This is a genomic window from Aeromicrobium camelliae (genome assembly GCF_003850045.1).
GTDB classification, from domain to species: domain Bacteria; phylum Actinomycetota; class Actinomycetes; order Propionibacteriales; family Nocardioidaceae; genus Aeromicrobium; species Aeromicrobium camelliae.
Genome location: NZ_RQJX01000002.1, coordinates 111730 through 224265, shown reverse-complemented (window position 1 = coordinate 224265; position 112536 = coordinate 111730). Strand labels below are relative to the sequence as shown.

108 protein-coding genes, 3 tRNA genes and 1 riboswitch (2 of these 112 cut by a window edge) are annotated in these 112536 nt (G+C 69.3%); of the genes, 34 read left to right on the top strand and 77 right to left on the bottom strand.

The features are described from left to right. Positions 1-852: the 5' portion of a trypsin-like serine peptidase gene (locus EHW97_RS02755; protein ID WP_124235631.1), read on the bottom strand. 141 nt of this gene lie to the left of the window's left edge; 852 of the gene's 993 nt are visible here — the first part of the coding sequence; the start codon lies at positions 850-852; its stop codon lies beyond the left edge, outside the window. 104 nt (positions 853-956) lie between these two features. Between EHW97_RS02755 and EHW97_RS02750 the strand changes: the two genes are divergently transcribed. After that, positions 957-1277, top strand: coding sequence for an MmcQ/YjbR family DNA-binding protein (locus tag EHW97_RS02750; RefSeq protein ID WP_243696272.1), 321 nt, complete (start codon positions 957-959; stop codon positions 1275-1277). Here the strand turns inward: EHW97_RS02750 and meaB are convergent. The 3 genes from meaB to EHW97_RS02735 are packed head-to-tail and all read right to left on the bottom strand — an operon-like array spanning position 1265 to position 6218. After that, on the bottom strand, positions 1265-2242 hold the full coding sequence (meaB, locus tag EHW97_RS02745) for a methylmalonyl Co-A mutase-associated GTPase MeaB (RefSeq protein WP_124235629.1): 978 nt from the start codon (positions 2240-2242) through the stop codon (positions 1265-1267). The genes EHW97_RS02750 and meaB overlap by 13 nt on opposite strands. After that, complete coding sequence (scpA, locus tag EHW97_RS02740) at positions 2242-4425, bottom strand: methylmalonyl-CoA mutase (protein ID WP_124235628.1); 2184 nt, start codon at positions 4423-4425, stop codon at positions 2242-2244. Before scpA ends, meaB begins: the two co-directional genes overlap by 1 nt. Beyond that, complete coding sequence (locus tag EHW97_RS02735; protein ID WP_124235627.1) at positions 4422-6218, bottom strand: methylmalonyl-CoA mutase subunit beta; 1797 nt, start codon at positions 6216-6218, stop codon at positions 4422-4424. The genes scpA and EHW97_RS02735 overlap by 4 nt, the downstream gene beginning before the upstream one ends. A gap of 245 nt (positions 6219-6463) precedes the next feature. On the opposite strand from EHW97_RS02735, the gene serC reads away from it, so the two are divergent. Then, positions 6464-7573 carry a phosphoserine transaminase gene (gene serC, locus EHW97_RS02730; protein WP_465252549.1) on the top strand — a complete coding sequence of 370 codons (1110 nt, stop codon included), beginning with the start codon at positions 6464-6466 and terminating at the stop codon, positions 7571-7573. Between the two features lie 78 nt (positions 7574-7651). On the opposite strand, the gene EHW97_RS02725 is transcribed toward serC, so the two are convergent. Further along, positions 7652-10561, bottom strand: a complete 2910-nt coding sequence (locus tag EHW97_RS02725) for an Ig-like domain-containing protein (RefSeq protein ID WP_166367358.1) — start codon at positions 10559-10561, stop codon at positions 7652-7654. 159 nt (positions 10562-10720) lie between these two features. On the opposite strand from EHW97_RS02725, the gene EHW97_RS02720 reads away from it, so the two are divergent. After that, the gene (locus tag EHW97_RS02720; protein WP_124235624.1) at positions 10721-13210 is read left to right on the top strand and encodes a helix-turn-helix domain-containing protein; all 2490 of its coding nucleotides are present in this window, start codon (positions 10721-10723) and stop codon (positions 13208-13210) included. 7 nt (positions 13211-13217) lie between these two features. On the opposite strand, the gene EHW97_RS02715 is transcribed toward EHW97_RS02720, so the two are convergent. The 4 genes from EHW97_RS02715 to EHW97_RS02700 form a co-directional block, all read right to left on the bottom strand. Then, positions 13218-13736 carry a gamma carbonic anhydrase family protein gene (locus EHW97_RS02715; protein ID WP_124235623.1) on the bottom strand — a complete coding sequence of 173 codons (519 nt, stop codon included), beginning with the start codon at positions 13734-13736 and terminating at the stop codon, positions 13218-13220. A 97-nt stretch (positions 13737-13833) separates the two neighbouring features. Beyond that, entirely contained in the window at positions 13834-15270 is a 1437-nt protein-coding gene (locus tag EHW97_RS02710; protein ID WP_124235622.1) for an NCS2 family permease, read from the bottom strand. A 76-nt stretch (positions 15271-15346) separates the two neighbouring features. Next, entirely contained in the window at positions 15347-16234 is an 888-nt protein-coding gene (locus tag EHW97_RS02705) for a DMT family transporter (RefSeq protein WP_124235621.1), read from the bottom strand. Further along, positions 16231-17124 carry a hypothetical protein gene (locus tag EHW97_RS02700; RefSeq protein WP_124235620.1) on the bottom strand — a complete coding sequence of 298 codons (894 nt, stop codon included), beginning with the start codon at positions 17122-17124 and terminating at the stop codon, positions 16231-16233. Before EHW97_RS02700 ends, EHW97_RS02705 begins: the two co-directional genes overlap by 4 nt. A 38-nt stretch (positions 17125-17162) precedes the next feature. On the opposite strand from EHW97_RS02700, the gene EHW97_RS15655 reads away from it, so the two are divergent. Beyond that, a complete protein-coding gene (locus EHW97_RS15655) occupies positions 17163-17552 on the top strand; it encodes a DUF2530 domain-containing protein (protein ID WP_243696271.1) in 390 nt (129 codons plus the stop codon). 15 nt (positions 17553-17567) lie between these two features. Here the strand turns inward: EHW97_RS15655 and EHW97_RS02690 are convergent, their stop codons facing one another. Both EHW97_RS02690 and EHW97_RS02680 read right to left on the bottom strand, forming a co-directional pair. Further along, positions 17568-18290 carry a DUF3027 domain-containing protein gene (locus EHW97_RS02690; protein ID WP_243696270.1) on the bottom strand — a complete coding sequence of 241 codons (723 nt, stop codon included), beginning with the start codon at positions 18288-18290 and terminating at the stop codon, positions 17568-17570. A gap of 325 nt (positions 18291-18615) precedes the next feature. Further along, positions 18616-20253, bottom strand: coding sequence for a S1 family peptidase (locus EHW97_RS02680; protein WP_124235617.1), 1638 nt, complete (start codon positions 20251-20253; stop codon positions 18616-18618). Positions 20254-20283: 30 nt separating this feature from the next. Here EHW97_RS02680 and EHW97_RS02675 point away from each other — a divergent pair, with 30 nt between their 5' ends. After that, positions 20284-20658, top strand: coding sequence for an META domain-containing protein (locus tag EHW97_RS02675; RefSeq protein ID WP_208001834.1), 375 nt, complete (start codon positions 20284-20286; stop codon positions 20656-20658). 3 nt (positions 20659-20661) lie between these two features. On the opposite strand, the gene EHW97_RS02670 is transcribed toward EHW97_RS02675, so the two are convergent. The 14 genes from EHW97_RS02670 to EHW97_RS02605 form a co-directional block, all read right to left on the bottom strand. Beyond that, positions 20662-21582, bottom strand: a complete 921-nt coding sequence (locus tag EHW97_RS02670) for an AEC family transporter (protein WP_124235616.1) — start codon at positions 21580-21582, stop codon at positions 20662-20664. Positions 21583-21587: 5 nt separating this feature from the next. Continuing rightward, positions 21588-21980: a cold-shock protein gene (locus tag EHW97_RS15850; protein ID WP_124235615.1), complete on the bottom strand. Its 393-nt coding sequence runs from the start codon at positions 21978-21980 to the stop codon at positions 21588-21590. Between the two features lie 43 nt (positions 21981-22023). After that, the gene (locus EHW97_RS02660) at positions 22024-23013 is read right to left on the bottom strand and encodes a YihY/virulence factor BrkB family protein (RefSeq protein WP_124235614.1); all 990 of its coding nucleotides are present in this window, start codon (positions 23011-23013) and stop codon (positions 22024-22026) included. After that, the gene (locus tag EHW97_RS02655) at positions 23010-23465 is read right to left on the bottom strand and encodes a type II toxin-antitoxin system PemK/MazF family toxin (RefSeq protein WP_243696269.1); all 456 of its coding nucleotides are present in this window, start codon (positions 23463-23465) and stop codon (positions 23010-23012) included. Before EHW97_RS02655 ends, EHW97_RS02660 begins: the two co-directional genes overlap by 4 nt. A gap of 2 nt (positions 23466-23467) precedes the next feature. Then, the gene (locus EHW97_RS02650) at positions 23468-25069 is read right to left on the bottom strand and encodes an AMP-binding protein (protein WP_124235612.1); all 1602 of its coding nucleotides are present in this window, start codon (positions 25067-25069) and stop codon (positions 23468-23470) included. 54 nt (positions 25070-25123) lie between these two features. Next, the gene (locus tag EHW97_RS02645) at positions 25124-25513 is read right to left on the bottom strand and encodes a DUF779 domain-containing protein (protein WP_124235611.1); all 390 of its coding nucleotides are present in this window, start codon (positions 25511-25513) and stop codon (positions 25124-25126) included. Between the two features lie 2 nt (positions 25514-25515). Beyond that, the gene (gene exaC / locus EHW97_RS02640) at positions 25516-27039 is read right to left on the bottom strand and encodes an acetaldehyde dehydrogenase ExaC (protein WP_124235610.1); all 1524 of its coding nucleotides are present in this window, start codon (positions 27037-27039) and stop codon (positions 25516-25518) included. 81 nt (positions 27040-27120) lie between these two features. Continuing rightward, positions 27121-28410 carry a GAF domain-containing protein gene (locus EHW97_RS02635; protein WP_124235609.1) on the bottom strand — a complete coding sequence of 430 codons (1290 nt, stop codon included), beginning with the start codon at positions 28408-28410 and terminating at the stop codon, positions 27121-27123. Between the two features lie 54 nt (positions 28411-28464). Further along, positions 28465-29124: a methionine ABC transporter permease gene (locus EHW97_RS02630; protein WP_124235608.1), complete on the bottom strand. Its 660-nt coding sequence runs from the start codon at positions 29122-29124 to the stop codon at positions 28465-28467. After that, complete coding sequence (locus EHW97_RS02625) at positions 29124-30146, bottom strand: methionine ABC transporter ATP-binding protein (RefSeq protein WP_124235607.1); 1023 nt, start codon at positions 30144-30146, stop codon at positions 29124-29126. Before EHW97_RS02625 ends, EHW97_RS02630 begins: the two co-directional genes overlap by 1 nt. A gap of 9 nt (positions 30147-30155) precedes the next feature. Further along, positions 30156-31073 (bottom strand): MetQ/NlpA family ABC transporter substrate-binding protein, encoded by a 918-nt coding sequence (locus tag EHW97_RS02620; protein ID WP_124235606.1) that lies wholly within the window; start codon positions 31071-31073, stop codon positions 30156-30158. 187 nt (positions 31074-31260) lie between these two features. Next, positions 31261-31986, bottom strand: coding sequence for an acyltransferase (locus tag EHW97_RS02615; RefSeq protein WP_124235605.1), 726 nt, complete (start codon positions 31984-31986; stop codon positions 31261-31263). A gap of 12 nt (positions 31987-31998) precedes the next feature. Then, a complete protein-coding gene (locus tag EHW97_RS02610; RefSeq protein WP_124235604.1) occupies positions 31999-33513 on the bottom strand; it encodes a glycerol-3-phosphate dehydrogenase/oxidase in 1515 nt (504 codons plus the stop codon). Then, positions 33510-34163 (bottom strand): TetR/AcrR family transcriptional regulator, encoded by a 654-nt coding sequence (locus EHW97_RS02605; RefSeq protein WP_124235603.1) that lies wholly within the window; start codon positions 34161-34163, stop codon positions 33510-33512. The genes EHW97_RS02610 and EHW97_RS02605 overlap by 4 nt, the downstream gene beginning before the upstream one ends. A gap of 15 nt (positions 34164-34178) precedes the next feature. Here EHW97_RS02605 and EHW97_RS02600 point away from each other — a divergent pair, with 15 nt between their 5' ends. Then, positions 34179-35822 carry an FAD-binding oxidoreductase gene (locus tag EHW97_RS02600; protein ID WP_124235602.1) on the top strand — a complete coding sequence of 548 codons (1644 nt, stop codon included), beginning with the start codon at positions 34179-34181 and terminating at the stop codon, positions 35820-35822. Between the two features lies 1 nt (position 35823). Beyond that, on the top strand, positions 35824-36777 hold the full coding sequence (locus EHW97_RS02595) for a diacylglycerol/lipid kinase family protein (protein ID WP_124235601.1): 954 nt from the start codon (positions 35824-35826) through the stop codon (positions 36775-36777). Here EHW97_RS02595 and EHW97_RS02590 read toward each other — a convergent pair. From EHW97_RS02590 to EHW97_RS02580, 3 genes are all read right to left on the bottom strand, one after another. Continuing rightward, complete coding sequence (locus EHW97_RS02590; protein WP_124235600.1) at positions 36774-38036, bottom strand: sugar ABC transporter permease; 1263 nt, start codon at positions 38034-38036, stop codon at positions 36774-36776. The two genes, EHW97_RS02595 and EHW97_RS02590, sit on opposite strands and share 4 nt — an antisense overlap. Beyond that, positions 38033-38812 (bottom strand): ATP-binding cassette domain-containing protein, encoded by a 780-nt coding sequence (locus tag EHW97_RS02585; RefSeq protein ID WP_124235599.1) that lies wholly within the window; start codon positions 38810-38812, stop codon positions 38033-38035. The genes EHW97_RS02590 and EHW97_RS02585 overlap by 4 nt, the downstream gene beginning before the upstream one ends. 73 nt (positions 38813-38885) lie before the next feature. After that, positions 38886-39941, bottom strand: coding sequence for a sugar ABC transporter substrate-binding protein (locus EHW97_RS02580; protein WP_243696268.1), 1056 nt, complete (start codon positions 39939-39941; stop codon positions 38886-38888). 192 nt (positions 39942-40133) lie between these two features. On the opposite strand from EHW97_RS02580, the gene EHW97_RS02575 reads away from it, so the two are divergent. Further along, positions 40134-41270: an ROK family transcriptional regulator gene (locus EHW97_RS02575; protein ID WP_124235597.1), complete on the top strand. Its 1137-nt coding sequence runs from the start codon at positions 40134-40136 to the stop codon at positions 41268-41270. Between the two features lie 146 nt (positions 41271-41416). Here the strand turns inward: EHW97_RS02575 and groL are convergent, their stop codons facing one another. From groL to EHW97_RS02520, 11 genes are all read right to left on the bottom strand, one after another. Then, positions 41417-43048: a chaperonin GroEL gene (gene groL / locus EHW97_RS02570; protein ID WP_124235596.1), complete on the bottom strand. Its 1632-nt coding sequence runs from the start codon at positions 43046-43048 to the stop codon at positions 41417-41419. Positions 43049-43229: 181 nt separating this feature from the next. Then, positions 43230-43406: a hypothetical protein gene (locus EHW97_RS15230; protein WP_166367346.1), complete on the bottom strand. Its 177-nt coding sequence runs from the start codon at positions 43404-43406 to the stop codon at positions 43230-43232. 13 nt (positions 43407-43419) lie between these two features. After that, on the bottom strand, positions 43420-44661 hold the full coding sequence (locus EHW97_RS02565) for a hypothetical protein (RefSeq protein WP_124235671.1): 1242 nt from the start codon (positions 44659-44661) through the stop codon (positions 43420-43422). Further along, complete coding sequence (locus tag EHW97_RS02560) at positions 44661-45017, bottom strand: hypothetical protein (protein WP_124235595.1); 357 nt, start codon at positions 45015-45017, stop codon at positions 44661-44663. The genes EHW97_RS02565 and EHW97_RS02560 overlap by 1 nt, the downstream gene beginning before the upstream one ends. 11 nt (positions 45018-45028) lie before the next feature. Continuing rightward, positions 45029-46852, bottom strand: a complete 1824-nt coding sequence (locus tag EHW97_RS02555; protein ID WP_124235594.1) for a hypothetical protein — start codon at positions 46850-46852, stop codon at positions 45029-45031. A gap of 38 nt (positions 46853-46890) precedes the next feature. Next, positions 46891-47094: a cold shock domain-containing protein gene (locus EHW97_RS02550; RefSeq protein ID WP_124235670.1), complete on the bottom strand. Its 204-nt coding sequence runs from the start codon at positions 47092-47094 to the stop codon at positions 46891-46893. A 303-nt stretch (positions 47095-47397) separates the two neighbouring features. After that, on the bottom strand, positions 47398-47676 hold the full coding sequence (locus EHW97_RS02545; RefSeq protein WP_124235593.1) for a ubiquitin-like small modifier protein 1: 279 nt from the start codon (positions 47674-47676) through the stop codon (positions 47398-47400). 32 nt (positions 47677-47708) lie between these two features. Beyond that, on the bottom strand, positions 47709-48974 hold the full coding sequence (gene thrC, locus EHW97_RS02540) for a threonine synthase (RefSeq protein WP_243696267.1): 1266 nt from the start codon (positions 48972-48974) through the stop codon (positions 47709-47711). An 8-nt stretch (positions 48975-48982) separates the two neighbouring features. Beyond that, positions 48983-49094, bottom strand: a riboswitch (SAM riboswitch). A 143-nt stretch (positions 49095-49237) separates the two neighbouring features. Then, positions 49238-50032: a trehalose-phosphatase gene (gene otsB / locus EHW97_RS02535; protein ID WP_124235591.1), complete on the bottom strand. Its 795-nt coding sequence runs from the start codon at positions 50030-50032 to the stop codon at positions 49238-49240. A gap of 24 nt (positions 50033-50056) precedes the next feature. Further along, positions 50057-50623 (bottom strand): LytR C-terminal domain-containing protein, encoded by a 567-nt coding sequence (locus EHW97_RS15470; protein ID WP_208001831.1) that lies wholly within the window; start codon positions 50621-50623, stop codon positions 50057-50059. A 3-nt stretch (positions 50624-50626) separates the two neighbouring features. Then, positions 50627-50917, bottom strand: a complete 291-nt coding sequence (locus EHW97_RS02520) for a DUF3263 domain-containing protein (protein ID WP_124235589.1) — start codon at positions 50915-50917, stop codon at positions 50627-50629. An 82-nt stretch (positions 50918-50999) separates the two neighbouring features. Here EHW97_RS02520 and EHW97_RS02515 point away from each other — a divergent pair, with 82 nt between their 5' ends. Next, positions 51000-52430, top strand: coding sequence for an alpha,alpha-trehalose-phosphate synthase (UDP-forming) (locus EHW97_RS02515; RefSeq protein ID WP_124235588.1), 1431 nt, complete (start codon positions 51000-51002; stop codon positions 52428-52430). Between the two features lie 22 nt (positions 52431-52452). Here EHW97_RS02515 and EHW97_RS02510 read toward each other — a convergent pair whose 3' ends face one another. Both EHW97_RS02510 and EHW97_RS02505 read right to left on the bottom strand, forming a co-directional pair. After that, entirely contained in the window at positions 52453-53484 is a 1032-nt protein-coding gene (locus tag EHW97_RS02510) for a hemolysin family protein (protein WP_124235587.1), read from the bottom strand. Further along, positions 53481-54845, bottom strand: a complete 1365-nt coding sequence (locus tag EHW97_RS02505; protein WP_124235586.1) for a hemolysin family protein — start codon at positions 54843-54845, stop codon at positions 53481-53483. Before EHW97_RS02505 ends, EHW97_RS02510 begins: the two co-directional genes overlap by 4 nt. A gap of 225 nt (positions 54846-55070) precedes the next feature. Here EHW97_RS02505 and EHW97_RS02500 point away from each other — a divergent pair, with 225 nt between their 5' ends. Continuing rightward, entirely contained in the window at positions 55071-55664 is a 594-nt protein-coding gene (locus EHW97_RS02500; protein ID WP_124235585.1) for a GNAT family N-acetyltransferase, read from the top strand. Positions 55665-55668: 4 nt separating this feature from the next. On the opposite strand, the gene EHW97_RS02495 is transcribed toward EHW97_RS02500, so the two are convergent. Continuing rightward, complete coding sequence (locus EHW97_RS02495; RefSeq protein WP_124235584.1) at positions 55669-56892, bottom strand: MFS transporter; 1224 nt, start codon at positions 56890-56892, stop codon at positions 55669-55671. Between the two features lie 64 nt (positions 56893-56956). On the opposite strand from EHW97_RS02495, the gene EHW97_RS15465 reads away from it, so the two are divergent. Genes EHW97_RS15465 through EHW97_RS02480 form a run of 4 tightly spaced genes read left to right on the top strand, consistent with a single transcriptional unit; the run spans position 56957 to position 59994 of the window. Further along, the gene (locus EHW97_RS15465; protein WP_208001830.1) at positions 56957-57577 is read left to right on the top strand and encodes an MFS transporter; all 621 of its coding nucleotides are present in this window, start codon (positions 56957-56959) and stop codon (positions 57575-57577) included. Further along, on the top strand, positions 57568-58110 hold the full coding sequence (locus tag EHW97_RS15460; protein ID WP_208001829.1) for an MFS transporter: 543 nt from the start codon (positions 57568-57570) through the stop codon (positions 58108-58110). The genes EHW97_RS15465 and EHW97_RS15460 overlap by 10 nt, the downstream gene beginning before the upstream one ends. After that, the gene (locus tag EHW97_RS02485) at positions 58107-58790 is read left to right on the top strand and encodes a uracil-DNA glycosylase (protein WP_124235583.1); all 684 of its coding nucleotides are present in this window, start codon (positions 58107-58109) and stop codon (positions 58788-58790) included. Before EHW97_RS15460 ends, EHW97_RS02485 begins: the two co-directional genes overlap by 4 nt. A 10-nt stretch (positions 58791-58800) precedes the next feature. After that, positions 58801-59994: an AI-2E family transporter gene (locus EHW97_RS02480; protein ID WP_208001828.1), complete on the top strand. Its 1194-nt coding sequence runs from the start codon at positions 58801-58803 to the stop codon at positions 59992-59994. A 9-nt stretch (positions 59995-60003) separates the two neighbouring features. Here the strand turns inward: EHW97_RS02480 and purU are convergent, their stop codons facing one another. Genes purU through EHW97_RS02460 form a run of 4 tightly spaced genes read right to left on the bottom strand, consistent with a single transcriptional unit; the run spans position 60004 to position 63623 of the window. Next, positions 60004-60867, bottom strand: a complete 864-nt coding sequence (gene purU / locus EHW97_RS02475; RefSeq protein WP_124235581.1) for a formyltetrahydrofolate deformylase — start codon at positions 60865-60867, stop codon at positions 60004-60006. After that, positions 60857-62014: an acyl-CoA dehydrogenase family protein gene (locus EHW97_RS02470; RefSeq protein ID WP_124235580.1), complete on the bottom strand. Its 1158-nt coding sequence runs from the start codon at positions 62012-62014 to the stop codon at positions 60857-60859. The genes purU and EHW97_RS02470 overlap by 11 nt, the downstream gene beginning before the upstream one ends. 22 nt (positions 62015-62036) lie before the next feature. Further along, complete coding sequence (locus tag EHW97_RS02465; protein ID WP_124235579.1) at positions 62037-62822, bottom strand: TSUP family transporter; 786 nt, start codon at positions 62820-62822, stop codon at positions 62037-62039. Positions 62823-62846: 24 nt separating this feature from the next. Continuing rightward, on the bottom strand, positions 62847-63623 hold the full coding sequence (locus EHW97_RS02460) for an ABC transporter ATP-binding protein (RefSeq protein WP_243696265.1): 777 nt from the start codon (positions 63621-63623) through the stop codon (positions 62847-62849). 116 nt (positions 63624-63739) lie between these two features. Between EHW97_RS02460 and EHW97_RS02455 the strand changes: the two genes are divergently transcribed. Beyond that, positions 63740-65086: an MFS transporter gene (locus EHW97_RS02455; RefSeq protein ID WP_124235577.1), complete on the top strand. Its 1347-nt coding sequence runs from the start codon at positions 63740-63742 to the stop codon at positions 65084-65086. Here EHW97_RS02455 and EHW97_RS02450 read toward each other — a convergent pair whose 3' ends face one another. Beyond that, a complete protein-coding gene (locus tag EHW97_RS02450) occupies positions 65087-65623 on the bottom strand; it encodes a TetR/AcrR family transcriptional regulator (protein ID WP_166367357.1) in 537 nt (178 codons plus the stop codon). Between the two features lie 91 nt (positions 65624-65714). Here EHW97_RS02450 and EHW97_RS02445 point away from each other — a divergent pair, with 91 nt between their 5' ends. Continuing rightward, positions 65715-66617: an oxygenase MpaB family protein gene (locus tag EHW97_RS02445; protein WP_124235575.1), complete on the top strand. Its 903-nt coding sequence runs from the start codon at positions 65715-65717 to the stop codon at positions 66615-66617. Positions 66618-66645: 28 nt separating this feature from the next. Here EHW97_RS02445 and EHW97_RS02440 read toward each other — a convergent pair whose 3' ends face one another. Genes EHW97_RS02440 through EHW97_RS16020 form a run of 10 tightly spaced genes read right to left on the bottom strand, consistent with a single transcriptional unit; the run spans position 66646 to position 77174 of the window. Then, positions 66646-67143, bottom strand: a complete 498-nt coding sequence (locus EHW97_RS02440; RefSeq protein WP_124235574.1) for a hypothetical protein — start codon at positions 67141-67143, stop codon at positions 66646-66648. After that, complete coding sequence (locus EHW97_RS02435; protein WP_124235573.1) at positions 67140-67739, bottom strand: hypothetical protein; 600 nt, start codon at positions 67737-67739, stop codon at positions 67140-67142. The genes EHW97_RS02440 and EHW97_RS02435 overlap by 4 nt, the downstream gene beginning before the upstream one ends. Beyond that, positions 67736-68902, bottom strand: a complete 1167-nt coding sequence (locus EHW97_RS02430; RefSeq protein ID WP_124235572.1) for an MlaD family protein — start codon at positions 68900-68902, stop codon at positions 67736-67738. Before EHW97_RS02430 ends, EHW97_RS02435 begins: the two co-directional genes overlap by 4 nt. Then, positions 68902-70188, bottom strand: a complete 1287-nt coding sequence (locus tag EHW97_RS02425) for an MCE family protein (protein ID WP_124235571.1) — start codon at positions 70186-70188, stop codon at positions 68902-68904. The genes EHW97_RS02430 and EHW97_RS02425 overlap by 1 nt, the downstream gene beginning before the upstream one ends. Continuing rightward, positions 70185-71216 (bottom strand): MCE family protein, encoded by a 1032-nt coding sequence (locus EHW97_RS02420; protein WP_124235570.1) that lies wholly within the window; start codon positions 71214-71216, stop codon positions 70185-70187. The genes EHW97_RS02425 and EHW97_RS02420 overlap by 4 nt, the downstream gene beginning before the upstream one ends. After that, positions 71213-72226 carry an MCE family protein gene (locus EHW97_RS02415; protein WP_124235569.1) on the bottom strand — a complete coding sequence of 338 codons (1014 nt, stop codon included), beginning with the start codon at positions 72224-72226 and terminating at the stop codon, positions 71213-71215. Before EHW97_RS02415 ends, EHW97_RS02420 begins: the two co-directional genes overlap by 4 nt. Further along, the gene (locus EHW97_RS02410) at positions 72223-73239 is read right to left on the bottom strand and encodes an MCE family protein (RefSeq protein WP_124235568.1); all 1017 of its coding nucleotides are present in this window, start codon (positions 73237-73239) and stop codon (positions 72223-72225) included. The genes EHW97_RS02415 and EHW97_RS02410 overlap by 4 nt, the downstream gene beginning before the upstream one ends. Continuing rightward, complete coding sequence (locus EHW97_RS02405; protein ID WP_124235567.1) at positions 73236-74561, bottom strand: MCE family protein; 1326 nt, start codon at positions 74559-74561, stop codon at positions 73236-73238. Before EHW97_RS02405 ends, EHW97_RS02410 begins: the two co-directional genes overlap by 4 nt. Then, positions 74558-75397 (bottom strand): MlaE family ABC transporter permease, encoded by an 840-nt coding sequence (locus tag EHW97_RS02400; RefSeq protein ID WP_124235566.1) that lies wholly within the window; start codon positions 75395-75397, stop codon positions 74558-74560. Before EHW97_RS02400 ends, EHW97_RS02405 begins: the two co-directional genes overlap by 4 nt. A 1-nt stretch (position 75398) precedes the next feature. Next, positions 75399-77174: an ABC transporter permease gene (locus tag EHW97_RS16020; RefSeq protein ID WP_465252550.1), complete on the bottom strand. Its 1776-nt coding sequence runs from the start codon at positions 77172-77174 to the stop codon at positions 75399-75401. 331 nt (positions 77175-77505) lie between these two features. On the opposite strand from EHW97_RS16020, the gene EHW97_RS02385 reads away from it, so the two are divergent. Then, positions 77506-78642: a helix-turn-helix domain-containing protein gene (locus EHW97_RS02385; protein ID WP_124235565.1), complete on the top strand. Its 1137-nt coding sequence runs from the start codon at positions 77506-77508 to the stop codon at positions 78640-78642. A 4-nt stretch (positions 78643-78646) separates the two neighbouring features. Here the strand turns inward: EHW97_RS02385 and EHW97_RS02380 are convergent, their stop codons facing one another. From EHW97_RS02380 to EHW97_RS02370, 3 genes are all read right to left on the bottom strand, one after another. Continuing rightward, positions 78647-79069 carry a pyridoxamine 5'-phosphate oxidase family protein gene (locus EHW97_RS02380; protein ID WP_166367356.1) on the bottom strand — a complete coding sequence of 141 codons (423 nt, stop codon included), beginning with the start codon at positions 79067-79069 and terminating at the stop codon, positions 78647-78649. Between the two features lie 137 nt (positions 79070-79206). Continuing rightward, positions 79207-80049: a hypothetical protein gene (locus EHW97_RS02375; protein WP_124235563.1), complete on the bottom strand. Its 843-nt coding sequence runs from the start codon at positions 80047-80049 to the stop codon at positions 79207-79209. Positions 80050-80177: 128 nt separating this feature from the next. Beyond that, positions 80178-80747, bottom strand: coding sequence for a sortase family protein (locus EHW97_RS02370; protein ID WP_124235562.1), 570 nt, complete (start codon positions 80745-80747; stop codon positions 80178-80180). A gap of 113 nt (positions 80748-80860) precedes the next feature. Between EHW97_RS02370 and EHW97_RS02365 the strand changes: the two genes are divergently transcribed. Further along, positions 80861-81211: a VOC family protein gene (locus tag EHW97_RS02365; RefSeq protein ID WP_124235561.1), complete on the top strand. Its 351-nt coding sequence runs from the start codon at positions 80861-80863 to the stop codon at positions 81209-81211. 19 nt (positions 81212-81230) lie between these two features. Here EHW97_RS02365 and EHW97_RS02360 read toward each other — a convergent pair whose 3' ends face one another. After that, positions 81231-82055, bottom strand: a complete 825-nt coding sequence (locus tag EHW97_RS02360; RefSeq protein WP_124235560.1) for an exonuclease domain-containing protein — start codon at positions 82053-82055, stop codon at positions 81231-81233. 57 nt (positions 82056-82112) lie between these two features. Next, positions 82113-82751 carry a hypothetical protein gene (locus EHW97_RS02355; protein WP_124235559.1) on the bottom strand — a complete coding sequence of 213 codons (639 nt, stop codon included), beginning with the start codon at positions 82749-82751 and terminating at the stop codon, positions 82113-82115. Between the two features lie 95 nt (positions 82752-82846). Between EHW97_RS02355 and EHW97_RS02350 the strand changes: the two genes are divergently transcribed. Genes EHW97_RS02350 through mnhG form a run of 6 tightly spaced genes read left to right on the top strand, consistent with a single transcriptional unit; the run spans position 82847 to position 89018 of the window. After that, on the top strand, positions 82847-85714 hold the full coding sequence (locus tag EHW97_RS02350; RefSeq protein WP_124235558.1) for a Na+/H+ antiporter subunit A: 2868 nt from the start codon (positions 82847-82849) through the stop codon (positions 85712-85714). Beyond that, positions 85711-86208: a Na(+)/H(+) antiporter subunit C gene (locus tag EHW97_RS02345; protein WP_124235557.1), complete on the top strand. Its 498-nt coding sequence runs from the start codon at positions 85711-85713 to the stop codon at positions 86206-86208. The genes EHW97_RS02350 and EHW97_RS02345 overlap by 4 nt, the downstream gene beginning before the upstream one ends. Then, entirely contained in the window at positions 86205-87818 is a 1614-nt protein-coding gene (locus tag EHW97_RS02340; protein WP_124235556.1) for a Na+/H+ antiporter subunit D, read from the top strand. Before EHW97_RS02345 ends, EHW97_RS02340 begins: the two co-directional genes overlap by 4 nt. Then, positions 87815-88354 (top strand): Na+/H+ antiporter subunit E, encoded by a 540-nt coding sequence (locus tag EHW97_RS02335; protein WP_124235555.1) that lies wholly within the window; start codon positions 87815-87817, stop codon positions 88352-88354. The genes EHW97_RS02340 and EHW97_RS02335 overlap by 4 nt, the downstream gene beginning before the upstream one ends. Further along, positions 88351-88686, top strand: a complete 336-nt coding sequence (locus EHW97_RS02330; RefSeq protein WP_124235554.1) for an MrpF/PhaF family protein — start codon at positions 88351-88353, stop codon at positions 88684-88686. Before EHW97_RS02335 ends, EHW97_RS02330 begins: the two co-directional genes overlap by 4 nt. Then, the gene (mnhG, locus tag EHW97_RS02325) at positions 88683-89018 is read left to right on the top strand and encodes a monovalent cation/H(+) antiporter subunit G (RefSeq protein WP_124235553.1); all 336 of its coding nucleotides are present in this window, start codon (positions 88683-88685) and stop codon (positions 89016-89018) included. Before EHW97_RS02330 ends, mnhG begins: the two co-directional genes overlap by 4 nt. A 3-nt stretch (positions 89019-89021) precedes the next feature. Here the strand turns inward: mnhG and EHW97_RS02320 are convergent, their stop codons facing one another. The 5 genes from EHW97_RS02320 to EHW97_RS02300 all read right to left on the bottom strand — a co-directional run bounded on the left by EHW97_RS02320 (position 89022) and on the right by EHW97_RS02300 (position 93699). Beyond that, positions 89022-89810, bottom strand: a complete 789-nt coding sequence (locus EHW97_RS02320; protein WP_124235552.1) for an exodeoxyribonuclease III — start codon at positions 89808-89810, stop codon at positions 89022-89024. Positions 89811-89860: 50 nt separating this feature from the next. Further along, the gene (locus EHW97_RS02315) at positions 89861-91147 is read right to left on the bottom strand and encodes a class I SAM-dependent methyltransferase (protein WP_124235551.1); all 1287 of its coding nucleotides are present in this window, start codon (positions 91145-91147) and stop codon (positions 89861-89863) included. Further along, positions 91144-92502 carry an FAD-binding oxidoreductase gene (locus tag EHW97_RS02310; protein ID WP_124235550.1) on the bottom strand — a complete coding sequence of 453 codons (1359 nt, stop codon included), beginning with the start codon at positions 92500-92502 and terminating at the stop codon, positions 91144-91146. Before EHW97_RS02310 ends, EHW97_RS02315 begins: the two co-directional genes overlap by 4 nt. Positions 92503-92711: 209 nt before the next feature. Continuing rightward, the gene (locus EHW97_RS02305) at positions 92712-93365 is read right to left on the bottom strand and encodes a pirin family protein (protein WP_124235549.1); all 654 of its coding nucleotides are present in this window, start codon (positions 93363-93365) and stop codon (positions 92712-92714) included. Continuing rightward, a complete protein-coding gene (locus EHW97_RS02300; protein ID WP_124235668.1) occupies positions 93358-93699 on the bottom strand; it encodes a metallopeptidase family protein in 342 nt (113 codons plus the stop codon). Before EHW97_RS02300 ends, EHW97_RS02305 begins: the two co-directional genes overlap by 8 nt. 87 nt (positions 93700-93786) lie before the next feature. Between EHW97_RS02300 and EHW97_RS02295 the strand changes: the two genes are divergently transcribed. Beyond that, positions 93787-93862: transfer RNA gene (locus EHW97_RS02295), tRNA-Glu, on the top strand. A 51-nt stretch (positions 93863-93913) separates the two neighbouring features. Here EHW97_RS02295 and EHW97_RS02290 read toward each other — a convergent pair. Next, positions 93914-94180, bottom strand: coding sequence for a hypothetical protein (locus tag EHW97_RS02290; RefSeq protein WP_124235548.1), 267 nt, complete (start codon positions 94178-94180; stop codon positions 93914-93916). Between the two features lie 72 nt (positions 94181-94252). After that, on the bottom strand, positions 94253-94822 hold the full coding sequence (locus tag EHW97_RS02285) for a hemerythrin domain-containing protein (protein ID WP_124235547.1): 570 nt from the start codon (positions 94820-94822) through the stop codon (positions 94253-94255). A 152-nt stretch (positions 94823-94974) separates the two neighbouring features. Between EHW97_RS02285 and gluQRS the strand changes: the two genes are divergently transcribed. Both gluQRS and EHW97_RS02275 read left to right on the top strand, forming a co-directional pair. After that, positions 94975-95856, top strand: a complete 882-nt coding sequence (gluQRS, locus tag EHW97_RS02280; protein ID WP_124235546.1) for a tRNA glutamyl-Q(34) synthetase GluQRS — start codon at positions 94975-94977, stop codon at positions 95854-95856. Positions 95857-95940: 84 nt separating this feature from the next. Next, a tRNA-Asp gene (locus EHW97_RS02275) sits at positions 95941-96017 on the top strand. Between the two features lie 137 nt (positions 96018-96154). Here the strand turns inward: EHW97_RS02275 and EHW97_RS02270 are convergent. Together EHW97_RS02270 and EHW97_RS02265 are read right to left on the bottom strand one after the other, a co-directional pair. Beyond that, positions 96155-96943: an HtaA domain-containing protein gene (locus EHW97_RS02270; protein WP_124235545.1), complete on the bottom strand. Its 789-nt coding sequence runs from the start codon at positions 96941-96943 to the stop codon at positions 96155-96157. An 86-nt stretch (positions 96944-97029) separates the two neighbouring features. Further along, complete coding sequence (locus EHW97_RS02265) at positions 97030-100113, bottom strand: HtaA domain-containing protein (protein WP_124235544.1); 3084 nt, start codon at positions 100111-100113, stop codon at positions 97030-97032. 179 nt (positions 100114-100292) lie between these two features. Here EHW97_RS02265 and EHW97_RS02260 point away from each other — a divergent pair, with 179 nt between their 5' ends. After that, complete coding sequence (locus tag EHW97_RS02260) at positions 100293-100904, top strand: malonic semialdehyde reductase (RefSeq protein WP_124235543.1); 612 nt, start codon at positions 100293-100295, stop codon at positions 100902-100904. 74 nt (positions 100905-100978) lie between these two features. Continuing rightward, positions 100979-101052 (top strand) — tRNA-Phe (locus tag EHW97_RS02255). 145 nt (positions 101053-101197) lie between these two features. On the opposite strand, the gene EHW97_RS02250 is transcribed toward EHW97_RS02255, so the two are convergent. Then, positions 101198-101668, bottom strand: a complete 471-nt coding sequence (locus EHW97_RS02250) for a MarR family winged helix-turn-helix transcriptional regulator (RefSeq protein WP_166367355.1) — start codon at positions 101666-101668, stop codon at positions 101198-101200. 24 nt (positions 101669-101692) lie between these two features. Between EHW97_RS02250 and EHW97_RS02245 the strand changes: the two genes are divergently transcribed. Next, on the top strand, positions 101693-103753 hold the full coding sequence (locus tag EHW97_RS02245) for an MMPL family transporter (protein WP_166367354.1): 2061 nt from the start codon (positions 101693-101695) through the stop codon (positions 103751-103753). A 9-nt stretch (positions 103754-103762) separates the two neighbouring features. Here EHW97_RS02245 and EHW97_RS02240 read toward each other — a convergent pair whose 3' ends face one another. Beyond that, the gene (locus EHW97_RS02240) at positions 103763-104308 is read right to left on the bottom strand and encodes a Rho termination factor N-terminal domain-containing protein (protein WP_124235540.1); all 546 of its coding nucleotides are present in this window, start codon (positions 104306-104308) and stop codon (positions 103763-103765) included. 150 nt (positions 104309-104458) lie between these two features. Between EHW97_RS02240 and EHW97_RS02235 the strand changes: the two genes are divergently transcribed. Next, positions 104459-105526: a Glu/Leu/Phe/Val dehydrogenase dimerization domain-containing protein gene (locus EHW97_RS02235; protein WP_124235539.1), complete on the top strand. Its 1068-nt coding sequence runs from the start codon at positions 104459-104461 to the stop codon at positions 105524-105526. 22 nt (positions 105527-105548) lie between these two features. On the opposite strand, the gene EHW97_RS02230 is transcribed toward EHW97_RS02235, so the two are convergent. From EHW97_RS02230 to purF, 3 genes are all read right to left on the bottom strand, one after another. Beyond that, a complete protein-coding gene (locus tag EHW97_RS02230; RefSeq protein WP_121795247.1) occupies positions 105549-105725 on the bottom strand; it encodes a DUF3073 domain-containing protein in 177 nt (58 codons plus the stop codon). Positions 105726-105836: 111 nt separating this feature from the next. Beyond that, positions 105837-106880 (bottom strand): phosphoribosylformylglycinamidine cyclo-ligase, encoded by a 1044-nt coding sequence (gene purM / locus EHW97_RS02225; RefSeq protein ID WP_124235538.1) that lies wholly within the window; start codon positions 106878-106880, stop codon positions 105837-105839. Beyond that, entirely contained in the window at positions 106877-108367 is a 1491-nt protein-coding gene (purF, locus tag EHW97_RS02220; RefSeq protein WP_124235537.1) for an amidophosphoribosyltransferase, read from the bottom strand. Before purF ends, purM begins: the two co-directional genes overlap by 4 nt. 116 nt (positions 108368-108483) lie before the next feature. Here purF and EHW97_RS02215 point away from each other — a divergent pair, with 116 nt between their 5' ends. From EHW97_RS02215 to mptB, 3 genes are all read left to right on the top strand, one after another. Then, a complete protein-coding gene (locus EHW97_RS02215; RefSeq protein WP_124235536.1) occupies positions 108484-108939 on the top strand; it encodes an SRPBCC family protein in 456 nt (151 codons plus the stop codon). Positions 108940-109007: 68 nt separating this feature from the next. Further along, positions 109008-110576 (top strand): long-chain-fatty-acid--CoA ligase, encoded by a 1569-nt coding sequence (locus EHW97_RS02210; protein ID WP_124235535.1) that lies wholly within the window; start codon positions 109008-109010, stop codon positions 110574-110576. Positions 110577-110650: 74 nt separating this feature from the next. Then, positions 110651-112120 (top strand): polyprenol phosphomannose-dependent alpha 1,6 mannosyltransferase MptB, encoded by a 1470-nt coding sequence (gene mptB / locus EHW97_RS02205; RefSeq protein WP_124235534.1) that lies wholly within the window; start codon positions 110651-110653, stop codon positions 112118-112120. Here mptB and EHW97_RS02200 read toward each other — a convergent pair. Then, on the bottom strand, positions 112081-112536 hold the 3' portion of the coding sequence (locus EHW97_RS02200) for a glycosyltransferase (RefSeq protein ID WP_124235533.1). It continues 657 nt past the right edge of the window; 456 of the gene's 1113 nt are visible here — the last part of the coding sequence; the start codon falls outside the window, past its right edge; the stop codon is at positions 112081-112083. The two genes, mptB and EHW97_RS02200, sit on opposite strands and share 40 nt — an antisense overlap.

Sequence of the window (112536 nt, the reverse complement as noted above, 5' to 3'; positions counted from 1 at the left end):
GATGAACCACGGGCCGCCGGACGAACCGCCGGTCATGTTGCAGACCATGCCCTGAGAGTCGGTGCCGAGCGGGTCCGTCGCCACCTGGCCGCTGCACCAGGCAAGCTCCTGACCGTTGTACGGCGACGCGGCCGGATAGCCGAAAGCATGCATGGCCTCCCCGCGGGGTTGGTTGAACCCGACGCCTTGAGCGCCGACGGTGTCGGTCAGCGTGGCTCCCCCGACGGTGCCGACCTTGGCGTACCCCACGTCGTAATTGATGTCGCCGGACTCGGCCCACTGCTGCGTCGTGTACAGCTCCGTGGCGGCGAACTCGCCGAACGGCGCGCTGCCGTTGTCGTACTGCGGCACGAAGATGAAGTTCGTGGCGAAGTCGCCCGGCCCCGCGTTGAGACAGTGACCCGCGGTCTGGACCAAGCTCTCGTTGGCGGCCACCGTGGAGCTGCCCGAGCAGACGTAGTCGGCGCCCCCGAGGGTGAAGAACACCTTGCCGGTGGTCTTCACCACCTCGCCGCCGCCGGTGTAGAGCTCGCCGCTGCTGGCCAGCAGCTCGCGGAGCCCACCGATGACGTCGGCGATCGGTCCCGCCTGCCGACCCGCGATCTTCTGCGGCGCGCCCTTCGCGACATCCTCGAGCGGGGCCGCGAGCTGGTCGGAGAGGAGCGCTTCGGCCGGGAGGGCCGCCCGCATGCGATCAGGCGTCCAGTACTCGACGGCTGCCGCCTGGGCCGACTGGTCGACGGCCTGCCGCTGCACGGGCCCTGCAGGGTCCGTCGGGGCACCGTGGGCGCCGGTGAGACTTCCCGTGAGGAGGGCGAGGGTGACCGCGCCCAGCGATAGCAATCTCTTCATCGTTTCCCCCGATGTGTGAGTTTCCTTTCCGCGAGCCCATCACACGCGCACCCGATCCCGCTAGCCCCTCGCCTCAGCGGGCTTCGTCGTGCCACAGTGAGGACGTGGCGACCGAAGACGACGTGCGACGGCTGGCGCTCGCGCTGCCGGGCGTCGAGGAGCGGACGGCGTACGGAACTCCGGCGTTCTACGCCGGCGGCAGGATCTTCCTGCGTTTGCGCGACAAGCCCGAAGCCCTCGTGGCGTGGTGCAGCGACCTGGGCGAGCGCGAGGCGCTGTTGGCGAGCGACCCGGACGTGTTCTTCACCATCGACCACTACGCCGGTCACGCAAGCGTCCTGGTGCGGCTGGAACGGATCGGTGTGGACGAACTGGCCGAGGTGATCGAGGACGCGTGGCGCGCCCGAGCGCCTCAGCTGTCGTAGGCGCGGAGGATCTCGTCGGCCGCAGCGACCGCGGGCAGGTCGCCGTTGAGCACCCGCTCGCGCAGGGACGCGCGGACCGCCGCGACGTTCTCGTCGCTACGCAGTCGCTGGTCGATCTCGTCGCGCACCAGCGTCCAGACGAAGTCGAGCTGCTGTCGAGCGCGCTTCTCGGCCACACCCCGGGCGCCCAGGAACTCGCGATGCCGGATGATCCGGTTCCAGACGGTGCCGATGCCGGTGCCCTCGATCGCGGAGCAGGTCAGCACCGGCGGCACCCAGTCCTGCGTGCCGGCGTAGACGAGCCGTAGGGCCCCAGCAAGATCGCGAGCGGTCGCCTCGGCCTCCTTGACGCGTTCGCCGTCCGCCTTGTTGACCGCGATGACGTCGGCGATCTCGAGGATCCCCTTCTTGATGCCCTGGAGCTGATCGCCCGTGCGCGCGAGGGTGAGGAACAGGAAAGTGTCGACCATCCCCGCGACGGTGATCTCCGATTGCCCGACTCCGACGGTCTCGACGAGGACGACGTCGTAGCCGGCCGCCTCGAGGATCGTCAGTGCCTGGCTCGTCGCGCGGGCGACCCCGCCGAGCGTGCCGGCGCTCGGCGAGGGGCGGATGTAGGCCTTCGGGTCGGTCGACAGCGTCGCCATCCGGGTCTTGTCGCCCAACACCGAGCCGCCGGTGCGGACGCTCGACGGGTCGACCGCGAGCACGCCGACCTGCTGATCGCGGCCGGTCAGGTAACCGCCGAGGGCCTCGATGAACGTCGACTTGCCGACGCCTGGAACTCCGGAGATGCCGACGCGCACCGCGCCCCCGGCGTGAGGCGCGAGCTCGGTCAGCAGCTCCCGAGCAGCCGCGCGGTGGTCGGAACGACGCGACTCGACGAGCGTGATCGCCCGCGACACCGCACCGCGCTGTCCCGCGCGCACCCCCTCGACGAGTGCCTGGACGTCGACGGCTGCCATCAGTGCTGCAGCTGCGAGCGGAGCTTGTCGAGCAGCGTGAGCGCCGAATCGGCGATGACCGTCCCGGGCAGGAACACCTCGGCCGCGCCCATCTCCTTCAGGGCAGGCACGTCGTCGGGCGGGATCACGCCGCCGATGACCACCATGATGTCCTCGCGCCCGAGCTCGGCCAGGGCCTGCTTGAGCGCGGGCAGCAAGGTGAGGTGCCCGGCCGCCAGGGAGGAGACACCCACGATGTGCACGTCGGCGTCGACGGCCTGCTGGGCGACCTCCTCCGGGGTCGAGAACAGCGGGCCCACGTCGACGTCGAAGCCCATGTCGGCGAACGCCGTGACGATGACCTTCTGACCGCGATCGTGGCCGTCCTGGCCCATCTTCGCCACGAGGATGCGCGGGCGCCGGCCCTCGGCCTGCTCGAAGGCGTCGGTCGCCTCGATCACGCGCTGGATGTCGCCGGTTCCGCCGGACTCGCTGCGGTACACACCAGAGATCGTACGGATGACGGCTTGGTGGCGCCCGTAGACCTTCTCGAGAGCGTCGCTGATCTCCCCGACGGTGGCCTTGGCCCGGGCGGCGTCGACCGCGAGGGCCAACAGGTTGCCGTCGAGCGAACCGTCGCGACCGGCGCCCCGCTCCGCACTGTTGGTGAGCGCCTCGAGGGTGCGGCGGACGTCGTCCTCATTGCGCTCGGCGCGGAGCCGTTCGAGCTTGGCGAGCTGCTGCTGGAGCACGGCCTTGTTGTCGACCTTGAGCACCTCGACCGGCTCGTCGTCGGGCACGCGGTACGTGTTGACGCCGATGACCGCCTGCTGACCGGAGTCGATGCGGGCCTGCGTGCGGGCGGCCGCCTCCTCGACGCGCATCTTCGGGATGCCCTCCTCGATGGCCTTGGCCATGCCGCCGGCCGCCTCGACCTCCTCGATGTGCGCCCAGGCGCGGGTCGCGAGGTCGTGCGTCAGACGCTCAACGTAGTAGGAGCCGCCCCACGGATCGATGATGTTCGTGGTGCCGGACTCCTGCTGCAGCAACAGCTGCGTGTTGCGCGCGATGCGGGCACTGAAGTCGGTCGGCAGCGCGATCGCTTCGTCGAGCGCGTTGGTGTGCAGGCTCTGCGTGTGACCCTGCGTGGCCGCCATCGCCTCGATCGCCGTGCGCTGGACGTTGTTGAAGACGTCCTGCGCGGTGAGGCTCCAGCCGGACGTCTGCGAGTGGGTGCGCAGGCTGAGCGACTTGGGGTTCTGCGGGTCGAACTGCCGCACGAGCCGCGCCCAGAGCGCACGCGCGGCGCGCATCTTGGCGATCTCCATGTAGAAGTTCATGCCGATCGCCCAGAAGAAGCTCAGCCGCGGCGCGAACGCGTCGATGTCGAGTCCGACGTCGAGTCCCGCGCGGATGTACTCGACGCCGTCGGCGAGGGTGTAGGCGAGCTCGAGGTCGTTCGTCGCTCCGGCCTCCTGGATGTGGTAGCCGGAGATGCTGATGGAGTTGAACCGCGGCATCTTGGCCGCCGTGTACGCGAAGATGTCGGAGATGATCCGCATCGACGGCGCCGGCGGGTAGATGTACGTGTTGCGGACCATGAACTCCTTGAGGATGTCGTTCTGGATGGTCCCGGCCAGCTGCTCGGGCTTCACGCCCTGCTCCTCAGCCGCCACGATGTAGAGCGCCATGACCGGCAGCACCGCGCCGTTCATCGTCATCGAGACGCTCATCTGGTCCAGTGGGATGCCCTCGAAGAGCTTGCGCGTGTCGTAGATCGAGTCGATCGCGACGCCGGCCATGCCGACGTCGCCGACCACACGCGGGTTGTCCGAGTCGTATCCGCGGTGCGTCGCGAGGTCGAACGCGACGGAGAGACCCTTCTGCCCGGCCGCGAGATTACGCCGATAGAACGCGTTCGACTCCTCGGCGGTGGAGAACCCGGCGTACTGACGGATGGTCCACGGTTGCGTCGTGTACATCGCGGGGTATGGCCCGCGCAGGAACGGCGTGAGGCCCGGGTAAGTGTCGAGCGCATCGAGGCCCGCGATGTCGTCGGGCGTGTAGAGCCGCTTGACGTCGATACCCTCGGGCGACGCCCAGGGCTCGGCACCGTCGGTCGCGCGTGCGTACGCCTCCGGGTCGGGCGATGCGGGCCGCTCGGGATCGAATGGGAGCCCCTGGAAGCTGGACGGGATGGTCATGCGCTGAGCACCTCCCGGGTGCGACGGAGGAACGCGAGGGCGTCGAGTCCGGCTGCGACGCTGTCGTCCGCTCCGATGTCGGTCTTGCCGGCGACGATCACATGTCGGGCGCCGGCCTTGCGAAGAGCGGTGACGAGCTCGGCGCCCCACTCGTCGTAGGCGTTGTCGTGTCCGGCGACGCACACCACCTCGGGACCGCCGGCTTCACGGTAGGAGTCGATGACCTGCTCGACGCCGTCGGTCGCACCGGCCACCGCGTGATGGATGCCGCCGGCCGCGAGCAGGTTCGCGGCGAAGGAGGCGCGGGCGGTGTGCTGGGCGATCGGGCCCATCGTCGCGAGGAACACGGGCTGCTCGGCCGGCTCGTCGCGCATCGCCTCGAACTCGCCGGCGTAGCGGTGGACGGCCAGCGGCACCGGGTACGGCGCGCGCTCGGGCAGCTTCTCCTGCAGGTTGGGGAACTCGCTGACGCCGGTGATCGGGCGCTTGCGACGGGCGATCTGCAGGGCCCGCTCGCTCGCGGTGGCCTCGATCCGGTCCCGGAGGATCGCGAGTGCCGCGTCGGTGCCGTCGGCGGCGTCGAGTTCACCGAAGAGCTCCCACGCAGCGCGAGCGATGTCGTCGGTCAGCTTCTCCACGGCGTGGGCGCCACCGGCGGGATCGGTCACTGCGGCGACGTGCGACTCGCTGATGAGGAGCGCGGACGTGTTGCGGGCGATGCGGCGGCTGAACGGCGTGGGGAGACCGAGCGGCTCGTCGAACGGCAGCGTGGTGACGGCGTCCGCCCCGCCGACACCGGCGGCGAAGGTCGCGACCGTGGTGCGGAGCATGTTGGTGTAGCTGTCGTAGCGGCACATCATCGGCCGGGACGTGACCGCGTGCTGTCGCTGCGCACGCGCCGGTTCGACGATCTCGCTGAGCTGGCCGACGCGATCCCACAGGCGACGGGCGGCACGCAGCTTGGCGATCGTGGGGAACTGCTCGTCGGTGGCCGCGTACCGGAACTCGAGCTGCTCGGCCGCCTCGTTCGCCGAGAGACCGGCCTCGGTGAGGGCTCGCAGATAGGTGACACCCGCGTAGAGCGAGTAGGCGAGTTCCTGCACGTCCGACGCGCCCAGATCGTGGGCGGCGGTGGCATCGACGACCACGCCGCGGATCCCGCGGGCCTTCGCGATGCGGGCGAGGTCGACGGCTACGTCGAGCGCGGTGTCGCCGCGGCCGCGAAGGGCGTTGCCGAGCGGATCGGCACCGAGGTTGGTGCCGCGATGCGCCTCGACGGCCTTGTCTTCGAGCACGCTGAGGAAGGCCTCGGCGGCGGCGCGAGTGGCCGTCGGGGCGTCCAGGATCACGGGAGCGAGGTCGAGGAAGACGGGCTCGAGCAGGGCCGCGAGCCGGTCGGGGGCGATGCCCTCCTCCCCCACGGTGAGCCACAGCGAGTTGGCACCGTTCTCCAGCTCGGCGCTCACCGCGTCGGCGTCGGTGCTGGGGTCGATGAACCATCCGCGCACGTCCCAGCCGTCGAGCTCGGTGCGCGCGGCGACAGCACCGCGGGTGAAGGGCGACTGGCCCGGCAGTCCCGCTTCGGGCAGGTCCTCCGTCAGCGCCGGAGTCCCCAGCGGCGTCACGCTGATGCCGTCGAGGGTCCGCGTCGCGAGAAGATCCCACACGTCGGAGTCGGGGGCGTCCTCGGCCAGCTTGCGCGTCTTGCGCAGCACGGCCGCCGTCGCTTTCTCCCACTCGGCGAGGTCGTGGCTCACGCCCTCGGCCAGCGGAACGGTCTGCTCGGGTGCCATGGCGGCATCGTACGGAATCGAACGTGATGGGGGACACTCACCCACCCCCGGACAGGCGCAAAGTGAGGCATAACACACGGGCCTGCAGACCACGGCATATTCGGTGAGGAGGGTTCGGCCCATGTTCCAGGCTCAAGCGCCGGTGGCGGATGGGGTGACACGATCGAAGCAGAGAGGTCGCACTCGACTCTCATTCTCTCGGGTGCTGCTCGAGTGACTGCGGGCTCGCGCGTAGAGTGCTGGGCGTGAAGATCCCCGCGGAGATGCTGCCCGCCGACGGGCGGTTCGGCTCCGGTCCGTCCAAGGTCCGCACCGAAGCAATCGAAGCCCTCGCCGCCACCGGCACCTCCCTCCTCGGCACATCGCATCGAGCCGCCCCGGTCAAAGGGCTCGTGGCCAGCGTCCGCGAAGGGCTGTCCAGGCTCTTCACCCTGCCCGACGGCTATGAGGTCGTTCTCGGCGTCGGCGGTTCTCACGCCTTCTTCGACGCGGCGACGTTCGGCCTGATCCGCGAACGCAGCCAGCACCTCGTCCACGGGGAGTTCACCCGCAAGTTCGCCACCGCCGTGCAGCGAGCCCCGTTCCTGGCTGCTCCTGTTCTCCACGAGTCAGATCCGAGCACCCATCCGGACCCGATCGCGACCACCGGCGTGGACGCCTACGCCTGGGCTCACAATGAGACCTCGACCGGTGTCATGGTGCCGGTGTCACGCCCCGAGCAGATCGACTCCGACGCCCTCGTCCTCATCGATGCCACATCGGGTGCCGGAGGCCTGCCGGTGGACATCACTCAGGCCGACGTGTACTACTTCGCACCGCAGAAGTCCTTCGCCTCCGACGGCGGCCTGTGGATCGCACTCATGAGCCCCGCCGCGATCGAGCGAGCACACCAGATCAAGGCTTCGGGGCGCCACATCCCCGGGTTCATCGACCTGCCGGTCGCGATCGAGAACTCCCGCAAGGACCAGACGTACAACACCCCGGCCGTGGCGACCCTGTTCCTGCTCGACCAGCAGCTGCAGTGGATGCTCGAGCGCGGCGGACTCGACTGGGCGGTCTCGCGCACCCGAGAGTCCAGCAGCCGCCTCTACGCCTGGGCCGAGGCCAGCCACTATGCGACGCCGTTCGTGACCAATTCGGCGGAACGCTCCCTCGTGGTCGCCACCATCGACCTGGCCGATGAGGTTCCCGCCGTCGAGGTCGTGGCCGCGTTGCGCGAGAACGGCATCGTCGACGTCGCGGGGTACCGCGGCCTGAACCGCAACCAGCTGCGGGTCGCGATGTTCCCCGCGGTCGAGCCCGACGACATCACCGCCCTCACCCGCTGCATCGACTACGTCGTCGAGCACCGCTGAACACGCGCTGAGTGTGACGTTTGGCGGCCGAAAACCGGTGATCTAGCCGCCGAACGTCACACTCAACGCGTTGTTCCGCTACCGGCGTCGGGACGTCAGCAGACCGCCGCCGGCCAGGAGGAGGGCCGCCAGGGCTCCGAGGGCCGTCAGCGTGACCGGTGCGCCTGTCGTCGGCAGGATCTTGCCGATGGAGCCGAGGCCCGACCGACTGCCGTCGCCGGACGGCTGATTGCCCGTACCACCGCCGTCGCCGACCCGACCGCCACCGCCGCCGTCGTCTCCGCCGCCGGAGGGCGAGGCGGTCACGGTGAGCGTCACCGGCGACGATTCAGACGGCTGAGCGGTCTCGTCAGCCGGCTCATAGACGGCCACGACCTCGTGGTCGCCGACGGCAAGATCTGACAGCCGCGTCGTCGCCACTGCGTCGTCATCGACGGCGACCGACTCACCGACCGGCTCACCGTTCACGACGAACCTCACCACACCCGTCGGCGTCGGAGCCTCCTCGCCGTCCGCGACGCCTGCTCGCACCGTCGCGGTGAGTGTGCTTGAGGCATCTTCGACGATGCTGGCCGGTTCGGCCTCGAGCTCGACCGTGGTCGCCCAGGGCGCCACCTCGAAGGGCACCGCGTCCGCCGAGGCGGACCCGAACTCCGCTCCCCCGTCGAAGACCGCGGTCACCTCATGCTCACCCACGGGAAGGTCGTCGAGTTCGAGGGCGTACTCGGCACGCGGCGCTTCGGACGGCGCCGTCGTCTCGACCGGCTCGCCATAGCCGACCGGCTCATCGTCGACGAGGAACTCCACCGTCCCGGACGGCACAGCCTCGCTCGGAGCGAGCGACTCCACCACCGCGGACAGACGGACCGGCTGGCCGTAGCGGGTGCTATCCGGCTCGACCGAGGCGACGATCGACGTGCTCGCGGCGACGATCTCGTACTCCACCGACTCCGACGTCGATCCCGAGAAGTTCCCCGAGCCAACGTAAGCCGCCTTGATCGTCGCGACCCCCACGGGCAGGTGCGCGACGGACCACTGCGCGACTCCATCGGCCAGTTCGGCCGTGCCCAGCAGTGCGCCGTCGACGGTGAAGGCCACCAGGCCGTCGGGCGCGCCCGCCGCCGAAGTGGCCGCGCTCACGCGGGCCTCCAGGGTCACCGGCGCGCCGTAGACCGTGGAGTCGGCAGGATCGATCACGATCTCGGTCCGCGTCGGCACGGCACTCACTCGCAACGTGGCCGACTGCGACACCGACGATCCAAACCTCGCACTTCCGCTATACGATGCCACGACCTCGTACTCACCGACGCCCAGTCCGGACAACGTCAGCGTCGCCCGGCCCTCGGCGTTCACGGTCGCGACGCCCGCCGAGACGCCGTCGACGGTGAACTCGACCTCTCCCTCGTCCACCACGGCGTTCGAGGGCTGGAGTGCCTCGACGTCGACGGAGGCCACCACGGACTGGCCGTACTCAACGCTCGTGGCGTCGAGAGACAGCGCGGTGGCGGTGTCCGCCGCAGCAATCGTGAGACTGACGATCCGTGAGGTCGAGCCGGACAGATTCTCGGTACCGCTGAACACCGCGTAGTAGTATCGCGCAGCAGACACGTCCTCGGCGACGAGAACCGTGGACGCATCACCGTTGGCCTGGGTCGCCACCTCATCGACGATCTCGTCGTTCGCCGGGTCCCGCACCAGGGAGTCCGTCGCGTAGAACGTCGTCGTGCCGCCCGCGAGACCTCCGGTAGCCGGAGCGATCGCCTGCGTCCGGGCGAAGAGCTCGATCTGCTCACCGTAGACACCCTGCGAGGTGCTGATGTCCAGATCCGTGGCAGAGACCCCCGCGGTGATATGGATGGTGGCGCTGCCTTCGGAACTGCCGACACCACTGCCATCATCGGGGATGAAGCGGGCCACCAGGACATGCTCCCCAGCGCCGAGTGCCGGCAGGTTGATGACAGCCGAACCGTTCACCACGGTCCCGGTCGCGATGACCTCGTCGCCGCGACGGATCTCGACCCTGCCCCGAACCGCCTCGCCGGGCGCCATCACGTTCCTGACCACGACCTGGGCCGATACCGGCGCGCCGGCGACGGCCGACGCCGGCAGCTGCAGCACCGTCTCCGTCGGATCGCTGTAGCTGATCGTCACGTAGCCGGAGCTCCGGCCGGTTTCCAGGCCCCGCTCCGCGCTGACACCGGGTGCAAGCCAGGTGCTGCCGCCGCCACCGCCGCCACCGCCGCCACCGCCGGCACCGCCACCCTCGCCGCCATTGCCGCCTCGGTAGCCACCGCCACCGCCGCCGCCACCGCCAGCCGAGCTGCTGCTTCCCGCGTTGCCCCCCTGGCCGCCGTGTCCATCGCTTCGGACGCTGCCGGCACCGCCATCGCCGCTGCCAACACCGGAACCGCCCTGGCCTGCGCCTCCGTTCTCGCCACCGTCGCCGCCGTGGTACAGCACCATCGCGGCACCACGGCCGCCACCGCCGCCACCGCCACCGGCGACTGCGACAACGGAGCCATCAACGAGCAGTGCGCTGGCGCCGCCACCGCCGCCGCCGGCCTTCGCCGCCAGCGATCCTGTATTGCCGGCTCCGCCGGCACGATAGCCGCGACCGCCTGCACCGGGCTCGTGTCGCGAACCGACCGGCCCTCCCTCGGTCGAACCGTAGGCGCGCAGCACCTGTCCGGGCTGCACCGGCAGAGTGAAGGACACCTTGGACCCGCGGCCGCCGAAGCCGTCGCGCGTGATCTCGATATCGGTGCCGCTTCCGCCGCGAGCCCCGGCCATCACCACCTGCACCTCGGTGACGCCGTCCGGCACCGTCCAGGCGGTACCCGATGGCGAGGTGAAGGTCATGGTTTGGCCGGCGGCGTGCGCAGGACTCTGCACCACCAGCAAGGATGTGAAGACGAGGGCAAGAGCCCCCATGATGGACATGACCGCGCGTCCGCGCTTCGACGCGGCGCTGATCAGAGTAGTGAGCAAAACGAACTCCCCGTGACGAGCTGCCTGTGGCAGCAAGTGACTGAACCCGCGATGAGACGCGGTGGAGCGACCAGTCCAGCGGCTCGGGAACGCGGCCGATAGCGTGCTGACCACCTGATTTCGCAGATCCTGCGTCGAGCCATGCCTTACGGTGGTGCCGTGCCAACGCCTCGGGACTGTGCTCGGCGCACCGTCGAGCACCTGTTGATCGACGCCCTCGAAACACGCCACGGCGACGAGAGGAGTGCCCTGATACTCCTCGGCGAGCCGGGTAACGGCGCACGCACCGTCGCCACCGTGCGCGTGCCCGCCGAATTCCCCGAAGCGCAGGTTGCCGCGTCGGGCCGGTGGCGCCCGAATGCGAGAATCCAGTGCTTCGCACGTCCCGAGGACGTTCCGGCCGCGCCGCCTCCCTCGGGGACCTGCACGGTCGTGGCGACGACCTCACTGAACAGGCTTCCCGCGTGGTTGACCACCGACGAACTCGTGCGCCGTCAGGTGCTCACGGTCGACGTGCTGTCCATCGCCGAACTCCACGACGTGCTCGTCGCCAGACTCGATGCGCCGGTCGACCTGGCGGCCGTGCGCGCCATCGGGCATGCGGCCGGCTTCGTGCCCGCGGTCGTAACCCGGCTCGCTTCGGCGGCCCGCGATGCCAGTCTGCTGGTGCTGCTCGACGGCCGCTGGCAGCTCGTCGGAGCGCTGACGAGCCTGCTGTGTGACGTTGCGATCCAGAACGCGGTCATGGCGCTACCACACGCCACGACGGCGGCCCGGCTCGCGCTCGCCGAACCCATCAGACCCTCCCGCCTCACCTCCCACGAGCGAGAGGTCGCCGAGGAGTGGCTCGCCTTGGGCATCCTGCGTCGACGCGCCGACGACCACCGCCTGGAGTTCCGCGCTCCCTTCGTCGCGGATGCGCTGCGAGCGCTCAACCCGCCGGCACGCGTCGCGCAGGCGTACCGCGCGGCCCTCGCCGATGAGCCCTCGCCGAACGCCGTGCGCTGGGCGCTCAGGAACGGCCACCATGTCGACGACGCCACGATCGACGCGATCCTCGAGCGCACGATGCAACGCCACGAATGGTCGGCCGCGGTCGAACTCAACACCCTGGCGATCGAGGTCGGCGAACGTGACGGAGCCTCCGCTACCCGACGGTGCACCCTGTATCTGCAGGCGGCGAGGGCGTGGCGCTTCCTACCCGACGCGGATGAGGCTGAGACAGCTCTGGATGAGGCCGCGGCGCTGCTGCCCGAGGTCGGCGTCGAGCAGGCCTCGGCGCTCAGGACTCGGGCGGCCACGTTGCGCGCCGATCTCCTGCACTACCAGCGCAACGACCTCGACGGTGCTCTCGCCGTACTCGAGCGGGCGCGCGGCGAAGCGACCGATCGACGCGAGCGCGGCAAACTCGCGGCCCATCGCCTCCTTCATCTCACCTACGGCGGACGACTATCGGACGCGGCCGCGGAGATGGAGGACGACAGCGGTGATCTGCGCTTCGCTCGGCGCGGTCTTCGGGCCCGCGTGACTGTCGCCAGAGCGCTCAGCGAAGCCGCCAGAGGCACTCCGCGCCGCGGTCTTGCTCGCGTGCGCCGAGCGGGAGTCAACGCCATGGTGCTGCCCTCGCCCGAGCCGTGGTTCAAGGAGGAACTGCGCGGCGCCTACTTCGTGTGCGCGATCTCCAGCGAGGGGCCGGCCCGCCTCGTCCGGCTTGCCCGGCATCTGGAGGACACCCGTCACGGCGGCTACCATCCCGACCAGTTGACCTACCACGTGGCGCGAGCCGCCTGGCACCTGGCCACCGGAGAGGTGCGCCTCGCTCACCGCATCGCCCTCGCAGCGTCGGGCGCTGTTCCCGAGAACGATCCCTCGGGCATGGAACAGGCCCTGGTCGCGCTGCTCGCCGAGACGTCGGCACTCCTCGGCGAGCAGAACGCCGCCGGGGAGTTCGTCCGGCGGTTCCCGCTCATCCCGCCTCGCAGCAGCGCCGCCGTAGCGGGTAGCTCCCAGGCCCGCGTCGCGGCGGCACGGCTCGCCCTCGACCTCCCGCGCGCCGCCAGCACGACGCTGGACGAAGCACAAGCGTTCGTCGAGGACGGGCATGCCGGTTTCGCCGCCGAGACACTCCATGCGGCCATCCGGTTCGGCCGGCGTCGGGCTGCCCGCGCGCTGCTTGCTCTCCGCGACAGCCTCGACGGGGAGCTTCATGCGCTCCGGCTGGCACACGCGGAGGCTCTCCTAGCGGAGGACGCCGTGACGCTGCTGGACGTCGCAGATCGCTTCGCCGACGCGGGGCTTCGTCTGCTCGCGGCTGAGGCAGCCACCCAGGCGGGAGCCGCCCCCACTGCTCCCGCGGCCATCCGGCGCGCTGCGGCGGCCAGGGCGCTGCGAGCCATGGACGAGTTGGGGCTGACGGCACATCCCCTGCTGCACCGGCTACCCGGCATGCCGAACGGCGAGACGCTGACCCCGCGCGAGCAGCAGGTGAGCGAACTGATCGCCGCTGGGCTCACCAATGCGGAGATCGCCGGACGTCTGCATCTGTCACGACGAACCGTCGAGGGGCACATCGCCAGGCTGTACCGCAAGACCGGCCAGTCCCGCAGGGCGCCGGCACGCCGGGGACCCGCGGCGCCTGCCACCTCCTGAGACGCGCTTAATCCAGGACGGTCCCCCGGCGGTGCAACTCGCGGTGCTCCTCGTAGATCGCGGCGTTGCGATGCAGCTTGGCGACCTCGTCCTCGCTGAGCTCACGGCGCACCTTGCCAGGGACGCCGGCGACGAGTGAACGCGGCGGAACCTCCATGCCCTCGGGCACGAGCGCGCCGGCAGCGATGAGCGACTCGTCGCCGATGACGGCGCCGTTCATGATGATGGAGCCCATCCCGACGAGGACGTGATCGCCGACCGTCGCGCCGTGGATGATGGCCCCGTGACCCACCGACACGCCCTCGCCGAGGGTCACCGGCTTGCCGCGGTCCACGTGGAAGGCGCAGTTGTCCTGCACGTTCGAACGCGGACCGATGACGATCGGTTCGTTGTCGGCCCGCAGCACCGCGCCGTACCAGACGCTCGCGCCCTCCTCGAGGACGACGCTCCCGGCGAGGGTGGCGTTGGCTGCGACGAACGCCGAGTCGGCCACCTGCGGCTTCTTGTCTCCCAGTGCGATCAACATGTCAGCACCGTACCGGTGAACCCAGATTTGCGCGCCAACCGCTGACGCGGACCCGCCAGGGTCAACGGTTGTAGCGCAAATCTGGGGACGAGCCGGGTCAGACGCCGAGCAGGTTCGAGATCGGGTCGATGAGGAAGTAGATCAGGAACAGCACGGAGATGATCCACATGAGGACGTGGATCTCGCGGATCTTGCCGCGGGCGACCTTGAGGAAGACGAACGCGAGGAAGCCGGCGCCGATACCGACCGTGATCGAGTAGGTGAACGGCATCAGGACGATCGTCAAGAACGCGGGGATCGCGATCTCCAGGTCGCTCCAGTCGATGCCGGTGACCTGCGTCATCATCAGGAACCCGACGACCACGAGGGCCGCCACCGCCGCCTCGTTCGGGATCGCCTGCACGAGCGGCGTGAAGAGGGTGGCGAGCAGGAACAGCACGCCGGTCGTGACGCTCGCCAGGCCCGTGCGGGCGCCGTCGCCGACTCCGGAGGCCGACTCGACGTACGCGGTGTTGCTGGAGACGCTGCCCATACCGCCGGCCACTGCGCCGAGGGAGTCGACGACGAGGATCCGCTGGGTGTTCTTGGGCGCACCGTCCTCATCGTTCAGGCCGGCTTCGGCACCCACCGCGGTCATGGTGCCCATCGTGTCGAAGAAGTCGGCCAGCATGAGCGAGAAGACCAGCAGGATCGCCGCGACGACGCCCACGCTCTCGAAGGACCCGAGCAGGTTGAACTGGCCGAGCAGCGAGAAGTCGGGCTTCGCGACGATCTCGCTGGGAACGCTGGGCACGTTGAGGTTCCAGCCGGTCGGCGACTCCTGCGAGCTGGGCGTATCGGTGATCGCCTGGACGACGACGGCAAGGATCGTGGTGAAGACGATGCCGATGAGGATCGCGCCGCGGACGTTGTTGGCGTACAGACCGATCATCACGAGAAGGCCGATGCAGAAGACGGCGACCGGCCAGCCGCTGAGCGACCCGCCGATGCCCAGTCCGAGCGGCGGCGACGGCTCTCCCGTGGTCCGCACGAACCCGGCGTTGACGAGGCCGATCAGGGTGATGAACAGGCCGATCCCCACGGCGATCGCGGTCTTCAATTGGCGCGGTACGGCATCGAAGACGGCCTTGCGGAACCCGGTGAGGACCAGGATGAGGATGATGATGCCCTCGATGACCACCAGACCCATCGCGTCCGCCCACGTCATCTGCGAGGCGACGCTGAACGCGACGAAGGCGTTGAGACCGAGACCGGCAGCGATCGCGAGCGGGAAGTTCGCGACGAGTCCCATGACGATCGACATCACGCCGGCGACGAGCGCCGTCACCGCGGCGATCGTCGCGAAGCCGGCCCCCGGCTCGGTCCCCCCGCCGAGGTACTCACCGGTCGCGTCGGGCGCGCCGGACAGGATGATCGGGTTCAGCACCACGATGTAGGCCATGGTCAGGAAGGTGACGAGGCCGCCGCGGAGTTCACGGGCGACCGTCGAGCCGCGCTCGGAGATCTTGAAGTAACGGTCGAGGACGCCGGTCATGGCACTCCTTGGCGTGAGGAAAGCGTGGAGGAACGGGCATAGTCTCCCAGAACCGCAGCGCGAGACCCGTGCCGGGTCACTCCGCCACGGGCACCGCCCGGCGACGACCGCCGAGACTGAGCACCGCGATCCCGGCGGCGACGACGACCAACCCCACCACCGAGGTGAACGCCAGCCGTTCCTGCAGAACGATCAGTCCGAGCATCGTCGCGGTGAGCGGCTCGGCCAGCGTGAGCGTGGAGACGGTCGACGCCCGCAGCCGGCGAAGGCCCGCGCCGAACAGCAGATAGGCGACCGTCGTGGTGACGATGCCGAGCCACAGCACGGTCACCGCACCCGACGCGCTCGCCATCCACCCGGTGTCCGCGAACGCCAGCAGCGGAACGGCGAGGACGGCCGCGGCGCCGAACATCGCTCCCATGGAGCTGCGTGAACTCATGCCCCGGTCGATCAGCGCCTTGCCCGCCAGCGTGTAGACGGCGTAGCTGAGCCCGGCCCCGAGCGAGCCGAGAAGGCCGACAGGATCGATCGTCGAGCCGGCATCGAAGACACCCGACAGCACCGCTACCCCACTCGTCGCCACGACCGTCGCGACGACCCAGAGGACGCCGGGCGGGCGCCGAGTGAGGATCCACTCCAGCAAGCCGGTGAGCACCGGAGCGCTTCCCAGCGCCACGACGGTCCCTACCGCCACACCGTTGGCCTCGGTGCCGAGGAAGAACGTCGGCTGGTACGCCAGAACGCCCAGTGCTCCGACGACGGTCAGGGCCAGCACCGCCGGGGTCGGGGCCGTTCGGGACCGGCCGCTCGTCAGCCAGGCGAAGGCCGCCAGGAGTCCACCGCCCACGAGGATCCGCGCGAGCCCGGCCGAGAACGGCGTTGCGGTCTCGGGACCGAGAGCGAGCGCTGTTCCTGTCGAGCCGAAGCACACGGCGGCCAGGACGACCGCGAGATGAGGGTTCATCGCAGCGAGAGGCTCCGGAACAGTGCCAGCACGAGGGCGAGGCCGGCCGCCGGCATCGCGGCGAACGCCGCGACCGCGATCGGGGCAGCGGGCAGGGCGACGGCGAACAGCGGGCTGTCGGACCCCTCGCTGCCGACGAGCACCGTGCCGGGATCGACGAACGCCAGCGACTCGGCCTGCTCCAGCGGCGGGAGCGGCAGCGATGCACGCACCTCCCAGCTGACCGGATCGAGCACGTGAATCCCGAGGTACGAGACGAGCGCGATGCTGCTGCCGTCCGGCGCGAAGGCGCCGTCCGTGACCACCGGCGGGGCGACGAGGTCCGTGCGCTGGAAGTTCAGGGGCGTGGTCGCGTCGGCGCGGTACACGTCGGCCGCACCGATCGACTTGGTCACGAGGAAGATCGATCCGTCGCGGGGCTGGATCAGCAGAGCCTCGACGTCGGCGGATTCCTCGAGCCGCACCGGATGACGATCCGGTCGTACGACGTGATCGCCGGGGCCTGGCTCGTCGAAGGCGAGAAGAGCGATGTCGTTGCGGGTCGCGGCGTTGTCGCCTGTATCGGCCACCCAGAGTCGTCCTGCGTGCAGTGCGATCGCTTCGGGGTCGACGACGTCGACGCCCGCGAGGCGGGTCACGCCCACGGTGTCGCCGGTCGAGATGCGGACCGCGAACACGAGCGGCTCGTGGCCCGAGTCGTTGAGTGTGTAGGCGAGGTCGTCGTGGGCGGCGCTCACGGCGAGACCACTCGACTCGGTGATCCGGGGATCGCCGATCGTGCTGACGGGCTCGGACGCGTCGGCGCGACCCGTGAGCGACGCGACGGCGACGATCACGAGCAACGCGATCAAGAGCCCGGGGATCAGCATCCGGCGATGACGAGGGTTCATCGCGTCCATCCTCTCCTACGCCTCGGTACCCTGGGAGGGTGAGCCCCGCCGATCCCCCGCCGGAGAACCCGGAGTCCGATACCGCGTCCGCCGATCGCGCCGCGCGGCGCCACGAGCTGGGCCACCCGGACATCACCGAGATCGAGATCGGCAAGACGACGCACCGCGTCGCCGAGGTTCAGCCGATGGACGTCGACGGTGTCCGCACGATGACCGTCGGCACCATCCTCTGGGCCGTGCTCGCGATCGCGCTCATCCCGTTCTGGGGCACACTGCGCGAAGACGGCACCCAGTGGTGGCTGTGGACGGCGTTGGCCGGGTTCGGCCTCGGGCTGCTCGGCATCGAGTACTGCCGGCGCCGGCGCAACGCCCTCGAGGCGCGACAGGCCGCCCGCCCGTCCGGTGGCGGCGGCCGCCGCCGCAAGTAGCGCGGCGCCGCCGGCTCAGAACTCCTCGACCTCGTCGACGCCGACGGTGTCGAGCACGGGCTCTGGAAGCGACCGCGCCGAGTTGGACCGCTTGGGTCGCGTGCCCGAGTGGGCACCGCACCCGTGCGTCAGCGCGACGACCTTGCCGTCGGAGTTCGCCATACCGTTGCCGCACACGCCGAAGCGATCCGCGAGGTCCCCGGCGAGGCTGATCAGGAAACCACAGGAGCCGCATCGCCCCGGAGCCTGCTTGGCCATCGGTGTGTGCGGACCCTGCTCACCGGCGTACCAACGCTCGGCGGCATCCTCGCGACCCTCGAGCGACAGGACCCATTCGCGGCCGAGGCCGATCTCGCGGGCGTAGTGGCGGTCCACGACGCCTTCCGCGTCGCCGTCGCCGACGAACCACGCCGGGGCGAGGCGGATGTCGTCCTCCTCGGGGGGCAAGACGTCGCCCGGGCCGAGGTCGCCGGGCTTGATGCGCTCACGGTACGGCGTCCATTCCGGCGCGACGATCGCCGACTCGCCCGGCAGCAGCACGATGTCGTTGATGGTCGGCTCGGCGTCCGGCAGCACCGAGAGGCTGACCGCCCAGTACCAGCCGACGTAGCCGGGCAGCGTGCAGGCGAAACGCTCGGTCACCAGGCCGGGGGCGTCGTCCTCGCGACCGAGATAGTCGCCGACGGCGCCGTCCTCGACGGACTCGTCGAGGGCTTCGCGTGCCGTCTCACTCGTCACCGTGCTCACCCTCCCCATTGTTCCCGACGCCTGGTCGGCGATCCAGGCCGGGACCCGGTACGCATCGAGGCCACGCTCCCAGCGGAGCGTGGCCTCGATGTCAGGGAAGAGCCCGGGCGTCGGGCGATCGGCGCCTCGTCGCGTCCACGGCGGCGCACCGCCACTGCCGTGCCGGCAGCAGTCAGTGCCACGCCACCGAGGACCAGCGGGAGCAGTACGCCCGCACCGGTCGCCGGCAGGTCGCCCTTCGGCGACGGCGCCGCCGCGGCCACCAGCACGCCGAAGCGGACGTCGGTCGTGTTCGTCTGGCCATTGACCGTCTGAGTCACACCAGGTCGTAGTCGCCCGCTGCGAGACCTCCGGGAAGATCGACGCTCCATTCACCGTCGGCCACGGTGGTCGTGCCGACGTGCTCGCCGTTGAGGTAGACCATGATCTGCGCGCCGTCCACGCCGGTACCGCGGGCCGCCGTCGGGGCCTTCGTGTAGTCGACGCCGTGCTCGGACGAGGTCACGACCGGCGCGGGCGGGATCACCGCGAAGGTGCTCGTGACCTCCGGGGACACCTCGCCGTCGACCTCCTGCACCGCAGTGACGGTGTGGGCGCCGATTCCGAGGTCGACGTTCACGGTCCAGGTGCCGTCGTCGCCGACGGTGGCTTCTCCCTCGGCGTCGCCGCCGAGCGTCACCAGTGCGCCGGGCACACCCGTACCGGAGATAGCCGTCACCTCATCGACGACCGACGAACCGTCGGCCGGGCTCGTGATCGCCGGGGCGCCCACGACGACCTCGATGCTGTAGTCGACCGTCTCCGAACGGTTGAAACCGCCGTCGGTCGCCGTCAGCGAGATGGTGTACGTCCCCGGCGTGCTCGGCGCGGGGAAGCTCCAGTTGCCGTCGCCGTCGATGGCCACCTCGATGACCTCGCCGCTGTTCTGCGCGCCGATGCCCACCTCGAGGGTGCGGCCGGCGGGACCGGTGCCCTGGATCCGCGAGCCCTGGGCGACGCGTCCGCCGTCGGCAGGCGTGACCATGACGGGCTCGTCGATGTCGAGCGCCACGCTGTACCCGGGGATCTGGGCCAGACCGTTCTGCAGATCGGCGCCCCAGACGATCGTCTCACCGTCGGTGGTGGTGCCACCGGCCGAGAGCAGGCCGACGGCCGTGGTGCCCTGGATCATGGCGCCGCCGGAATCGCCCGGTGCGGCCTCCATTCCCGTCACGCCGAAACCACCGACGACGCGGCCCTGGACGGACACGAAACCGTGACCCACGACAGTGCCCGAGGAGAAGCCCGTCGTACGGCCGGACTTGCCGACCACCCCTCCCACGCGCGCATCGCCGACGCTCTTGACGGGCGTCGTCGACTGCGAGAGATCCTCGACGGTGGTCCAGTCCGTCACTTCCGGAAGCAGGTCGAGCTCCGGGTTGATCACGTTCCACGCGGAGACGTCGACGAACGACTCATCTGCGGTGTCCGCATCGCCGGGGATGTTCCCCGGCCCACCCCACTGGGAGACCGCCAGGGCGCCGAGGGGGCCGGTCGCTTCCACGTCGGCACCGTCGGGGTCGCCGCCGCCCGCCGCCTCGCTCGAAGGGCGCGTCGTCAACGCGCCGGCCCGAGCGCCATCATCGGTGCAGTGTCCGGCGGAGAGGATGACCGGCTCACCCTCGGGGTTCCAGGCCGAGAAGCCGATGGAGCAGTGGGCCGCATTCTCGAGATCGTCGGGGTTCACGGCGAGGTAGCCCGCGCCTCCCACGACGTCGGTGGCGGCGAAACTCTCGAAGCCGCCCTCGAGGACCTTGACCTCGACGTTCGGCTTGCCCTCGAGTTCGGGCTTCTCCTCGTCGGCGTAGACGACGACGTTGCCCGCACCGTCGGTGGTGACACCGTGGATGCCCTCGGACTCGTCGGTCAACAGCGCCGTGGCCTCCGCCTCGAAGGCCGCGCCGGACGCCGGCATCGGAGCGTTGTCCTCGGCGACGAAGGTAGCGTGACCATCGTGCGTAACGTCCTGCTGCTCGTCCTTGCCACAGCTCTGGCCGCCATGTCCGGATGTGGCACGGGGAGTTCCTCGACAGAGCCCCTGGACGCCACCGGAACCTGGGGCGCAGAGGCCACTCGTTCGCCGTTCCTCGTGCTCGCTGACGGCGAGTTCCGCGGCAGCGACGGGTGCAACCAGCTCCGGGGGACGTACGAGGTCGACGGTGAGGTCGTGACGTTCGCCTCGCAACTGCACACGATGATGGCCTGCCCGGGCGTCGACTCCTGGCTGAGCGGTCTCGCTTCGGCCCGACTCGACGGTGACACGCTCGTCGTCTTCGATCATGAGGAGCGCCGCATCGGCGAACTTCCCCGCACGGCCTGAGGTTCAGGTCAGCACTGCGGCGAGAACGATCATCACTGGCAGGCTCAGCGCGGTGGTCACCGCGACGCAGTCGCGGGCGAGTACGTGGTCGCGTCCGAAACGCGACGCGTACACGAACACGTTCTGCGCCGTCGGAAGGGCGGCCATGAGCGTCACCCCGGCGACCTGGGCCTGCGGCAGGTCGAGCGCGAACCGGGCCAGCAGGTAGGCGACCACCGGCTGCCACACGAGCTTGAGCACGGTCACCAACGCCACCTCACCGCCGCGGCCGGTGCCGATCCGCGGGCCGAAGCGGAGCGAGACCCCGAACGCGATCAGTGCGCACGGGACCGCCAGCTGGCCCAGCAGGCGGATCGGCTCGGCGACGACGAGCGGCAGGGAGATGCCGCTCAGCGCGATCGTCACCCCGATGACGGCGGCCACGGAGACCGGGTTGCGCAGACCCGCCCGCACGAAGGCGAGCGGGTTCAGGCCGGCGCGTCCGCGGCCCGCCATCTCCAGCATGCTCAGTGCGAGCGGCGCGTAGAACACGAGCTGCAGCATCATGGTCGGCAGGGCGTACGCCGCGTCGCCCAGCACGTACGCGGCGATCGGCAGACCCAGATAGCCCGCGTTGGCGTACGACGCCGAGAGCCCGCCGACCACCACATGGCTCATCGGGCGACGGCGCCACAATGCCCACGGCACGTAGATCGCGAGGGTGGCCACCACGCCCCCGAGGGCGACGAGGAACCACGGCCCGAACACCCGCGACACGTCCGTCTCGCTCAGGAGCGAGATCAGCAGGGCGGGGGTTCCGACGACGTAGACCAGACGGGAGAGAACGGCCTGACTCGTCTCGTCCAGCACTCCCCGGACCGCGAGGACGTGGCCGACCGCGCCGAGGGCGAGGATGACCGTGAAGCCCTCGACCGCTCCCCCCACCGGGGTCAGTCGAGTTCGTCGGCGAGGCGGCGCAGGAGCTGAGCGATGGTGCTCGCCTGCTTGCCCTCGGGGTGACGGCCGTGTCGGTAGCCCTCACCGAGACGGTCGAGCAGACCGATGAGGTCCTCGACGATGACGACCATGTCCTCGGGCGGCTTGCGCCTGGCCTGCGCCTGGGCGCGGCGCACCGAGGTGACCGGATCGAGCACGCGAACCTGGAGGGCCTGGTCGCCGCGGCGACCTTGGACGATGCCGAACTCCACGCGCGTGCCGGACTTGAGGGTCGTGACGCCGGCCGGCAGCGCATCGGCGCGCACGTACACGTCGTCGCCGTCCTCGCGGCTGAGGAAGCCGAAGCCCTTCTCGGCGTCGTACCACTTCACTTTGCCCGTGGGCATGCGCTCTCGTCCTTCACTCGATGGTGGATGGGGCAGTGCAAGTCTAGTGGGGGTCCTCGCGCTCCGACGGCGTGAAGTCCACCTGGATCTGTTCGAAGCCCTTGTGCCGCTGCATCCGGGCGTAGCTCGTGTAGGCCCGGATGTCGCCGGGACCGAGCTCGACGTTGTCGGTGAACGGTGTCAGCAGCGCCCGCGGATACAGCCGCCGGCGCAGCACGACGTTGACCTCGAGTCCGAAGGTCACGATGAGCGCTGCGATGAACAGAAACGCGATGAGCCCCAGCACGAGGGCGAAGGTCTGGTTCATCGCGCTGGCGCGGCCGATGATGTTGCGGACGTAGGCGTCGCCCACGTACTGCAGGACCTGCCAGGCGAAGGCGCACACGATGGCACCGGGAAGCACCGACCGCCAGGTGGCTCGCCCGAGGCTGATCAGGCGGAACAGCGTGACGAAGATCAGTGCCGTGATCACGAGGCCGATCAGCCGCACGAGCCAGCCGAGGTCCGGGATGACCCCCAGGCCGATCGCGTCGGGGTCCTGCAGCAGCGACGTGCCGATCGCGACCAGGAGGATGCCGACCCCGGCGATGCCCATGATGACGAGGCTGCGGATGCGCAGCAGGATCGGGTTGGGGCGGCTGTTGCGCGGCACCGCCCAGGCGATGTTGGCGGCGTTCTGCACCGCCAGACCGAGCCCCATCGCGCCGTACGTCGCGGCGATGACACCGACGACGATGGCCGACGTGCTGCCGGTGAGACCGTCCGGCCGCCCGAGCTGGTCACCCACGATGGGGAACTGCGCGAGCACCGTGTCGAGCAGATCCTCCTGGAGGGCCGGGTCGTCCTGAAGGAAGAAGCCGAGAACCGACGTGGCGATCAGCATCACCGGGAAGATCGCGATGAACGCGTAGTAGGTGATGATCGCCGCCAGATACGGCCCTTGATCATCGAAGAACTTGTAGAGCACCGCCAGGGGGAAGCCCACGACCGGATGGCGCCGCTGGAACCGGTCGAGGGTGTCGATCACGCTCATCGCCGCGGCAGGTGAGGCCGGGCAGCGGCGACGACGGCGTCGAATCGTGCCCGGTCGAGCACGGCACCTTCGCGTCGCACCTGCTGTGGATCGATCTCGATGAGCCGGTTGAGCCGCACCTCGCTGGGACGACGCTGCGGATCCCAGGGACCGGAGCCGATGTCCATCCAGAACCGGCCGGCTCGCGCCTCCTGCTCGGCATCGTGATCGTGGTCGCGGGACGTGAGCTGAAGACCCCACAACCGGTCGGCTCCACTGCGAGCGACGATGAGCACGGGGCGGTCCTTGCCCTGACGCGGATCGTCCTCGTAGGGCACCCACGTCCAGACGATCTCGCCGGGGTCGGGCCGCCCGTCGGGTGTCGGTTCGTAGGCGAACCGCAGTGCCCCGGCTCCCCCGGCACGACGGTGCCGGCGGGCGAGGAGCGAGTCGACGAGCGCGCGGATCACCACGCTCACACGCTATCGAGCGCTGGCAGTTCCCGCTTCATGACCTTGCCGGTGGGATTGCGCGGAAGTTCGTCGAGGAAGACGATCCGCTTGGGCACGGCGAACCGCGCGACGTGCGTCTTGGCGTACTCGACGAGCTCGGCCTCGTCGACGTCATGCCCGTCGTGCAGGACCACGTAGGCCGCAAGCCGCTGTCCCCACTGCGCGTCGTCGACTCCGGTCACGACCACGTCCTGCACGGACTCGTGCTCGATCAGCGCGTCCTCGAGCTCGCGCGGGAAGACGTTCTCGCCGCCGGAGATGATCATGTCGTCGTCGCGGCCGGCCACGAACAGGCGGCCCTCGGCGTCGAAGTAGCCGAGGTCGCCGGTGTTCATGAGCCCGTCGGCGAACGCCTTGGTGTTGCCGTCGGTGTATCCGCCGAACGGCATGTCGTTGCGGACGTGGATGACGCCTGTCTCCCCGGCGGGAACCTCCCGTCCCTCGGCATCGAGGACCTTCACGGTGGTGCGCCAGGGCACGCGGCCCGCGGTGCCCGGTGCGGCACGCAGATCCTTCGGCGAGGCGATCGTGACCCACCCGGTCTCCGTTGCGCCGTAGAAGTTGTAGATCGAGTCCGTGAACGTGTCCATGAAGTGGATCGCGAGGTCACCGGCCAGGGCACTGCCGCTCGTGGCCGTGATCTCGAGGCTCGACACGTCGGCGGCATCGATGACCTCGGGGTCGGCGTCGAGCAGTCGCTGCATCATGAGCGGAACGACCACCAGCACTCGTGCTCGGTGCTGCTCGATGTCGCGCAGGACCTGCTCGGGCACGAAACGCCGGCGCAGCACGTAGGTGGGCACGGTGGTGAGGCCGAAGCTGAAATTGAGCAGTCCCCACGAATGGAACAGCGGTGCCGCGAGCACGACCGTCGAGTTGCCGCGGTACGGAATGGAGCCGAAGAACGCCAGCAGCGGTTTGAGGTCCTTGGGCTCCTCGCGCTTCGCTCCCTTCGGCAGGCCCGTCGTGCCGGACGTGAAGATGACGATCTGCCCGTGGCGCTTCGGCTTGGGGTGGCCCGACGAGGGCTGGCCGTCGGCGAGGTCGCTCAGCGTCGGTACGTCCTCGGGTGCGTCCGCGTCAGCCCACCCGAGGACGACGGACTCCTGCGGCAGGTCCGCCACCACACCGAGGAACTCCTGGTCGACGATGAGCAGCCGGGCGTCCTCGCGGACCGCGAGGTCGGTGAGCTGAGAGCGGCTCGCCATCGTGTTGAGCAGCAGCACCCGGCCGCCGAGCTGCATGATCGCGATGAGCGCGATGACCATCCAGCGGTGATTGCGCGCGAGCAGCGCGATCGAGTCGCTTGGCTGCAGGCCGCGCTCCTTGAGCGCCGCGGTGACCCGGTTGACCTCCGCGACGAGGTCGCGATAGGCGATCTGCCCGGCGTCGTCGATGATCGCGATCTGGTCGGGGTAGCGCGCCGCCGCAGCATTGAGGCCCGACGGCAGCGCAGGTCCCCACTTGGCGAGATGGAACCCGGCCTTGGCCAGCCGCAGCGGAGACTGCACCGACACCAGACCAATGCGCCGCAGGACCTTGACGGTGTAGCCCAGATCGCTCATGCCGGGAGTGTAACAACAAGTTACCCCCGGGTAGAACCGGCGAAGGCGACGTGGTCACCCGGTTCGGACGGGCTCGAGGGCTGCGGTCTCCTCCTCGGTGAACACGCGTGATCGGATGATGAAGCGATGTCCCGTCGGTCCCTCGATCGAGAAACCGGCACCGCGTCCGGGGACGACGTCGATCGTGATGTGAGTGTGCGACCAGTAGTCGAACTGGGCCTTGGAGATCCACACGGGCACCGGCTCGGGCGTCCCGACGTCGAGCTCCCCGAGGAGCACGTCCGCCGGTCCGGTGAGGAACGTCCCCTGGGTGTAACACATGGGGGCGGACCCGTCGCAGCATCCGCCGGACTGGTGGAACATCAGCGGCTTGTCGTGGTCCGCCCGGAGGCGGCGGAGCAGGTCCGCCGCCTCCGGGGTCACCCCCACCCGTTGGGTGCCCATGATCAGAAGAACCCTTGCGCGTTCTCCGAGTAGCTCACCAGCAGGTTCTTGGTCTGCTGGTAGTGGTCGAGCATCATCGCGTGGTTCTCCCGACCGATGCCCGACTGCTTGTAGCCGCCGAACGCCGCGTGCGCGGGGTACGCGTGGTAGCAGTTCGTCCACACCCGCCCGGCCTGGATGTCGCGGCCGGCCCGATAGGCCGTGTTGACGTCGCGCGACCACACGCCAGCACCGAGACCGTACAGCGTGTCGTTGGCGATCTCGATCGCGTCCTCGTACCCGTCGAAGCCGGTCACCGAGACCACCGGGCCGAAGATCTCCTCCTGGAAGATCCGCATGTTGTTGGTGCCCTGGAAGATCGTCGGCGCGACGTAGTACCCGCCGGACAGGTCGCCGCCGAGATCGACCCGCTCACCGCCGGTGATGATGCGAGCACCCTCCTGCACGCCGATCTCGAAGTACGACAGGATCTTCTCGAGTTGATCGTTGCTGGCCTGGGCGCCGACCATCGTCTCGGTGTCCAGCGGGTTGCCCTGCTTGATGCTCTTCACCCGCTCGGTCGCCTCGGGCAGGAACTGCTCGAGGATCGAGTTCTGGATGAGCGCGCGGCTCGGGCACGTGCAGACCTCACCCTGGTTGAGCGCGAACATCGCGAATCCCTCGAGTGCCTTGTCGTAGAAGGCGTCCTGCTTGCTGGCCACGTCCTCGAAGAAGATGTTCGGGCTCTTGCCGCCGAGCTCCAATGTCACCGGGATGAGGTTCTGGCTCGCGTTCTGCATGATGAGGCGGCCGGTCGTGGTCTCGCCGGTGAAGGCGATCTTGCGGATGCGGCTGCTCGAGGCGAGCGGCGCGCCCGCTTCGGCACCGAACCCGTTGACGACGTTGAGGACGCCCGGGGGAAGCAGGTCCGCGATGAGCTCCATCAGCAGCATGATCGAGGCCGGCGTCTGCTCGGCCGGCTTGAGCACGATCGCGTTGCCGGCCGCGAGCGCCGGCGCGAGCTTCCACGTCGCCATGAGCAGCGGGAAGTTCCACGGGATGATCTGACCGACGACGCCCAACGGCTCGTGGAAGTGGTAGGCGACGGTGTCGTCATCCAGCTGGCTGATACCGCCCTCTTGCGCCCGGATGGCTCCGGCGAAGTACCGGAAGTGGTCGACCGCGAGCGGGAGGTCGGCGGCGAGCGTCTCGCGCACCGGCTTACCGTTCTCCCACGTCTCGCCCACCGCGAGCATCTCGAGGTTCTCCTCGATGCGGTCGGCGATCTTGTTGAGGATGACGGCACGCTCGGCCACGGAGGTCTTGCCCCAGGCCGGAGCGGCTCGGTGGGCGGCGTCGAGTGCGAGCTCGATGTCCTCGGCGGTGGAGCGAGCCACCTCGCAGAAGACCTTGCCGTTGACCGGCGACGGGTTCTCGAAGTACTGGCCCTTGACCGGCGCGACCCACTCGCCGCCGATCCAGTTGTCGTAGCGGGACCGGTAGGAGACGACGCTCCCCTCGGTGCCCGGCTGTGCGTAGACGGTCATGCTGGCTCCTTCGTCGTGGTGTGATGGGTGTCACAACACTGTCGACGGTAGAAGCGGGCTCGTTGCAGCGAGGTTGCGAGCTCAGCCGAGTTCGGCGTCGAGCCGGTCGAGATGAGCGCTGACCTGGGCGGCCCGGGGCGAGGACATCGGCAGGATCTCCGCGGCGTGCAGCCACATCTCGTAGTCGTCGCGACCGTGCGGTGCGTCGGCGAACGACAGGACGGCGTCTCCGTCGTCGCAGCTCAGCAAATGCGAGCGCACGAGCGCGTGGACCTCCGAGCGGATCTGCTCGATCCCGGGCGCCTGCGAGTCCGGAAGCAAGGGTCCTCGATAGGCCGCGACCGCCTGCCGGATGCGACCCTGGCGCAGGTGCTCGCGAAGCGTCTGCAGATCGGAGCGAAGGCGGGTGGCGAGGCGGTACGGCCTGGAGGCGAGTTCGATCGGCCCGAGGACGCCGCGCAGCCGGGAGAGCTCGGCGCGGATCGTGACCTCGGGGATGTCCTGGTCGCTGAGCGCGACCCCGAGTTCGGCGCTCGTGTACCCCCGTGCGGACTCCGACAGCAGGAGCAGCAGCTCACTGTGCCGCAGCGTGAGGCGCGTCGTCGTGGTGCCGTGATGCAGCACGCCGGAGCGTGTACCGAGCACCTCGAGGCGCGGCGGCGCGGGGACGGCGACCGTCCGAGAGGCCACCGGGGCAGCAGCCTCGAAACGCGCGAGGCGCAGCTCGGCCTCGACCGCGGCCACCGTGGCCCGGACCAGCCCGAGGCTCTGCGCCGAGGCGACCTCGGGCCCGCCCGTGAGATCCAGGACCCCGAGGACCGCGCCGGTGTCAGGGTCGTGGATCGGAGCGGCCGAACAGCTCCACGGGGTCACGGGCCGGGACAGATGCTCCGGACCGAGGATCTGGACGGGACGATCGAGCGCGAGCGCGGTGCCCGGCGCATTGGTGCCGACCCGTCGCTCACTCCAGTCCGCGCCGGGCACGAACGCCATCTGCTCGGCCTTGCGGCGCAGTTCCGCCGCCCCCTCGACCCACAGCAGCTGGCCCACCGCGTCGCTTACGGCGACGAGGAGCCCCGCCTCGCTCGCCGACTCGACGAGCAGGCGGCGCACCACGGGCATCGCGACCGCCAGCGGATGCGCGCGCCGGATCTCCTCGAGCAGGTCGTCATCGATGCTGATCGGCGCAACGCTGCGCTCGGGGTCGACACCGCCGGAGACGCTGCGCTGCCAGGAGTCGCGCACGAGCGAACGGATCGCCGACGGAGCGGTGCCGTCGGCCACGAACGCGTCGTGCGCCTCGTGCAGCAGGCGTGACAACGCGACGGGATCGACTCCCGCCGGGACCGCGAACTCCGCCGCCGACGTCATGGGCAGATCATACCTGGCCCTGTGACGCCGGTCACTGCCCTCGCGCGGCGGCGATCAGCGACGCAGGACCTTGCGTGCGCCCGCGTTCCCGGCGAACTGCCCGAGCTGCACGATGACGATGACGATGAGGATCGCCGACCACGTGACCCACGGGTTGAACTGGCGGTAGCCGTACTGGAGCGCGAGGTTGCCCAGTCCGCCGGCGCCGATGGTGCCGACGATCGCGGTCATGTCCACGATCGCCACGAAGGCGAAGGTGTAGCCGAGGATCAGCGGACCGAACGCCTCGGGCAGCAGCACCGTGAAGATCACCCGCGTGCGACTCGCCCCCATGGCGCGTGCGGCCTCGAGCACTCCCGGCGGGACCGAGACGAGGTTCTGCTCCACGATGCGTGCGATGCCGAAGGCCGCCGCGAAGACGATCACGACGGCGGCTGCGACGTTGCCGATGCCGACGCCGAACACCTGCCGGACGAGCGGCTGCAGGCCGACGGCGAGCAAGATGAACGGGATCGGCCGGAACACGTTCACGACGATGTTCAGCAGGAGGTTGACCACACCGTTGGACAGCAGTCCGCCCTTGCGGGTGACGTAGAGGCCGGTGCCGACGACCAGGCCCAGCAGGCCGCCGACGGTGACGCCGACCGCCACGAGGACGATCGTCTCGATCGTGGCCTCGAGGAACAGCGGCCCGAGTTCGATGACGCGATCCATCAGCTCACCTCCCGGACGGCGACCAGCTCCGAGAGCGCGCGCACCGCCTCGTCGACGCGATCGCCGGTCAATTCGATCGTGAGGTTGCCGAACGTGCGGCCCTGGACCTCTTCGATTCCGCCGTACACGAGCTGGAACCCGACGCCGCGCGAGATCAGCTCGCCGAAGACCTCGGTCTGGGACACGGAGCCTTCACGGAACGCCACCGTGACCAGACGGCCCGGGTGGCGACGCCGCAGCTCCTCCACGACGGCCTGAGAGGGAACGTCGTCGACGACGGTGCGCACGAAGCGCTGGGTGACCTGATGGCTGGGATCGGCGAAGACGTCGAACGTCGACCCGGACTCGACCACGGTGCCGTTCTCCATGACCACCACCCGATGTGCGAGGTTCTTGACGACCTCCATCTCGTGCGTGATCACGACGATCGTCACCCCGAGTTCGCGATTGACCCGTCGCAAGAGGTCGACGACGTCCTGCGTCGTCTCCGGGTCGAGGGCACTCGTCGCCTCGTCGGCGAGCAGGATCTTGGGCGACGCTGCGAGGGCGCGGGCGATGCCGACGCGCTGCTTCTGGCCGCCGGACAGCTGCTCGGGGTAGCTGTGCGCCTTGTCCGCGAGCCCGACGAAGTGCAGCAGCTCGGAGATCCGGGCCTGGTGCTGACTCGTGGGGACACCCGCGACCTTGAGCGGGTACGCGATGTTGCCCCAGACCGTGCGCGAGTGGAAGAGGTTGAACTGCTGGAAGATCATGCCGATCCCGCGGCGGACCTTCTGCAGCTCGCCCTCGGACATCCGGGTCAGCTCCTGCCCGGCGACCGTGACGGTGCCGCGAGTGACCGGCTCGAGCGCGTTGATCAGCCGGGCGAGGGTCGACTTGCCGGCACCGGAGTAGCCGACGACGCCGAGGATCTCGCCTTCGTTCACGTCGAGGGTGACCCCGTCCACGGCCCGGACGGGGTCACCTCCTCGGCGCCTCGGCGGATACGTCTTGGCGACGTCCCGCAGTTCGATGAGAGCCACTCGGCGACTTTACTGGTTCTCGCGGGTGACCTGCTCGACGTCTTCGAGCGACTTCTGCAGATCCGCCGGCGACGTCTTCACGAATTCCGCGGTGCCGCCGGACACTTCCTGCACGCCGTCGAGCACGTCCTGCGAGTTCTGGTAGATCTCGACGAGCTTCGCGTAGGTCTCGTTGTCCTTGTCCTCCGCGCGGGCGGCGAAGATGTTGACGTAGGGCAGCGCGGCCGGGTCGGACGGATCGTCCTGTGCGATGGCGTCCTCGAACTTCAGGCCCGCCTTCTCGACGAAGTCGTTGTTGATGACCGCGGCGTCGAGGTCCTGCAGCGAGGTCGCGGTGATCTCGGCGTTGAGCGCCTGCACCTGGACGCGCGAGGCAGCCTCGTCGACGTCGGCGAGGTCGGAGAAGATCGTGCCGCCGTCGCTCAGCTCGATGAGCCCGGCCGACTGCAAGATGATGAGCGCGCGGGCCTGGTTGCTCGGGTCGTTCGGGACCGCGACGGTGCCGCCCTCGGGGATGTCCTCGACGGAGTCGTGCTTGAGCGAGTACAGGCCGAGCGGGTAGATCGCGGTGGCGCCGACGGGCACGAGGTCCTGGTCGTTCGCGACGTTGTAGTCGGCGAGGTAGACGATGTGCTGGAACTGGTTGAGGTCCAGATCGCCCTCGGCGAGCGCCGGGTTCGGCTGCGTGTACTCGGCGAAGTCGACGATCTCGACATCGATGCCCTCGTCGGCCGCGGCCTGCTTGTAGGTCTCCCAGTACGGGTCGCTGGCGCCGACGACGCCGATGCGCACGGTCTCCTCGTCACCGCCGCCGCGGGTCAGCGCGAAGACACCGCCGGCGATGAGCGCCAGGACCACGACGACGATCGCGATGATGAGGCCGGTGCGCTTCTTGGGCGCCTCGATGAGGTTCTGATCGGAAGACATGACGTCCTTTCGTTGTCGGCTGGTGGCCGAACCGGGGGAAGCACGCCACGGGGGGTGGCCGGGGCGCGACTTCGACGTTACGAACACGTGACGCCCAGCGCGTAGCCGTCTCGCCCAGTGAGACGCTCGTCTTGCCCCAACGTGACCAACGCCTCGCCCTCGGCTCGACCACCGATGGCGCGTCTCGTTACGGGCGGTCGGTGTAGTCCCAGGTGACGTTCTCGCGGACGATGCGGGCGGGGGTGCCGGCGACGACGGTGTGAGCCGGCACCTTCTGGCCGCGCACGATGCTGCGCATCCCGACGCACGCCCCCTCGCCGATCTCGACGTGTCCGGTCACGACGGCGTCCCGGCACAGCCACACGTGACGTCGGATGCGGATCGACGCGCCGAACGGGTTGAGCCGCTCGCCGGTGACAAGATCCTCGAGCCGGTGCATGTCGTCGGTCGCGACGTAGACGTTGGCAGCCCAGAGCTGATCGCCGTCGACCACGACCGAACCGCCGTTGCGCGCGTCCACCACCGCGCAGCGCGTCGCGAGGAGCGGTCCATGGAGGACGACCTGCGAGCCCGCACCGCAGTAGATCTCCCCTGCCGTGAGCACGCAGGCCTCGTCGATGAAGACCGTCGCGCCGTCGCCACCGAGCAGGAGGGACGTGAGGTGATCCATCGGTCCGCCGACGGCCACCAGCGCATCGCGGAAGGGAAAAGTCAGGAGGTGGGAGACGAGCGCGTCGGGCAGTCGCGCCCCCGGCGCCACGTACAGCGCGTTGCCGAGGTCGGACCACCAGGACGGCCAGTCACCTTCGGCCTGCCGCCAGTCCAGCGCGTCGAGCCGCTCGGCGTCGACCCCGGCGGCGCGGAAGCGTTCCCGGTGCTCGAGGGTCAGGCTCGCGCCTCGGTTCCACTCCATCGCCGCATCGTCTCAGGCGAGTTCGAACGCTTCGGCGGCAGCGTCGCGAGCGCGGGCGCGATCGCCGGACACCAGACCGATCCGCGTCCGCCGGTCCAGCAGGTCGTCGACGTCGAGCGCGCCCTCGTGGCGGACGGCGAACATCATCTCGGCCCGCGTCACCGGGAGGTCCGGGGCGAGGGGCTCGAGCAGGGCCGGATCCCCGGCGGCGAGGTCCACCACCGCGCCGGCCTCGCTGCCGTACCCGCGCAGCAACTCGGGCGAGGCGCGCGGGTCGCGACCGTCGCCCGCACCGACGAGCGGGACCCGGGTGGACTGACACGGGCACGCACACAATCCTGACCACGCCACGGCCACGTCGACCGCGTCCTCGGCCATGCGGCGATACGTGGTGAGCTTGCCGCCGACGACCGTGACGAGGCCGTCCGCGTCGCGGTGCACGACGTGCCGCCGCGACACATCGGCGGTGTGACCGGTGTCGGATGCGAGCAGCGGGCGCAGTCCGGCGAACGTGCCGAGAAGGTCGCTGCGGGTGAGCGGTCGGGCGAGCGCCTGGCTGATGGTGCCGAGCAGGAAGTCGATCTCGGCCTCGGACGCCACGGGCACGTCCGGCACGGGGCCGGGAGCCTCCTCGTCGGTGAGACCGATGTAGACGCGGTTCAGCGGTGCCGGCAACGCGAAGACGAAGCGGGTGGCCGAGCCGGGAACCGGCACGGTGAGCGACGCGGTGAGGCCGCCGAGCACGGCCTGGTCGACCACCAGGTGCGTGCCGCGGCTCGGGCGCAGATTGATGTCCTCACTGAGGCCGCCCGCCCACACTCCCGCCGCGTTGACGACGGTCCGTGCGGCGAGGTCGAATTCCGCGCCGCTGAGTTCGTCTCGCACTCGCACCCCCGAGCCGCTGGCCTCGATCGCCCGGCACCGCGTGAGGATCGTGGCGCCGTGGTGAGCAGCCGTGCGCGCGACGGCGACCACGAGACGCGCGTCGTCGACCAGTTGGCCGTCCCAGAAGCGAAGCCCGCCGCGCAGCCCCTCGCGCCGGACCGTCGGCGCGTATTCGCCGACGCTCTCCGCGCCGATCCGGTCGGGCCTCGGCAGCAGCCGCGAGGACGTCCGCGCCACCGTGCGCAGCAGGTTACCGCCCCAGTGGCCCGCCCGCACGAGTGCCGCGTGACCGCGGCTCATCGTCGGCAGCAACGGGAAGACCTGCGGCAGCGGACGGATCAGGTGCGGCGCGATCGTCGTCATGAGGCGATGTCGCTCGATGGCGCTCTCGTAGGCGACGCCGACATCGCCGGTGCCGAGGTAGCGCAAGCCGCCGTGCACCAGCTTGGAACTCCAGCGACTCGTCCCGAAGGCGAGGTCGTGCTGCTCGAGCAGCACGACCGAGAGTCCTCGCGTCGCGGCGTCCAGAGCCACGCCGACGCCGGTGATCCCGCCGCCGATGACGACGAGGTCGACGGCGTCGGAGGTGTCGAGGCGCTCCAGGTCACGGCTGCGGCGGGCGGCGTTGAGGGAGGAACTCATGGGGCGAGGTACCGGTCGAGGGCGAGCGTCAACTCGGTGTCGAGGGCGTCGAGTTCAGGTCCGACCGCGTCGGGCGACCCGACGATCGCGGGCGCGGTGGTGACGAAGGACCAGCTCATGAGGACGACGGCCTGCGCCATCGCCACGGCGTCGCCGTGCCGGATGGACCCGTCCGCGAATCCCTGGCGGACGGCGTCCTCGATGACGACGAGGTGGAATGCGGTGACCTGGCCTTGCCGCCGCACCTGATACGGCGTCAGGAACTCCGGAGACTCGTCGATGAGGACGCGCAACAGCGGGTGCGAGCGCATCTCGCGCACGATGTGGACGACGGTGCTGACCACCTTCTCCCGCGCCGTGCCGCCCGCCCGCGCCGCCGCGCGCTCGGTCAGCCGGTTCCATTCGCGGGTCGAGACGTCGGCGACGACACCGGTGACGTTCTCCCAGCGCCGGTACAGCGTCGCGCGCGAGACACCGGCCCGGTCGGCGATCGCCGTCATGGTCATTCGCGGCAGCCCCTCCTCCAGCAGGAGCGCACGCGCAGCGTCGAGGATGCGGTCGGAGTCGATCGCCTGCGCCGCGTCGCTGGCCGGCCGGGCGCGCACGAGCTGCAACGCCGAGGACCGGGAATTGAAACGTTCGGCTGCCATGTGTTTAATGATAGCGTGTCCCACCTCACACCGCGACGCCCCGCTGACGAGACCGCCCTGCCGCGGCTCGACTTCCACCCCTACCGCTGGGGTGACCCCGCGCATGCCGTCACGCTCTCGGAGCGCCTCATCGGCGCCCTCGGCCTCGTGGGGATCAGCGTGCGCGAGACGCCTCCGACGCCGGTCGGTGAGCTGCGGCTTCCTCCGTCGCGGCTCAGCGACTCCTTTCGCTCCGCGCTCGTCGAGCTGATCGGCGCGGAGCACGTCAGCACCGCTCACGACGACCGCGTCGCCCATGCGGTCGGCTGGTCCACACCGGACCTGTTGCGACTACGACGCGACGCGCTCGCCGACGCTCCCGACGTCGTCCTGCGTCCAGCTGACCACGAGCAGGTCGTCGCGCTCCTGACCTGGTGCAGCGAACAGCGCGTGGCCGTCGTCCCCTACGGCGGAGGGACGTCGGTCGTGGGCGGCCTTGCCGCACAGCGCGACAGCTTCGAGGCGCTCGCGTCCCTCGACCTCGGTCGGCTCGATCGGCTCGTGGACCTCGATGCCACGTCTCGAGTGGCCACCCTCGAAGCGGGGCTGCGCGCGCCGCGCGCCGAAGAGCTGGTCGCCGCCCACGGCTTCACCATCGGACACTTCCCGCAGTCGTACGCGGGGGCCTCCATCGGAGGCTTCGCGGCAGCGCGGTCGGCCGGCCAGTCCTCAGCGGGCTATGGGCGCTTCGACGACATGGTCGTCGGGCTGACGGTGGCGACGCCGCGCGGAACCATCGAGGTCGGGCACGCGCCACGATCGGCCGCCGGGCCGGATTGGCGGCAGATCCTCCTCGGCTCGGAAGGGGCGTTCGGCGTCATCACCCGGGTGCGGCTGCGGGTGCGTCCGTTGCCGACGATCCGCGTGTTCGAGGGATGGAGGTTCCCGGACTTCGCCTCAGGCGCTGAGGCCCTGCGTCGGCTGGCCCAGGACGGCCCGCTGCCCACCGTGCTGCGGTTGTCCGACGAGCTGGAGACGCTGGTCAACCTCGCCGACCCCAACGAGTCGCTCGCGGAATCGCCGGGCGGATGCCTGGCCATCACCGGCTACGAGGGCGACGCGGACGACGTGGCACGCCGGCGGGAGGCGGCAACCGCGGTGCTGCGCGACGCGGGAGGCGCCCTGCTGGGTGAGGAACCGGGTGAGGCATGGCGAGCCGGGCGGTTCAACGCGCCGTACCTGCGCGACCCACTCCTGGAGCACGGTGTGCTCATCGAGACCCTCGAGACGGCGACCTTCTGGTCTTCCCTGCTCGAGGTGCGCCAGGCGGTCAGCGACGCGCTGACAACCGCGCTCGCCGAGCAGGGCACCCCCGGCATCGCCATGTGCCACATCTCCCACGTGTACGAGACCGGCGCGTCGCTGTACTTCACGGTGGCCGCACAGCAGGCGGAGGATCCGCTCAGCCAGTGGGCGACCGCCAAACGCGCGGCGAACGCGGCGATCGGCCGCCTGGGGGCCGCACCCAGCCATCATCACGGCGTCGGCGTCGACCACCGCGAGCTCTACACCGAGCAGCTCGGCCCCGTGGCCACCGAGGCGCTCCAGTCGCTCAAGGCATCGCTCGATCCGGTCGGCATCCTCAACCCGGGCGTCCTCCTCCCCCGCCGGGAACAGTGACATGACCGCCTTCACCGCGCTGCTCAACCCGATCTCGGGCACCGGCGGTACGAGCCGCGAGCGGTGGGACCCGGTGGCGCGCGTCTTGCGCGCCGCGGGCGCCGAGGTCGACGAGGAACTGACGGTCGGCGCGTCGCAGGCCGGCCAGCGCGCGGAGGAACTGTCGCGGCAGGGGCGCGTGGTGGTCGCCGTCGGCGGCGACGGGCTGGTGCGCGATGTGGCCGGTGGCGTCGTCGCCGGGGGCGGCACGCTCGGTATCGTCCCGGCCGGTCGCGGCAACGACCTCGCACTCGGTCTCGGACTCCCCGAGAACCCGGACGGGCTCGCGCGGGTGCTGCTCGACGGATCGGTGCGGCGCATCGACGTGCTCGACGCCGACGGCGTGGTCGTTCCCGGCAATGTCTACGCCGGGGTGGACTCGCACTCGACGCGCATCATCAACCGGTATCGCCGCATGCCGCCGTTGCTGCTCTACCGTTTGGCCCCCGTCCTCGCCGTCCTGCGCTGGCGCCCGACGACGTTCGAGCTGACCCTCGACGGCGAGCGGGTCGAGGAGCGTCTCATGATGCTCGTGGCGGCGAACTCGGGCCGGTACGGCCACGGGCTTCACATCGTGCCGAGCGCCCGGCTCGACGACGGACTCATCCACGTGCTGACCGTGGACGGCGACGCGCCCCTACGCCGACTCGCGTCGTTCATGAAGGAGGCGAAGACCGGTGCGCACGTCCAGCGGCCGCAGGTCACCGTGCGCACCGCCGGCGAAGTGACGATCCGGGCCCACGGCCCCGTGCCGTTCGGCGCCGACGGCGACGAGATCGCCGAGCACACCCTGACAGTCCGCTGCCGACCTCGCGCCCTCCCCGTCCTCGTAGACCCCAGATTTGCGCCCGAATCGTCGACCGAAGCGTCGCCCGGTTGGCACATTGAGCGCAAATCTGGGGTCTACGGGAGCTAGAATCTACCGCTGCTCTTGCGGGCGCGGCGCGAGAGCGAGTCGATCGTGACGGCCAGCAGCAGCACGGCGCCGGTGACGATGTAGCGGATCTCTGCCGCCACACCGATGAGGTTGAGTCCGCTCGTGATCGACTGCAGCACGAGCATCCCGAGCAGTGCGGCGAATGCCGAGCCGCGACCACCGAAGAGGCTCACCCCGCCGATCACCGCCGCGGCGATCGCCATGAGGTTGGTGTCCGTCCCGCCGCTGGACTGGGCGACCGACTGCAAGCGCCCCGCGGCGAGCACCCCGCCGAGCGCCGCGAACATGGACGCCAGCGCGAAGACGCTGAGGTACACCCGGTCGACCGCGATACCTGCGCGGCGGGCCGCCTCCTCGTTGCCGCCCACGGCGTACACGTGACGCCCCCAGGTCGTACGACGCAGCAGCTGGTCCATCAGCACGATGACGAGCACCCACAGCAGCGGCATGTAGCCGATGCCGCGGTCGATGTTGAGGTAGTACGCCATGGCCACAAGGCCCACGACGAGGAGGCCCGCGCGGACCGCCACCGAGAGGATGGACGGAGCCGACAGGTTGAGCGAGCGGCGGCGCCGGATCGTCACCACGCGCCCGGCGAAGTAGATCGCGCCTGCCGCGACCGCGAGCGCGTAGGACGCCCAGTCGGGCAGGAACCAGAAGTTGGCGAACTTGATGATCCAGGAGTCACCGGGCAGGTTGACCGTGCCATTGGAGCCCAGGACTGCCAGCTGCACACCGAGGAGGGCCAGCAGGCCGGCGAGCGTGATGACGAAGCTCGGAACACCGAAGCGCGTGTACAGCAGTCCGTAGAGCACGCCGATCGCGATGCCGCAGGCGAGCGCGGCGAGGATCGCGGTCAGCAGCGGCCAACCCTGGTACACGAGCAGCACCGCGAGGATCGAACCTCCGAGACCGCTGACCGAACCGACCGAGAGGTCGATCTCGCCGAGCAGCAGCACGAGCACGATGCCGACGGAGATCATGCCGATCGTCGCCGAGTCGAGGCTCAGCTCGACGAGGTTGCGCGACGAGAGGAACCGCGGGTTCTGTGCGTAGAAGACCGCCCAGATGACCACAAGCCCGACGATCACCGGCACCATGCCGAGATCGCCCGACCGCATCCGGCGGAGGAAACCTCGCAGCAGCGCGCCGGGCGAGGAATCCTCCACCAAGCGCTCGTCCGCGCGGTCCGCGAACGCGGGGCCGGTGCTGGACGTGCGTTCGTCCGTGGTGCTCATGCTCGGGTTCCCTTCCCAGCGGCGCGCTGAGCCACCACGTTGTCCGACGCGCCGGTGATGGCCGCGACGAGCTCCTCGGTGGTGACATCGTCGATCGCGAACTCGGCGGCGTTGCGGCCGAGACGCAGGACGTAGATGCGGTCCGCGACCGCTTGGACGTCGGCCATGTTGTGGCTGATGAGAACGACGCCGAGGCCGTTCTCCCGCAGCCGCTCGACGAGGTTGAGCACCTCGGCCGTCTGGGCGACACCAAGCGCCGCCGTGGGCTCGTCGAGCATGATGACCTTCGGCGCACCGACGAGGCTGCGTGCGATCGCCACGGTCTGCCGCTGTCCACCTGACAGCGAAGCGATCGGAATGCGGACCGAGGGGATCTTGGCGCTCAGCTGCCGCAGCAGTTGCCAGCTGCTCGCCTCCATCTCGACCTCGTCGAGCAGACCGCCGGCGGTGTGCTCCTGCCCGAGGTAGAGGTTCGCCACCACGTCGAGGTTGTCGGCGAGCGCGAGGTCCTGGAACACGGTCGCGATGCCGAGTTCCTTGGCCTGCTTGGGCCCGTCGATCGTGACCGGGCGGCCGTCGAAGACGATCTGGCCCTCGTCGGGCGTATAGACGCCGGACATGATCTTGACGAGCGTGGACTTGCCGGCGCCGTTGTCGCCGACGAGCGCCACGACCTCGCCGGGCCGGACCTCGAGGCTCACGTCGCTGAGGGCTTGGACCGCGCCGAAGCGCTTACCGATGCCCGACAACGAGAGCACGGGGGCGGAAGTAGTCATCGAGGAGTCCTCATCGAAGCTGGTGGGTCGGGCATGGCGGGCGAGAGACCCCAGGCTCCCGCCCGCCACGACCTCACTGGAGACCGACCGCCGTGCAGGCGTCGGCGTACTCGGTCGTGCAGATGTCGTCGACGCTGTAGAAGCCATCGGCCACCACGGTGTCCTTGACGTTGTCCTTCGTGACCGAGATGGGCTCGAGGATGTAGGACGGGACACCCTCGAAGTCCGTGGTGTCGGACGGATCGTCGCCGTTGATGAGGTCGACCGCGAGCTCCGCGGCGCGCTCGGCCTCGGTCTTGATCGGCTTGTAGACCGTCATGTACTGCTGATCGGAGATGATCCGCTGGATCGCCGCGAGCTCGGCGTCCTGGCCGGTGATCGGCGGGAACTCCGTGACGCCGGCGGCCTTCAGCGCGGCGAACACGCCGCCGGCCTGACCGTCGTTGGCGGCGTAGACCCCGGCGAGCTGGGCCGGATCGATGTTGTTGAGCTGGCTGCTGGTGAACTGTTGCGCGTTGTCCGGGCTCCAGTCCGGGTTGTCGTACTCGGCCAGGATGTTCAGTCCGCTGTCGTCGAGGACGTTGTGCGCGCCCTTCTTGAACTGTCCCGCGTTCGGGTCCGTCGGTGCGCCGTTGAGCATGAGGATGTCGCCGGAGTCGCCGGTGGCCTCGACGAGCGCCTCACCCTGCATCTCGCCGACCCGCTCGTTGTTGAACGAGATGTAGTAGTCCGCGTTCTCGATGAAGCGGTCGTAGGCGATGACGGGGACGTCGGAGGACTGGGCGGACGTGACGATGCCGGTGGCCGCCTTGCCGTCGACCGGGTCGAGCACGAGCACGGACGCGCCGTCGGTGATCGCCGACTGCGCCTGTTGCTGCTGCTTCGACGCGTCCTGGTCCGCGTTGAGGTAGTTGACCGTGCAGTCGTCGCACAGTTCCTTGACCTTGGCCTCGAACAAGGGCTTGTCGAAGGCTTCGTAACGAGTGGTCTTGGTCTCGGGCAGCAGCAAGGCGATGGTCTTGCCGCCGTCGCCGGAGTCGTCGGCGCTGTTGGCGCCGCAGGCGGCCAGGCCGGCCGTCCCCACGACGACGATGAGACCGAGCGCAGCGGTGCGACGGTAGCGGTTCACGGGGTCCTCCACGAGGTGGTTCGGTGGTGTGGCGCCGACTGGGACCGCGGTCGCAGCCGACGATGTGACGCCAGTGTGCTACGTCACAGCTTTGTCGTCAAGACATGAACACAAGATCGCTCCGCTTCCAACGATGACCACGTTTTATGTTCAGCTCTTGACGCATGGACCGATGTCCGTCACAGTGTCGCCATGACCGGTCGCCACACCACAGCCGCCCTGCGCGCTCAGAACCGGCGACTCGTCTTCGAGGCGCTGCAGCACGGTGGCGAGGTGAGCCAGGCGGAGATCGCGCGCTCGACCTCCCTCGCGCCGGCGACCGTCTCCAACATCGTCAAGGAGCTCGTCGCAGGAGGCGTCGTCGACACGGTCGCCGGAGCAGGACGCCGCGGCGCCGTCGTCCGGGTCGCCCGTTCCGCGGGCATCGTCGCCGGCGTGGATTTCGGGCACGCGCACGTGCGGGTCTGCCTCGCCGATCTCGGCGGCACGATCCTCGGTTCCGAACTCGCGCCGCTGGACAACGACCACGACTATCGCGACGGCCTCAAGCTCGCTCAGAGCATGCTCGAGCGGCTCGTCGAACAGCTCGACACGGCGGTCCCGCTGCGCTCGGTGGGAGTCGGGCTTCCTGCGCCGATCAGCGCCGACGGCATCATCAACTCCGGCTCGATCCTCCCCGGATGGATCGGGGTCGACGCGCAGCTCGCGGTGAGCGAGCTCTTCGGCGTACCGGCGCGTGTCGACAACGACGCCAACCTCGGCGCGCTCGCAGAGTACGCCGAGGGAGCCGGACGCGGCGTCCGGTCCATGGCGTACCTCAAGATCTCCTCGGGCATCGGCGCAGGTCTCGTCCTCGACGGCAAGATCTTCCGCGGCGGGATCGGCACCGCGGGCGAACTCGGCCACCTCACGATGGACGAGGACGGACCGTTGTGCCGGTGCGGGAGCCGCGGCTGCCTGGAGGCGTATGCCGGCGGTACCTCCCTCACGCAACAGTTCAGCAGCTTCGAGTCAGGCCTGACGGTGCGCGAGTTCGTGAGCCGGGCGGTCGAAGGCGACCTCGGTGCCCGGCGGCTCATCGAGGACGCCGGCCGCCACCTCGGCCGCGCTGCCGCTGCGCTCGCGCAGATCCTCGGGCCGGAGCTCATCGTCGTCGGCGGTGACATGGCCGAGGCGGGCGAACTCCTGCTGGCCGGCGTACGCGACGGCCTGCGGCGGCACGCGCTCGAGCCGATCGCGCTGCGCACCGAAGTCGCTCGCGCGACCCTCGGTGACCGCTCCCCCGCCGTCGGTGCCGTCAGGGCCGCCCTCGAGGCCGTCACCATCTGACCCACGCAGACCCCAGATTTGCGCTCCATTCGTTGACCGCGGCGCCTCCGCGTCGACAAATTGAGCGCAAATCTGGGTTCTCAGCACGACGAAGGCCCCCGGGAGATTTCCCGGGGGCCTTCGCGTGGTGCGGGTGCGTCAGGCGATCAGAAGCCCATGCCGCCCATGTCGCCCATGTCGGGCGCGCCGCCACCGGCCGGAGCGGGCTCCGGCTTGTCGGCCACGACGGCCTCGGTGGTGAGGAACAGGGCCGCGATGCTGGCCGCGTTCTGCAGCGCCGAACGGGTGACCTTGGCCGGGTCGATGATGCCCTCGGCGATCATGTCGACGTACTCGCCGATCGCCGCGTTGAGGCCGTGGCCCGGCTCCAGGTTGGCGACCTTCTCGGCCACGACGCCGCCCTCGAGACCGGCGTTGACCGCGATCTGCTTGAGCGGAGCCGAAGCGGCCGTGCGCACGATGTTGGCGCCGGTGGCCTCGTCACCCTCGAGCTCGAGCTTCTCGAACGCCGCAGCGGTGGCCTGGACGAGCGCCACGCCGCCACCGGCGACGATGCCCTCCTCGACGGCGGCCTTGGCGTTGCGGACGGCGTCCTCGATGCGGTGCTTGCGCTCCTTGAGCTCGACCTCGGTGGCCGCGCCGACCTTGATGACGGCCACGCCGCCGGCCAGCTTGGCGAGACGCTCCTGGAGCTTCTCGCGGTCGTAGTCGGAGTCGCTGTTCTCGATCTCGGCCTTGATCTGGTTGACGCGGCCGTTGATCTGCTCCTGCGAGCCGCCACCCTCGACGATGGTGGTCTCGTCCTTGGTGGTGACGACCTTGCGAGCCGTACCGAGCAGCGTGAGGTCGGCGTTCTCGAGCTTGAGGCCGACCTCCTCGCTGATGACCTCGCCGCCGGTGAGGATCGCGATGTCGGCGAGCATGGCCTTGCGGCGGTCACCGAAGCCGGGGGCCTTGATGGCGACCGACTTGAAGGTGCCGCGCATCTTGTTGACGATGAGGGTGGCCAGCGCCTCGCCCTCGACGTCCTCGGCGATGATCGCGAGCGGCTTGCCCGACTGCATGACCTTCTCGAGGACCGGAACGAGGTCCTTCACCGAGCTGATCTTGCTGTTGACGATGAGGATGTAGGGGTCCTCGAGGACCGTCTCCATGCGCTCGGGGTCGGTGACGAAGTAGCCCGACAGGTGACCCTTGTCGAAGCGCATGCCCTCGGTGAGCTCGAGCTCGAGGCCGAAGGTGTTCGACTCCTCGACGGTGATGACGCCTTCCTTGCCGACCTTGTCCATCGCCTCGGCGATGATCTTGCCGACCGTGGTGTCGGCGGCCGAGATGGAGGCGGTCGACGCGATCTGCTCGGTGGTCTCGACCTCCTTGGCCATGTTCAGCAGCTGCTCGCTGATGGCCTCGACGGCGGTCTCGATGCCCTTCTTCAGGCTCATCGGGTTGGCACCGGCAGCGACGTTGCGCAGACCCTCGCGGACGAGCGCCTGAGCGAGGACGGTGGCGGTCGTGGTGCCGTCACCGGCGACGTCGTCGGTCTTCTTGGCGACTTCCTTGACGAGCTCGGCACCGATCTTCTCGTAGGGATCCTCGAGCTCGATCTCCTTGGCGATGGACACGCCGTCGTTGGTGATGGTGGGGGCGCCCCACTTCTTCTCCAGGACGACGTTGCGGCCCTTGGGGCCGAGCGTCACCTTGACGGCGTCTGCGAGCTGGTTCATGCCCCGCTCGAGGCCGCGGCGCGCTTCCTCGTTGAATGCAATGGACTTGGCCATGGTGTGCGTATCTCCCACACGAGTTCGTAGGTGCGGATCGGACGATGCCCGCGACGGACGACCGCTGCCGTTGCCGATCCCGTCTCGGCGTGACAGCCGGCCTCATCGGACCGATCCGGTCTAGCACTCTCACTATACGAGTGCTAATCAACGCATCGCAATACAGGTACGCACCTCGCGCTCAGCGCGCTTCGCCCTCATCCTGCCGTTCGGCCCGTTGCTGCTCCTCGGCCTCCTCGCGGCGGTCCTTGCGAGCGATGTAGAGGATCGCCCCGACCACGGCGGCCGCGGGGACGAGCGCCGGCAGTGCGAGCAGGGCCGAATGGTCGGCCATCAGCTGTTCGCCCAGGAGTTCCACGCGTTTCACCCTGTCAGACCGAGAGCAGCAGGTACAGGCCCATGAAGGTGTACGCCACCATGAGCACCATCATCGCGAGCTGCCCGGTGAGCCGGTGGGCCCGCGGCAGGGTCAGCAGCGCGCGGTCGTGAGCGGCGAGCACCGCGAGGATGTGCCCGCCCACCACGAACACCACCTTGAGCGTGCCGACGAGCATGGGCCGCTCGGACAACCAGAACGAGGGAGTCGCGTCGAGAGCGAGCAGGTCGATGACGGCGCGCTGCCCCTTCTCCACGAGGTACGTCAGATAGTGCGCGAAGACGTACCCCACGACGATCGGCACGAGCGTATGCACCAGATCCCCGGGCAGGGCACGCCGCTGCGCACGGGTGACGCCGCCGGTGGCCATGGCCGCCGCCACGAAGGCGGCGCCGACGACGAGCACGAAGACGAGGAGAGCGACGGTGTCGCCCAGCGTGGACATCTCGCGGAGCTGCCATTCCTGCGAGGCACCGAAACTGTCGAACGCCGTCGATCCGAGCAGCACTGCGACGATGGCGATCAGCCCGTGGTCGAGCGGGACCGTGGGGAGCGTGCGCAGCGGGTTGTGCGGGTGCCAGCGCCGGTCGACGACGAGCGGCGACAGGCGGGCGACGACGGCGCTGTAGACGTCGAACGGGTCGGCCCGGTTGAACCACCGCGGCCCGAACAGGACGCCCCCGACGACGGTGACCACCGCGTAGGTGCCGAGCCACCAGCGCACCGACGTGGTCGACCCGGGATCCGGCGAGCACAACTCGAGCCAGACGAAGGCGAGCAGGCCGGCAGCGGCGGGCCAGTACCCGAGCCACGACGGATAGCGGAGGTATCCCTGCGGGCGACCGAGCGCGCGGCCGAGGAGACGCTGCACGCCGCGCCAGGGCGACAGATCGCGCCACACGTGGCCGGCGACGAGCGCGAGCGGGACCAGACCCACCCACAGCCAGGTGTAGAAGAAGCCGACCGCCCCGGCGCGCAGTTGGTCAGAGCCGAGGAAGAGGGCGCCGTACACCCACACGGTGACCAGGGTGCCCACCACGGTGAGCCAGCTGCGGATCGCCGGCGGTCGGCCGACGTCGACGGGCTCGGCGAAGCGCGGCCGGCGCCATGCGAAGGCGACGACCGCGAAGGTGATCGTGAGGGCCCAGGCTCCCCCGATCACCGCGACCGGGAACGGGATGGGCAGGTCGGTCTGCCCACCGAGACCGTGCGTCGCGAGGGGTCCGGCGAGGAGCATCACGGCGTCACGACGAGCGTCGCGACCGTGGCGTGCAGGCCGTGCGTCTCGATGGCGATCTGCCCGGGGATCTGCGGCGTGTAGCGGAACTCCTCGCCCTCCATCCCGGGTTCGACCGCCCACGTCGCCTCCGGCTCACCGTGGACGTGGAGCTCGTCGGCGGCGTCACTCGTGACCCGCGCGACGACCTCCTGCCCCACGCTCACCTCGACCCGATCATTCGTGGGCGTGACCTCGCCGTCGGCGATCGTCACGTCCAGGACGACCGGCTCGGCGGCCTCGCTGCCCTCGTCACCTCGGTCCGTCGAACCGCCGCACCCGGCGAGCAGCACTGCTGCGGCGACCGCGGTGATCACGCTCCGCAGTCTCATCGGCCGGCCACTTCCGCGGGCACCGCCGGGGACTCGGCGTCGTCACGGACGGTGCGCGAGACACGGCCGACCGCGGCGGCAATGCCCCACAGCATGGCGAGCGTGCAGACGAGGACCACGGTGTTCCCGGCGGCCCACAACCACGTGGGGGCGCCGAGGTCGCGCTCGCGTTGGAGGATCTCGATCTCGCGGGTGAAATCGCGCGTCACGGTGTCCTCGACCGACAGTTCCTCGGCGCCGATGGCCGGGTCTTCGGGCAGGTAGACCGGGACGGCGGTCAGCATCCGGCCGTCCTGCACCCGCACGAGGGTCTTCCAGTTGCCCTCGATCGGCACGGGCTTGGTGGAGCGCCAGGTGTTGTCGCCGGTGCGCTCCAGGTTGTCGGACACGACGCCGGGGCCGCCGCCCTGCCACGCCATCAGCTGCACCCACGTGTACTCGTCGTCGACGAGGTCGACCGGTTCGACGGTCATCTCGATCTCGACCGCAGGCTCCTGCGCGGTGCCGACCTGCTCGATCGCGATCGTCGCGGAGGCGTCCTTGGGCGTCGTGTAATACAGGCCGTTGCCGATGCTGACGGCCAGCACCAGGATCGCGCCGAGGTAGATGCCCCGGCTGACGGACGGGCGCGGGAGACGGCCCTGCATCCCCATCGCGAACAGGGCACCGCACATGCCGGCGAAGACTGCGACCGGCACCGTCATGAGCAGGCCTTCGGCCCACATGTCCTGCGCCCAGGCGAACGGGAAGAAGGCGTCGTTCCAGAGCTTCTCGACCGCCGAGCCGACCGTGCCGATGACGAGTCCGGCCACTGCTCCGAACAGGATCGGGCGCCGTCGCAGCGCCGTCAGCGCCAGCAGTTCGACGAGGACGGCGGAGCCGAGATACAACGGGAACAGGTGATGAGCCTGGCCGAACACCCCGCCCACGATGAGCGACACGATGCCGCGGACGACGAGGAAGAAGAGGGCGGCGGCCACCGCGATGCCCGGGCCGGCGTACAGGCGGGCGACGACGAACGTCACCGCCGCCGCCAGGGCGATCATCATGGGAGCGAAGGGCATCCGGAACTGTGCGACACCGAAGTCGAACTCGGCCTGGAACACGGACAGGCCGATGAGCATCGCACCGAATGCGCACGTGAGCGTGACCTTGTGCAGTGTGCCGGTGTGGCGCGAGCCGCGGTCGTAATCGTCGCTCAGCTGGGCCTCGCGGTGCATCAGCACGATGCCCGCGGTGGAGAGGCCGGCACCGCCGATCAGCATGAGGTGCGTCGGACCCCAGAGCGTGACGTCCTGGCCGAAGAGCCGGTGCCACACGTCGTCGAGTGGGAAGCCGATCAGGGCGTAGATGCCGCAGCCGGCGATGAACACCGCGCTGACCGGGGCGAACCAACGCCGCGTGATGCGGACCGCCGCGCGGGACGGCCGGCGACCGTCACGCTCGTAGACGACGCCGACCATGCCGGCGATGAACAGGGCGAACAGGCCGATGAGGATGAGGTAGTGGGCCGGGTTGGCCAGCGGCCCCTCATCGCGGCCGCGGCCAGCGTGGAGGCTGACGTCCCACATGAAGCCGAGGAGCGCCACCACGAGTGCTCCGGCGATGAACAGCGAGGCGAAGGCGGCCCATCCGGGTTCGCCCGTGCGTCGCCGCAGTGCGTCGCCCATCCGGGCGAACCATTCGATGCGGTGCGTGCGATGCGCCCAGGCCACCGCGAACAGCGCGGCCGTGAGCACCATGCTGGCGACGCTCAGACCGATCACCTGGTCGAGCGCTGCGCCGCCCGCAGGGGTCGCAGCCGATTCGAGTCCCACCATAGTGGGAGTATGTCATCGGCTATGTGACATCGCAAGTGTCACGATATGGGGGCGACCGCGTGCGCTTCGCGGCCCTTGGGTCCTTCCACGACATCGAGATCGACCACTTGGCCGTCGTCGAGCGTCTTGAAGCCGTCGATGGCGATCTTCGACCAGTGGACGAAGACGTCGTCGTGGCCCTCGATCTCGATGAAGCCGTACCCCTTCTCGGGGTTGAACCACTTGACGGTGCCTCGCATCATGTGTTCCCACCTGTTCTGCGTCAGGGCCCCGTCCGGACCCTTCATGTTCAGCGTAACGTCGCCTCCCAGTCAGGTGTAGAGCCGTTTCACATCGCTGACACCAGCCTGGCGAGAAGGCCGCGTACCGGCGAGCGCACCCTAGCTGGTCGAGTAGCGGCGAGGAACGAGCCGCGCATCGAGACCAGTCAACGCCACATGGCCTCGATACGGCCTCCGCAGAGCTCCGGCCTACTCGACCACCGATGAACCGCTCAGCAGCCTCCGGCCACGGCGGGGCTCCACCCCGCCCGAACTCGCGCGAGCTCAGCAGCCTCCGGCCACGGCGGGGATGATGGAGATCTGGGTGCCGTCGGGGGTCGTGGTGTCGAGACCGTCGGCGAAGCGGACGTCCTCCTCGGCGACGTAGATGTTGACGAACCGGCGCAGCTTGCCGTCCTCATCGACGACGCGGGCCTTGATCCCCGGATACGTCGCGTCGAGCGAGTCGACGACCTCAGCGAGGGTCGCCCCCTCGGCGGTCACCTGCGACTCGTCGCCGGTGTAGGTACGCAGGATCGTGGGGATGCGGACGGACACGGACATGCAGAACTCCTCGAAGTCGGTGGGGATGCGGATCAGGCGATGCCGGCCGCGGTGAAGGCGTCGTACGTGGGGGCGATCGTGGCGCGAGGCCCGACCGATCCGGAGACCGCGTCGAGCGTCTTGAGGCCGTGACCGGTGTTGATGATGACGGTCTCGGCGTCCGGGTCGAGCTGACCGGTCTCGACGAGCTTCTTCAGGACGGCCACCGTCGTACCGCCGGCGGTCTCGGTGAAGATGCCCTCGTTGCGGGCCAGCAGCACGATCGCCGCGCGGATCTCATCGTCGCTCACCTGCTCCACCCCGCCGCCGGTCTGGCGGGCGATGTCGAGCACGTAGATGCCGTCGGCCGGGTTGCCGATGGCGAGCGACTTGGCGATCGTGTCGGGCTTGACCGGCCGGATGGCGTCGACCCCGGCCTTGAACGCCGAGGCGACCGGCGAGCAGCCGTCCGCCTGGGCGCCGAAGACCTTGTACGGCTTGTCCTCGACGAGACCGAGCGCGATGAGCTCCTGGAAGGCCTTGTGCACCTTGGTCAGCTGCGAGCCGGAGGCCACCGGGATGACGATCTGGTCAGGAAGGCGCCAGCCGAGCTGCTCGGCGATCTCGTAGCCGAGCGTCTTGGAGCCCTCGGCGTAGAACGGGCGCACGTTGACGTTGACGAACGCCCAGCCCGGGTCCTCGCCGGCGATCTCGCTCGCGAGCTTGTTGACGTCGTCGTAGGTCCCGTCGACTGCGACGAGGCTCTCGGTGAACACCGCCGAGTTCACCTGCTTGGGGGTCTCGAGGTTGCTCGGGATGAAGACCACGGTCGGGATACCGGCGCGCGCCCCCGCCGCGGCGACGGCGTTGGCGAGGTTGCCGGTCGACGGGCAGGCGAAGACACGGCTGCCGAGCTCGCGAGCCGCGCTCAGCGCGCACGCGACGACGCGGTCCTTGAAGGAGTTGGTGGGGTTGGTGCTGTCGTCCTTGACCCAGAGCTTGGTGAGACCGAGTTCGGCGGCGAGGTTGCACGCGTCGAGCAGCCGGGTGAATCCGGGCTCGAGGTTGGGGCTCGTCTCGATGTCGTCCGGCACCGGCAGCAGCGCCTTGTAGCGCCAGATGTTGCGCGGGCCGGCCTCGATCTGCTCGCGGGTGACCTGGCCGAAGTCGTAAGCGACCTCGAGTGGTCCGAAGCACTCGCTGCAGGCGTAGTGGGGGCCGAGTTCGCGCGTCGCGCCGCACTCGCGACAGGACAGGTGGGTGGCGTTGCCGAAGGCACCGGCGCGAAGGGTGGACGCAGAATCGAGCGTGAGGCTCACGAAGCTCTCCTTCATCTCTCCCTGGTCGACTTTCGACCGGGACGGAATTAGCACCTGGCCGCCGATCGGCTGGTTGCTGGGGCTTCGTCGGGCCGTTCCCTCTGCCCCTCGTGATGAGTTGGCTTCAGCGTAGTGAGCGGCCTCGCGACCGGCGAACGCGAATCTCACAATCCAAGATGCGCGTCCACATTTTGGTCATCGCTACGGGGCATACGCCCCTCAAAGGCCGGAATCGCGGCCGAACGGCAGGAAGAAGGCGGCAGTCAGGAGAGGGCGTCGGCGAGCTCGGTGAGCCAGGCGGCGATGTCGTCGGGGCCGTCGAGCACGAGGTCGGACCGCGGCACCAGAGCCTGCTGCTCCGCGGAGGCCGAACAGACGAGGTAGCCCCAGTGCCCGCTCGCGCGCAGGGAGTCGACCGTGTCGAACGCAGGAAGATCGCCGAGGTCGTCTCCCGCGAACACGATCTGACGCGCCTTGGTCTGCTCGACCAGCTCGGCCAGCGCATCACCTTTGTCGGTCCCGGGAGCGCGCAGCTCGATGACTTGCCGCCCGGGCTCGATCGCAAGGTCGAGCTCGGCTGCCAGAGCCTTCAGGGGCGCGGCGAGCTCATCGAGCAGCCCCGGGGCCACGCCCCGGGTGTGCAGCGCGAGCGCGAGCCCTTTGTTCTCGACCCGGACCGCCTCAGCGTCGTGTTCGGCGAGCCACTGCGGCAGCCGTCGCTCGAGTTCGGCGACGGACTCCGGCTGCGGCGGACGGCTGATCACGCCCGTGGACGCATCCCACCGCTCGGCCCCGTACTGACCGCAGATGACCAGGTGATCCAGACCGCCGCTCGCCTCGAACCGACCGAGCCGCCGCACCTGGTCCAGGGGGCGGCCCGTGATGATGGCGATCTGCCCCAGTCGAGCTCCGAGACGACGCAGTGCCGCCAAGGAATCGGGATGGATGAACGCGCGCTGAGGATCCTCCACGATGGGGGCCAGCGTCCCGTCGAAATCGAGACCGAGCAGGGTTCCTTCGGGGTCGGCCAGGACCGGATCGGGAAGGCGGGCGGTCATGGGGTCGAGTATGCCCGTCCGCGGTCAGCGGCCCGACGCCAGGACCACGGTCAGCCGGTTGCTCGGCATGTCGGGAAGGTTGGGCATGAGGCGACCGATCCCGAGGTCGGCGGCGAGCAGTCGGGCCTGCTCGTATCCACCGGCGGGGTAGTAGATGGTGTCGGCCGGGTAGCTGCCCCGGGCGTTGCCCGAGCCGACGACGTTCCAGCCGGCATTACTCACGGTGCCGGTCGTGCGGGCGGCCAGCCCGGTGATGCGAGTGCCGTTCAGCACCATGACGCCCAGCGTCTTGGCCACCGGGGCCGGCTCGGGCTCCGGTTCGGGTTCCGGCTCAGGCTCCGGTTCGGGTTCCGGCTCGGGTTCGGGTTCGGCTTCCGGTTCCGCAGGCGGCTCCGGCTCGGTCGCCTCGCTCGGAGCCGGTGAGGCCAACGTGGGCGGCGAGACGTCGGGAGTGTCGGCGTCACCGCGCTGCAGCGCGAGGGCGATGAGCACCCCGGCCGCGACTGCGAAGGCGGTCAGCCCCGCCAGGACGGCAGTGCGTCGCCCCGTCTCCCGCCGGTGCGACGGCGCGGGGGGTTCCTCGATGGTCACGGATCAGACGTCGAAGCCGAGCCGGCGCGCCGAGCGCTGACGCTGACGCTGCGCCCGCAGCCGGCGCAGGCGCTTGACGAGCAACGGGTCGAAAGCGAGCGCCTCTTCGGTGTCGATGAGCGCGTTGAGCAACTGGTAGTACCGCGTGGCGGACATGTCGAACTTCTCACGGATGGCCTGCTCCTTGGCTCCCGCGTACTGCCACCAGTACCGTTCCAGGGCGAGCATCTCGCGATCGCGGTCGGAGAGGGAGCTGGCCGATTCCGGCGCCTGCGACTTCTCCACTGCACTCATGGCGACAATCCTACGGCATGAATCACATCGCTGTCATTCACGACGGCGAGCCGTCGGCGGCTTCGTGTCCTAGGGTGAAGACATGCCGAGCGAGCGGACCGATTTCGTCGTCATCGCGAACCGTTTGCCCGTCGATCGCGTCACCTCGCCCACCGGCGAGGTGCAGTGGCGGACCTCCCCCGGAGGCCTCGTCACCGCACTCGAACCCGTCATGCGACGCCACGACGGTGCCTGGATCGGATGGCACGGCGCAGCCGATGAGGAACTTCAGCCTTTCGAGCACGCGGGCATGCACCTCGTGCCGATCCCCCTGAGCGAGCAGGAGGTGCAGGAGTACTACGAGGGGTTCTCGAACGCGACCCTCTGGCCCCTGTACCACGACGTCATCGCGCCCCCGGAGTTCCACCGCGAGTGGTGGGACTCCTACGTCGCCGTCAACCAGCGCTTCGCCAACCGCGCTGCCGAGATCTCGAACGAGGGCGCGACCGTCTGGGTGCAGGACTACCAGCTGCAACTGGTCCCGCAGATGCTTCGCGAGCTGCGTCCCGACCTGCGGATCGGCTTCTTCCTGCACATCCCGTTCCCGCCCACCGAGCTGTACCAGCAGTTGCCGTGGCGCCGCGAGATCCTCGAGGGTCTGCTGGGCGCCGACCTCGTCGGGTTCCAGGCACCCGGTGCCGCGCAGAACTTCGTGCGACTCGTCCGCCAGCGCGTGGGTCACAAGACCCACCGGGACACGGTCTACCTTCCCGACGGCCGCACCGTGCTCGCGAAGGCCTACCCGATCTCCATCGACGCCGAGGGATTCGAGTCGCTCTCCCGCACGCCTGAGGTGCAGGCGCGGGCCGCGCAGATCCGCGAGAGTCTGGGGAATCCCCGCACGGTGCTGATGGGCATCGACCGACTCGACTACACCAAGGGGCTGCCGCAGCGGCTGCGCGCGTTCGGTGAGCTCATCGCCGACGGCAGCGTCCAGCTCGACGACGCCGCGTTCATCCAGGTCGCCACGCCTTCGCGCGAGCGCGTCGAGCAATACCGCATCCTGCGCGACGACATCAACCGGCTCGTCGGTCGAATCAACGGCGATGTCGGCCGCATCGGCCAGCAGCCGATCCAGTACCTGCACGCCTCGTATCCGCGTGAGGAGATGGCCGCGCTCTACCGCGCCGCCGACGTCATGGTCGTCACGCCGCTGCGCGACGGCATGAATCTGGTGGCGAAGGAGTACATCGCCACCCGCTGGGACAACGAAGGCGCGCTGGTATTGAGCGAGTTCGCCGGCGCGGCCGCCGAGCTCAAGCAGGCCTACCTCGTCAACCCGCACGACATCAACGGCCTCAAGCAGAAGATGCTCGAGGCGATCAACGCCAGCCCACGCGAGATGGGCCGGCGCATGAAAGCCCTGCGCAAGCAGGTCATGGAGAACGACATCGACCGCTGGGCGAACGACTTCCTCACCGAGCTCAACGAACAGCGCGACCCGCACGGGAAGACCACCCGGCCGGTGGCGTGAGTGGCACCGGCCGGGTCGGTCGTCACACGGTCGCCGGCGCCTCGACCGCCTGACCGCTCGGCGAGAGCCGGCGCAGCACGTCGGCCAGCGTGATGACCCCCGTCACCCGCTCGCCGTCGTCGACGACGGCGAGGTGGTTGCGCGACTCACGCATCGTCGTCAACGCCTCGTGCAACGGAGTCTGAGAGGTCAGCGTGAACACCTCGCGGCTCGCCGGGGCGATCGGCTCGTCCGGGTCGCGCAGCAACGTCTCGCGCACGTGCACCACGTGCGTGGGCCGCTCCCGCGGACCGACGAGGATGCGCAGATGCCCGGACTCGCGTGCCGCCCGTTGCACATCCGCGACGGTGCCGTCGGACGGGACGGCCGTGATCTCCTTGCCCGGCACCAGCAGATCAGCGACGGTGAGATCCTGCAGGTTGATCGTCTGCGCGATCTGCGCCGAGAACGCCGCGTCCAGGGCTCCGACGTTGGCCGAGTGCTGGACGAGCTGGAGCAGGTCGTCCGGGCTCTGGCTCGACGACGTCTGATCCACCGGCTCGACGCCCACGGCCCGGACAAGCCGGTTGGCCGCTTGGTTCAGCGCCCGCAGCAGCGGCCGGACGAGCCACATGAAGGCCCGCATCGGGATCGCGAGCAGGGTCGCCGACCGTTCCGGGTGCGCGATCGCCCACGACTTGGGCGCCATCTCTCCCACGACCAGGTGCAGGAAGGTCACGATGACCAGCGCCAGGACGAACGCCAGCGTGTCAGCGATCCAGTACGGCATCCCCCAGCCGTCGAGCACCGGGGTGATGGCGTGGTGCACCGCTGGTTTCGTGATGGCACCGAGGGCGAGCGCGCACATCGTGATACCCAGCTGCGAGCCGGCCAGCAGGAGCGTGAGCTCGTGCGAAGACCGCAGCGCGGCGCGGGCGGAGCGGCTCTCGGTCGCGGCGTCCTCGAGTCGGTGCGGCTTGGCGGCGATGAGAGCGAACTCGATCGCGACGAAGAACGCACTCAACGCGATGATGACGACGGTGGCGGTGGTGACCACCCACGGGTTCTCGCTCATCGGCCCTCCTCCTCGTTCGCACGCGCAGGTTCGGCCAGCTCCACGCGAACCGTCGAGGCCACGTGGTCACGCAACTCCAGCACCGTCACGGTCAGGTACTCCGGCTCGGGCTCCTCGCCGAGCGCGAGAGCACCCGGGTCCGGCGGCAGCTCGACGCGCACCTGGTCGCCCTCTTCGGGCAACCGGCCCAGGTTGGCGATGACGAGGCCGGAGAGCGTCTCGTAGTCGCCGTTGGGGAGGTCGCGCTCCAGGAGACGTTCGACCTCGTCCATGTGCGCCTCGGCGGAGACCCGCCACACGCCGGGCCCCTCGGGCTCGGCGACGGGGAACACCTCGTCGTACTCGTCGGCGATCTCCCCGACGAACTCCTCCGACAGATCCTCGGGCGTGAGTACGCCGGAGAAGCTCCCGTGCTCGTCGACGACGCACGCCAACTGCTCGCGCGTGTCGTTGAACGCGGCCAGCGCGTTGGGCAGCGGCATGAGCTCGGGGATGACGAGCGCCGGCCGCATGATGGAGGTGACGGGCGCGTCGACGTCGTCGAGCTCGAGGACGTCGACGAGGTGCGCAACGCCGACGATGCGCCCCTCCTCCATGACCGGGTATCGCGAGTGCCCCGACGCCATGCGTTCACGCAGGGCACCGATGGTCTCGTCGGACTCGATCGCGACGACGCGCGACCGCGGCACCATGGCGTGCTCGACGTCCTGGCGCGGGAAGTCCAGGATGCGGTCGACCATCATCGACAGTTCCGGCGACAAGTCCCCCGACTCGCGCGACTCGGCCACGATGTGCTCGAGGTCGCGCGCGGTCGCAGAGCTCTCCACGTCGTGCACGGGCTCGATCTTGAGCATGCGCAGCAGCAGATTGGAGGCGTGGTCGAACACGCTGATGAGCCAGCCGAAGACCTTGAGGTAGATCAACGTCGACCGCGACAGCGCCCGCGCGACGGGTTCTGGCGTCGCGATGGCGAGGTTCTTGGGGAAGAGCTCCCCGAACAGCATCTGGATGATCGTCGAGAGCAGCAGCGCGAGCACCGTGCCGAGGCCCACGCCGACGGCGGTGGAGACACCCACGCCGCCGAGCAGGTCGCCGACCGACTCGCCGATCAGCGGTTCGGCCACGTAGCCGACCAGCAGCGCGGTGACGGTGATGCCGAGCTGGGCGCCCGACAGCATGAAGGAGGTTCGGCCGGTGACCTTGAGGGTGCGCTCGGCCACGGCGTCGCCGGCGGCGGCGCGAGCTTTCAGTCGGGACCGGTCAACGGCCATGTAGGCGAATTCCTGGGCCACGAAGTAGGCGGTCGCCGCGGTGATCACCAGCACGACCACCAGGCCCAGCAACAGATAGACGACACTCATCGGCGCTCACCCCCTGGCGCCTCGGTACTACAACTCGGAGGGTCGTCGGAACGCGGAGCGGTGCTCGGCATCGTGTCCTCACTCGAAGGGGGCGGGTACCTCGGTGATCGGTCACCAAGGGTCGCCGCGCCTCGGACGCGGCGACGACCCTAGTGTGCCGAAGGTGCGCAAGTTCACGCCACTGCAGGTCTCAGCGCGAGCTTCCGCCCGCGTAACGTGCGGGGCATGCCGCACGACGACTACTACGCCGCGCCCACCCTCGCCGGTGATCTCGTCCGCCTCGTCCCGCTCGGCCAGGAGCACGCGTCCGACCTGTTCGAGGCGGCGGACGAGGAGGTGTTCCGGCACCTCAGCCGGCCGGTTCCGACCTCGCTGGAGGAGATGCGGTCCTTCGTCGCGTGGTACCTCGACGCTCCCGCCATCGTGCCCTGGGCGCAGGTCGACGTCGCCAGCGGCAAGGCGGTCGGCATGACGACGTTCTACGATATCGACCCGTCTGTGCTGACCGTGGCGATCGGACACACGTGGCTGGGACGCAGCCACTGGCGCCAGGGGCACAACACGGAGGCGAAGCTCCTCCTCCTGCGACGCGCCTTCGAGGAGCTCGAGTGCGTCCGCGTGGTGTGGCACACCGACATCCGCAACGAGCGTTCGCAGGCGGCGATCTCGCGGCTGGGCGCGCTGCGTGAGGGCGTCCTTCGCAAGCACAAACAGCGGCCGGACGGGACCTGGCGCGACACGGTCGTGTTCTCGATGGTCGACGACGAGTGGCCCGCGGCGCGGAGCCGGCTCGAGGAAGCGCTGGCGCTACCCCGGTAACGAGTCAGGCGTTGACGACGCGGGCCCGGCGCAGAATCGGGTTGGCCAGCAACGCCAACAGGAACGCCCCTCCGGCCGCGCACATCGTGACGACGAACGCCGGCTGGTGGCCGCCGGCATCGGCGGCGCGGCCCGCGACTGCGGCGCCCGTCGCATAGCCGAGCCCGGTCGCAGCAGCGAGGAAGGTCATCGCCGTCCCGACGCCCGACAGCGGCACGAGGATCCCGGCCAGAGCGAAGTTGCTGATCATGTAGGGCGCGACCGCGAAGCCCAGCACGACGATGACGGCCACGAGCGCGGCGAGCGAATCGACCCAGAACAGCGGGAGCGCGAGCGCGAACAGCGCCGCGGCCGCGACGAGCATGCGTGTCGAGTACAGGATGCGCTCGGGCAGCGCCGTGATCGCCAGTCCGGCGATGACGCTGCCGATGCCGAGGCAGGCGTGGATGAGGCCGGCGAGACCCGCCTGCCCGGCCGCCGTCGCGAGCACGGTGGTGCCGGTCTGGATGCTGCCGAACAGGGTGCCGACGCAGAACTGGGCGCTGATGAGCACGACGAAGGCGACCGACCAGAACCGGTGATTCTCCGCTGCGTGGGCTGCAGCTCGCTTCACCAGACGAGCGGTCGGGTGCACCGCGAACCAGGTGCCGAAGACGGCCAGCACGAGACCGGCCGTCACGACAGCTCCAGCCGGGTCGACGAGCACGCCGAGCACGCCGATAAGGGCGGGACCGAGGACGAAGGACGCTTCATCGGCCGCTCCCTCGTACGAGAACGCCGCGTCGACGAGTCGGCGCCGGCGCACCGGATCGGCCTCACTGCGCTCCGTGATCGGGCGCCAGCGGACTCGGGCGAGCGGCCCGACCTGCGGAAGCATCAGCCCGGTGACGGCCGCGACCGCGACGATGAGTGAACGTGACGCCTCGGGCGTGGTCACGACGACCAGCGAGACGAGTCCGACCGCACCGAGGATCGACTGGACCAAGACCACCGGGCGCTGTCCGATGCGGTCGGCCAGCAGTCCCGCGATCGGCGCACCGACGGCATTGGCGATGGCGAGCGCCCCCGCGGCGGCGCCTCCCCAGGCGTAACGGCCGCTGGCTTCACTGACCATCACGAGGGTGCCGAGCTGGCTCATGGCAAGCGGAATACGCCCGAGGAAGGCTACGAGGACGTAGGCGGGCCCGACAGTGCGCAACAAGGCGCGGTACGACGCGACGGCAGACAAAGCAGCCCGAGTCTAACGGCATCGCCGGGCCGCATCGGCGGTCGGGACGCTCTAGAGTCGTCGGGTGCGTCTCCTGCCCGCCCGCGTCGCCACCAGCGGGATCTTCGGACTCAACGGGTTCGTGCTCGGGATGTGGGTCGTGCACATCCCGGTGATCAAGGACCGGACGGGGGTCGAGGACCACCAGCTCGGGCTGCTTCTCCTCGTGCTCGGCGTGGCCGCGTGGATCGGGATGCAGGCCGCGGGACCGCTCGTGGACCGGTTCGGCAGCCGAGCCGTGGTCGTGACGGCGATGGTCGCGATGGGCTTGGCGCTTCCACTGCCGGGGCTCGCGCAGGACCAACTCGGCCTGGCGGCGGCGGTCATCGTGCTCGGCGCGACGAACGGCTTCGTCGACGTGGCCCAGAACGCGCACGCCGTTCAGGTCGAGCAGCACTGGGGACACCCGATCATGTCGTCGTTCCACGCGTTCTTCTCCGCCGGAGGCCTCGTCGCGTCGTTGAGCGGTGGAGCCCTGCTCGCTCTGAAGGTCGGCGCACCCGTGGCGCTCGCCGGCGGCGGCATCGTCACGATCGCGACGGCCCTGGCCCTGCGGCCACTGCTGCTGCCGCCCGAGCCCCACCATGACGCCCCCACGCGCTGCGTCCGGAGGGCCGGCCGCCATGGACCGGCCGGGTGGTGCTGATCGGCGGGCTCGCCTTCGTGCTGATGTTGTCCGAGGGCGTCGCCTTCGACTGGAGCACCGTGCACCTGCGCGATCATCTCGGCTCCAGCGAGTCGACGGCCGCGCTCGCGTTCGGGGCGTTCTCGGTCGCGATGACGGTGGTGCGCCTCGTCGCCGACCTCCTCGTCCGCGCCTGGGGACCGGGTCCGTTCGTCCGGCGGGCCGCCGCCCTCGGAGCGATCGGCTTCGCGATCACCGTCGCCGCGCCCAGTCCCGTGATCGGCCTGCTCGGCTGGACGGTCGTGGGCATCGGCCTCGCGGGCTGCGCTCCCCAGTTCTACTCGGCCGCCGGCAACGTTGATCGGCGCTACAGCGGCGTGTATCTCGCTCGCGCTGTGGGAATGGGGTACGTGGGCCTGCTCGCCGGGCCCTCGGTGATCGGCGCGATCTCCTCGACGGCAGGGCTGGACCGCGCCCTTATCGTGCCGCTCGCGGGCTGCCTCGTGGCCGCGGCACTCGCGCCGCAGGCACTGCGGCACGATAGTGCCCGATGACCGCACGCCGACCCCTCGACGAACTCCTGGCCTCCGACTGGGCCGAAGCACTCGCCCCGGTGGCCGACCGCATCGCCGCGATGGGGGACTTCCTGCGCGCAGAGATCGCCGCGGGCCACGGCTACCTCCCGGCGGGCGACGCGATCTTGCGGGCGTTCGCCGAGCCGATGGCCGACGTGAAGGTCCTCATCACCGGCCAGGACCCGTATCCGACTCCCGGCCACCCGATGGGACTGTCGTTCTCCGTCATGCCGGACGTCCGCCCGCTGCCGCGGAGCCTCGTCAACATCTACCGCGAACTGCACGACGATCTGGGCATCGCGCCCGCCGAGTCCGGTGACCTCACCCCGTGGGCGCAGCAGGGTGTGCTGCTGCTCAACCGCGTGCTGACGGTACGTCCGGGGACGCCGGCGAGCCATCGGGGCAAGGGCTGGGAGGCCGTCACCGAACAAGCCATCCGCGCCCTCGTCGCCCGGCAGCGACCGCTCGTCGCCATCCTGTGGGGCCGGGACGCACAGAACCTCGCCCCGCTCCTCGGCGACACACCGAGGATCACCTCCGCCCACCCCAGTCCCCTGTCGGCGTCGCGAGGCTTCTTCGGCTCTCGCCCGTTCAGCCGCGCCAACGAACTCCTGCGACAGCAGGGCGCGGAACCAGTGAACTGGGATCTGGGCCGTTAGGCTCACTAGCGTGAGCGAGACGAGCATCCGCGACCGCGGCAGAGTCATCGACGAGGGCTTCGGGCACCTTCAACGCTGGGGGCTGCGCGTCGTGATCATCGCGGCGGCCCTCTACATCCTGGGCTGGGTCATCGGCCGCACCTGGATGGTCTGGTTCCCGGTGTCCCTCGCGATCCTCGTGGCCACCGTCCTCGAACCGCCGACCCGCACCCTGCGCAGGATCGGTTTCCCGAGCGCGCTCGCCGCCGCCGTCACGCTCCTCGGCTTCGTCGGCGGGGTGTTCTTCGTCTTCTCGCTGCTCATCCCGCAGGTCGTCGACGAGGCGCCGCGGATCGTCAACAGTGCGGCCAGCGGACTCAGCGAGATCCAGCGGTGGCTCACCGAGGGACCGTTCTCCGTCACCGAAGGCCAGATCACCGACGCCATCGACGCGGTCCAGAACTGGTTGCAGGACTCCGCGCTGGACATCGGCACCGGCGTCTTCAACACGATCGGCACCGTCACCAGCGTCCTGGTCAATCTGGTCGTGACACTGATTCTGACGTTCTTCTTCCTCAAGGACGGGCACCGCTTCCTGCCGTTCGTCCGCCGGGTCGGCGGCCGTCGCGCCGGCGGCCACCTGGCCGAGATGCTCACCCGCTCGTGGAACACCCTCGGCGGCTTCATCCGGACGCAGGGCCTCGTGTCGGCCATCGACGCGTTCTTCATCGGTCTGGGCCTGGTCATCGTGGGCGTCCCGCTCGCCATCCCGCTGGCGATCCTCACGTTCTTCGGCGGGTTCATTCCGATCGTCGGTGCGTTCGCGACCGGCGCACTCGCGGTGCTCGTGACGCTCGTGACGAACGACTTCCAGGACGCGATCATCGTCGTGCTGATCATCGTCGCCGTCCAGCAACTCGAGGGCAACGTGCTCTCGCCGTGGCTGCAGGGCAAGAGCATGAAGCTCCACGCCGGCATCGTGCTGCTCTCGGTGACGGCCGGAGGATCCATGTTCGGCATCACCGGCGCGTTCCTCGCGGTGCCGGTCGCGGCGGTCGTCGTGGAGATCCTGCGCTACCTCAACGAGCAGATCGACCAGCAGGTCTCCCCCGAGGCGCCGCCGGAGGACCGTCGCGGGTCGGTCGACCCGGACGAGGAGGACCCTCCGGCCGAGCTGGAGCCCGCCGACGAGACGGCGCCCGACAGTCGGCCGTCCTCCCCCTGATCGCGACGGTCAGTCGAACACCACGGTCTTCACGCCGTTGAGGAGCACGCGGTGCTCGGCGTGCGCCCGCAGAGCGTGGGCGAGGGCCCGGGCCTCGAGGTCCTGGCCGAGGTGGGCGAGCTCCGCCGCCGACGACCGGTGGTCGACTCGCCGGAAGTCCTGCTCGATGATCGGTCCCTCGTCGAGTTCGGCCGTCACGTAGTGGGCCGTCGCGCCGATCACCTTGACGCCCCGGCGGTGCGCCTGCTCGTAGGGACGCGCGCCCTTGAAGCTCGGTAGCAGCGAATGGTGGATGTTGATCGCGCGGCCGTGGACCGCACGGCACATCTCGTCGGACAGGATCTGCATGTACCGCGCGAGCACGAGCGCCTCGGCACCCGTCTCCTCCATGAGAGCGAGCACCTGCTGCTCTGCCTCCCGCTTGGTCTCCGGAGTGACGGGGAGATGGTGGAAGTCGATGCCGTGCCAGCGCACCTCGTCCTGCCACGTCGTGTGATTGGAGACGACGGCGACGATCTCGACCGGCAACTGGCCCGTGCGGTAGCGGAAGAGCAGGTGGTTGAGCACGTGACCCTGCTTGCTGACCATCACCACGACCTTCATCGGGGCCGTCGTGTCGTGCAGGTCCCACGTCATGTCGAAGTCCGCGACCGCGGCACCGAGTCGCTCCCGCATGTCGTCCAGGGAGCGCGGCTCGGCCGACAGGAAACGCACCCGCATGAAGAACTGGCGCGTGTCCGGGTCCGCGTACTGCTGCGACTCCACGATCGTGCAGTCGTTCTCCGCGAGCGTCGAGGAGATGGCCGCGACGATGCCGACGCGGTCCGGGCAGGACAGCGTCACGATGAAGTCGCTCGAGGTATCACATGGCATTGAGACCGGTCAACTCCCGTCCGATGATGAGCTTTTGAATCTGACTCGTGCCCTCGTACAAGGTGAGCACGCGGGCGTCACGCAGGTACTTGCCGAGGGGGTACTCGTCGATGAAACCGTAGCCCCCGAGCACCTGGAGGCAGCGGTTGGTCACCGCGACCGCGGTCTCGCTCGCCGCGAGCTTGGCCATCGAGACGTGCAGCGAGAGCGCTTTGAGCCCCGCCCCCTGGTCGATCCCCCAGGCCGCGCGCCGGGTCAACAGGCGCGCCGCGTCGATCTCGACGGCGGAGTCGGCCAGCAGCTCCTGCACGAGTTGCTTGCCGGCGATCGGCGTCCCGAACTGCGTGCGCTCCGTCGCGTAGTCGAGGGCGAAGTCGAGCGCCGCCTGGGCGACCCCGACGCTGCTGGCCGCCACGGAGATGCGGCCCTTGGTCAACGCGGCGAGGGCGATCGGCAGTCCGCGGCCGACCTCCCCGAGCCGCGCCCCGTCCGGCACTCTCACGTCCTCCAGCGAGAGCGATGCGGTCGCCTGCCCTCGCAGCCCGAGCTTGCCGTGGATCGTGTGCGCGGTGAACCCGGCCGTGTCGGTCGGCACGAGGAACGCGGTGATGCCCCGGCCGCCCTCGTCGCTCGTCCGCGCGAACACCAGGGCGACCTTGGCCCACGTGCCGTTGGTGATGAACATCTTCTCGCCGCTCAACACCCAGTCGTCGCCGTCGCGCCGCGCCCGCGTCCGCAGCGATCCCGGATCGGAGCCGGAGTCCGGTTCCGTGAGACCGAAACACCCCAGCGCGGTGCCGGAAGTGATCTGCGGCAGCCACTCCTGCTTCTGCTCGGGCGTGCCGAAGGCGGCGATGCTCTTACCGACGAGGCCGAGACTGACCGACACGATGCCGCGCACCGAGTTGTCGCCACGGCCGAGTTCCTCCATCACGGCGGCGTACGCCTGGAAGCTCGACGGGGTGCCGCCGTACTCCTCGTCGATGCCGAGCCCGAGGATCCCGAGCTCACCCATCCGCGGCACGATCGCGGTGTCGACCGTCTCCGCACGATCCCAGTCGCGGATGTGCGGCACGATCTCCCGGTCGACGAACGTCCGCGCCACCTGGGCGATCTGCTCGTCGGTCTCGTCGAGGGCGAAGTCCATGTCGGCAGGGTATCGCCGCGGGTCAGCCCCAGAACTGCTGCACGACGTCCCAGCCGATCTTGACGATGAACGCGCCGACCACCACGACGAAGACGATCCGGATGAACACCGCGCCCTTCGCCACAGCCGTCCGCGCACCCAGGTAGCCGCCGAGGACATTGAAGGTCGCGAGGACGAGACCGGCCTTCCACATCACCGCGCCTTGCGGGATGAAGACGATGAGCGACGCCAGGTTGGTCGCGAAGTTCGCCATCTTGGCCTTGGCGCTGGCGTCGAGGAAGCCATAGCCCAGCCAGCCGACGAGGGCGAAGACCAGGAACGATCCCGTCCCTGGACCGAGGGCCCCGTCGTAGAAACCGATGGCGACGCCGGTCAGCATCGCCGCCCCGTAGTGGCGACGGCCGCTGAATCGCAGGAGGCTCGAACGACCCAGCTCCGGCTTGAGCAGCGTGTAGGCGCCGACCAGGACGAGCACCACGAGGGTGACCGGATTGAACGCGTCACGCGGGATGAACGAGGCGACGAACGCTCCGCCCAGCGATCCGGCGAAGGCGGCGAGCGCGAGCGGCAGGGCCGTGCGCAGATCGGGCCGGACCCGGCGCAGGTAGGTCAGGCTGGACACCGACGTCCCGGCGATGGAACCGGCCTTGTTCGTCGCGAGCAGCTGCACGGGGGCAGCGTGCGGGAACGCGATCATCAGTGCCGGAAGCTGGATGAGCCCTCCGCCTCCGACGACCGCGTCGGTCCAGCCGGCGAGGAACGCCGCCGCAGCGATGAAGGCGAGCACCGCGAGCGTCGGATCATCCACGAGGACCCACCCTAGGACCGGGGTTCACGGGGTGCGGGTGCGGGCGGACCAGCGTCCGCCGATGCGCTCGATCCGCACCGGGTGATCGAAGGTGGCGCTGACGTTCTCGTCGGTCAGCACCTCCTCGACCGGCCCGGCCGCCACGAGTCGTCCGGCCCGCACGAGCGCGGCGTGGGTCGTTCGGGTGGGCAGTTCCTCGAAGTGGTGGGTGACCATGATGGTCGTGACGCCCGTTTCCGGCAGCCGGTCGATCGTCGCGATCATCCGCTCGCGGGCAGCCAGATCCAGACCCGTGCTCGGCTCGTCGAGGATCAGCAGCTCAGGATCGGTCATCAGCGCGCGAGCGATGAGCGTACGACCCCGCTCGCCCTGCGACATCGTCAGCCACCGCTGAGTCGGGTCCTCACCGACGCCGAGCTGACTCATCAGGTCCTCGGCACGCTTGCGCTCGTCATCGGTGGGTTCCCACCGGGGAACTCGCTCGATCGTGGACGTGACGCCGGTCAGCACGATGTCGAGGACGGGAAGGTTCGAGCGCAGGGGATGCCGGGAGTCGACCACGGCGATCGAGCGCCGCAGCTCGCGCAGGTCCACGCGGCCCATCTGGGCATCGAGGATGCGAGCGGTGCCTCTGCTGGGGAAGGTCGTGGCCGAGCAGATCGACAACAGGGTGGACTTGCCGGCACCGTTCGGACCGAGCAGCGCCCACTGCTCGCCGCGGCCGACGGTGAGGTCGATGCCGTGGAGAATCTCCCGGCCGGCGCGCACGAACGTCACGCCCGCGAGTCGTACGGCGTTCACGGCGTCACTGTACGCAGCGTGCGCTTCGTCCACCCAACGGACCCGGTGTCCGTAAGATGAGACGGACGCGCGTACCATCGCTGCATCCCCTCCAGAACCTTCTCGGGAGTACCGCTATGTCGTCGACATCTCAGACCGGCCAGAGCGCCGCGACCCCAGCCAACCCTCGCCACCGGGTCATCCTGGCGAGCCTGGTCGGCACCACCATCGAGTTCTACGACTTCTACGTCTATGCGACGGCGGCCGTACTCGTCTTCCCTCATCTGTTCTTCCCGGCCGGCAATGAGACCGTCGCCCTCCTGTCGTCGTTCGCCGTCTTCGGCGCGGCGATGGTGGCCCGTCCCGCAGGTGCCGTGTTCTTCGGCCACCTGGGCGACAAGAAGGGGCGCAAGACCACCCTCGTGGCCGCGCTGCTGACGATGGGTATCGCCACGTTCCTCATCGGCGTCCTGCCGACGTACGCGATGGTGGGCTGGTTCGCCCCCTTCCTGCTGGTCCTGATGCGCCTCGCACAAGGTTTCGCGCTCGGCGGCGAGTGGAGCGGTGCCGCCCTCGTGGCGACGGAGAACGCCCCCGCCGGCAAGCGCGCCTTTTACGGCACCTTCCCGCAGCTCGGCGCTCCGCTCGGCTTCATCCTCGCCAATGGCCTGTTCCTGCTCATCGCCTTCGCCATGCCCTCCGACGACCCGTCGATGCCGTCCGACACGTTCCTGTCGTGGGGCTGGCGCATCCCGTTCCTGTTCAGCGCGATCATGGTCGTGGTCGGCCTGTGGGTGCGGCTGCGGCTCGTCGAGAGCCCGGCGTTCGCCAAGACCGTCGAGAAGGGCACGGTTCAGCGCCTGCCGCTGGCCTCGGTGGCGAAGAGCCACTGGCGCGAGCTCGTCCTCGGCACGTTCTTCATGCTCGCCACGTACGTGCTCTTCTACCTCATGACGACGTTCTCGCTCAGCTACGGACGCGCCCCTGAGGACGCCGAACTCTCCGGCCTCGGGTACTCGTACAACACCTTCGTGCTGATGATGATCGGCGGCGTGGTGTTCTTCGGCATCTTCACGATGGTCTCCGGCCCCCTCGCCGACCGCTTCGGCCGCCGGCTCACGCTGCTGGTGGTGACCGCCGCGATCATGGTCTTCGGCCTGCTCTGGGTGCCGATGCTCGACAACGGTCTCGTGATGCTGTGGCTCATCGTCGGCTTCACGCTCATGGGCTTGACGTTCGGGCCGATGGGCGCCCTGCTGCCCGAGCTGTTCCCGACCAATGTCCGCTACACCGGCTCGGGCGTCAGCTACAACGTCAGCTCGATCCTGGGCGCTGCCGTCGCGCCGTTCATCGCGGTCTGGCTGTGGACGGTCGGTGACGGCAGCCCGTTCCTCGTCGGCGTGTACCTCACGGTGATGGCGGCGCTGACCTTCATCGCGCTGCTGATCGGCAAGGAGACCCGAGAGGTCGACATCGAACACTGATCACGGCAGTACCAGCCGGATCAGCACCGCGGCGAGCTCGTCGCGCGCGACAGGCTCGCCGCGCATGTGTTCCTCGGTGAACAGCGACTGCGCCGCGCCGACGGAGAACAGCACCCGATAGACCGCAGCGGCCCGGGTTGGCGTCAGTCCCACCCGATCAACCAGCAGCTGCTCGGCATGCGACGCGAGCAGGTGGAGGCAGCGGGCATTGCGCCTCGCGAACGCGTCCGCGGACTGCCCCTCGACGAAGAACGCCCGGAGCACCGGCCGGTAGGACGCGAACAGACGCAAGGCGCCAGCGACCGCGTGTTCGGCGGCCGGGCGGGGCTCGAGGGGAGCCGCCTCGTCCATCACGGCGACGGCCTCGTTCTCGAGCGCGGTGAGCAGCGAGTCCTGGACGGCGAGCAACAAGCCCTGCCGATCGCCGAAGCGGTGATACAGCGATCCGTTCGAGGTCCCGGCGCGACGGGCGACGGCCGCGACCGTCACCGAGCCCAGCCCGCCTTCGGCCAGCAGCGCGCGCGTCGCCTCGATCATGCGACGTGTGGAGGCCTCACCACGCTGCTGCACCACGGTCCGCATACGAACCACCCTTGCACATCTAGAGTGATCACTCTAGTTTGGCTCCATGAGACGCGACCACTGGCGCCGCTATACGGACCGGCTCGACCCGGAGACCGAATACCGGGAGATCTACGCCAAGGTCGTCCAGCACGAATTCCCCTGGGACATGCTGATGGCGCTCAGCTTCGCGCTGTTTCGCACCTACGCCGTCCCCGGCATCGGTCGCCTCCTGGACGAGACCGGCGCGTTCACGCGCGACACGCAGAAGCGCTACGACGACACGACGCTCCTGCTCGCGGTGCCCGGCGAGAAGGGGTTCGAGCACCCCGAGGCACGCGCCGCGATCCGCCGGATCAACCAGATGCACCGCAGCTATGACATCCCCGATCACGAGATGCGTTATGTGCTCAGCACCTTCGTCGTCGTCCCGGTGCGCTGGATCGCGCGCTACGGCAAACGGCCGCTGACCGACAACGAAGTGCGCGCCACGGTGCGCTACTACCAGGTGCTCGGCCGCCACATGGGCATCAGTGAGATTCCGGAGACCTACGAGGAGTTCGCCTGCCTCATGGACGACTACGAGGCCGAGCACTTCGGCTTCGACCCGGGCGCGCGTCGGGTCGCCGACGCGACGCTCGGTCTCATGTTGACCTTCTATCCCTGGGTGCCCGATCGGCTCATGCACGCCTTCGCGCGCTCCCTCATGGACGCACCGCTGCTGCGCGCCTTCGGGTACGACCGACCGCTGCTCCCGATCCGCGTGTTCGGTCCCCTCGGGTTGCGGCTGCGCGGCGTGCTGCTGCGGTTCGCCCCCGCTCGGGTCCGCCCCCAACAGCCCGAGGACATCCGCTGGATCCGCAGCTACCCCGACGGCTACGCGGTGGAGAACCTCGGCACATTCCCCACCGGCTGTCCCGTAGGCCCCAGATCTGCGCGCGAAACGTCGACCGGCCCAGGGCCGGATTGACGAACGGCGCGCACATCCGGGTTCTCGGTTACAGGATCTCGAGGCCGGTGATCGTCCAGGCGTCACCGTCGCGTTCGGCAGTGACCGCGAGCTGGGCGGCGGAGACGCTCGCCTCCTCGTCGGTCGCCCGGCGGCTCGCCTGATCCAGGAACACCAGCAGCTCGGCTTCGTCCTCGCCCAGTTCCTTGACCCCGGTGACCTGCACCTGAGCGGTCAGCACGAGCTCCTGGTCCGGAGCCTGCTCCTTGAGGGTGGCGTAGAGCGTGTCGTACTCCTCGCGCGCGTCGCCGCTGAGGAACTGCTCGGCGGCGTCCTCCGTGACCTGCGGATCGTTGAAGTCGTACGAGAGCACCCGCGTCAGCGCCTGGGACACCTGGGCCTGCACGTCGGCGGTCGCGCCGGCGTCGACCAATGCGGCATTCTGCGCGGCGGAGTTCTGCTGGATCGTCCACGCGGTGGCCCAGCCGGCGATGCCGACGGCCACCAGGACGCCGACGAGTACCCAGCGATTCAGGACACGACTCATGACAGATTCACCGCCACCTGCTGGAGGTTCTCCAACTTCCACTCCCCCTCGACCCGCAGCAGCTCGGCGCTGAAGCGGTTGCGTTTGACGGTGGGCTCCGCGTCCGGGTCCGCATCGTCCTTCACCGTCACCTCGACGGCCGCGATGACGGTGGCGCTGGAGGCGTCGAAGTCCGTGACGGCGGCGTCGACGACCTTGCCGGTGGAGATCATCTGCTGTTCGGCCAGCATCTGCTTCTCCTCATCAGACACGCCCACAAGCTGGTCGTGCAGTGTGCCCGTCGTGACGTCGGCCCACGCCGCAAGCCCCTCGTCGACCTCGCGGTAATCCAAGGTGTTCATCGTCTCGATGTGCTGACGTGCCTCGACGAGGACGGCGTCGCGGGTCTCGGCCTGCTCGATCGCGTCGTCGGTGGACGCCATCCACGCGCCCACGATGCCCGACACGGCCACCACGACGGCGACGGCGAGGATCAGCCATCCGCCGAGGCGACCGCGGGACGTGGCCGGTTTCGCGTTACCCGGACCCGGGTCGCCCGGCTCGTCGGTCTCGACCTCCTGCGCGGTATCGCTCGACGAGGTTTCGGTCATGCTCATCCCACTCCTCCCAGCAGGTCTCCCAGACCACCGGCGACGTTGACGCGGGCCGCGGCCGGGGCGCCGGGGTTGGCGATACTCCGGGGCCCGCGCACGTTCGTGCCGCTGCCCGGATCGGCGGTACAGCCGGCGGACGTGTTGAACGGCCGCCCCGCCGAGGTGTCCAGCCCGTCGCGCATGGCGGTCCCACCGTAACCTGCGACACATGGCAAGGGATCGAAGTACGTCTGGGCGAGTCCCAGGTTGAGGCCCTTGGAACCGTTGATGGCCCATCCCACGCTCACCGCCTCGGGCACCCGGATCAGCGCGTCCTCGACGCCGGCCGCGTTGATGCCGAACACCTGCGCGGGCGTGATGAGGTTGGCCATGAGGGTGCCCAGCGGGGTGCCGACCTGCTCGAACAGGGCGTTCATCTCCTGAGCGGCCGCCGGGGAGTTGGCGATGAGCGTGCGCAGGTCGGTGTCGGCGTCGCGCAGCGCGGCGGCGAAAAGGTCGAGGTCGGCGCTGAAGCCCTTGATGCTCTCAGCCGACTCCTGCTGCGTCGTGAGTACCCGGTCGGCGTTCTCGATCAGGCCCTGCGTCACGAGGAAGTTCTGGTCGGCGATCTCGACGAACTCCCGGGAGGTCTCGATCAGCTGACCGAGGTTCTCCCCGGCACCGCGCGAGGCCTCGTACGCCTCGTCGATGACAGTGCGCAGGTCCTCCTCGGGAACGGAGGCGGCGAAATCGCGGCCCGTGCGCAGGAGGTTCTCGATCGGCGGTGGCAGGGCGCTCGAGGACGCCGAGATGTGGTCGCCGGCCGACAGGGTCTCGTCGCTGCGCGTCTCGCCCGCGAGATTGACGTACTGCTCACCGATCGCCGAACGGTTCGCGACGGTGGCCACGACGTCCTTGGGGATGTCCGGAGCGTCGCCGTCGATGCGCAGCACCGCCTCGACCCCCTCGTCGGTCGGGGTGAGCTTCTCGATCCGGCCCACCGGAACGCCCCGGTAGGTCACCTGGCCGTTGGTGAAGATGCCGCCGGCGTCCGGCAGCGCGACCGTGACCCGGTACGCGGAACTGAACGGGTTGATGCCGACGTAGGAGGCACCCAGATAGCTCGTCGCGACGAGCGCCACCGCCACGAAGACGATGAGCTTGGACTTGATGGAACCGGTGAGCATCAGCGATCACCTTCCGGGAGGGTCGCGGGCGGTGAGCTCGGCGAGGAGCTGGTCGACGGTGACGGCGCAGGCTGACTGGGCGTCCCGGAGGGGGAACCTGGCAACCGGTCCGGCGGCACCTCGATGGTGGGAGCGGGCAGCCCCGGCACGGCCGAATCCGTCGGCGGCAACAGCGTCGGCGGAAGGTCTGGCGCGGGCGCCTCTGGGTTCGTGCCCTGGCGGCCCTGCAGACTCTTGCCCGTGGTGGGCGAGGCCGCGCTGTTGACCTGCGGCCACTCGCAACCCATCGCCGAACAGCCGGCCGGGAGCGTGCGGAAGTTGGTCGTGATGAACACGTTCATGTAGTCGCCCTTGATCGCGCCGAGCACCGAGTCGGGGAACGGGTAGGTCAGCAGGATCTGCAGGGACTCCGGCAGCGCCGAGCCCGCGCGGGCGAGCTGGTCGAGGATCGGCTCGAGCGCCGTGAGGTCGGCGACGATGTCGTCCTGGGCCGTATTGAGAGTGTCCACCGTGACGACCGACAGCCGGTCGAGCGCCTCCAGCATCGCCACCAGCTGCGTGCGCTGGTCGACGAGGACCTGCATGCCGGGGCTGAGCCCGTCGAGCGCGCGGACGATACGGTCGGTGTCGGCCTCCAGCGTCTGCGACAGCTCGTTGAGGCTGTCGAGCGCGTTGGTGATCGCCTCCTTGCGCTCGTCGAGCACGCCGACGAACGACTCCATCTGCTGCAGGAAAGCCTTGATCTCCTCGGGACGGTCCTCGGACACCTGCTGCAACTCGCGGGAGATCTCCTGGAACTGCTCGATCCCACCGCCGTTGAGCACCATCGAGAGCGCGCCGAGGACCTGCTCGACCTGTGCCGCCTGCGACGTCTCGGCGAGGCCGATGTGGTCGCCGTCGCTGATCGGCTGGCCCGCCTGGCGGGTGCTCGGCCGCACCAGCGCGACGTACTTCTCGCCGAGCAGCGAGGTCTGCTGGATGCGGGCCGTCGTCCCGGGCGGAAGGTCGACCTCGCGATTGACGACGAGCTCGACCCGGGCGCTCTCTCCGTCCTCGTTGAGATCGATGTCCTGAACCCGGCCGACGTCGACGTTGTCGAGTTTCACGCTCGACTGAGGCACCAGGTCCAGCACGTCCTCGAAGTCGGCGCTGAACCGCACGGGATTCGATCCCACGTCGGCGCCGCCGGGAAGCGGTGCGTCGTAGACGCCGCCGCTGAGCATCCCGCACCCGCTCAGGGTCAGCGCGGCAGCGGCACCCGCCACCGCGAGTCGAAGCCGCCTCATCGGTCCTCCTCCAGTCCGCCGAAGAGCGTGAGCGGCGCGTCCTCGGATGTCGCGGCGGCCAAGCCGTTGCCGGACCAGACGGTCAGCTCGTTGAGGTTGCCGCGACCGTGCAGCGTGTTGCTGCCCGGCTCGTAGGCGTTGAGGAAGTTCTGCAGGACGAGCGGAATCGTCCTGACCGTCTCCTCCAACGCATCCTTCTGGTTGACCAGCACCTGTGTCGGACCGATGAGATTCTCGACGCTGGTCTGCAGGTTGCCGCGGTTGTCGCGGATGAACTCGTCGAGGATGCCCAGCGCCTGGCCGAGGTTGGTGATCGCGGCCTGCAGGTCCTGCCGGTCCTCAGCGAGGTAGTCCGCGACACTGGCGAGCTGGCGATTGGCCTGGGCCAGCGTGCGGTCGTTCGCCACCAGCATGTCGTTGAACTCCTTGAAGTTCGCGATCGTGGCGAACAGGTCCTCGTCGGTGTTGGCAAGGGTTCCGGTGGCCTTGCCGAACTCGTTGATCATCTGGTTGATGTCGGCGCCGTTGCCCTCGAGGTTCTGCGCGAGCACCGTCAGCAGGTCCGACAGCGCGCCGTCCTCGTTGGCGCCGTTGGGGCCGAGCTGGCTGCCGATGTCCTCGAGGCTCTCGTACAGCTCGTCGATCTCGACCGGCACCGCCGTCTCCTCGATGACCGTTCCGGATTCGAGCTTCGGCCCGCCGTCGTACGGCTCGGTCAACTGCACGAAGCGGTCGCTGACCAAGGTCGGTGCCACGATGACGGCTGCCGTGTCCGCCGCCGCCTCGTGACCGCGGTCGAGCCGCATCGACACGCGCACCTGATCGCCCTCAGGCTCGATCGCGGTGACCACGCCGACCGGCACGCCGAGCATCTGCACGTCCGATCCCGGATAGAGCCCGACCGTGGAGTCGAAGGTCGCCTCGAACTCCACCCCTTGCCGCTCGATGATGCGCCAGGCGACGACGGCCGCGACGACCAGCGCCGCGACGACCGCGAGTTGAGTGATCCGCTTGACGGTGCTGCTCATCGGCCGCCTCCCGGGTTGCAGTTGCGCGCGATGTCGTTGTCGAGCACCGGCGCGGCGTTCTCGTCGAACAGGCCGCAGATGTAGGAATCGACCCAGCGGCCGTTGCCGGTCGCCGAGGCCAGCCCGCGATAGTAGGGACCGAGGAGCTTGAGCGCCTCTTCGAGGTTGTCCTGGTTGCGCTGCAAGATGGCGGCGACCTGGTCGAGTTTGGCGAGCGCGGGCCGCAATTGCGCCTCGTTGTCGCGCACCAGACCCTGAAGTTCGGTGCCCAGCCGGGCCGTGCCCTGCAGCATCGCACGGACGGTCTCACGGCGGTTCTCCAACTCGGTCAGCAGGGCGCTGCCGTCGTTGATGAGCCGCTCGAACTCGGCGTTGCGATCCTTGAGCGTTCCGGACACCTCCGCGGTCGCCGCGAACAACTCGGCCAGTTCGGCATCGCGGCTCGAGATGGTGCGCGACAGATCCGTCAGGCCCTGCACCATCCCCTGCACCGACTCGGGAGTGTCGCGGAACGCGTCCGCGAGAGCCGTGAAGCTCTCCTCCATCTGCTCGGTGTCGATCTCGCCGATCGTGTCCGACAGGTCGGAGAAGGCCGCGTTGACGTCGTACGGCGTGGTGGTGCGTGAGACGGGAATGGGCCCGTCGAGCTCCTCGGTGCCCAGCGGATCGAGGGAGAGGAACTTTTGACCGAGCATCGTCTTGACCTTGATCGCCGCTCGCGTCTGGTCCCCCATGTCGACGCCCTTGGCCCGGAACTTGACCTCCACGACGGTGCCGTCGAGTCCGATGTCGGTGACCTCGCCGACCTTGACGCCGGCGACCCGGACCTCGTTGCCGGGCTTGAGGCCTCCGGCCTCAGCGAACTGTGCGGTGTAGACCTTGCCGCCGCCGACGATCGGGAGCGCCTGGGCGTTGAACGTCGCGAGGAACACCAGCGTCATGGCGAGCAATCCGATGACGGCGATCAGCACCTTGTTGCGCTCGGCGAACGCCTTCGGGAACGTGCTCATGCTGCACACCTCGTCACACCGGCGGCGGGCGTGACGCCCAGGTCACCCATGTAGCCCTCGGGCATCGGGATCTTCCCTTCGATGGAGCAGACGTAGAAGTTGAGCCAGGAGCCGTAGCTGCCGAGCCGCCCGATCCGGTCGAGTTTGGTCGGCAGGACCTGGAAGAACGAGTCGAGCACCGCCTCGGCGTTCGAGAGGTTGCCGCTCAACCGGTCGAGCGCCGCGATCGAGCCCTTCAGCGGCGCCCGGCCCTCCTCGAGGAGCTCGGAGACGCTGACGGTGAGGTTGCCCAGTCCGTCGAGGGTGCTGCCGATGACCTCGCGGTCCTCCGCGAGTCCCGAGACCAGCTGTTGCAGCGTGATGATCGTCGTGTCCAGCTGATCGGAGCGACCGTTGATCGTGGTCAGCACCGCGCTGAGACTGTCGATGAGCTGCCCGATGACCTCGTCCTTCTCCGCGATGGTCTGCGTGAGGCTGGCAGTGCTGGACAACAGTCCCTCGACCGTGGCGCCCTCGCCCTGGAAGACCGCGATGATCTGCTCGGAGAGCTTGTTGACGTCCTCGGGCGACAGGAACTTCATCAGCGGCTGGAACCCGTTGAAGAGCATCGTGAGGTCCAGCGCGGGACGGGTCGCGGAGGTGGGGAACGTGTAGCCGGCCTGCAGGGTCGGGCCGGGGTCCTCGGGCGGTTCGAGCGCGATGTACCGCTGACCGACGAGGTTGCGGAAACGCAGTTCGGCGGTCGTACCGCCGCGCACTCGCACCTGCTGCGAGACGGTGAACGTGACCTCCGCGAGCCGGTTCTCGGCGACGCGGATGTCCTCCACGGTGCCGACCTTGACGCCGGCCATGCGGACATCGTCGCCCTTGTTGAGGCTCGTGGCGTCGGTGAACATCGCGGTGTACTGCTTGGCCGATCCGCTCACGCTGTTGCGGATCGTGCCGGCGAGGGCGACCGTGGCCAGGACGGTCACCAGCGTGAACACGATGCTCTTGATGAGGAGCTTGGTCATTGCAGCGTCACCTTCGTATCGCGCAGGACAGGACCGACGAGCAAGCTGCTCCAGCCCGGGTACTCAGCGGGAGCGACACCGTGCGTCGGCGCGAGCAGTTCGGCGAAGAGCTGGTTCTCGGCCGGGGAGTTGGCGTCCCCGAGCCCGGCGAGCGCGGCCTGCTGGCGCACGAACTCGCTGGGCGGGGCGGCGATCTGCTCGATCGCCGGCTCACCGGCGGCGGCCGTGCGCGGAGCGGCGCGGGCCGCGGTCTTGCCGGTCACGTACGGACAGCGCGACGCTCCGCCGGTGGCGTACTGAGGAGCGTCGGCACCCGGCACGTACTTGCCACGCGATGCCTCGACGTTGAGCACCACGTGGATGCCCGGCTCGTTCGTGCCTTTGCCGAGCGTCTTGTCCATCGCGGGGATGAAGTCACGCGCAGCCTCGAACAGACAGGGGAACTGCGAGGCGTACGGGCGGACGGCTTCGAGCGCCGCGCGGCTGTCGGCAGAAAGGATCTCGATCGTCGGCTGATGCGTTCCCACCCAGCCGCCGGTCGTGTCCGAGGCGGTGATGACATTGGCGTACACATCGGACAGCTGAGCCCGCTGTTGCACCATCGTCGCCGATGTCGTGGTCATCGAGTCGAGCGCCGACAGCAGGTCCGGCACCGCCTCGGTGTAGGTGTCGGCCACCTCGGCGAGCTTCTGGAAGTCCTCGGCCATCGTCGGCACGTGCGGATTGAGCTGCTCGAGGTAGTCGGACCACCTGGCCATCGAGTCACCGAGGTCGGCGCCACGCCCGCGCAGCATCGCCGACAACTCGCCGAGCGTGGCGGAGAGCTTCTCGGGCTGCAGTGCCTGCAGGACCGGGAGCAGTTCGTCGAACAGCTCCTCGAGCTCGACCGCCTCATCGGACGTGTCCTGGTAGATGACGTCGCCCTCGGAGAGACCGCCGGTCCCTCCGGAGGACCGCCCGGCCGATCCAGGTGCCGGCGTGACGAGCGAGACGTACCGCTCACCGAACAGCGTCTTGGGCAGCAGCCGGGCCGTGGTGCCCGCCGGCAGCGTCTCGGAGACGTCGGGCTTGAGGGCGAGCGTCAGCTCAGCGCCGTCGGGGTCGGTGCGCACCCGAGAGACCTCACCGACCGGGACGCCGTTGAGCTTGACGTCGGACCCCTTCTGCAAGGCGTTGCCGATCGCGCCCGTCCGCAATGTGACGTCGGTGGTCGGCGTGAACGCCTTCTCATACGCCAGGAGCGCCACGGCGACGAGCGCCGCCGCGAGGGCCAGGTAGCCCAGACCGAGGAACGCGTCCACGACGCGCGACGACTTGCTCATCCCGCCACCCTCACCGTCGTGGTGGTGCCCCACAGCGCCATCGACAAGATGAGGTCGAGGACCGCGACCGTGACGATCGTCGTGCGGACCGAACGGCCCACCGCGAGGCCCACGCCCGCGGGCCCGCCCTTGGCGGTGAAGCCCATCCGGCAGTGGATGAGGATGATCAGGACCGAGAAGATCAGCACCTTGAGGAACGACAAGAGGATGTCGATCGGGGGCAGGAACAGGTTGAAGTAGTGGTCGTACGTGCCGGCCGACTGCCCGTGGAAGTACACGGTGACGATGCGTGATCCCGCATATGAGGTGAGGAGCCCGAGCACGTAGAGCGGGATGATCGCGATGAAGCCGGCGATCACACGGGTTGTGACGAGGTAGGGCACGCTCGGCACGGCCATGACGTCGAGCGCGTCGACCTCCTCGTTGATCCGCATGGCCCCGAGCTGCGCGGTGAAACCGGCGCCCACCGTGGCGGACAACGCGAGCGCGGCGACGAGCGGCGCGATCTCACGCGTGTTGAAGTACGCCGAGATGAAGCCGTTGAGGGTGGCGGTGCCGATCTGGTCCAGGGCGGCGTAGCCCTGCATGCCGACGACCGTGCCGACGAAGAGGGTCATGCCGACCATGACGCCGATCGTGCCGCCGATCACCGCGAGCGCGCCCGAGCCGAAACTCACTTCGGACAGCAGCCGCAGCACGTCCTTGGGGTAGCGGCGGATCGTCGCCGGGATCCAGGCCATGACGCGGCCGTAGAACCGCAGGTCCTGGCCCATAGCGGCGAGCACATTGACGGGTTTGTCCCACCAGCGGGCGGGTCGAACGGTGGTCTGGGCCATGTCAGGCTCCCTTGCCCGGGAACAGCTGCAAGTACAGCGTGGTGATGACGAAGTTGACGAAGAACAGCAGCAGGAATGTGATGACGACCGACTGGTTGACCGCGTCGCCGACGCCCTTGGGACCGGGCGCGGTGTTCAGGCCGCGGTACGCCGCGACGACGCCGGCGATGAACCCGAAGATGGCGGCCTTGATCTCACCGACCCACAGATCCGAGATCTGCGCGAGCGCGGTGAAGCTGGCGAGATAGGCGCCGGGCGTGCCGCCCTGCACGATGACGTTGAAGAAGTAGCCGCCGAGCACGCCGACGACCGAGACGAGCCCGTTGAGCAGGATCGCCGCCGCGATGCACGCGAGGACCCGCGGCACCACGAGACGTTGGATCGGCGAGACGCCGATGACCTTCATGGCGTCGATCTCGTCGCGGATCTTGCGCGAGCCGAGGTCCGCGCAGATCGCCGCACCGCCTGCACCGGCGATGACGAGAGTCGTCACGATCGGCGCGGCCTGCTGGACCACGGCGAGAACGCTCGCGGCCCCGGTGAACGACTGCGCTCCGACCTGCACGGTGAGCGTGCCCAGCTGGAGGGCGATGACCGCGCCGAAGGGGATCGCGACGAGCATCGCCGGAATCCACGACACGCTCACGACGAACCAGAACTGCTCGAGCGCCTCTCGTGCCGCGAACGGCCGCTTGAAGGTCGCCCGGGTGGTGTCGAGCCCGAGGGCGAACAGGTCGCCGGTCGCGCTCAGAGCCCGGATGATGGCTCCGGGCCGGGGAGGAATCGGGACTCGGTCCTTCTCCTCGTCGTCGGCCACGTACAGCTGCGCGGCGCCGGAGGCGACCCGCTCGCGGTGCCGCTCGCCGCCGGGCCGCACCGCACCCGACTTGGGCACCAGCTGACGCGGCAGCACCTCGATCGCCCGCGCTCCGGCGTGCCGGGACATCACGGCGGTGCCGCCCGGATAGGGCGGCAGGTCCTCGGCCTCGGGCAGCGGCTCGCCGCGGCGGTGGTCGGTCTCCTCGCTCATGCCGATCGGGCCCTCGGGATCGCCGCTCATGAACTGAGACACCACCGGATGGTCGGTGAGCAGGAACTCCTCGCGCGGACCGAACATCACGAGTTCGCCGCGGTACAGCATGCCGAGGTTGTCCGGCAGCGTGCGGGCGAGCTCGATGTTGTGCGTGACCACGAGCATGGTGGCATCGGTCGCCGCGTTGATGTCGATGAGCAGCTGCGCGAGGTTCGACGTGCGGACCGGGTCCAGGCCCGAGTCCGGCTCGTCGATGAGGATGATCTCCGGATCGGTGACGAGCGAACGGGCGAGGCCGGCGCGCTTCTTCATGCCACCGGAGATCTCGCCGGGCAGTTTGTGCTCCTGGCCGACGAGCCCGACCATGTCGAGTTTCTCCATGACGATCGACCGGATCGTGTCCTCGTCGAACTTGGTGTGCTCGCGCAGTGGGAACGCCACGTTGTCGTAGACGTTCATCGAGCCGAAGAGCGCACCGTCCTGGAACAGCACGCCGAAGCTCTTGCGAAGTTCGAGCCGCTGGGCCTCGTTGGCCTTCACCATGTCGATGCCGTTGACGAAGCACGTTCCGGCCTCCGGCTCCAGCAGGCCCATGACCGATTTGAGGAACACCGACTTACCGGTGCCCGACGGGCCGAGCAGCGCCGTGATCTCCCCCGGCGGGAGGGTGAGCGTCACGTCACGCCAGATGTTCTGGCTGCCGAAGCTCTTGGTGAGGCCCTCGACCTCGACGGTCCCGCCCATGCATCCTCCTCGCATCCGCGGCCGCAGAAGTCCCGTGCCGCTGTGGTGTGGCTGACGGCACCGAACCGCCCCCTCAGATGGATCGGTGCCTGGCGAGGACGCTAGGTGTGGCTCACGTCACGCCGCCACCGCCTTCGCCGGACGAGGAGTTTCGTAATCAAAACGTAACCTTCTTTTGTCACCCGCATCACAAGAAGTGAAGGAAGTCGTCCGCGCGGGGCATCGCATCGTTGCTCGCCGCGCAGGCGCTGTGGCTTGATCATCGTGTCGCCCCCTCACGACGCCGAACTTCGGCTGCCTTCTGGACGCAGTGATGGGGAGTTGATGGGGAATGTCACTTGTGGTCTCCGAACGACAGATGCTCGCGGTCTCGAGCCGGGAGCTGTCGCCGACCCGGCTCTCGAACCTGAGCGAGCAGATCCAGCGCGCCGTGCTCAGCGCGGGAGGCGCATCCGACGACCCGCTCGTGAACGAGGTCGTCCACGCGGCGGTCACCGCCTTCGTCGAGGAGGGCGAGGCGCGCACGGCAGCAGCGCGGGTCGCGCCGCTGCTGGACCGGCTGGGCCGACGGCAGGCGCGGCGCGGCGCCGACGCCGCCGCGTTGTTCGAGAGCTTCCGCGCCGCCCGTATCGCCACGCAACGCGGACTCAGCACCGTCATCGGCGAGGCCATCACCGGGTCGGTCGTCATCCGGCTGCGCGAAGAACTCATGTCGTATCTCGCGTTCCTCTTCGCCCACGCCCGAGAGGGACTGGAGCTGGAACGCGAGCGCATCGCGCGGGCCAAGGCCGAACGCCCCAAGGTGAGCGCGCCGACGAAGGGGAACGGCGCGTCGCCGACGCTGACCACCTCGCAACGCCGTGCGCTGGCGCGGCTGCGCGACGGCGAGCAACTCGTCGTGCTCACCGCCGTCACCGAGCCCCTGCCGATCGCGCTGTGTCACCAGCCCGGGGTGGCGGCCGACGACGAACGGCAGACCGCGCTCGCGCCGGCGGCATGGTGCGCAGAGCAGCTGTGCGAATGGCTCGACGGCCAGGCCGTCCTCGGCCCGGCTGTGACGATCAGCGATGCCGCCGGCGCGGTGGCACTCGTGCGCCGCGCCGCGGCCATGCTCGCGGACGGCACGATCGAGGATCCGCGCCGCCTGGTGCCGTTCCAGGACCTCCTGGGATCGATGCTCCTGGCCAGCAACCCGATCCTCAACGAGCTGATGATCGCCAAGCACTTCGCGAGCTGGGAGCAGATGCCGGCGAGTCGGCGCGTGGCACTGGCCGAGTTCCTCCAGCTGTGGCTCGAGCGCGGCCAGCCGACGAATCAGCTGGCCCGCGAACTCGGGGTCCCCCCGCAGACGGCCCACTCGCGGATGAAGGCGATCCGGCAGTTGCTCGGCGACGCCCTGGACGACCCCACCCAACGCCTCGAACTCATGGTCGCGCTGCGCGCAGTGCTTCCGCGCTGGCGCTCCTGACCGATCAGGACGGCTTGGCGGCGCGCACCTTGCGGCCGGCCATCTGCTCGATCGTGATGACGACGTAGAGCTCGCGCTCTCCCGGTGCCCACGGCTGGGGCTCTCGGGCCTGCCACTGCTGCAGCTGTTCATCGCTGGCGCGGCGGGCGCTGCCGTGCACCGTGAGACTCCAGCCCCACCGGTACAGCTCGTCGAGATGATCGGTCTCGACGGCCACCGGCGTGGGCTCCTCGCCGGCGAGGAGCGCGAGCACCGAGTCCGGCTCGGTGCGGATCAGCAGGTGGCCAGGGTCCGGGACGGCGACATTCGCCACGATCAGCTCGATCTTGTCCGGACCGTTGAAGGCGATCCGGCCGATCCGGGCGAGGGTGAGGTACTCGCGGCACTCCTCTGCAGTGAGCTCGCGGATGTGGCCCTCGTCGGACATGGCAACCTCCTCGCGTGGCGACGTCGCTCCCAGTGTGCCCGTCCTCCGAAGCGCGCGCAGCCAGCCGGACGCACGAGGGCCCCGGAACATCGAGATGTTCCGGGGCCCTCGTGATGTGTCGCAGTGGAGCCTAGAGCTCAGGCACCCGTGTCGACGCGCTCAGGTGCGCGCGGCGCCTGGGGCGTCGCGGCCGGGGTCTCGCCACCGGGCTGCTCGGCGCCCGGGGTCTCGCCGCCGGGCTGCTCGCCGCCGGGCTGCTCGCCGGCCTCGGCCACCGTGTTCACGAAGTGGTACACGGTGCCGTCCTCGCCGGTCGCCGAGACGCGGAAGGTGTCACCGACGCTGGCGCCGGTGATCGTCAGCACGCCCTCGCCGCTGCCGTCGGGACCGAGGAGAGCGGAGAAGTCGCCGATCTCTTCCCACGCGTTGGTGTCGGGGTTGTAACGCTCGATGAGACCCGTGATCTGCTCGTCGGGCTGGAAGCCGGCGAACTGCAGCTCGACACCGGCAGCGAGCTCGGCGACGGTCGCCTCGGCCGGACCGGTGACCGACAGACCCGGGAGGATCGTCAGGTTGACAGGCTCGGCGTCGACATTCTGCGTGTCGCCGTTCGCATCCTGGTACGTGTAGAACGCCGACACCGTGTAGCGCGGGAAGCCGCTGGCGTCAGGCGCGACAGGGCTGCTCTGCGTCGGAAGGATGTTGCCCGAGAACGTTCCGTCCTCAGCAGGCACGCCCTCGACCGGCTCCGCGATGAGGCCACCGCCGTTGGGGCCCTTCGAATCCAGCATCACCGTCACGCCGGTCGCCTCGGCCGGAATGTCCGTCACGACGAAGTCGACGCCGTCACCCCAGCTGCCGGCGGTGAAGGTCGAGTTCTCGACGGTGAGGGTCGCCGGGTCACCGGGCGCGGCGACCGCGGGGGTCGCGACGAGCGCCAGGCCGGCGGTCAGCGCACCGGCTTTCGAGCGACGGGACACCCGTCGCGGGAGATGAGTACCAAAACCGCGCACCTGCCCCCGAGGGTCGGCTGGCACGCCGACCCAAGACAATCACACGGACAGCGCGACCTACAACTTCAATCGAATAGTGGACAAAGTGACGCGCGTCACACGGTGCGCGTCGCGACGATGATGTCGTTCTCGTGATACTCGCCGGTGGCGGGGTCCAGGATGCAGGTGATGATGACGACGCGATCGGGCTCGTGGACCCAGATGTCCTGCTCGGCGATCTCGGTCTTGGGAATCTCGATCTTCTCCTGGACCCGGTAGGTCTCGCCCCGGTAGGTGAAGTCGTCGCCGGCCTGGAGCTTGCGCACCTGGTCGCCGGCGCACCCCTGGTCCTCGCAGGCGTGGGCCAGGATGAAATCCGTGCCGCCGTCCTCGGGGTAGCCGTTCTCAGGATCGACGACCTGCCAGAAGTTCTCCCCCTGGTCCGGCGGGTTCCACACCGGGCTGTAGGGCATCGTCTTCGTGGTGGCGATGTCGACGGCAGGCTCGGGCGCGGGGGTCCGGGTCGCCATCTGCGCCGACGCTTGCGGCGCCGGGGCGTCCGGCTCCGACGATGAGTCGAAGACACCCGCCAGCGCGGCGACCAGAACACCCGCGGCGATCAGCACCACGAGACCGGCGATCGCGCTCCACAGCCGGTTGCGCTGCAGGACTTCGGTGAATTTCATGGTGACACTCGCGCCTCTTCCCTTCGGTCTCGTCGATGACGGCTCCGGCGCACCGAAGTCGCGACGTCACCCTACAGACCCTGAATGTCACCGGTCGGAACTAGCGTGAGCTCATGACCGTGAATCCCGCCATGATCACCCACGACGTCGTCGATCCCGTCGCTGTCGGCCGCTGGTGGGCCGAACAGGCCGGCTTCGAGATCCTCGCCGAGAACGACGGCTGGTTCGTCGTCGTCGGCTTGCCGAATGGCCTCCGCCTCGGGTTCCAGCGGGTGGACGAACCCACCCCCGGCAAGAACCGCGTCCATCTCGATCTCGAAGCCGCGGGCGACCTCGATGCGGAGGTCACCCGCCTGGAGCAGGCCGGGGCACACGTGGTGGGCCGTCAGCAACTCGGCGACTTCCGCTGGATCGTGCTCGAGGATCCGGCCGGCAACGTCTTCTGCGTGTCCGCCGCCCACTGATCGGTGCCGGGCAGCGGGCTCAGCGGGTCGGCGCGAACGGCCAGTCGCCCAGGGGCTCGATCCGCCGGCCGCGTCGTAGGGCGAGCCGGTTGTAGTCCATCGTGCGCTGCGCAGCCCAGAAGCGCTGCTGGGCCATGACGAGCGGCCGGTCCGCGAACACCGTCGCGCGGTGCCGTGCCCCGAGCTCGATCGCGACGTCGCGTGCCACCCGGGCGTCGGTCTCGGCGTCGTGCGCCTTGTCGAGCTTGATGCCGTAATAGTCGGCGACGTCGCCGAGGCGGCGCGACCCCAAGCGTCCGCGCTCGATGCCGTAATCGATGACGAACGGGTCGATGACCGTCAGCGCGTCCCACTGCGGCTGGCCGATGCCGTGCCGTCGCAGCTCCGCGCGCAGGAGAGTGAGGTCGAACGCGGCGTTGAACACCACCAGCGGAGCATCGACCGCCACGAGGTGATCGATCCAGGCGCTCAGTTCGCGAAGGGCGGCTGCGGGCGCCGGCGCCCGGGCGACGTCGGCATCGCTGATGCCGTGAATCTCTGCGGCCGACTCGGGAATGGGGACCTGGGGATGGACCATCCCCACGAGGTCCGGTCCCGCTCCGGGACCGAGCGCGGCGTAGGTGATGATGCGGTCGCTGTGCGGGTCGACGCCCGTGGTCTCGAAATCGAGTGCCGCGAGCGGTTGCGAGTGCCACCCGTGGTGGCTGCCGCGCGGCGGCGGAACCGGCCGATGGCGACGACACACGAGATAGGCCGTCCGGCCGAAACCGATCCGATATCCGGCTTGTGCGGGGACGTCGACACCGCATTCGGCACACTGCCCCCCGAATGTATTCGTCCTCACCGCTACCTCCTGCGATCCACGGTAGCGAGCCGGGACGACACTTCGAAGCGTCGCAGGTCAGCGCGGTGACGGCCCGCCGAGATCGTCCGAGGACGCGTCCCCCGGCGCTTCCGCGAGACCCCGATCCATGTCGCGCCGCCGGAGCTCATCCGCCTCCTCGCGAGCAGCGAGGTCGTCCTGCAGATGCCGCATCCGCGCCCGGCGTCGCCGCGATCGGACCCGCCAGCTGATCACGGCGACCGCGAGAACGAGCCCGACGAGCACCCCGATCCATGAACCCGTCAGGAAGCCGGGCCCCTCCTGTGCCAGCAGTGCCCGTCCGTCGCGTGCCGACTCGTTACCCCCGACGCCCACCGACAAGGTCAACCAGTTCGGGGTCGCGAGCAGCACTGCGGCGGCAAGGACGGCGAGACGCACCGCCCAGCGCGCTCGCACGACGAACGGGAGGACGAGCAACGGAACCACGGTGAAAGCCGCGCCGAGGAACAGACCCCACAACACTCCGGTGGCCGTCGAGCCGCCGACCAGACCGGCGATCTGTTCGGCCCACCACCGAGGGAAGAACTCCGCGGCGATCAGGTAGGCGAGATATCCCAGAGCCACGAGCACGAGCAGCAGCACGATCCGGCGCGCCCACACGGGCGGTTGCACCCCGTGCGACGCGCGGTCGCGGGCATCCGGCGTCTGATCTGCCATGGGTCTATGATCACACCGGAGCGACGCGTCCGCTGGTTCTCGCCGCGATGCGCCGCAGGCAGTGCTGGGCGCTCTCCGATACCCTTGCCCTACCCATGGTCTGGCTCGTCGCGCTCCATTTCCTCGCCGCAGGGGTGGCCCCTGCCCTCGTCAAAGCGCTTGATCGGCGCGCCTTCTGGATTCTGGCCCTGGCACCAGGCGCCTCCTTCGCGTATCTCCTCCCCCGGGCTCTCGACGTCACCGCGTCAGGCGAGCCCGTCCATGAGCGAGTCACGTGGATCGAGCCGATCGGCCTCCATCTCGACTTCACCCTCGGCCCGTTCGCCGCGATCCTCGCTCTCCTCGTCACGGGGATCGGCGCGCTGGTTCTCGTCTACTGCTCGTGGTACTTCCGCCCTCGTGACCCGGAGATCTGGCGGTTCGCGGGCGTGCTCACGGGCTTCGCCGGGGCGATGCTGGGCCTCGTCCTCTCCGACAACGTGTTCATCCTCTACACGTTCTGGGAGCTCACGACGGTCCTGTCGTTCCTGCTGATCGGCCACAACCCGGACCGCCGGGCCAACCGGCGCGCTGCGCTCAGTGCTCTCATCGTCACGACGTTCGGCGGGCTCGCGATGCTGATGGGCCTCGTGATCCTCGCCGTCGAGTCCGGCACGCCGCTGCTGAGCGAGATCGTCGCCTCGCCGCCGCCGCTCGAGGGCATCGTGATCGCGGGGGTCATGCTGATCCTCGTCGGCGCCCTGTCGAAGTCCGCCCTCGTGCCGTTCCACTTCTGGCTCCCCGGGGCGATGGCCGCTCCCACCCCGGTGAGCGCCTACCTGCACGCCGCGGCCATGGTCAAAGCCGGCGTCTTCCTCGTCGCCGTGATGGCTCCGGACTTCGCCGATGTCCCGGGTTGGCGCCCCCTGCTGGTCGCGCTGGGCATCGTCACGATGCTCATCGGCGGCCTGCGGGCGTTGCGCCAGTACGACATCAAGCTGCTGCTCGCGTACGGCACGGTCAGCCAGCTGGGCTTCCTCGTCGCGCTCGCGGGGACCGGCACCCGTTCGGCTGCCTTCGCGGCGCTGTCGCTGCTGGTGGCGCACGCGCTCTTCAAGTCCGCGTTGTTCCTCGTCGTCGGCATCATCGACCGCTCCGTCGGCACGCGTGATCTGCGCGAACTGTCCGGCATGCGCAAAGCACGGCCGCTGCTGTTCGTCACGAGTCTCGTGGCCGCGGCGTCCATGGCCGGCATTCCACCGCTGTTCGGGTTCACCGCCAAAGAGGCGGCCTTCGCGGCCTACCTCGATCTCGGCGCCGACCTGGGCTGGAACACCCTCGCCGCCCGGCTGGCACTGGCCGGGATCGTCCTCGGGTCGATCCTCACGATGGCGTACTCGGCGCGCTTCGTCTGGGGCGCCTTCGCCGACAAGCCCGGCGTCGAACCTTGCCACCCGCGCGCTTTCGCGCTGGGATTCTCCCTCGTCCCCGCCTTCATCACCGTGTTCACCGTGGTGGGCGGTTTCGTCGGCGGCTGGCTGACTCCCCGTGTCGCCACGTACGGCGAAGCGTTCGCCGAAGGTGCGCACGAACCCGTGCTCACCCTCTGGCACGGGTTCACCCCGGCCCTGTGGCTGTCGATCCTCACCGCGGTCACCGGCCTCGCGCTGTTCTTCGGGCGCCATCCGGTGGCGGCGGCCCAGCACGCGATCGTCGACCGGCTGCCGATGCCCGACGCCGACCGCTCCTACCACGCGCTCATGCGCGGCGTGGATCGTCTCGCCGTCGAGGTCACCGGTCGCACGCAGCGTGGTTCGCTGCCGTTCTACCTCGGCGTCATCTTGGTCACGCTCATCATCGTGCCGGGCTTCGCGCTCGTCCGAGCGTGGGAGACCCCGCAGGTCAGCGAGATCCGGCTCGCGGACAACTACCTGCAGATGGCGGCTGGCCTGCTGATGATCGTCGCCGCCGTGCTCGTCGTCCGCTCGCGCCGGCGGCTGCGGGCGGTCCTGCTGCTCGGTGTCACCGGCTACGGCACGGCCATCCTCTTCGTAGCCCACGGCGCGCCGGACCTCGCGCTCACCCAGGTGCTCGTCGAGACCTTCCTGCTGGTGACCTTCGTCCTCGTCCTGCGTCGCCTCCCCCCGTTCTTCTCCGACCGCCCCTTCACGGTGATGCGGTGGCTGCGTATCTCGATCGGCGTGCTGGTCGGGGTCTTCGTATCCGCGGTCGCCCTGCTGGCCACCAACGCGCGCACCGCCACCCCGATCTCGGAGGGCTGGGAGGAACCGGCGTACACCTACGGCGGCGGCAAGAACATCGTCAACGTCACGCTCGTCGACATCCGCGCCTGGGACACCCTCGGCGAACTCAGTGTGCTGGTCGTCGCCGCCACGGGTATCGCCAGCCTCATCTTCCTCATCACCGACCGCTCGACGCGGAGCCTCAGCCGGCCGCATCGGGTCACCACGCCGGACTCGAACCAGTGGCTCGCGGCCAACCTGCACGACGCCCGACGGTCCATCGTCTTCGAGATCGTCACGCGCCTGATCTTCCACACGGTCATCGTGTTCTCGATCTACTTGATGCTCTCGGGCCACAATTCGCCCGGTGGCGGCTTCGCGGGCGGTCTCATCGCCGGACTCGCGCTCATGATCCGCTACCTCGCCGGCGGACGTGAGGAGCTGGACAACGCGGCGCCCGTCGACGCGGGCATGGTGCTCGGCATCGGCCTCGCGCTGGCAGCGCTCTCGGGCATCGTCCCGACCCTGCTCGGCGGCGGGGTGCTGCAGAGCGCGATCGTCGACATTCCCATCCCGCTACTGGGCGAGTTGCACCTCGTCACGTCGGTGTTCTTCGACGTCGGCGTGTACCTCGTCGTCGTGGGACTCGCGATCGACGTCCTGCGCAGTCTCGGCAGCGGCATCGACGCGCAGGCGCAAGACGAAGCCGAGGAGCAGGAGGAAGAGGTGGTGCCGGCATGAGCCCGAATCTCATCCTCGTCATCGTGGTCGGCGTCATGGTCGGCTCGGGCGTGACCCTCGTCCTGGAGCGCAGCCTGACCCGCATCCTCATCGGCTTCGTGCTGATCGGCAACGGACTCAACGTGCTGTTCCTCGTGGCCTCGGGCCCCGCCGGCCGGGCCCCGCTCATCGGGATCGGCGAGGGCCGCATGAGCGACCCACTCCCCCAGGCGATGGCCTTGACCGCGATCGTCATCACCCTCGGCGTCACCGCTTTCGGGTTGGCGCTCGCCTATCGCGCGTATCAGCTCACCGGCACCGACGACGTCCAGGACGACCTCGAGGACGACTTCATCCGCCGCCGGGCTGAGCGCGACGAGGTGTCCACGACCTTCGACGAAGCCCTCCCGGACGAGGCGATGCCCGACGAGGATTACCTCGACAACGACGACACCCTCGACGTCGGGGTCGCGGCCGACGCCGAGACCAGCGTGGGCGAGGAGAACCGCCGATGAACCACATCCTCGAACAGCTGGTTCTCGCACCGGTCATCATCCCGCTGCTGGGCGCCGGGCTGTGTCTGGCCGCCGGTCGCTCGGCCGCGGTGCAGCGCATCGTCAGCATCGTGACGCTGGGGCTCGTGGTCGCGGCCGCGGGCATCCTGCTCTACCGCTCCGACGCGTACGGTCCGCAGACCTTCAACGTGGGCGGCTGGCCGGCCGAGCTCGGCATCAGCCTCATCGCCGACCGGTTCAGCTCGCTCATGCTGATCGTCTCGACCATCGTCACGCTGTGCGTGCTGCTGTACTCGATCGGGCAGGGCGTCGTGGAGTTCGGACGACAGACACCGCTGTCGGTCTTCTATCCGACGTTCCTCGTGCTGAGCGCCGGCGTCTCCAACGCGTTCTTGTCCGCCGACCTCTTCAACCTGTTCGTCGGCTTCGAGATCCTGCTGGCCTCCTCGTACGTGCTCATCACGTTGGGCGGCACCAACGCCCGCGTCCGTTCGGGCACGATCTACATCATCGTCAGCCTGATCTCCTCGGTGCTGTTCCTCATCTCGATCGGCGCGGTCTACGCCGCGACGGGAACGGTCAACTTCGCGCAGCTGGCCAGCCGGTTCGCCGAGCTCCCCACGGGGATCTCGACGGTGCTCCAATTGCTGCTGCTGCTGACCTTCGCGGTCAAAGCGGCCGTCTTCCCGCTGTACGCCTGGCTGCCGGACTCCTACCCCACGGCACCGGCGCCGGTCACCGCGGTGTTCGCCGGGCTGCTCACCAAGGTCGGCATCTACGCGATCTTGCGGACGCAGACGCTGCTCTTCCCGGGGGACAATCTGCGCACGCTGCTGCTGTGGGCATCGATCCTCACGATGGTCATCGGCATCCTCGGCGCGGTCGCGCAGTCGGACGTCAAACGTGTCCTGTCCTTCACGCTCGTCAGTCACATCGGTTACATGCTGTTCGGCATCGCCGTCGGCACCGAGCTGGGCATGACCGGCGCGGTCTTCTACATCGCGCACCACATCACCGTCCAGACCACGCTGTTCCTCGTGGCCGGCCTCATCGAGTACCGGGCCGGCACCACGAACCTCGATCGGCTCGGCGGTCTCGCCCGGCTCGCGCCGATTCTGTCGATCATGTTCTTCGTGCCGGCGATGAACCTCGCGGGAATCCCTCCGTTCTCGGGCTTCTTCGGCAAGCTCGCGCTGATGGAGGCCGGCATCGAGGACGAGGCGGGACTGGCGACCCTGGGCGTCGTCGCGGCCATCGTCACGAGCCTGCTGACCCTGTACGCGATCGCGAAGATCTGGAACCGCGCCTTCTGGCAGCCCAAGGGCGAGGACTCGCCGGACGTGTCGCAGGTCGACACCGGGTCGTGGACCCCGGCAGGGTCCCTGCACGGCGCACGCGGGGTCGGCACGAAGACCCAGCGGGCCACGGCGTGGACCGAGGAGCGTGAGGAGAAGCGGCTTCCGCGCGGCATGGCCGGCCCGACCCTCTTCCTGGCCTTCGTGACCGTCGCGCTGACCGTGTTCGCCGGACCGCTGATGAGCTACGCCCAGCGCGCGGCCGTCGAACTGGTGGACCGACAGCCCTACATCGAGGCGGTGCTGAACCGATGAACATCGTGCGCGTTCCGGTCATCATCGCCCTCACGATCATCTGGACGATGCTGTGGGGCGAGGTCAGCCCGCTCAACGTCGTGGGCGGTCTGCTGGTCTCGACCCTGGTGGTCGTCGTCTTCCCGTTCCCGCCCGTCAATCTCACCGCGACGTTGCGCCCGCTGCGTCTTCTCGTGCTCGTCGGGCGGTTCCTCTACGACCTCGTCCTCGCGAGCTTCCAGGTGGCCTGGACCGCGGTCCGCCCGGCCGCGCCGCCCAAGAGCGCGGTCATCGAGGTGCACCTCGTGAGCCGTTCGGACCTGTTGCAGGTGCTGTCGGGCGAGTTCGTCTCCCTGGTGCCGGGCTCCCTGCTCATCGAGCTCGACGCAGACAACGGGAGGATGTGGCTGCACGTCCTCGACGGGTCCACACCCGAACGGGTCGAGGCCGCCCGCCGCAAGGCCCGGGCCCAGGAGCATCGCGTGATCGCCGCCTTCGGCTCGCGCGAAGAGCTGGAGGCCAGCACCGCCCGACTGCGAGAGGACGTGACCGCATGACGATCGTCGGTATCACGTGCGCCGTCATCCTCGGACTGACCGGCGTGCTCTGCACGATCCGCATCGTCCGGGGGCCGACGATGCTCGACCGCACCGTCGCCGCCGACGTCTTCGTGGCGGCGTGCGTCGGCGTCATCGGGGTCGAGGCCGCGGTCAACGGCCACCGCAACACGCTGCCCGTGCTGGTGGCGCTCTCCCTCGTCGCGTTCCTCGGGTCGGTCAGCATCGCCCGTTACGCGGCCCCCGACTCGGACAAGATCGCTGCGACCCGGGCCAAGGTGCCCGAGGAGCAGCAGCGTCAGGCCGACATCCGGCGAGGAGGACAGGCATGATCGACGTCATCACCGGCGTGCTGCTGATCCTCGGCGCCTCGTTGGCCCTCGTCGCCGCGATCGGCATCGTGCGGTTCCCCGAACTGCTGACCCGCATGCACGCCGCGACCAAGCCGCAGACACTCGGTCTGCTGCTGATCCTCGCCGGGCTCGCCTTGCAGGCCGAGGACCTCGGCGACCTGACGATCATCGTCGTGGTGGCCGTCTTCCAGCTGCTCACGGCGCCGGTCTCGGCGCACATGGTCGGCCGCGCCTCGTTCCGCACCGCCTTGGTGGACAAGGAACGGCTCACCGTCGTGGAGACGCCCGCCGAGCGCGGCGAGAAGCCCTGACGCTCAGTCGGCGAGGTCGACCACCACGGGCGCGTGGTCGCTCGCGCCCTTGCCCTTGCGCTCCTCGCGGTCGATGAACGCCCCGGTCACCCGCTCCGCGAGCGCCGGCGAGCCGAGGATGAAGTCGATCCGCATGCCCTTGCGCTTCGGGAAGCTCAGTTGCTGATAGTCCCAGTAGGTGTAGACGCCCGGGCCCGGCGTGTGCGGCCGGACGACGTCGGCATAGCCGGTCTCGACGATCGCGTTGAACGCCGCACGCTCGGCCGGCGAGACGTGGGTCTTCCCGGCGAAGACGTCGATGTCCCACACGTCGTCATCCTGCGGCGCGATGTTCCAGTCACCGGTGAGGGCGACCTGCGCCTGCGGATCGTCCGCCAGCCAGGCCTCGCCCGCCGCGCGCAAGCGCTCGAGCCACTGCAGCTTGTACACGTAGTGCTCGTGGTCCAGCTCTCGGCCGTTAGGCACGTAGAGGCTCCACATCCGCACACCGCCGCAGGTGGCGCCGATCGCCCGCGGTTCGAGGACCTCGGCGAACTGCGGCTGGTCGTCGGCGAACTGCATGGCGACGTCCTCGAGCCCCACCCGGGACGCGATGGCCACGCCGTTCCATTGGTTCACACCGAAATGCGCGAACTCGTAGCCCATCGAGGAGAGCTCGAGCGCCGGGAACTGGTCCTCGCGGCACTTGGTCTCCTGCATGGCCAGGACATCGACGTCGTGACGCTCCAGGAAGGCGAGCACGCGGTCGATACGGCTCCGGATCGAGTTGACGTTCCAGGTCGCGATACGCACGAGTCGAACCTACCCGGAGCGCCCGACATCGGGTCCTGGCCCCCAGCGGGTCAGAAGTCGACGCGCAGCGGGTAGTGGGCGTTCCCGTCCGGGCCGACCTTCACGCCGAGCACGTGGTGCAGTTCGATCTCGTTGCGCTCGAACGCCAGTCGCGACCCGGCCATGTAGAGACCCCAGACCTTGGCGCGCCCCACGGTGACCTCGTTGAGCGCCTCGTCCCAGTTCGCCTCGAGGTTCTCGCACCAGCCCTTGAGGGTGAGGGCGTAATGCTCACGCAGGTTCTCCGCGTGCCGCACCTCCAGGCCCGCGTCCTGCATCGCGACGGTGATGCGTCCGACGCCGGTGAGCTCGCCGTCGGGGAAGACGTACCGGTCGATGAAGGCGCCCGCCGTCGCCCGCGCCACATTGTCGGGGCGGGTGATGCAGTGGTTGAGCATCCGGCCGCCGTCGCGCAGGTGGTCGTAGGCGAAGCGGAAGTAGTCCGGATAGTTGCGCACGCCGATGTGCTCGGTGAGACCGATGGAGCTGATCGCGTCGAACCCTGTCTCGCTGACGTCGCGGTAGTCGCTGAACCGCACCTCAGCAAGGTCGGTGAGGCCTTCGTCCACGATGGCTTTCTGCGCCCACTCGGCCTGCTCACGCGACAGCGTGACGCCGAGCGCCTTGACCCCGTAGTGCTTGGCGGCGTGGCGGACCATGCCGCCCCAGCCGCAGCCCAGGTCGAGCAGGCGGTCGCCCGGCTTGAGGTCCAGCTTGCGGCAGATGAGGTCGTACTTGGCGTACTGCGCCTCCTCCAGGGTCGCGTCCGCGGTCGGGAAGAGGGCGCAGGTGTAGGTCATCGACGGGCCGAGGACGAGCTCGTAGAACCGGTTCGACACGTCGTAGTGATGGTGGATCGCCGTCGCGTCACGGTTCTTGTGGTGGCGTAAGCCTTCCAGCGCCCGCCGCCACTTCGGCAGGTGCTCCTCGGCGGGCGGTGCTGGCGGCTTGAGGTGCTCGAGCCCGAGGCTGCGCAGCACCTGGAGCATCTCGGCGGCCGACGGCACCTTGAAGCGCAGCTGGCTGAGGATCAGCGACATCGCCTCGTAGGGGTTGCCCGGGTGGACGCCTTCGACTTCGAGATCGCCGGCCACGTACGCCCGCGCGAAGCCCAGGTCACCGGGCGCGGTCATGAGGTACGACAGCCCGCGCTCGTTCACCAGTCGCACCGTGATGGGCGAGTCCTCAGGACCGCCGACGCTGCCGTCGTACGCCTCGAACCGGAAAGGGAGACCGCCCTTCATGAGCCGCCCGAGGGCGTCCGCGATGGAGAGCTTGGTGTGGGTGTCGATCGTCATGAGTTCCTCACTGCCTTGTCGTACAGGGTGCTGAGACGCTCGTCGGGGTCGTACTGCTGGCGCAGACGATCGAGGCGGGCGGTGTCGTAAAGCGAGTCGAAGGTGGGTCGGTCGTAGAAGGCCTCCGAGTAGAGCGATTTGTGGCCGCCGAGGCGGTGCACCGCCTCTTCGATGCGGCGATTCACGGTGCCGGGGGGCGTGTGGGCGGGGACGACCACCGTGCCCCAGAAGCCGGCGTTGACGTAGAGCCGGCCAGGTTCGAGCGGGTAGGTCGGCCACGCGCGGGTGGTGCGCAGGGGGCAGAGCCAGACCGGGCGCATCCCGACCTCGGCGTCGAACCACTCGAGGAAGTCACCGAGCCGCTCGAGGGGCACCTCGATGTCCTGGATGACCTTCTCGCGCCCGGGCACTCCCTTCACGCGGTCGAGGAGCTTGCTCGCGCCGTACTTCGTGTCGAGTCCGACGAGCTTGTGGTAGACGTCGCTGCGTCGCCACCGCCGCGGCCAGACCCGTCGCACGACGGGATGCTGGGCTCCGAACGCACCCGAGCACCAGAACCAGTCGGTGTCCCAGCGCCACAGGTAGTCCAGCATCGTCAGCCGGTCGCTGCGGCGCTCGCGAATGGACCGGAAGTAGATGTCCTGACCGGTGTAGTCGCTGGTCGGCCCAGACGTGTCGGTGAACGTCGCGAGGGTCAGGTAGATCTCGTCGGGGGCGAAGGCGGTGCCGTCGATCGCGTCGACGCGCTGCCCGTCGTAGGCGGCGCTGTCCGCGACCTCCTCGACGATCTTCACCGCGTCCGTCGCTCCGTTCGCGCGCACGTGGCGCAGGGCGACGAAGCGCGGCACCTTCTCGAGTCGGATGCGCAGACGCACGGCGTAGCCGAGGCTGCCGTAGGAATTGGGGAAGGCCTCGAACAGTTCGGCGTGCTCGTTGTCGGGCGTGGCGGTGACGAGGTCGCCCGATCCGGTGAGGATGTCCATCTCGAGCACGGCCTCGTGCGGCAGCCCGTTGCGCAGAGAGGTGGATTCGATGCCGAGTCCGGTCACCGCTCCGCCGAGTGTGATAGTGCGCAGCTGCGGCACCACGGTGGGGATGAAACCGTGCGGAAGTACCTCGTCGACGAGCCGTTCGTAGGTGCACATGCCCTGGACGTCGGCGGTGCCGGCGGCGGTGTCGATGGCGATGACGCCGTCCAGGCCGCTCACGTCCAGGCCCGGGCCCGACGACTCCGCACGCGGGCGGAAGAGATTGGAGGTGCGTTTGGCGAGGCGGACAGGGTCCCCCGGGCCGATGCGACGGTAGGAGGCGCGGAGCGCCTCGACGGCCCGGTGATGCTGTTCCCACCCCTGCATAAGTGCAGGTTATCCCTCCGCCTCGGCGGCCTGTCCAGAGCATGCGGCGTGACGAGCGTGACCGTCCCACCGGGAAGACTCGACGCACACGCGTGGCCGACGCTCGTCGCCTCCCCCTCCGTGAGTGGTGCAGATTGGCGGTCGCCTGCGCTTCGACGACGAAAGTGCACCACTCGCGAGCGAATCTGCACCGCTGGCGCAGGAGCAACTCAGCGCAGGAGCCAGACCAGCGCTTCGGAGGACTCGTCGGCGGTGAGGGGACCGAGCGTCTCGTCCGTGCGGATCTCGTCGCCGGCTTCGAGCAGGTCCTCCCCCGCACGCACCCGTCCGCGCGTCACGTGGAGCAGCGTGCGCGGGGCCGTCGGCAGCTCGATCACGTCACCTGCTCCGAGGACCGCGACCCGCAGTTGCGCCGGCGCGTGGACGTCGACGGTGCGATACAGACCCGCCATCGTCGCACCGACCTCGACCTGGGCGTACTCCGGGGCGTCCTCATTGTCGCTGCGCAGCATCATCTGCACGAACGTCAGGCCCTCGGTGTCCGACGCGTTCCGCTCGGTGTGGCTCACTCCGGTGCCGGCGCTCAGCCGCTGCGCGAGACCCGGAGGGATCTCGCCGCCCGCGCCCGTCGAGTCCTCGTGCCGGAGCAAGCCTTCGAGGACCCAGGTGACGATCTCGACGTCGCTGTGCCGGTGGCTGTCGTACCCGGCACCGGGATCGACGTGCTCGGTGTTCAGCGCGACGACCGGGCCGAACGCGACGTTGTCCGGGTCGTAGTGGGCCCCGTACGAGAACGAGTGGAACGTCGTGGTGCCGTCTCCGTCGGTACGGAAACGCGCTTCCGCTCGGCGCAGTTCACGCATAGCCGAGCTCGTGGAGGCGGGCGTCGTCGATGCCGAAGAAGTGCGCGATCTCGTGGACCACGGTGATCCGCACCTCCTCGACCACGTCCTCTTCCGTCTCGCAGATGCCGAGCAACGGGCGACGGAAGATCGTGATGCGGTCCGGCAAGGCACCGCCGTAATGGGAGTCGCGCTCCGTCAGCGGCACGCCGTCGTACAGCCCGAGCAGATGCGGATCGTCCTCGGGAGCGTCATCCTCGATGAAGAGCACGACGTTGTCGAGCAACTCCGCCAGCTGCGGGGGCACCTGATCCAGCGCGAGGACGCAGAGCTCCTCGAAGCGCTCCTCGCTCATCTCGATCACGTGCCCAGTGTGCCGCACGCCTCACAGCCGGGCAGGTGACCCACGCGAGGGTCGGACCCACTATGCTGGCTGGGTCCGGCCCCCTTCGTCTAGCGGCCTAGGACGCCGCCCTTTCAAGGCGGTAGCGCGGGTTCGAATCCCGTAGGGGGTACCAGTCACACGGCGGCCGCATCGGCCGCCGTTGGTCGATCGAGGTCGCTCCGCCTCAGCGCACGGCGCGGGCGATGCTGCTCGCGCAGGGGACGCAGACCGGCACCGACCACCACGAGTACATCTCGCGCCAGCGCTTGCGGATGCCGCAGGCGCGGCAGCGGCGCTTGAGCATGCGGCCCTCCCCCGGATCGGAATGTGGCAGCACGACCTTATCGTCCGTGCCCTGCGGCGCACCGTCGTGGCGGCGGATCCAGGTGGTCGAACGGCGCAGGACCTGGTCGATCTCCGTCCTGGAGAGGTGGGCGAACGCGCGGGTCATCGGCAACCTCGCTTTCGTCGTCGAGCACGCGTCACCGTCCGCGATCGTGGCGCGGCCGGTGGTTCCAGCTGCTCAGCCGGTCGTGCGACCCGTGAGCTTGTCGAGCAGTCGGTCGACCATCCCCACCCCGGGGCCGATGGTCTTGTGGAACAACTCCGAGTGGGGCGCGCTCGGGTGCGGGCGGGTCGGTGCCAGCTTCTTCGCGGTCTCCACCTTCTCGCCGAGCTCGATCAGCCTGTCCGCGGGGATGTGCTCGCGCAGCTTGGGAAACTGGTCCGTCTCCTCGTCGTCCACGTGGTGGCGCAACTGCGACTGCAGTTCCTCGACGAGTTCCATGAAGCGCGGTTCGGCAGCGTCCGCGTCCTCCAGTCGTTTCATCACCTGCACGATCTCGTCGTGCTCCTGCTTGTCGTGCTCGACTTCCTCGCGGCCGTTCGGCAGGTGTTCCTCCATGGCCGGGTAGACGTGCATCTCCTCGGCGACGGCGTGCCGCATCACCTCGGCGATCACGGTGTCGGTGAGGTCGCGGCGTTGTCCGGGATCCGAGGTCTGCTCGATCTCGCCGAGCAGCTCGAGCATCTGCCGGTGGTCCGTGGTGAGGATGTCGATGACGTCCTCGTTCGCCGTGCCGTCCTTGTCCATCAGGTCTCCTTGCTCCGTGGTTCGCCCGTCGAGGCGTCGCGGACCACGCTCCTCCAAGGGAGGAACAGAGCGCAGGAGCGCGGCCCGCGACACATCAGGGGGATACCCCCGGCCCCGTTGCTCGAATCGCCCGACCGCCGATACTGAGTGCCATGACCGGCGCCGGACGCTATGCCCCCTCCCCCTCGGGTGACCTCCACGTCGGCAATCTGCGCACTGCACTCCTGGCCTGGTTGTTTGCGCGATCGACCGGTCGCGCGTTCCTCATGCGGGTCGAGGACCTCGACCGTGTGCGCGAGGGCGCGGCCGAGCGCCAGCTCGACGATCTCGCCGCACTCGGGATCGACTGGGACGGCGAGCCGGTGTGGCAGTCCCAGCGGCGAAAGCTGTACGCGACCGCGATCGATCGACTCGTGGACGAGGGCCGAACCTTCGAGTGTTTCTGCACTCGCCGCGAGATCCTCGAGGCGCCGAGCGCCCCGCACCTTCCGCCCGGTGCGTACCCCGGCACGTGTCGCCATCTCACGGAGGAGGAACGAGCGGAACGCCGGCAGACCCGTCCGCCCGCCATCCGCCTCCGCACTGAGGTCGACGAGTGGACGGTGACCGATGTGCTGCACGGCCAGGTCACCGCGAGCGTCGACGACCTCGTGCTGCGCCGCAACGACGGCGTGCCGGCCTACAACCTCGCGGTCGTCGTCGATGACGGCGCCCAGAGGATCGACCAGGTGGTACGCGGAGACGACCTGCTCACGTCGGCGCCACGGCAGGCCTACCTCGCCACCTTGCTCGGGATCGAGCCGCCCGTCTACGCCCACGTGCCCTTGGCTCTCAACGTCGACGGCAAGCGGCTGGCCAAACGCGACGGCGCGGTGACCTACCGCGAGCTCACGGCACGCGGAGTGGACGTCTTCGACCTCATCGTCGGCTCGCTCGGGCTCGTCGGAGACAGCCCCGAGGCGCTGCTGCAGAGCTTCGAACCGTCGCGTCTTCCTCGCGATCCGTGGACGTTCGTACCGCCCGCCCCCGCCTGATCTTCGACGGGCACCCCCCGTGTTGGAGGCTCAGGCACCGTGCAGTAGAGTTGCGTTCGCGGTTGTTACCGCAGCACACAACGAGGCCCCGTGGCGCAGTTGGTTAGCGCGCCGCCCTGTCACGGCGGAGGTCGCGGGTTCGAGTCCCGTCGGGGTCGCCAGTGTGCAGCGAGGCTCATGTCGTTTCGACATGAGCCTCCTGTCATTTCCGGGGGGCCCACGCTCCGCCTGCTCGACCACCTATCCCAACACCAAGGCCCGGCGGCTCCCCCGAGGAGCCGCCGGGCCTTGGTGCCGATCAGGCCGAGCGCTTGCGCAGGTAGAGCGCCGTTCCCGCCCCACCCGCGACGACTACCGCCCCGACGCCGAGACCGATCGGCAGCCACGGCGTCGATGAGGAGTCGCCGTCCTCGCCGTCCGCCGCGACGGGCTCCGTGTCGTCGGCGGCCGGATCGGCTAACGGTTCCTCGTCCTCGCAGGGCCCGGTCTCGAACGTCAGCGTGAGTGGATCGAGCGCCTCACCGGGCTGATAGAAGTCCGCGAAGGCTGGCGCCCCGGTCGCGGAGAGCGCCACCGGCACGTCGGTGAACGCGGCACTCCCGCTCGCGACGTCGACCGGGCCGATCGTGCCGAGGTCCGCGACAGACTCCTGGGTCACGTCCACGGCGACGTTGCCGGACGTGTCCGTTCCGCGCGTGTCGAGCAGCAAGGTCGCGTGACCGTCCTCGCTGAACTCGACGGTCGGGTTCGCGAGTGTCATGTCGAGGATGCCGTCGTGCCCGGTGAACCTGACGCTTCCGGTGAACGACACCGATCCTGCGCCCGTCTCGGGATCGATCGAGCCTGTCGCCGGCGACCAGGTGAACGTCGGCGTCTCGTAGGAGGCGCCGTCGCTGACCTCCCACCCACCGTTCGCGATGGTGCCCGAGATGTACGCCCGGAAGCTCTCCTTCACTCCCCAGCTGAGGCTTCCGCCGGTGATCTCACACTGCCCCGCGTCGGCCTCGGCCGACGCAGCGGTCGGCAAGACGGCGAACCCGCCCGCGGCCACCGCCGCGACGAGGACCGTGCGTGCAACGAACGTCATGTCGCTGTCCTTTCGTTCGCGTGGCGTGCGACGGTCGGCAACTGAATCGGCTATGCCGTCGCCAACTGTCACACGCCACGGGTCGGTCAGTGGCGCGCCAGGACCTGACGGCGACGAGCCAACACGGCCGCTCCGGCGAGGAGCGTGACCAGGGCCAGTGCCGCCGCGCTCGGGTCGACGTCCGCACCGGTCTTGGGCAGCTTGGACGCGGCCTTGGGGTCGGTGCTGGAGTCGCAGGGCACCTCGCTGCCGAGCGATACCGTGAACGACACCGGATCCAGCGCGGTTCCCGGCTCATAGAAGCCTGCGAACGCCTGGGCACCCGACCCGGTCAGCGTCGCCGAGGCGCCGGAGACCGAGAGCGTGTCGCCCTCGACGGCCGCCCGCCCGAACGACAGGTTGGCGAACGCCACCGTGCCGTCGACCGCGGACTCGCCCTTGGTGTTGGTCGCCTTCACGTGAGCGTGCAGCACCGCGGTCGTCGGACCGGTGATGTGCACGCTCGGGCTGCTGAGCGAGAAGTTCAGCTTCCCGCCGTGTCCGGTCGCCGTGAACGCGCCGGAGAAGTTCGCCCGACCGATTCCCGACGCGTCCGGGTTCACGGCGCCACCGGCGGCCGTGAAGGTGCCGCCCGAGTAGCTGCCCTTGGCGATGGTGCCCTGGAGGTACGTACGGAACGACTCCTTCACGCCCCAGGTGAGCTTCCCGCCGGTCACGCGACGGGCGACGCACTTCTCCGCGGAGCCACCGGCCGCAGCGGCAGCCGCCGGCACGATCTGCCCGCCGCCGGTGGTGCTGGTGCCCCCGTTCGGCGACGTCGGCGTCTCGCCGCTGCCCGTGGTGGGCCCGGTGATGTCGTCACAGTCGACCTCTCCGCGGCTGGTGACGCTGACGGTGACCGGGTCGAGCTCGGTGCCCGGCTCGTAGAACCCGCCGAACGCGGCTGCACCGTCTGCCGTGAGCTTCGCGGCAGCGTCGGTCCACGTGCGCGTGGCGCCGGACACCGACGGGCCCGGCAACGTCAGATCCGCGAAGTGCACGTTGCTGCGTTCGAACGGGGACCCGGCGCTGTCGGTGCCGGCGAACTCGCGACCCTTCACATCGAGCCGCAGCTGTGCCGTCGTCGCCGAGGTCACGACGACGCGCGGGTTGGTGAACGCCAGGTCCAACGCATCGACGTCGCCCATCCGATGGCCGCGGAATCGCACACCGTTGCCCGTGCCGAAGGCGACGTCCACGCCGCCGCCCGCGGTGTCGGCTTTACCGGCCCCACCGGACCACACGAAACGCCCGTCGGGCGACTGCCCGGTGGACCCCAGAAGGGAGATCGAGCCGTGGGCGATCGGGCCCGCGACGTACTGACGGAAGCTCGCCTTCACCCCCCACCGGAGCTCGGCCCCGAGCTGGAGGCAGCGATCGACCGGCGCGGCGGTGGCCTGCACTGTGAACGACTGCCGCGCGAGGGGTTCCGCGTCCACGCCAGCGTCCGCGGAGAACACCCGGACCTCGTGCTGGCCGGTGGGGAAGTTCTCCGGAACGGTCCATTCCACCTCGGCTGCGCCGCTGTCGTCAGCCGTGACCGTACCCACGACGACCGGGTCGGAATGCACTTCGAAGCGCACGCTCTGGCCGGGCTCGAGGGCGGAGGCCGCGAAGCGGACCGTGTCGCCGGGCTTCGCGATGCTGACCGTGTCCTCGCCGTCGGTGACGGCGACGGCGGGCGGACGCTTGCCGTGGTAGTTCAGGGGGACGGCGAGCTCCTGGTCGGCGTTCTTCACCCCGCCGGCCCCGTAGGTGTAGACGCCGTAGCGGCCGCCGTCGACGGTCTCGCTGGGCGCGGCCAGCTTCACCGTCCAGGTGAACTCACCCTCGGACGACAGCGGCACCCACTGCTCGCGCACCGCGTCCTGGAACGCGGGCGGGATCTGCTCGACGGTGCCCTCGGTGAGCACCCACCCCTGCGACCCGACCTTCCGGCCGGATGACGGCTTGTCCTGCGACGGGCGCCAGTCCTGGGCGAAGTGGCCGAACACCGCGTACGTGCCCTGCGGCAGAGTGTTCGGGATAGGGACACCTCGACCGCCGACGTTCGCCGCCGGATCGAAGCCCGATCCCTTGACCACGAGGGTGTCGCCCGCGTACACCGCACGGTCACCGACGGGCGTCACGCCATCGGCGAGGAAGACCTGGATCTTCGGCTCCCACTCCGGCTCGGGCTCGGGTTCCGGCGCGGCCGTCTCGACGGTCACCGTGGCGACCTGGGACGAGGGGAGGTACGACGCGGCATCGGTGGGCGTGAAGGATGCGGTGATCGCGTTCACCCCTTCGGGAAGCTTGTCGGTCGCCAGGACGGCCGCGCCGTTCTCGACGACGACAGGATCGGCGAGGGCACCGGCGTCAGTGCTGAACGTGACCGTGCCCGCCGCCTCAGCAGGCGCGACCGTCGCGGTCAGGGTCACCGATTCCCCGGACTTGACGTTCGACGCGGACGTGGCGAGCGATGTCGTGGTCGCGGCAGCCGGCACACTGACCGGGAGAGTGAGCGTCAGCGGGTCCAGAGCGGTTCCGGCCGGGTAGAACCCGCCGAAGGCCTGCGCACCCGCCTCGGTGAGCGTGGCGGAGGCGTTCGCCCAGGTGATGGTGCCGCTCTCGACGGTGGCCGAGGGAAGCGCGACGGTGGCGAAGTGAACACCGCTCAGCGAGAACTCCTCGCCCACCGTGGTCGTTCCCGCGAACTCCCGCCCGTGGACGTCGAGGTAGAGGTCGGCGGTGCTCGCGGACGTCACCTGCACGCGAGGGTTGGTGAACGCCAGGTCCAGCGCGTCGACACCATTCATCGCGTGGCCACGGAAGTGGACGCCGTTGCCGACGCCGAAGCTCACATCGGCGGTGCTTCCGTCGGCTGCGGCGTCGCCGGTGCCACCGGACCACACGTACGTGCCCGTCGTCGTGCCGAGCAGGCTCGCCGAGCCATGCGCGATCGGTCCGGTGACGTAGCTGCGGAACGATGCCTTGATCCCCCAGCTCAACGTGGCACCGGAGACGGTGCCCTGGGTCGGAGCCGCGGTAGCGACACTGGGCAACACCAGTCCGCTGGCGACGATCAGCAACGTCGTGAGGAGGACGAGCAACGGAGGCCTGCTCCGTCGGCGAAGGTCGGGGGTGGTCACGGCACATGCCTCTCTCGAAGGCGCACCCCGTTGACGCGAGGCGCGCAGATTCAGCGTCGAGGTAAAGGTAGCCTAAGTAAAGGGAGGCTTACCTATAGGGTCCGCTGATCGGACGCTGTGTGACGCGCTTCATACGCGGATTCCGGAATGCACGCTCACGGACATTAGTTGAAGTTTGTATGACTTCTGCGACGCTTGATCATCTGACCCGCCTCGACGAGCAGGCGCTGGACACCCTCTTCCGCGAAGGGCGCACCGCCAACTCCTTCAGCGACGAGCCGGTACCCGCGGCGACGCTCGAGGAGATCTACGAGATCGCGAAGTTCGGGCCCACCGCGGCCAACAGCCAGCCCCTGCGCATCGTGTTCCTGACCACCGACGAGTCCAAGCAGCGCCTGCTGCCGCTCATGTCCGAGGGCAACCGCGGCAAGACCGCCATGGCCCCCGTGGTCGCGATCCTCGCCGCCGACGCCGACTTCAACGAGCGCATGCCGGAACTCTTCCCCCACGCGCCCGAGTCCAAGGACTGGTTCGGCGACCTCGAATCGCGCCGCCGGGTCGCTGAGTTCAACGCCGGCCTGCAGGTGGGTTACCTGATCATGGCCGTCCGCGCCGTCGGCCTCGCCGCCGGTCCGATGAACGGCTTCGACCATGACGCGGTCGATGCGGAGTTCTTCGCCGGCACCAACCTGCACTCGGTCGTCGTGATGAACATCGGCAAGCCCGGCGAGAGCCCGTGGTTCGACCGCCTTCCGCGGCTCGCCTACGAGGATGCCGTCACCGTCCTCTGACGATCCCCGATGTCGGCCGACTGCGACGGATGCGCTATCGTAAACGTCGCTCGTCGCTTCGGCCGACGGGTATCGGCCAGGTAGCTCAGTTGGTACGAGCGTCCGCCTGAAAAGCGGAAGGTCGCCGGTTCGACCCCGGCCCTGGCCACCTCCTATGCGGCAGCCGCGACGAAGGAGGGCCTCCGCATCCACGTGGCCAGCTCCAGGGGGAACCGGCGAAGCCTGGGGGCACCCCCTGCTCGCAGCGAAGCGGAGAGCTCGGGGGAGTCGACCCCGGCCCTGGCCACCTCGCTTCAGCGCTCCATCTCGTCGACGACGTCGGTCGCCGCACGCAGGAAGCGCGCGACCACCTCGATCTCGTCGTCGCTGAACTCGCTCATCATCTCCATCATCGCGGCCGCGAGCGGGCCGAACATCGCCCGCGCTTCCGCTCCCGCCGACTCCGTCATCGAGATCGTGACCCGGCGCCGATCGTGCTCGTCGAGTCCGCGCGTCACGTGCCCGGCCCGCTCGAGCCGGTCCAGCAACGTCGTCGTCGCTGAGGGACTGAGCGTCAGCGCCTCGGCCAGTTGCTTGGCGCTGAGCCCCGAACGGCCGTCCTCGCGCGCCTGGACGAGCGCCTGCAACGCGTTCAAATCAGACCGGTGAAGCCCGCGAGAGGCGCCGGCCCGATCCGTGAAGCGCAGGGACGCCGTCGTGAAGTCCTGAACGAGGCGGACGACGTCGTAGCGACGCGGATCCGCGCCCTGAAGATGCGAGCTCATCGGGACCAGCTTAGTCTTTTCTTCGTGGAACATTTCGATCATCGAACGAATAACTTCCCGCTCGCCCGCCTGGTCGGCCACCGGCGGTCCCTCGTGGTGCTTCTCGTCGGCATCGCGCTGAGCGGGCTGGTGTTCGCGTTCGCGCCGGAGCCGACCACGGGCTCGGAAGCAGGATCGAATCTCCCCGACACTGCCGAGGCCGCGCGCGCCAGCGAGGCACTCGCTGCACTCCCCGACGCCGGCGAAGCTCCTGCGTTCATCGTCTTCTCCCGAGAGGACGGAAGACTGAGCGAGCAGGACCTCGGCGCCATCGCCCAACGCACGCACGACCTCGCGCAGGAGCTGGAGGTTCAGGCCAGCCCGCCCATCCCGGCAGAGACCGGCGACGTGGCCCTGGTGACGCTGCCGGTCGAATCGGGATTGACAAGTGACGAGAACTCGCAGATCGTCGACACGATCCGCGAGGCGGCGAGCACCGATCTGCCCGACGGCCTCAGCGCCCAGGTGACCGGCGCCCCCGCCGTCTTCGCCGACCTCGGCGAGGTCTTCAGCGGCGCCGATACACGCCTGCTGCTGGTGACCGCCTCGGTCGTCGCGCTCCTGCTCATCATCACCTACCGCAGCCCCTGGCTGTGGATTGTCCCGCTCGCCGTCATCGGCATCGGCGACCGCGTCGCCGCCGAGGTGCTCGAGACCTTCTCCGCCTGGGCCGACTTCCCCGTCGACGGCTCCATCACCGGAATCACATCGGTGCTCGTGTTCGGCGCGGGCACCAACTACGCCCTCCTGCTCATCGCTCGATATCGGGAGGAACTGCGCCGCCACGAGTCGCGTCACAGTGCCATGCGCTTCGCGGTCGGCGCCGCCGCGCCGGCGATCCTGTCGAGTTCGGGAACCGTCGTGCTCGGCCTGCTCGCCCTCCTCATCGCCGACTCGCCGTTCGTGACGCGGATCGGCATGGCCGGAGCGATCGGCATCGTCGTGGCCGTCTTCTTCGCGCTCGTGGTGCTTCCCGCCGCGATGACCCTGCCCGGACGGTGGCTGTTCTGGCCGTTCGTGCCGCGTTTCGGCGACGAGGACCCCAGCCATCGCGGGTGGTGGCACGGCGTCGGACGCGCAGTGACGCGCCGCCCGTGGCCGGTCCTCATCACCAGCCTCGCCGTGCTGATCGCGATGGCCGTCGGGACATTGAGTCTGCGGACGGGACTCGGACAGAGCGAACAGTTCCTCGACACCCCCGAGTCGATCCAGGCTCAAGAGACCTTGAGCGACGCCTTCCCGGCCGGGACCTCCTCACCCACGCGGATCGCCACCACCCCCGAACATCTCGACGCCGTCGTCCAGGCCGCGAACGAGGTCGACGGCGTGGACCGCGCCACACCGGCCGAAGCCTCGGACTCGGTCGCGGAGGTCTCGGTCGTCCTCGGCGAGGAGCCGGAGAGTGACGCCGCCATCGCCACGATCCGTGATCTGCGTTCCGCGCTGGACGAGGCCGATCCGGACGCGCTCGTGGGCGGAACCGATGCGGAGGCGGTGGACGAGCGCGACACCGCCGCTCACGACCGCCAGCTGGTGATCCCGATCGTGCTCGCGATCGTCCTGGCCATGCTGCTGATTCTGCTGCGTTCCGTGGTGGCTGCCGTGCTGCTCGCGGCGTCGACCGTGCTGTCCTATCTCTCGGCGTTGGGGGTGGGGTGGCTGCTGTTCGACCACGTCATCGGCTGGACTGCGATGGACGTCAGCACACCACTTCTCGCCTTCATCTTCCTGGTGGCACTCGGCGTCGACTACAACATCTTCCTCACTGCACGGGCACGCGAAGAGATGCGAGCGACCGGTGATGCCACGGAATCGATCGTCACCGCCCTGGCGGTGACCGGCGGCGTGATCACCAGCGCCGGAGTCCTGCTCGCCGCCGTCTTCGCGGTGCTCGGTGTCCTGCCCCTCGTGCTGCTGGCTCAGCTCGGCGTGGTCGTCGGCGTCGGCGTGCTGCTCGACACCGTGGTGGTGCGCAGCATCGTCACCCCGGCCCTGGTGCGCCTGTGCGGTAAGCGCTTCTGGTGGCCGAGCGCGCTCGGCCGCTGAGGAAGCGGGTCACGCCTCGCGCAGCGCGGCAATGAGCTTCCCCTTGTTCATCGAGGAGTAGCCCGAGATTCCGGCGCCTTTCGCCCTGGCTCGCAGCTGCGCCACCGTCATCTCCTCCAACGCTCCCTCGGTCTTGCCGATCGGTGCGACGCCGGCTTTCTCGCCGAACGGCTTGGGGGCCTTCGGTGCGGCAGTCAAGTCGGGCACGGGCTCGGGCATCTCGCTCACGAGGGGCTCGTTCTCCGCCACACCCTGCAGGGGCTGACCCTCGCTCTCGCCCGGGGAGGACAACGGGGTCGGCTCGGTCGGTGTGGGCGGTGATGGTTCAGCGGATGCCGGGGTCGCGTCCTGCTCCGGCGTGCTCTTCTGCCGCGAGACGAGCTGTTCCACCTGCGCTCGCAGACCGGCGATCTCCTTCTCGGCGGACTTGGCGGCCTTCTTCGCCGTCTTCTCCAGATCGGACAGTCGTTTCTCGACACCCTTGCGCTGAGTGCGCAGCTGCTTGCGGAGCTTCTCGACCTCATCACGAATGCGCTTGTCGGCCACGTCGATCACGTCCTTTCGTGTGCGCCACGATAGGACACCCCGGCGGACGCGACTCCTCGAGCGAGTGTGACTAGGATCACTGGTAGACCCGCACCACCCCGCGGGCATCCCGTGGTCGCACCACCCCGGCGACCGCGCACGACAAGGAGAACAACGAGCATGACCACCGTCTCAGCCTTCGGCACCCACCACGAACAGGTCGTCTTCTGCCACGACGAGGCCAGCGGCCTCAAGGCGATCATCGCGATCTACTCCACCGCCCTCGGGCCGGCGCTCGGCGGCACCCGGTTCTATCCGTACGCGAGCGAGACCGACGCCCTCGCGGACGTCCTCAACCTCAGTCAGGGCATGGCGTACAAGAACTCCCTCGCCGGTCTCGACCTCGGCGGCGGCAAGGCCGTCATCATCGGCGACCCGCGCCGTATCAAGACCGAAGCCTTGTTGCGGGCCTACGGCCGCTTCGTCGAATCGCTGCACGGCCGCTACTACACCGCCTGCGACGTGGGCACCTTCAGCGCCGACATGGACATCGTCGCCCGCGAGGCCCGCTACGTGACCGGCCGCACGCTCGAGCACGGAGGCGCCGGTGATTCCTCGGTGCTCACCGCGTACGGCGTCTACCAGGGGATGCGGGCCAGCGCGCAGCACGTGTGGGGCGACACCAATCTCGCAGGACGCACGATCGGCGTCGCGGGAGTCGGGAAGGTCGGCCGGCACCTGGTGCGCCACCTCGTCGAGGAGGACGCCCGCGTCGTCATCACCGACGTCAACGACGACGCCATTGCCGCGCTGCGCGACCTCTATCCCGGCGTCAGCGTCGCGCCGTCGACCGAGGCGCTCATCCGCGAGCCCATCGACATCTACGCGCCGTGTGCACTCGGCGGTGCGCTCGACGACGACACCGTGGCCGTCCTGACCGCGCGCATCGTGTGCGGTGCGGCGAACAACCAGCTCGCCCACGAGGGGGTGGAGAAGCTGCTCGCCGAACGCGACATCGTGTACGCGCCGGACTACTGCGTCAACGCCGGAGGAGTCATCCAGGTGGCCGATGAGCTCGAGGGCTTCGACTTCGATCGCGCGAAGTCACGTGCCACCCGGATCTTCGACACCACTGCTGCGGTGTTGGAGCAGGCCGCGAGCCAGCATGTGCCACCGTCGGTCGCAGCTGATCGCCTGGCCGAGGAGCGCATGGCGCAGGTCGGCCGGTTGAGTCAGATCCGACTGTGACGCGAGGAGGGGCTCGGCGGCGTCAGGACGCCGCCGGGTCCTCGTATTGCTTGGCTAGGTCGGCGTACTGGTCGGGAATCGGATCACCCGATTCTCCGTGGAGTTCGCGTTGCAGATCGTCGAAGTCCGGATCGAAGGTACGGTACTTGAGATCGCGTGCAACCTTCGTCTGCTTGGCTTTCGCACGGCCGCGGCCCATGAGGCTCGACCCCCTCGCACAGGAATAGTCAATAAGTCGTGCCTCTACCCTAGCCAATGTCGACAAGAATTGTCGCACCGGGGCTCACCCGGCGCGTACAAGGCACGATTCTCAGGCGAAAGTGACGGTGCCTCCCGGGCCGAAGGCGTCGGCCTCGCCGACCTCGCCGAGGTGCCACGCCTCGATGTCGTAACCGCCGAGGAGCGCGACGGCCTCGTCGGCGACGGAGGGCGGAACGACCGCGACCATCCCGACCCCCATGTTGAGGGCCTCGTCGAGATCGGCCTGGGCGATACCGCCGAGTTCGCCGACCACCGAGAAGACCGCCGGCGGGGTCCAGGTCGAGCGGTCCAGCCGCACCGAGACCGACTCCGGCACGACCCGGGCCAGGTTGGCGGCGAGGCCTCCCCCAGTGATGTGGCTCATCGCGTGGACCTCGATCGCATCGGCCAGCGCCAGGCACGGCTTGGTGTAGAGCCGTGTGGGAGTGAGCAGTTCCTCGCCGAGGGTGCGTCCGAACTCCGGCACCTCCCGATCGAGTTCCCATCCGGCGACGTCGAAGAACACCTTGCGGACGAGCGAGTAGCCGTTGGAGTGCAGACCCGAGGACGCCATGGCGACCACCACGTCACCGGGCCGGACGCGCTCGGCGCCGAGGAGACGGTCCGCCTCGACGACGCCGGTCGTCGAACCCGCGATGTCGTACTCGTCGGGAGCGAGGAGGCCCGGGTGCTCGGCGGTCTCGCCGCCGACCAGCGCGGTGCCGGTCTCGGCGCACGCCATCGCGATGCCCTTGACGATGTCGGCGATGCGCTCGGGCACGACCTTGCCGCAGGCGATGTAGTCGGTGAGGAACAACGGCTCGGCTCCGCACACCACGAGGTCGTCGACGAGCATGCCCACGAGGTCGAAACCGATCGTGTCGTGCTTGTCCATGCGCTGGGCGATGGCGACCTTGGTGCCCACACCGTCGGCGGACGATGCGAGGAGCGGGCGGTCGTAGCTCTTGAGCGCCGACGCGTCGAACAAGCCGGCGAACCCGCCGATGCCGCCCACGACCTCGGGCCGGGTGGCCTTGGCCACCCACTGCTTCATGAGCTCGACGGCGCGATCGCCCTCGGCGACGGAGACGCCGGCGTCGGCGTAGGAGGTCATGACGGAAGCACCTTCAGCTGGGTCGTGTCGGGGTTCTCGAGCAGATGCTTGCCGATGAGGTCGTCCTCGGGCAGCGCGACCGGGTAGATGCCGTCGAAGCAGGCCCGGCAGAGGTTGTCCTTCGGCACGTTCGTGGCGTCGACGAGGTCGTCGAGCTCGACGTAGGCGAGCGAGTCCGCACCGATCGACCGGCGGATCTCGTCGACGGATGCCCCGTTGGCGATGAGCTCGGCGCGCGAGGCGAAGTCGATGCCGTAGAAGCACGGCCACTTGACCGGCGGGCTCGAGATGCGCACGTGGACCTCGGCGGCACCGAACTCCCGGAGCATCCGCACGAGGGCGCGCTGCGTGTTGCCGCGGACGATCGAGTCGTCGACGACGACGAGGCGCTTGCCGGCGATGACATCGCGCAACGGATTCAGCTTGAGCCGGATGCCGAGCTGGCGGATCGTCTGCGACGGCTGGATGAACGTGCGGCCGACATACGAGTTCTTGACGAGGCCGTGACCGAACGGGATGCCGCTCGCCTCGGCGTAACCGATCGCCGCCGGCGTCCCGGACTCGGGAACGGGGATGACGAGGTCGGCGTCGACCGGGGCCGATTGCGCCAGCTTGCGTCCGATGTCCGAGCGGACGCTGAACACGCGCTGGTCCGCGATCGTCGTGTCCGGACGAGCGAGGTAGACGTACTCGAAGATGCAGCCTTTGGGCTCGGAGGGAGCGAAGCGCTCGCTGCGGACGCCGTTCTCGTCGATCGCCACGAATTCGCCCGGCTCGATCTCTCGGATGAAGGACGCGCCGACGATGTCGAGGGCGGCCGTCTCACTCGCGATCACCCAGCCGCTGTCGAGGCGGCCGAGCACCAGCGGACGGATACCCTGCGGGTCGCGCGCCGCGTACAGCGTGTGCTCGTCCATGAAGACGAGCGAGAACGCTCCACGCAGGCGCGGGAGGACCTCCAGCGCCGCCTCCTCCACCGAGCGGTCGGGGTAGGACGCGAGCAGGCTCGCCATGACGGCGGTGTCGCTCGTGGCGGTCTCCTTGGAGCGCTCCCCGATCGCCTCCAGGCGCGCGTCGAGCAGTTCCACGAGCTCATGCGTGTTGGTGAGGTTGCCGTTGTGGCCGAGCGCGACCGAACCGGTCGATGTGGGGCGGAACGTGGGCTGCGCGTTGTGCCAGACACTGGCGCCGGTCGTCGAGTACCGGGCGTGACCGATCGCGATCTCCCCGACGAGCGACTCCAGCGTCGCCTCGTCGAAGACCTGCGAGACGAGGCCCATGTCCTTGTAGACGAGGATCTGGCGGCCGTTGCTCACCGCGATGCCGGCCGACTCCTGGCCACGGTGCTGCAACGCGTAGAGGCCGAAGTAGGTGAGCTTGGCGACTTCCTCGCCAGGGGCCCAGACACCGAAGACACCACAGGCATCCTGGGGGCCGACGTCGTGGGGATCGATGTCGTGGGTCAAGCGACCGTCTCCGCGGGGCACGTCCACCAGTGTAGGGGGCGCGCACACCCCGCCGCACCGGGCGCGGAGCGCTGGCGGGAATCCGCCTCCTCGCGCGACCGGATCGCCAAGGCGAGAGCGACATGGTCTGATGAGGCATGGACGGGAACATCGTGAGCGTCGAACGCATCATCGCCGCACCTCCGGAGACGATCTTTGCCGTGCTCTCCGACGCGGCCCGCCATCGCGACTTCGACGGATCGGGAACGCTGCAGGGGACGAAACGCGAGTCGCATCCGCTTCAGTTGGGGTCGCGGTTCGGCATGTCGATGAAGTGGGGCGTGCCGTACTCCACCGTGAACGACGTCGTGGAGTTCGATCCCGCGAACACGATCGCCTGGCGGACGACGGCGTTCGGCGGCGTGATCGGCGGGCGCGTCTGGAGATACGAGCTTCTTCCGGTCGAAGGTGGCACCCACGTGCGGGAGATCTGGGACATCGGCGCCGACAAGCAGCGCGTTCTCCTGCGCCATAGCCCGATGCCCGAACGGACCCGGCGGGCGATGCAGAAGTCGCTCGAACGACTCGCCCAGTTGGTCGAGAAGTCCGGATGATCCCCTTCCGCAGCGAAGGCCGCCGCGGGTAGGGTCGTGACCCACATCACACTGATCCGGAGGCCTTCATGTCGTTCCCGTTGCCGCCAGCCACGGTCCTGCCCGATTTTCTCGAGCACCACGCCGCCCAGCGACCGGACGACCGATGCTGGATCTACGGCGACCGGACCTGGACGTGGCGCGAAGCCTGGCGTGATGTGCAGAAGACCGCCGGCGCACTGCTCGCCTCCGGCGTGCGGCACGGCGACCGGGTGGCGTTCGTGGACAAGAACAACCCCGCGATCCTCCAGGTGCTCCTCGGCGGCGCGCTCGTCGGGTCGTCCGTCGCGATCGTGAACTGGCGGCTCGCCGGCGACGAACTCGACTACACGATCAACGACTCCGGGGCGCGGATCGTCTTCGTCGGGCACGAGCTCGCCGAGTCCGTGGCCCTCATCCGCGACCAGCTGCCCGGCGTCGAACGGATCATCGTCGTCGGGGGCCCGGACGACGAATTCGAGCGGTGGGTCGATGACGGCGAACCCACCGGCAAGCAACCCGATGCGAGCGCCGACGACACCGTCGTCGTCATGTACAGCTCCGGCACGACCGGGCGCCCCAAGGGCGTGCAGCTCACCCAGCGCAACCTCCTCGCGCACACGAGGAACGCGATGGGCGAGATCGAGTACGACCACGCCGAGGACATGATGCTCATCGCGATGCCGATGTTCCACGTCGGCGGTTCGTCGTACTCCTTGTTCGGCATCGCCACCGGCACCACCGGCTACGTCATCCGCGAGGTCGAACCGGGCGCGCTACTCGCCGCCGCGCAGGCCGGCGTGACGCACGTGTTCCTCGTCCCCGCCGTGGTGGCGGGCCTTCTGCAAGCGGGACCGGACGTCATGGGTCTGTTCCGCGGACTCAAGCACTTCGTCTACGGCGCGGCTCCCATGCCGCTGCCGATCCTGCGCGGTGCGATCGAGCACTGGCCCACCACGCGCTTCCATCAGGTGTACGGCCTGACGGAGTTCGGCGGGGTCATCACGATGCTCGACGACGCCGACCACCGCGATCCCGAGCATCCGGAACGGCTGCTGTCGGCGGGCAAGCCGGTCGAGCACGCCGAGGTCCGCGTCGTCGACACCGTCACCGGCCGCGACGTGCCGCCCGGGGAGCCGGGCGAACTCTGGTTCCGCACGGAGCAGTCGACGATCGGCTATCTGGGCAAGCCGGAGGCGACGGCGGCGTTGTTCGCTGAGGGCGATTGGCTGCGCACTGGCGACATCGGACGCGTCGACGAACACGGGTTCGTCTACGTCGAGGACCGCGCGAAGGACATGATCATCACCGGCGGTGAGAACGTGTACTCGCCCGAGGTCGAGCGCGTGCTGACCGAGCACCCCGCGATCGCCGAGGTCGCCGTCATCGGCGTGCCGGACGACGTGTGGGGCGAGGCGGTCAAGGCCATCGTCGCGCTCGTGCCCGAGCACACGGTGACGGAGGAGGAGATCATCGCCTTCGCCCGCGAGCGGCTCGCCGGCTACAAGACCCCGAAGTCGGTCGACATCGTGGACGCGCTGCCACGCAACCCGTCCGGCAAGATCCTCAAGCGCGACCTCCGCAAGCCGTTCTGGGCCGACCGGAGCCGCCAGATCTGAATCGTCGTCGACGGATCGACCACTCGTCACGCGCACGTCGCCGTGATGTCGCCGTGAGGTTCTAGCGTCGTCGGATGCTTCACCGTGGTTTCGTCGGTTCGTGCCTCATCCTGATCGGCGGCCTCGTGGTGTCGCCCTTACCCGGTTCCACGCCGCTGCTGGACCTCGAGCCGCTGGCTGCCATCCGAAGCCAGATGCCGGGGAGGATGGCCGGGCTCGTCGTCGTGCTCGGCGGTCTCGGTCTCCTCGCGACTGCCTGGTTGTCGCTGTGCCGATCGGTCGCGGACGGCCCCGGTGATGTCGCCGGCATCCGGTCAGCCCGCGCAGCCGCCGCCGCCTGGAGCCTGCCGCTTCTGCTCGCTCCACCCCTGTTCTCCCGCGACGGCTGGTCGTATGCGGCGCAGGCGACCATGACCTACGTCGGCGCCTCGCCCTACCAGTTCGGGCCGAACGTCTTGTCCGGCCCGATCCTCGAGGCGGTCGACCCGCGGTGGATGGCCACCGTGACGCCCTACGGTCCCTTGCCGCTGATGGCCGGGGCGATGTTCGCCGCCGTGGTCACCGGCCCGTGGCAGCTCGTCATCGCGCACCGCCTCCTCGCTCTCCTCGGGCTCGCGCTTCTCGCCTGGGCGCTGCCGCGGTTCGCCGCGTGGGCGGGCACGAACCCCGCACTCGGCAGCGCGGCGGCCCTGGCCTCGCCGCTCATGCTGGCCAATGGGGTCGGCGGCTTGCACAACGACCTGCTGATGGTCGGCCTCATGGCCGCGGCGCTGGTCGTGGCGGCCGAGCGGGGATGGTGGTACGGCGCGGCGCTGGGCGGGCTGGCCGCTGCCGTCAAGCTCCCCGGTGGCCTGGTATGCATCAGCGTGGCGCTCGTCACCCTCGCAGCAGGGGTGCCGTGGGGTGACCGGGTGCGCCGGCTCGTCGGGGTCGCCGCAGTGTCGGTGGGGACCCTCGTCGCGCTCGGCGTGGCGGGAGGACTCGGGGTCGGATGGATCGACGCGCTCTCCGTTCCCGGAACGGTGAACACGCCGCTCTCGGTTCCCACGGTGCTCGGCGGTGCGCTGGACGCCACGGCAGGCCGCCTCCTGGAGTTTCCCGGCGCCACCTTCCTCGAGGCGTTCCGCACGCTCGGCATGCTCGCCGCGCTCGGCTTCGCGGCCGGGGTCGCTCTCCGCTGGCCCAGCGGCTCTCGCGAGCGGGCGCTCGCGGCGACCGCCGCCGTCACGGGGGTGATGGTGCTCCTCAGCCCCGTCGTCCATCTCTGGTATCTGCTGTGGATCGTGCCGTTCGCCACCGCTCTGCGGCTGCATCGCGTCGCGACGATCGCCGTGTACGGCGTCGGCGTGGTGGGTGGTCTCGCCGCGCCCCTCGATTCCTCGCTGCACGGCGCCTACGTCGCGATCATCATGGGTTGCATGACCGCGGCGGGAATGCTGGCCCTCGCCCTGCTGACCCCGCGGGCCCGACGGCGTCTCGATCAGATCGTGACGCCGGGCGAGCGTCAGGCGGGGACGTCGATCCGCCGCGACACCGCCGCGTGAACCTCGAGCATGCGCCCGACCGTGGCCGCCCAGGGGAACCGTTCAGCGCGCTGCCGCGCGGCCCGGCGCGTCTCGTCGACGGGGCGCGCGGTGAGCGCGAGGACGGCGTCGGCCAGCGCCGCCGGCTCGGGGGCGCCCCACCGACCTGAACGCGCGCACACCAGCTCGCGGGCGCCACCGCGGTCAGCGGTGACGACCGGGGTCCCGCACGCGAGTGCTTCGAGCACGGCAAGCCCGAAGGTCTCGCCCGGGCACACCGATAACGCGATGTCCGCGGCACCGAGGTGGGCGGCCAGCACGCGCCGGTCCGCCACGTGGCCGTGGAACACGACGGGGGCGTCCCCAGCAGCCTGCACCAGTTCGTCGCGCTGTGGGCCTTCGCCGTACACGTCGAGCCGTACGGGGACTCCCCGTCG

Excerpts from the sequence above, each read along its gene's own strand:
- EHW97_RS02410 (WP_124235568.1), bottom strand. The coding sequence starts at position 73,239 with ATGACCAAGCTCCTCATCAAGAGCATCGTGTTCACGCTGGTGACCGTC.
- EHW97_RS02575 (WP_124235597.1), top strand. The coding sequence starts at position 40,134 with ATGACCGGTCGCCACACCACAGCCGCCCTGCGCGCTCAGAACCGGCGA.
- EHW97_RS02615 (WP_124235605.1), bottom strand. The coding sequence starts at position 31,986 with ATGGAGTGGAACCGAGGCGCGAGCCTGACCCTCGAGCACCGGGAACGC.
- EHW97_RS02385 (WP_124235565.1), top strand. The coding sequence starts at position 77,506 with ATGTCACTTGTGGTCTCCGAACGACAGATGCTCGCGGTCTCGAGCCGG.
- EHW97_RS02715 (WP_124235623.1), bottom strand. The coding sequence starts at position 13,736 with ATGTTGATCGCACTGGGAGACAAGAAGCCGCAGGTGGCCGACTCGGCG.
- EHW97_RS02520 (WP_124235589.1), bottom strand. The coding sequence starts at position 50,917 with ATGAGTGCAGTGGAGAAGTCGCAGGCGCCGGAATCGGCCAGCTCCCTC.
- EHW97_RS02450 (WP_166367357.1), bottom strand. The coding sequence starts at position 65,623 with ATGATCGAGGCGACGCGCGCGCTGCTGGCCGAAGGCGGGCTGGGCTCG.
- EHW97_RS02485 (WP_124235583.1), top strand. The coding sequence starts at position 58,107 with ATGACCGCACGCCGACCCCTCGACGAACTCCTGGCCTCCGACTGGGCC.
- EHW97_RS02455 (WP_124235577.1), top strand. The coding sequence starts at position 63,740 with ATGTCGTCGACATCTCAGACCGGCCAGAGCGCCGCGACCCCAGCCAAC.
- EHW97_RS02735 (WP_124235627.1), bottom strand. The coding sequence starts at position 6,218 with ATGGCACCCGAGCAGACCGTTCCGCTGGCCGAGGGCGTGAGCCACGAC.
- EHW97_RS02505 (WP_124235586.1), bottom strand. The coding sequence starts at position 54,845 with ATGAGTGTCGTCTATCTGTTGCTGGGCCTGGTGGTCGTGCTGGTGATC.
- EHW97_RS02700 (WP_124235620.1), bottom strand. The coding sequence starts at position 17,124 with ATGAACCCTCGTCATCGCCGGATGCTGATCCCCGGGCTCTTGATCGCG.
- EHW97_RS02710 (WP_124235622.1), bottom strand. The coding sequence starts at position 15,270 with ATGACCGGCGTCCTCGACCGTTACTTCAAGATCTCCGAGCGCGGCTCG.
- EHW97_RS02370 (WP_124235562.1), bottom strand. The coding sequence starts at position 80,747 with ATGAAATTCACCGAAGTCCTGCAGCGCAACCGGCTGTGGAGCGCGATC.
- EHW97_RS02435 (WP_124235573.1), bottom strand. The coding sequence starts at position 67,739 with ATGAGCATGACCGAAACCTCGTCGAGCGATACCGCGCAGGAGGTCGAG.
- EHW97_RS02445 (WP_124235575.1), top strand. The coding sequence starts at position 65,715 with ATGAGACGCGACCACTGGCGCCGCTATACGGACCGGCTCGACCCGGAG.
- EHW97_RS02250 (WP_166367355.1), bottom strand. The coding sequence starts at position 101,668 with ATGAGCTCGCATCTTCAGGGCGCGGATCCGCGTCGCTACGACGTCGTC.
- EHW97_RS02365 (WP_124235561.1), top strand. The coding sequence starts at position 80,861 with ATGACCGTGAATCCCGCCATGATCACCCACGACGTCGTCGATCCCGTC.
- EHW97_RS02620 (WP_124235606.1), bottom strand. The coding sequence starts at position 31,073 with ATGTCTTCCGATCAGAACCTCATCGAGGCGCCCAAGAAGCGCACCGGC.
- EHW97_RS02345 (WP_124235557.1), top strand. The coding sequence starts at position 85,711 with ATGAGCCCGAATCTCATCCTCGTCATCGTGGTCGGCGTCATGGTCGGC.
- EHW97_RS15850 (WP_124235615.1), bottom strand. The coding sequence starts at position 21,980 with ATGCCCACGGGCAAAGTGAAGTGGTACGACGCCGAGAAGGGCTTCGGC.
- gluQRS (WP_124235546.1), top strand. The coding sequence starts at position 94,975 with ATGACCGGCGCCGGACGCTATGCCCCCTCCCCCTCGGGTGACCTCCAC.
- EHW97_RS02405 (WP_124235567.1), bottom strand. The coding sequence starts at position 74,561 with ATGAGCAAGTCGTCGCGCGTCGTGGACGCGTTCCTCGGTCTGGGCTAC.
- EHW97_RS02315 (WP_124235551.1), bottom strand. The coding sequence starts at position 91,147 with ATGACGATCGACACCCACACCAAGCTCTCCATCGCGGACGCCCTCGGG.
- EHW97_RS02500 (WP_124235585.1), top strand. The coding sequence starts at position 55,071 with ATGCCGCACGACGACTACTACGCCGCGCCCACCCTCGCCGGTGATCTC.
- EHW97_RS02585 (WP_124235599.1), bottom strand. The coding sequence starts at position 38,812 with ATGACTACTTCCGCCCCCGTGCTCTCGTTGTCGGGCATCGGTAAGCGC.
- EHW97_RS02380 (WP_166367356.1), bottom strand. The coding sequence starts at position 79,069 with ATGTCCGACGAGGGCCACATCCGCGAGCTCACTGCAGAGGAGTGCCGC.
- EHW97_RS02590 (WP_124235600.1), bottom strand. The coding sequence starts at position 38,036 with ATGAGCACCACGGACGAACGCACGTCCAGCACCGGCCCCGCGTTCGCG.
- EHW97_RS02660 (WP_124235614.1), bottom strand. The coding sequence starts at position 23,013 with ATGAGCGTGATCGACACCCTCGACCGGTTCCAGCGGCGCCATCCGGTC.
- EHW97_RS02290 (WP_124235548.1), bottom strand. The coding sequence starts at position 94,180 with ATGACCCGCGCGTTCGCCCACCTCTCCAGGACGGAGATCGACCAGGTC.
- EHW97_RS02605 (WP_124235603.1), bottom strand. The coding sequence starts at position 34,163 with ATGGCAGCCGAACGTTTCAATTCCCGGTCCTCGGCGTTGCAGCTCGTG.
- EHW97_RS02300 (WP_124235668.1), bottom strand. The coding sequence starts at position 93,699 with ATGAGCGAGGAGCGCTTCGAGGAGCTCTGCGTCCTCGCGCTGGATCAG.
- EHW97_RS02705 (WP_124235621.1), bottom strand. The coding sequence starts at position 16,234 with ATGAACCCTCATCTCGCGGTCGTCCTGGCCGCCGTGTGCTTCGGCTCG.
- EHW97_RS02635 (WP_124235609.1), bottom strand. The coding sequence starts at position 28,410 with ATGACGTCGGCGGCGGAGTTCGCGGTCCCGGCGGGAGTCGATCCCGTC.
- groL (WP_124235596.1), bottom strand. The coding sequence starts at position 43,048 with ATGGCCAAGTCCATTGCATTCAACGAGGAAGCGCGCCGCGGCCTCGAG.
- EHW97_RS02610 (WP_124235604.1), bottom strand. The coding sequence starts at position 33,513 with ATGAGTTCCTCCCTCAACGCCGCCCGCCGCAGCCGTGACCTGGAGCGC.
- EHW97_RS02420 (WP_124235570.1), bottom strand. The coding sequence starts at position 71,216 with ATGAGCAGCACCGTCAAGCGGATCACTCAACTCGCGGTCGTCGCGGCG.
- EHW97_RS02270 (WP_124235545.1), bottom strand. The coding sequence starts at position 96,943 with ATGACGTTCGTTGCACGCACGGTCCTCGTCGCGGCGGTGGCCGCGGGC.
- EHW97_RS02595 (WP_124235601.1), top strand. The coding sequence starts at position 35,824 with ATGACCGCCTTCACCGCGCTGCTCAACCCGATCTCGGGCACCGGCGGT.
- purM (WP_124235538.1), bottom strand. The coding sequence starts at position 106,880 with ATGACCTCCTACGCCGACGCCGGCGTCTCCGTCGCCGAGGGCGATCGC.
- EHW97_RS02210 (WP_124235535.1), top strand. The coding sequence starts at position 109,008 with ATGTCGTTCCCGTTGCCGCCAGCCACGGTCCTGCCCGATTTTCTCGAG.
- EHW97_RS02545 (WP_124235593.1), bottom strand. The coding sequence starts at position 47,676 with ATGTCCGTGTCCGTCCGCATCCCCACGATCCTGCGTACCTACACCGGC.
- EHW97_RS02400 (WP_124235566.1), bottom strand. The coding sequence starts at position 75,397 with ATGGCCCAGACCACCGTTCGACCCGCCCGCTGGTGGGACAAACCCGTC.
- exaC (WP_124235610.1), bottom strand. The coding sequence starts at position 27,039 with ATGACCGTCTACGCACAGCCGGGCACCGAGGGGAGCGTCGTCTCCTAC.
- EHW97_RS02680 (WP_124235617.1), bottom strand. The coding sequence starts at position 20,253 with ATGCCGGCGTCCGGCGCGGCCTTCGAGGCGGAGGCCACGGCGCTGTTG.
- otsB (WP_124235591.1), bottom strand. The coding sequence starts at position 50,032 with ATGACCGCCCGCCTTCCCGATCCGGTCCTGGCCGACCCCGAAGGAACC.
- EHW97_RS02305 (WP_124235549.1), bottom strand. The coding sequence starts at position 93,365 with ATGCGTGAACTGCGCCGAGCGGAAGCGCGTTTCCGTACCGACGGAGAC.
- EHW97_RS02440 (WP_124235574.1), bottom strand. The coding sequence starts at position 67,143 with ATGAGTCGTGTCCTGAATCGCTGGGTACTCGTCGGCGTCCTGGTGGCC.
- EHW97_RS02285 (WP_124235547.1), bottom strand. The coding sequence starts at position 94,822 with ATGGACAAGGACGGCACGGCGAACGAGGACGTCATCGACATCCTCACC.
- EHW97_RS02510 (WP_124235587.1), bottom strand. The coding sequence starts at position 53,484 with ATGAGCGAGAACCCGTGGGTGGTCACCACCGCCACCGTCGTCATCATC.
- EHW97_RS02565 (WP_124235671.1), bottom strand. The coding sequence starts at position 44,661 with ATGCTCCTCGCCGGACCCCTCGCGACGCACGGTCTCGGTGGGCAGACC.
- EHW97_RS02630 (WP_124235608.1), bottom strand. The coding sequence starts at position 29,124 with ATGGATCGCGTCATCGAACTCGGGCCGCTGTTCCTCGAGGCCACGATC.
- EHW97_RS02550 (WP_124235670.1), bottom strand. The coding sequence starts at position 47,094 with ATGATGCGAGGCACCGTCAAGTGGTTCAACCCCGAGAAGGGGTACGGC.
- scpA (WP_124235628.1), bottom strand. The coding sequence starts at position 4,425 with ATGACCATCCCGTCCAGCTTCCAGGGGCTCCCATTCGATCCCGAGCGG.
- mptB (WP_124235534.1), top strand. The coding sequence starts at position 110,651 with ATGCTTCACCGTGGTTTCGTCGGTTCGTGCCTCATCCTGATCGGCGGC.
- mnhG (WP_124235553.1), top strand. The coding sequence starts at position 88,683 with ATGATCGACGTCATCACCGGCGTGCTGCTGATCCTCGGCGCCTCGTTG.
- EHW97_RS02235 (WP_124235539.1), top strand. The coding sequence starts at position 104,459 with ATGACCACCGTCTCAGCCTTCGGCACCCACCACGAACAGGTCGTCTTC.
- EHW97_RS16020 (WP_465252550.1), bottom strand. The coding sequence starts at position 77,174 with ATGGGCGGGACCGTCGAGGTCGAGGGCCTCACCAAGAGCTTCGGCAGC.
- EHW97_RS02230 (WP_121795247.1), bottom strand. The coding sequence starts at position 105,725 with ATGGGCCGCGGCCGTGCGAAAGCCAAGCAGACGAAGGTTGCACGCGAT.
- EHW97_RS02470 (WP_124235580.1), bottom strand. The coding sequence starts at position 62,014 with ATGGACTTCGCCCTCGACGAGACCGACGAGCAGATCGCCCAGGTGGCG.
- EHW97_RS02515 (WP_124235588.1), top strand. The coding sequence starts at position 51,000 with ATGCCGAGCGAGCGGACCGATTTCGTCGTCATCGCGAACCGTTTGCCC.
- EHW97_RS02330 (WP_124235554.1), top strand. The coding sequence starts at position 88,351 with ATGACGATCGTCGGTATCACGTGCGCCGTCATCCTCGGACTGACCGGC.
- EHW97_RS02355 (WP_124235559.1), bottom strand. The coding sequence starts at position 82,751 with ATGGCAGATCAGACGCCGGATGCCCGCGACCGCGCGTCGCACGGGGTG.
- EHW97_RS02425 (WP_124235571.1), bottom strand. The coding sequence starts at position 70,188 with ATGAGGCGGCTTCGACTCGCGGTGGCGGGTGCCGCTGCCGCGCTGACC.
- purU (WP_124235581.1), bottom strand. The coding sequence starts at position 60,867 with ATGCCATGTGATACCTCGAGCGACTTCATCGTGACGCTGTCCTGCCCG.
- EHW97_RS02650 (WP_124235612.1), bottom strand. The coding sequence starts at position 25,069 with ATGAGCGATCTGGGCTACACCGTCAAGGTCCTGCGGCGCATTGGTCTG.
- EHW97_RS02335 (WP_124235555.1), top strand. The coding sequence starts at position 87,815 with ATGAACATCGTGCGCGTTCCGGTCATCATCGCCCTCACGATCATCTGG.
- EHW97_RS02215 (WP_124235536.1), top strand. The coding sequence starts at position 108,484 with ATGGACGGGAACATCGTGAGCGTCGAACGCATCATCGCCGCACCTCCG.
- EHW97_RS02415 (WP_124235569.1), bottom strand. The coding sequence starts at position 72,226 with ATGAGCACGTTCCCGAAGGCGTTCGCCGAGCGCAACAAGGTGCTGATC.
- EHW97_RS02350 (WP_124235558.1), top strand. The coding sequence starts at position 82,847 with ATGGTCTGGCTCGTCGCGCTCCATTTCCTCGCCGCAGGGGTGGCCCCT.
- EHW97_RS02555 (WP_124235594.1), bottom strand. The coding sequence starts at position 46,852 with ATGGTGGGACTCGAATCGGCTGCGACCCCTGCGGGCGGCGCAGCGCTC.
- EHW97_RS02340 (WP_124235556.1), top strand. The coding sequence starts at position 86,205 with ATGAACCACATCCTCGAACAGCTGGTTCTCGCACCGGTCATCATCCCG.
- meaB (WP_124235629.1), bottom strand. The coding sequence starts at position 2,242 with ATGGCAGCCGTCGACGTCCAGGCACTCGTCGAGGGGGTGCGCGCGGGA.
- EHW97_RS02430 (WP_124235572.1), bottom strand. The coding sequence starts at position 68,902 with ATGCTCACCGGTTCCATCAAGTCCAAGCTCATCGTCTTCGTGGCGGTG.
- EHW97_RS02645 (WP_124235611.1), bottom strand. The coding sequence starts at position 25,513 with ATGGGCACCCAACGGGTGGGGGTGACCCCGGAGGCGGCGGACCTGCTC.
- EHW97_RS02310 (WP_124235550.1), bottom strand. The coding sequence starts at position 92,502 with ATGCAGGGGTGGGAACAGCATCACCGGGCCGTCGAGGCGCTCCGCGCC.
- EHW97_RS02260 (WP_124235543.1), top strand. The coding sequence starts at position 100,293 with ATGACTTCTGCGACGCTTGATCATCTGACCCGCCTCGACGAGCAGGCG.